Source organism: Pseudomonas sp. KK18 (assembly GCF_037094675.1).
In the GTDB taxonomy this organism is placed as follows: Bacteria; Pseudomonadota; Gammaproteobacteria; order Pseudomonadales; family Pseudomonadaceae; genus Aquipseudomonas.
Window position 1 is genome coordinate 4,277,330 of record NZ_CP146605.1, and the last position, 112,659, is coordinate 4,389,988.

Sequence of the window (112,659 nt, forward strand, 5' to 3'; positions counted from 1 at the left end):
AATCAGGTCGTACCAGGCCGAACCCGAGGCGGTAATGATGGGCTTGGCCAGGTCGAAGGCGCCGCTGTTTTGCAGGTCGACGGCCAGGCGTACCAGGGAGGCGGCGAATTCGCGGATGCCACTGATGGCGTGCTCGCCATGGATCACCCCTTCGTAGCCTTCGATGCCGGTGAGGGCCAGCGCAGGCTGGGCCTTGATCGCCTTGGCCAGGTCGAGCACCTGTTGTTCGGTGCGGCAACCGCAACGCCCGCCGACCACGCCGTATTCGATCATCACGTTCAAGCGCAGGCCACGGGCGGCGAAGAACAGGCCCAGGTCGGCGACGTTGTCCGGGTGGTCGACCATGCAGTGGAAGTCGAATTCAGGGTCGGCCAGCAGGTCGGCGATCAGCGCCATGTTCGGCGCGCCCACCAGTTGGTTGGCCATCAACACCCGGCGAACCCCACCGGCATACGCGGCGCGGGTCTGCACGGCGTTGGCCAGGGTGATGCCCCAGGCGCCCTGCTCGATCTGCCGCTGGAACAGAGCGGGCATCATGCTGGTCTTGCCGTGAGGCGCCAATTGCGCACCGCTGTTGCTGACGAAATCCTGCATCCAGCGGATGTTGTGTTCCAGGGCGTCGCGGTGCAACACCAGGGCCGGCAGGCTGACGTCACGGACCAGATGTGCACCGACGGCGGCGGCGCCTTTTTCAACGGCATTGAAGGCAGACATAAGGGTTTCCTATTCGTTGATGCGACGGGCCAGGTTGTTCGCACTGTCGATCAGCACCCGGCGGTAGTCGTTGTAGTTTTTGATCGCATCGGCCCGTGGGGCAACGATGCACAGGGTCGCAATGCTGATGCCTTGGGCGTCCCGAACCGGGGCGGCAAAGCAGTGGGTAAAGGTGTCGGCGACACTGTCGAAGGAGAAGAATCCGTCGAGGGTGGCCTGACGGATTTGTCCGAGGAAGGTTTCCAGAGGCAGGCGTTGGCCGTCCGGGAGGATGAAGTCGTCGTAGTCGATCAGGTCGATGATTTGCTGGTCGCTCAGGTGGCCCAGCAGCAGGCGGCCGGAGGCGGTCCAGGGGATCGGCGCGTTCTCGCCGATGTCTGAGGAAATGCGGAAATGCCGCTCGCCTTCGCGCATCAGGGCCACGGTGTATTTGCGGCCATTGAGCAGGCACATCTGGGCGGTTTCGTGGGTTTGGCTGACGATTTCCTGCAGGGCGTGGTCGGCTTCGCGGGTCAGGTCGAAATGGCGCAGGTGGGCCTGGCCGAGGAAGTACAGCTGACGGCCGAGGTAGACGTGACCGTCCTTGCCGACGGTTTCGAGGATGCGCCGTTCCAGCAGCGAGGCCACCAATTCGTAGACCGTGGATTTGGGGCTGCCGATGCCGCTGGCGATGTCATTCGGGCGCAGGGGCTGGCCGATTTCCTTGAGGAAATCGAGGATATCGAACGCCCGGTCGAGGCCTTTGGCGCGGCGTTTGATGGTGTCTTCGGTCATGGCAGTCGTCGGTCCCGTTTGAAGATGTAGCTATCAACACAGACCCCCTGTGGGAGCGGGCTTGCTCGCGAAAGCGGTGTGTCAGTGAATACATCTACAACTGATCCACCGCTTTCGCGAGCAAGCCCGCTCCCACATTGGGTCTCCTGTGGTCTCAAGAGACGGGCATTTAGCCTTTTTTCTTGTAGGCCACGCAATCGATCTCAACCTTGCAATCGACCATCATGTTCGCCTGCACACACGCCCGCGCCGGAGCATGTTCCGGGTTGAAGTATTCGCCGAAGACTTTGTTGAAGCTCCAGAAGTCCCGTGGGTCTTCCAGCCATACACCGACGCGCACCACGTCTTCAAGGGCGTAGCCGGCTTCTTCGAGAATCGCCACCACGTTGCGCATGGTCTGGTGGGTCTGCTCGACGATCCCGCCCGTGATGATTTCACCGTCCACCGCCGGCACCTGGCCCGACACGTACAACCAGCCATCTGCTTCCACCGCGCGGGCGAAAGGACGAGGCTGGCCGCCGCCTGCAGTGGCGCCGGTGCCGTAACGAGTAATGCTCATAATGGATCTCCTGAAGTGATGATTTAAAAACGAATGTTCTTGAGAAATTCCGCCAGTCGCGGCGATTGCGGGCGTTCGAAAATGTCCTTCGGCGGCCCTTGTTCTTCAATGCGGCCCTGGTTCATGAAGACGATCTTGTCCGAGACCTCATAGGCAAAGCGCATTTCGTGGGTGACCAGCAACATGGTCATGCCCTCTTCCGCCAAACCCTTGATCACGCTGAGCACTTCGCCCACCAGTTCCGGGTCCAGGGCCGAGGTGACTTCGTCGAACAGCATCAGGCTCGGGTTCATCGCAATCGCCCGGGCAATCGCCACGCGCTGTTGCTGGCCGCCCGACAATTGGCCCGGGAAGTGATTGCGGCGCTCCAGCAGGCCGACACGATCCAGCCATTTTTCCGCCAGTGCAACCGCCTCGTCCTTGCCCATCTTCTTGACCTTGAGCAGGCCCAGAGTGACGTTCTGCAAGGCGGTCAGGTGCGGGAACAGGTTGAACTGCTGGAAGGCCATGCCGGTCATTGCGCGATGCTGGGAGATCACCCGCTCCGGGTGGCGCACGCGCTTGCCGCCGACCTCGCTGTAGCCGATGGATTCGCCGTCGAGGGTGATCTGGCCGCCCTGGAATTCTTCCAGCAGGTTGACGCAACGCAGCAGCGTGGTCTTGCCCGAACCGCTGGAGCCGATCAACGTCACGACGTTGCCGCGCTGCATGCTCAGGTCGACGCCCTTGAGCACTTCCACCGGGCCGTACTGTTTACGCAGGCCGCGAATGTTCAGCAGTGGCTGGCTTTCTTTTGAGAGTTGGTTCATGGCAACGCCACCCGCTTTTCAATGTAACGCCCCAACAATTCGATGGCGTAGTTGATGACAAAAAACATAAAGCCTGCAAACAGGTAGAACTCCAGGGTCATGAACGTCCGGGCGATGACCTGTTGGGTGCTGAGGAGCAGCTCGGCCACGCCGATCACCGACAGCAAGGTGGAAGCCTTGACGATTTCGGTGGACGAGTTGACCCAGGTCGGCAGGATCTGCCGCAGCGCCTGGGGTAACAGCACGTAGCCCAGGGATTGATAGAAGGTCAGGCCGATGGCCTTGCCCGCTTCCAGTTGCCCCTTGGGAATGGCCTGCAATGCACCGCGCACGATTTCCGAAACGTGAGAGCCGCAGAACAGCGTCAGGCCCACGGCACCGGCCTGGAACGCAGTGATCTGCCAGCCAAGCGCCGGCAGCATGTAGAAGCACGCCAATACCAGCACAAATACCGGCGTACCGCGGATCAGGTCGACGTACAGGCGAAACGGTGCGCGCATCCAGAATTTGCCGTAGGTCAGTACCAAGCCGGCGACGATGCCGATCAGGGTGCCGAAGATAATGGCCAGGGCCGAGCAGTAGACGCTGGTCTGGAACCCCGCCCAGAGGGTTTCCCGGGCGATCCACAACTCATGCAGCCAGCTGGGGGATTCGTACATGGGCGCTCCTTAGCGGCGAATTGCCAAACGCTGTTCCAGGTAACGGAGCAGCATGGCAATGAGGTAACAGGCAGCCACGTAGAGCGCGGTCGTGACCATCCAGGTTTCAATCACCCGGTAGCTTTCGACGTTGATCTTGCGGGCGTAATAGGTCAGCTCCGGCACCGCGATCGCGGCGGCCAGGGAGGTGTCCTTGAACAGCGAAATGAAGTTGTTCGACAGCGCCGGCAGCACGTTGCGCAGCATCACCGGCACGGTGATGTACGCGCGGATACGCCACTCGCCCAGGCCAATGGCCAGGCCCGCTTCACGCAACCCCTTGGGAATGTTCAACAGGCCTGCGCGAAAGACCTCGGTGAGGTAGGCACCGGCGTACAACGACAGGGTGATGATGAACGAAGGGATCTTGTCCAGCCGGATACCCAGGCTGGGCAAGGCGAAGTAGATCAACAGGATCAGCACCAGGATCGGGGTGTTGCGGATCACCGTCACATACACCGAGGCCACGATGCGCAGCGCACGGTGTTTGGACAGCATCGCAAACGCCATCAACAGGCCGATCACGCAACCGATGGCGATGGACAGCAGTGCCAGTTCAAGGCCGAGGCCGAGCCCCGCCAGCAAGCTGGGGAAATCGCGCCACACAGCGGCAAAGTTCAACTGATAGTTCATGGTCGGCAGTACCTGATTGGGGCGCCGTCAGCGACGCCCCAGGGTTTACGAATTACTTGAACTCAACCGGGAAACCGATCGCAGGCTCTGGCAGGTCCACACCGAACCATTGCTTGAACGAGGCCTTGTACATCGGGAATTCCACACCGGTCATGGCTTCATGCAGGGCGGTGTTGACGAAGTTCAGCCAGTCCTGGTCGCCACGCTTGACAGCGCACGCATAGGTTTGCGGGCTCCAGGCGTAGCTCGGGCTGCGGTAGCGGCCCGGGTTTTGCACCATCAGGTACTTGACCGAGGACTGGTCGGTGGCGGCGGTGTCGGCACGCCCGGAGTTCACGGCCTGGTACATCAGGTCGACGCTGTCGTACTGGTCGACCTTGGCTTTGGGCAATGCCTGGTGCACCAGTTCTTCGGCGTAGACGTTCTGCAGCACGGCCACGGTGACGCTGTCGCCAGCGGCTTGCAGGTCTTCGATCTCTTTGTATTTGCTGTTGGCCGGCAGCAGCAGGCCCACGCCTTCGCGGTAGTACGGCAGGGTGAAGGCCACTTGCTGCGCACGGCTTGCCGTGACGGTGATGAACTGGCAGCTCATGTCGACCTTGTCGGTCAACAGGTTGGGAATGCGGGCATCGGAAGACTGCACCACGTATTCGACTTTGCTCGGGTCATTGAACAGACCCTTGGCCACGATGTGGCCGATGTCGATGTCAAAACCCTGCAACTTGCCATCCGCTCCCTGGAAGTGCCACGGCGCATTGGTACTGCCTGTACCCACGATCAAGTGCCCACGCTTGAGCACTGTATCGAGCTTGCTGTCCGCCGCCTGCACTACGCTGGCGAGGGAAGCCGATGCGGCGAAGAGAAAAACACACGCTTTGAACACGGAAGGTCGGTGATGCATGACAAGCACTCCAGGAGTTGTGTATTCCGCTATACCGGAACTTAGTATGTAACAACGGAATAGACAGCAGAAAGTGTGCCACACGCAGTAACATAAAAATATTGCCGGATTAATTTCTTTTTAAATCAACGGGATAGATTTTTATCAGCGATAAGGCACTGGGCCAGCCGCTGCAATCAGATTGCTACCGTTGGCTACACACCGGGGTGACAGGCCACATTTGGGTGCGGGGGCGGGTCGTTACCGTGCACGAAAGCGGTGCGGTGGCCGGATGGAAGAATTCCGTGGCTGGGCTAGTCTTGGCAGATGATCGACCCTCCAAGGAACGCGTTCAGATGAAGATCAGTCTTGTCCTTATGTTGTTGTCGCTGGCGTTTGCTACCCAGGTGTTCGCCAAGGATGACCGGCGCGAATGCAAGGCCGAGCTGGTCAGGCTGAAGGCGGCGTTCAGTACGAACTACACCACGCAGAATCATCATGGGTATCGTCGGGCCAAGGATGCCAAGGATCAGGGTGACTATAAGCAGTGCGTGGGGCTGGCGAAGAAGGCTCGGGAGCGGGCGGAGCGCTGAAGGCTTTGGGCTGCTGCGCAGCCCAGCGGGAGCAAGCTCCCTCGCCACAATGGGCCAGTTGGAGGTGGGTACCTGTTAGTTTTGACAGTAGACGGTTTTGATCGCCGGGATTAGCGTGGGCCAGGCCTTTCGCTCAAGGAGATCATCATGGGAATTGCAACGGCGGTGATTGCCGATGCCGAGCAGTATCAGCAGTTGCTCAAGACGCATAGAACGGTGTTCATGCTGTTTGTTTCGCAGCACTGCCCGGCCTGCGGGGAAGCCGGGCCACTGTTTGAACGGATTGCCGGGAAATACGCCAGCTCCGTGAAGAGCCTGGTGCTCGACACTGCCCGAACCCCTAGGCATCCCGAGGTTACCGGCACGCCTACCCTGCTGGTTTTCCAGAATGGCAAGATGATCAATAAGCTGGAGGGGTTCGACGAAAAAACGCTGAGGGAGACGTTCGCCAGGACCAGAATCAGTCCTCCAACATCAACCGCGCCGTACCCGAAACCCGAATCGAGGCACCCTTTTCATCGGTGATCTGCGCCTGCAAGCGCGAACGGCTGCCCATGTCCTCGCCTTGGATGATGTCGATGCGCCCGTTGTGCGGCCAGCCCAGGTCCCGCAGGTAGCCGGCAAAGGCAGCGGTCGCGGCACCCGTGGCCGGGTCTTCGTACACGCCGCCCACCGCAAACGGGTTGCGGGTGTGGAACAGTGTCGGGCTTTCGGCAAACACCAGCACCACGGTACCCAGCCCGGCGTCGGTCATGTAGCGGCGACCGGCTTCCAGTTCATAGTGCATCTGGCTGAGTTTGGCGCGGCTGTCGAGCGCCAGCACCAGGTGGGAGATGCCGGCATGGATGATCGCTGGCGGAATGCTTGGGTCCAGGTCATTGCGGGTGTAACCGAACAGGGTCAGGCCCGCGTCCACCAGGGCATCGTTGGCCGGTGCGCTGCGGGTTGGCGGGGATTGCAGCGCGGCCTCGATCAGGTCGCCTTCGCTGCGACCGCTGACCGAGATATCGCCATTGTTCAACGCCAGGTGGAATTCGCCATCGCCCAGCGCCAGGCTCAAGGCCGCACCGAGGGCGATGGTGGCATGCCCGCAAAACGCAACTTCGGACTCCGGCGCGAAGTACCGCACGCGCCAGCCGTCATCCTGCGGGCAGGCGAATACGGTTTCCGAAAACCCGACTTCGTGGGCGATACGCTGCATTTCTACAGCTTCCGGCAGGCTGTCACCGATCCAAACACCTGCAGGGTTACCGCCCTGGTTGCCGTCACAGAATGCAGAAATCTTAAGCACGTCCAAAGTCATTCGGGTAACCCTTCCTTAACGGTTCAGTGAGCGGCGATGCTATCCAAAGGCCAGCCCAGCGTCGAATGAAATTCACCCGTTAAAGAGGGGCCAGCAACACCTGCGTGACCCGCCGCTCCTCCACCGCCGCCACGGTCAGGCGCCAGCCTTCATGTTCCAGGCTGTCACCGACCACCGGCAGTCGATCCAGCAGGCTCATCACCAGCCCGGCCAGGGTCTGGTAATCCTCCGTCGCCACAGCCTTGAAGCCGGTGCGCTGGCGGATCAGGTTGAGGTTCAAGGCGCCATTGACGCGAAAACCACCCTCCTCCTCGACGATATCCGGGCCTTCGACCTCACTCGCATCCGGCAACTCACCGGCGATGGACTCCAGGATGTCGGTCATGCTCAACACCCCGATAAAGTCGCCAAATTCGTTGATCACGAAGGCAATGTGAGTCGACTCCTGACGCATCTGCTCCAAGGCATTGAGAATCGAAAAACTCTCCAGCAAGTTGACCGCCCGGCGCGCCAGGTGCTCCAGGTTCGGCTCGTTACCGGCCAGGTATTCCTTGAGCAACTCCTTCTTGTGCACAAAGCCCAATGGCTCGTCGACATTACCGTTGCGGATCAAGGGCAGGCGCGAGTAAGACGAATGCATCAGTTTCAGGCGGATAGTGTCGGGATCGTCCGACAGATCTATAGAGTCCACCTTCGCCCGAGGCGTCATCAGCGTACGGATCGGGCGTTCAGCCAGTTGCAGCACGCCACTGATCATCACCCGCTCGCGCCGGTCGAACAGCGGCCCGCCGTTGGCATCGGGGTTGTCCAGCAGGTCGGCGACCTCTTCACCCACCTCCTCCACTGCCAGATTACGCCCGCCGAGCAAACGCATCACCGCGTGGGCCGTACGCTCACGCCTCGGCAGCGTGCCCTGGGCCGACTTCTTGCGGCGCGACCGGGCGATCTGGTTGAACAGCTCGATCAGGATCGAGAAGCCGATGGCCGCGTACAGATAGCCTTTGGGAATGTGGAAGCCCAGGCCTTCGGCCGTCAGGGCAAAACCGATCATCATCAGGAAGCCCAGGCACAGCATGATCACCGTCGGGTGGGCGTTGACGAAACGGGTCAGCGGCTTGCTGGCAATGATCATCAGGCCGATGGAAATGATCACCGCGATCATCATCACCGCCAGCTCATCCACCATGCCCACGGCGGTAATCACCGCATCGAGGGAGAACACCGCATCCAGCACCACAATCTGCGCAACGATCGGCCAGAACATCGCATAGGCCACGTTGCCAGTGCGCTGAGCCACATGCCCCTCAAGGCGCTCATGCAATTCCATGGTGGCCTTGAACAACAGGAACACACCACCAAACAGCATGATCAAGTCACGGCCCGAGAAACTCTTGTCGAACACCTCGAACAGCGGTTGGGTCAGGGTCACCAACCAGGAAATACTTGCCAGCAAGCCCAGACGCATCAGCAACGCCAGGGACAAACCGATCAGACGCGCACGGTCACGCCGCTCCGGCGGCAGCTTGTCCGCCAGGATCGCGATAAACACCAGGTTGTCGATGCCCAGCACCAACTCCAGCACAATCAAAGTCAACAGGCCGAGCCAGGCCGTTGGATCCGCTAACCATTCCATTTTTCAGTATCTCTTCAAGTTTTTCAGAATGCCGGGCACGGCAACGCACGGTCGAGGGACCGGGTAAGGGTAGGCAATCGGAAGACGGGATGCCTGGCCTGGAGGCAGGCGATCAGCGGGAACGGCGGCAGTGAATGTCTTGGGGAAAGACGACTGGGAGGCTCCGAGAGGGTGTTCATGTAGGTCCTGTTGTGGGAAAAGGACTTGAATCGTACAGGCGAAACGGGAATTTCCTACAATCTAAAATTATTACAAGATCTGTAGGATCAAGCATTCTGATATTAGGGAGAATGTCGTGAGCCAACAATTTTTCACTATGGTTGGGACAGCCCATAACAAATTTTGAGCATTTGATCGTTCCCACGCTCTGCGTGGGAATGCATACCGTGACGCTCCGCGTCACCCTCTCGCCGGACTTCAGCCAGGCTCGTAGCATCAAGCTTTATCGTCGGGCAGATCAACACGATCTTGCTGCTCTTCACTGATCAGGTATTCAAGAAACGCGGTATACGTCGGCCATGAATCCGGCGCAGTCAACAAGGCCTCCCTACCCAGGCGGCACACATCCACGTCATCACACCAAATCACCCGACCGCCTCCGCCCGAGCAATCCATCACGATCAAACTGGCCGGCGGCTGGGCTAATACCAAAAACTGCCGCGCAAGCCCGGCACGCTCTCGAAGACGTCTGGTTTCGTCCAGGACATTCGGCGCAGGCGCCCACCCTATTGCGTGCAAGGGCAAAACGTAGATTCCAGAGCCATCGAAGAACTCGGCAGCCTCACGAAAATCATCCGCAAGCTCCAGGCCAAGGTGGCTCTGCACCTCATCAAGAAACCCAGGCTCAACGGCGCGCGCGCCATTCAAAAGCAAACATTGCTGCCGGATCATTGCCAACGTGGACATCAACACCCGCCCTCGCGTCTAGAGATTTGCCCGCGTGCCAAGAAAGCGCAGATAGCGCCCATCCTCGTTGTCAAAGATCTCGGCCCCTGCGCCCATGTATGCCCGCATCAATTCATCGGCGGCCTGATCATCGTGGCCCTGATCCAGCAAAACCTGCCCCAGGCGCAGATGTAAAAACGGATTTCCGAGACCGCCCGGACAGGTCATCGCATAGTCCAAGGCATCCCGGGCTGAGCCGTTGAATCCGGATAAAAAGCATGCATCAGCGATGGCAGCCAATACCCAGGTGGAGGCTTCCCAATCATTTTTCGGCTCGGGGATCAAGATCCAGGCCTTGTTGTATTGCTCGATGGCCTCTTCATAACGGCCGTCATCGGCCAATTGATCACCTGCACTGCATAACGACTGGATCTCTTCGTGCAGCGACGCTGCAAGCTCAGTGGTCATGAGGACTCCTCCAGAGATCCATCTGCATCCCAGAACGACCACAGCCCAACTTCCTGGCCACGCTCATAAACGCCCTGCGCCGCCACCTGTCCATTGTCGTGGTAGTCCCGCCAGTCGCCGTGTTCGGCGCCATCCACGTAATTCCCCTCGGAAGCCAGGTTGCCGTTTGGGTGGTAGGCGCGAAAAAGCCCATGTCGAATCCATTGCGTGCCGTCCTCGGACAGGTAACGCGAATACCTGAATCGAACCTCACCGGTCTCGTAGGGAATTTCCGCTATGTGTAACGCGTCTGGTTTTTCGTCCATGGCAAACCTGCTGCGGTGTGTTGATGTGCTTTCAGACTCTGTTGAGAAAACTGACTTTAGCCGGCGTTGTACGTTTATGCCCGTTATTCAGAACGGCCCTTTCGTCATCACCCGCTCATCAATGAAGCTACGCAACATCGCAATCCGCTGCGTATAGGCTTTGCTCAGGCAACTGACTTGGGCGCCGCAGGTATGCCGTTGCTTGAGCCACACAGCCTGATCATCCATCAACGAACCGCGCCCTCCCATGGCCATGAAGTGCCGGTTGAGGTCATAGAGCAGCGCCATGGTCACGTCCTGATCATTCAGGGAGCGCGTGGCACAGATGGTTTTCTCGTCAGGCGCCTTCGCCCGGTCACAGTCAAAACTGGCCGCCAGGCTCACAGGGCTGAGCCACAACACGGAAAACCCGGCGAGCACTGCGAATACCGCCGGTTTAATCAAACGAACTGCCATGAAAATTACCTCCTACAGAGGGCTACGCGCCACACCCTGCCCAAACCGATAAATCGCCAGGCAATACCCAATCAACGCCACCGCTGCCAGCAACCCGCCCGCCGCGCCGATCCAGGCAAAACCAAAGTGGCTGCCCACCCAACTGCCCATCAACGCCCCACCACCAATGCCGATGTTGTAGATCCCGGAAAACATCGCCATCGCCACATCCGTGGCATCCGGCGCCAGCACCAGTACCTTCGATTGCAACGCCAGGCCAAAACCCATGATGGCCATGCCCCAGAACACACTCAGGGTCACCAGGTACGACACCTCGCCACTCAACGGCAGCAACAACGCCAGGCACAGCGCCAGTATGGTCACCGCGCTGATCAGGAACCGGTGCGGATTAAAGCGATGCACCAGACTGAACAACAACGAGCCAATGATCCCCGCGCCGCCAAACACCAGCAGGATCAGGGTCACCGTATTGCCACTCATACCGGCAACACCTTCAACAAACGGCTCAACATAACTGTAGGCAGTGAACTGCGCCGTCACCACCATCGCCGTCAGCACATACAACGCCACCAGCGCCGGGCGCTTGAACAACAGCGGCAAGCTGCGCAGCGAACCGGAGTTCTGGCTCGGCAGCAGCGGCAAGGTGCGCGCCAGCCAGAACACCAGCCCGGCGGCAAACGCGCCGATCACCAGGAAGGTGGTGCGCCAGCCCATGGCTTCGCCCAGCAAGCGGCCCAGTGGAATACCCAGAACCATCGCCAGGGAAGTACCGGTAGCCAGCAGCCCAAGGGCCTGCACCTGCTTGCCCTCCGGCGCCAAACGCACCGCGAGGGAGGCAGTAATCGACCAGAACAACGCATGGGACAGCGCAATGCCGACCCGGCTGAGCATCAGGATGCCAAAGCTGGTGGCCACGCTGGACAGGATATGGCTGGCGATAAACATGCCGAACAGCACGATCAGCAGCTTGCGCCGCTCGACGTTACGGGTCAGCAGCATCACCGGCAGCGAGGTCAGGGACACGATCCAGGCATAGATGGTCAGCATCAGGCCGACGCTGGCGATGGGCATGTCGAAGCTCGCGCCGATGGCACTCAGCAGGCCGACCGGTACAAATTCGGTGGTATTGAAAACGAAAGCGGCCAACGCGAGAGCGAAGACCGGTTGCCAGTTGGCTTGAGGTGTTGCGGCGGAAATGCTCATTGACAGGTCGTCGTACTCGTTTGCGCGCAGATCAAGCCGGCCCGATGCCGGGCCTTGAGCCGCGCGCAAAAAATAGTAACACGACGATTCAGGGATCGACTTGCCCCATCAGCTCGGGAATCGACTCAGGACGCTTGGCATAGCGCTGGGCCAGCGCCGCGCAGACCATCAACTGGATCTGGTGAAACAGCATCAGCGGCAAGATCAGCACCCCCATGCTCGCCCCGGCAAACAACACCTGGGCCATCGGCACACCGGTGGCCAGGCTTTTCTTCGAACCGCAGAACAGAATGGTGATCCGGTCTTCCTGGCTGAAGCCAAAAGCCTTGCCCAGCACCGTGGACGCCACCAGCACCAGCGCGAGCAACACACAGCACGCCACCACCAGGCCACCCAGTTCCCACAACGGAATCTGGTGCCAGATGCCCTCGTTGACCGCTTCGCTGAAGGCGCCGTAGACCACCAGCAAAATCGAGCCCTGGTCGACGAACTTCAGCCAGGATTTGTTACGCCCTACCCACTCGCCGATCCAGCGACGGGCGATCTGCCCGGCGATGAACGGTAGCAACAATTGAACACTGATTTTCAGGATCGCGTCGACGGTGGAGCCGCCATCGCCATGCACATTCAGCAGCAACGTCACCAGCAATGGCGTCAGGAAGATCCCGAACAGGCTCGACGCCGCCGCGCTGCAAATCGCCGCCGGGATATTGCCCCGGGCCAGCGAGGTAAAGGCAATCGCCGACTGCACGGTGGCGGGCAACGCACACAAATAGAGCATGCCCATGTACAGGTCTTTACCGATCAGCGGCGACAACACCGGCTTGAGCGCCAGGCCCAGCAACGGAAACAGCACGAAGGTCAGGCTGAACACCAGCAGGTGCAGGCGCCAATGACCCGCACCGGCAACAATGGCCTGGCGCGACAGTTTCGCGCCGTGCAGGAAAAACAGCAGCGCGATGGCCAGGTTGGTCACCCAGCCAAAGGCCACGGCGGTCTGGCCGCTGGCGGGCAGCAGGGACGCGAGGATCACCGTGGCCACCAGGGTCAGGGTGAAGTTGTCAGGTAAAAAGCGTGGGCGGGTCATAGGCCAATCTTCCAGGGGTTGCCAAGAGCATCGTCGCGACTCTAACGTAACGGCTTGTTACCGACTAACGCCAATGAGCCAGTAAATGCCGCCAAAAGGACATGACAAAACCGTGCGCCGCAGCGTGCCCGGGCTTTCCAGCCTGCCCAGGCCGGTGTATGGCCGCACCGAATCGCTGCCCAACCGCGCGCTGACCCGCCGCCATAGTCACCCGTGGGTGCAGTTGTCCTACGCAATATCCGGGGTGCTGGAGATCCAGACCGGCGTAGGACGCTTCGTCGCGCCACCCCAGCGGGCCGTGTGGATACCGGCCGGCATGCCACACCGGGTGTTCAGTTCGCCCCATACCGAGATGCGCAGCCTGTACCTCGATTGCAGCGTCACCGCCTGGGCGGCCGACCGCTGCCAGGTGCTGGCGGTGAGCAGCCTGTTGCGCGAGTTGATTCGCAGCTTCAGCGAATTGCCGGTGGAATACGCCGAGGATGGCCCGGATGGACGGCTGGCCCAAGTGGTGCTGGACCAACTGGCCGCCGCGCCCCAGGTCGACCTGATGTTGCCGCTACCCGCCGACAGCCGCTTGCGGCAGATTTACCGCAGCCTGAACCTGCACCCGGAGCAGCAAACCACCCTGGGGCAGTGGAGCCAGAAACTGGCGGTCAGCGAGAAAACCCTCAGCCGGCTGTTCCTGAGCGACACCGGCCTGACCTTCCGTGCGTGGCGCCAGCGCCTGCGATTGTTGAGCGCCCTGCCCGCCCTGGAACAAGGCGAACGCGTGACCGATGTGGCGCTGGCCTGCGGCTACGAATCCACCTCGGCCTTCATAAATGCCTTCCGCCAGCAGTTCGACGCCACACCCGGTGAGTTCTTCCGCTGACCATCAGACAACAAAGACCTCAAAAAGAGAACAGGGCCCCCGTGGGAGCGGGCTTGCTCGCGAATGCGGTGGTTCAGCCAGCACATGTATTGACTGACCCACCGCATTCGCGAGCAAGCCCGCTCCCACATTTTGTCCCGCGTTGATCCCGTTAGCGTTGCGCCTTGGCCAACACCGCCTGCAACAACACATCCGCCCCCGCCGTCGACCACTGCGGATGAATCTCCTCCGCCTCGTTATGGCTCAACCCATCCACACACGGCACAAAAATCATCGCCGTCGGCGCCACCCGGTTCAGGTAGCAGGCATCATGCCCGGCCCCGGAAATCATGTCGCGATGGCTATACCCCAACGCTTGCGCCGAAGCCCGCACCACCTCCACACACTCAGGGTCGAAGGCAATCGGCGCGTACTGGAAAATCTGCTTCACGCTGTGCTGCAAACCAATCCCCTCGGCGATCCGCGCCACCGCCGCCTGCAACTGCCGATCCTGATACCCCAGCACCGCTTCATCCGGGTGCCGAAACTCCACACTGAAAAACACCCGCCCCGGCACCACGTTGCGTGAATTGGGGAAGATATTAGCCATGCCCACCGTCGCCCGCCCTTCGGCGCCCTGCTCCAGGCCAATCTGATTGACTGCCTCCACCACCCGGGCAAACCCGAGCAACGCATCCAGCCGGTGATCCATCGGCGTCGTCCCGGCATGGGCGCTGCGCCCGCTCAGTTCCACTTCATACCAGCGCTGGCCCTGGGCGCCGGTGACCACACCGATGGTCAGGCCCTGTGCCTCAAGAATCGGCCCCTGTTCGATATGCAGCTCAAACGCCGCATGCACCGCCTGGCCACCCACCGGATGCGCACCGGCATAGCCAATCTGCTGCAATGCCTGGCCGATGGTGATCCCGGCCTTGTCTTCCCGGGACAGGCCGTACTCCAGGTCAAACACCCCGGCATACACCCCCGAGGAAATCATCGCCGGCGCAAACCGCGAGCCTTCTTCGTTGGTCCAGTTCACCACTTCGATTGGCCGCTCGGTTTCAATCCCCAGGTCATTCAAGGTGCGCACCACCTCCAGCCCGGCCAGCACGCCGTAGATACCGTCGTACTTGCCGCCCGCCGGCTGGGAATCGCCATGGGAACCGGTCAGCACCGGGGCCAGGTGATCCTGGCGCCCGGCGCGACGGGCAAAGATATTGCCCATGGCATCCACCCGAATGCTGCAACCGGCCGCCTCGCACCATTGCACAAACAGGTCGCGACCGCGGCGGTCCTCATCCGTGAGGGCCAGGCGCGAGACCCCGCCCTTTTCGGTGCCGCCGATCTGCGCCATTTCCATCAGCGAGCCCCACAGGCGCTCGCCATTGACCCGCGCCAAGTCGTTCATGAACGCGGCTCCTGGGGTTTGGCCCGGTAGCGGAAGTCACAGTGATGGGCACCGCCCATGATGGTCTGGGTGCGGGTCAGCTTGATGTCCGGGTTGTAGCCGACGATAAACAGTTCGTCGCGGTTGCAGGACAGCAGGTGACCGATCTCCCCCAGGCCCATCTCGTGATACATCTCGGCATAGCGGCAGCGCTTCACGTCATAGTCGTAGTGCTCGGCGTCGCTGGCGATGATCTCGACCTTCAGCGCATCGTCCTTTTCCCAGAGCACTTGCAGCTCGACAAAGCTCTTGAGGTCGGCGCCCTGCTCTTCAAGTTCGGCAAAGTGCTTGCCGGCCTGGATCGCCGCATTGCCCACCGCCTCGCCGATCACCGCCGCCGCAAAGGCCTTGCCCTGCTCGCGCACCAGGATCTCGTAGATCGGCTTGATGATTTCGGCTTCGATCCGCCGCCGGGCCAGGATGCCCAGTTCACCTTCCAGCTTGCTCATTGTGTGCCTCCGTAAACCTGTAGGAGCGAGCTTGCTCGCGAAGATATTCCAGGCGCATCGCTGCGTTGACTGTACATTTTTCGCGAGCAAGCTCGCTCCTACAGGGGTGGGTTGTTACTTGCCGCCCGCCACACTGACTGGCTGCCACTGATTACTTTTGACCTCATACACGGTGAACGACGGCTTCTTCAGATTGCCCTCGGCATCAAACGCAATGGTCCCGGTCACGCCCTGATAGCTGATGGCGCGCAGCACCGGCAGGTACTTTTGCGGGTCCACCGAGTCGGCCTTCTCGATCGCCGCCACCAACACCCCGACACCGTCATAGGCAAACGGCGCGTGCAGTTCGATCGGCGCCTTGTAGCGATCCTTGTAAGCCTGCTCGAACGCCTTGCCACCCGGCATCTGCGCCACCGCCAGGCCCGGCTCCAGGGCAATCACGCCCTCGCCTTCGTTCTGCGCCAGTTGCAGGAAGGTCTGGCTGACAAACCCACCGGCCCCCATCAGCGGTGCCTTGATGCCCAGTTGCTTGATACGCCTGGCCAAAGGCGCGGCCTGGGAATCGACGCCACCAAAGAAAATCAGGTCCGGGTTCTGGCTTCGGATATTGGTCAGCACTGCGCTGAAATCGATGGTCTTGTCGTCGACGTATTCACGGGATACCACCTTGGCGCCACCGGCCTCGATGGATTTGACGAACTGGTCCGCCAGGCCCTGGCCGAATGCGGTGCGGTCGTCGATCACCGCAATGCGCCGGGCCTTGAGGGTGTTCAAAGCATAGTCGCCGGCCACCTGGCCGCCATCGTCGTCATGGCCCATGATCCGGAAGCTGGTGTCGAAGCCCTGCTGGGTATACGCGTGCCCGGTAGCAACCGGGGCGACTTGCGCGATACCTGCATCGTGATAAACCCGCGCCGCCGGAATGCTGGTGCCGGTGTTCCAGTGGCCAACCACGCCCACCACGCCTTCGTCCACCAGGCGCTGGGCCACGGTGACGGCGGTGCGCGGGTCGGACTGGTCGTCCTCGGACAGCAGCTTGAAGGTCACCGCCTCGCCGTTGATTTTCGGGTGCTTGGCGTTGGCCGCATCGATGGCCAGTTGCGCGCCGTTTTCCAGGTCCTTGCCGATCCGCGCCGACGGGCCGGTCAACGGCCCGGCCAGGCCGATCAATACGGTCTGGTCGGCCTGAGCCATGGCACTCGCCAGGCTGCTCAAGGCCAGGCCGATCACTAGGGTGTGCTTGAAAGTCTTCATCAGTGGTTCCTGTTTCTTTACGGGCTGGTCGGAACACGCCGGGCGTCCGGTAGCGTCAGGGTTGATTCATTCACCGAGGTAGGCACTGCGCACCTCGGGGTGGTCGAGCAATTCATGGGACGGGCCAGTGAGGCTGATGCGCCCGGTATCCATCACATAGGCACGGTCGGTGACCTGCAGCGCGAGCCGGGCGTTCTGCTCTACCAGCAGCAGGGTCATGCCCTGGCGGCACACGTCGTCGATCACCTGGAAGATCTTCTCCACCATGATCGGCGCCAGGCCCATGGACGGTTCGTCCAGCACCAGCAAGCGCGGCTTGGAGAGCAGCGCCCGGGCCAGCGCGAGCATCTGTTGCTCGCCACCGGAGAGCAGGCCGGCGGACTGCTGCAGGCGCTCCTCCAGACGCGGGAAGTGCTCGAACAACTGGCGGATCTCGCGGTTCACCTGCTCGCTGTCGCGGCGCAGGAACGCCCCCGCCTGGAGGTTTTCCAGGACGCTCATGCGCGCAAAGATCCCGCGTCCTTCCGGTACCATCGCAATGCCCTGGCGCAGCAATTGGTCCGGCGCCTGGCCGAGGATCGAACGCCCGGCGAAGTGAATCTGCCCCGCCGCTGCCGGCAGCAATCCGGTCAGGGCCTTGAGGCTGGAGGTCTTGCCGGCACCGTTGGCACCGATCAACGTCACTCGCTCGCCTTCGCCGATGTGTAAATCCAGGGACTTGACCGCTTCGATGGCGCCGTAGCGCACCTGCAAGCCGTCGACTTTCAATAAAGGTTCAGACATGGGCGCTGGCTCCCAGATAGGCCTGGATCACCGCCGGGTCGCGGCGCACCTCGGCAGGCGCGCCCACCGCGATCACCTGGCCGTAATCGAGCACGCTGATGCGGTCGCACACCCCCATCACCAGCTTCACGTCATGCTCGATCAGCAGCAGCGTGTGGCCGTCGTCGCGGATCTTTTCCAGCAGGCCGCGCAGTTGCACTTTCTCGGCAGCGTTCATCCCGGCGGCCGGCTCGTCGAGGGCCAGCAAACGTGGTTCAGTGGCCAGGGCCCGGGCGATTTCCAGGCGGCGTTGGTGACCGTAGGACAGGCTGTCGGCGCGGTAATTGGCGAACCCCGCCAGCCCGACATACGCCAACAGGCGATGGGCATGGGCGCGGGTTTGCGCTTCTTCTTCCCGGGCTCGACGATGGCGACTCAAGGCGGCCCACACGCCATTGCGGGTGCGCACATGGCGGCCGACCATGACGTTTTCCAGCGCGCTCATGGTGTTGAACAGGCGGATATTCTGGAAGGTCCGGGCGATGCCGGCCTGGGCCACCTGGTGCACGCTGGCCGGCTTGTAGTCCTCGCCGTCGAGCTGGAAGCGCCCGGAATCCGGGGTATACAGGCCGGTCATCACGTTGAAGAAGGTGGTTTTACCGGCGCCATTGGGGCCGATCAAGCCATAGATCTCCCCAGGCTGGATGCTCAGGCTCACGTCGGTGAGCGCCGCCACGCCGCCGAAGCGCTTGTTCACCTGGTCAATCTGCAACAGCGGCTGATTCATCGCGCCACTCCTTTTGGCCACAGGCCTGCCGGTCGATAGAGCATCGCCAGGATCAGCGCGAGCCCGTAGAACAACTGACGAATGATTTCCGGGTCCACCAGCACCTGGCCGAACAGCGCCTGCTGCAACGGGCCCATGCTCGCGCGCAAGGCTTCGGGCAACGCCGCCAGCAATACGCAGCCGAGAATCACCCCGGGGATATGGCCCATGCCGCCGAGCACCACCATCGCCAGCACCGCGATGGACTCATTGAGAGTGAAGGACTCCGGCGAGACAAAGCCCTGGAACGAGGCGAACAACGCCCCGCTCACGCCGCCAAACCCGGCACCGATGGCAAACGCCAGCAGCTTCAAGCGCAAGGTGTTGACGCCCATGGCCTGGGCCGCTTCCTCATCTTCACGAATCGCCACCCAGGCCCGCCCGATGCGCGAACGCTCCAGGCGAATGCAGGCAAACAGGATCAGCACCACCAGCGCGGCGAACAGGTAGTAGTACAGATAGACCGAAGGCAGGCGCAGGCCGAACAGCTCCTGGGTGCGCCCGAGGTTGATCCCCAGCAGGTTGACCGGGTCGACCTGGGAAATACCTTTGGGCCCGTTGGTGATGTTCACCGGGCGATCCAGGTTGCGCAGCAATATGCGGATGATTTCACCAAAGCCCAGGGTCACGATGGCCAGGTAATCGCCGCGCAGGCGCAAGGTCGGTGCGCCCAACAACACGCCAAAGCCCGCTGCCAGCAACGCGGCCAAGGGCAGGATCAACCAGATCGAGGTGTGCATGCCCGCCGGCAGCAGCGCCATCAGCGCCGGGAATTGCTGCAACAGATGCGGCGAGGACAGCAATGCGGCGAGGTACGCGCCCACTGCGTAGAACGCGATAAAACCCATGTCCAGCAGCCCGGCGTAACCCACGACGATGTTCAGGCCCAGGGCCAGCATGATGTACAGCAAGGCGAAATCGAGGGTGCGCACCCAGGTATTGCCGCCGGCATGCCCGACAATCCACGGCGCCAGCACCAGCGCCACGGCGAACAATACAAGGCCAAAGCTGGCGCGCTGGCGGGAGGTATTCAGGACACTCATGCGCGGGTCGCCAGTCGTTCGCCCAACAGCCCCGAAGGACGAAACACCAGCACCGCGATCAACACGATAAAGGCAAACACATCCTGGTAATTGCTGCCGAACACACCCTGGGTGGCAGCGCCCAGGTAGCCGGTACCCAGGGCCTCGATCAACCCCAGCAGCAGGCCGCCAAGCATCGCGCCCTTGAGGTTGCCGATGCCGCCCAATACGGCCGCGGTGAACGCCTTGATGCCCGGCAGGAAACCCATGTAGAAATGCGCGCTGCCGTAGTTGCTCGCCATCATGATTCCGGCCAATGCCGCCAGGGCGCCGCCAATGGCAAAGGTCAGCACGATGATGCGATTCGGGTTGATGCCCATCAGGCTCGCCACCTGCGGGTTCTCGGCCACGGCGCGCATGGCCCGACCAAAGCGTGTGCGTTCCACCAACACCAGCAGCGCGACCATTACCGACAGTGCGACGGCAATGGTGGTCAGGGCGGTAGCGTTGGTGATCGCCGGATGCGCCGAAGCGCCCGCGAGCACTTCAATCGGTTCCAGCGGCAGCAGTTGCGGGAACATCTGCGGGTTCCGCGTCCACACCAACATGGCGACGGTTTGCAGCAACAACGACACCCCGATGCCGCTGATCAATGGCGCCAGGCGCGGCGCATTGCGCAGGCGCCGATAAGCGACCCGCTCAATCAGCACCGCGAGTACCGCGCAGAACGCCATGGCAATCACAGTGGCTGCCAGCAGCACCAGCACCGGCGGCATCGCCGGCCATGTCACCTGCAACAGGCGAATCACCGAGAGGCCCACCAAAGCGCCAATCATCAACACATCGCCATGGGCAAAGTTGATGATCCGCAAAATGCCGTAGACCATGGTGTAACCCAAGGCCACTAGCGCGTAGAGACTGCCCGTCATCAAACCATTGAGCAGCTGCTGGATAAACGCATCCATGGAAACCATCGACCTCACTACTGACGAGGGCGGCACACTAAGCATCTATTCTGTTTTTATCAAATATCAGAAATTCATATGGTTATGCCAAACGCATAAAGCGCTATAACCGCCATAAATACGGCATTTATGGCTCTTTATTTGCCATCTCACTTAGTATTTAATTCAACACATGAATAATTTAGAACAGTTAGCCAATGACCCGCCGTTGCGTGCCGTGCGCACCTTCGAAGCGTTTGCCCGCCACGGCGGAGTGAATTCCGCCGCCCGCGAACTGGACGTGTCGCCGTCCGCCGTCAGCCATCAACTGCACCTGCTGGAAAGCTTTCTGCAGCAAGCGCTGACCTTGCGCCAGGGCCGCAACCTGGTGCTCACCGAAGAAGGCCGCGAGTACTACCGGGCCATCCGCTCGGCCTTCGCCGTACTGCGCAGCGCCACCGAACACGTGCGGGAAAAAAGCGCCACGCGCCAGGTCACCATCAGCCTGATCCCGCTGTTCGGCATCAACCTGTTCATCCCGCGCCTGGCACAGTTCCTCAAGGACCACCCGGCGCTGGACATCAACGTCACCTACGCCAACCACCGCAGCTACCCCAGCGACGCTGCCGATTTATCGATCCGCTTCGGCACCGGGCACTGGCCGGGGTACCACAGCGAGCCGCTGATTTCCGGGGCGGTGACGCCGTATTGCAGCCGCGCATTCCTGGAGCAACACGGCCCGATCGACACACCTGAGGCGCTGAGTGAATTACCGCTGTTGCACGACGAAGAACGCGGCACCTGGAGCCAATGGTTCCAGGCCGCCGACGTGCATCACGGGACCGCGTTGAATGGTTTGCTGCTGGAGGATGGTCAATTGGCGCTGACGGCCACGCTGACCGGGTTGGGCTGCTCACTGCTGCGCGCGCCACTGGTGGCGCCGCATGTGGCAAATGGGGAGTTGGTGAAGCTGTTTGATCTACAGGTCGATGATGGCCGCCAGTACTACCTGTGCCGGCGGGCCAACAGCGAGTTGTCGAGCGAGGGGAATCACTTGTACGACTGGATCAAGAACAACCTTGCGGGGAATTGAAAACACCGCAGATCCAATGTGGGAGCGGGCTTGCTCGCGAATGCGGTGGTTCAGCCAGCACATGTATCGACTGACCCACCGCATTCGCGAGCAAGCCCGCTCCCACATTTTTGTGTGCGTTTCAATTCAGAATGGAGTCAGCTGCCGTTCCCGCCATGCGCCTCTTCAAAGAAGTAATCCTTCCAGCTCCCCGCCTTGTTCTTCAACACCCCCAACTCCTGCAATTTCTCGGCATAGATATAGGTACGCTGCGGCACGATGGTGAAGTCGATTTCCGGGTCCTGGACAATCTTCTCCACCAGCGCCAGCGGTAGCTTCGACTGCTCTACACGAATGTAAGCCTGGGCCGCTGCCGGCTTGTCGGCCTTGATGATTTTCTCGGCCTCGGCCAACGCGTCATAGAACGCCTTGTAGGTCTTGGGGTTCTCGTCGTGGAATTTCTCGGTGGTGTACAGCACGTTGAACGTCGCCGGGCCGCCGAGAATGTCGTAGGAACTCAGCACCTTGTGCACCTTGGGATTCAACAACTCCTGATACTGGAACGGCGGGCTGGAAAAGTGTGCGTTGATCTCTGAACCGCCAGCAATCAGCGCCGCAGTGGCGTCCGGATGCGCCAGGCTGATGGAGATATCGTCGAACTTCTTGTAGTTGTCGTTCCCGAACTGCTTGGCGGTTTCAATCTGCAAGGTGCGCGACTGAAAACCCACACCCGCGGCCGGTACGGCGATGCGGTCTTTTTCGCTGAAGTCCTTGAGGGTCTTCACATCCGGGTTATTGGTCAGCAGGTAGTTGGGCATCGAGCCCAGCGAGGCGATGGCCTTGACGTTCTGCTTGCCCTTGGTGCGGTCCCACAGCGTGAGCATGGGCGGCACACCCGCCGACACCACGTCCAGCGCGCCGGCCAGCAGCGACTCGTTCATCGCGGTGGCGCCGGAGATACTGTTCCACTCCACCTTTATGTCCAGGCCCTGCTCCTTGCCGTGTTTCTCGATCAGGTTCTGGTCACGAACCACATCGAGGATCAAGTAGCCGATGCCGAATTGCTGGGCGATGCTGATCTTGCCTTCGGCGTGTGCACCAAGGCTGAGGAGCGCACTGGCTGCTGCCAGGAGCGTCAGGGTGGGTCGTTTTATTATCATGAGAACGCTGCCGCGAGTTTGAGAAGGGTTGCGAGCGTAGCGGCCCGCGTACAGTGCGAAAAAGAATATCGCGATCTATGGATATACGAAAAACACTGCCCGCCGGCGCTGCTATATTGCGCGCCTGTGCCTGATGTCATCCCCGGAGCCACTCTGCATGCTGCGCACCAACCTCAACGAGATGCTGATCTTCATGGCGGTGGTCGATGGCGCCAGCTTTGTCGCCGGTGGCCAGGCCATGGGGCTGACCCGCTCGGCGGCCGGCAAGGCGGTGGCGCGCCTGGAGGACAGCCTTGGTGTGCGTCTGTTGAACCGCACCACCCGCACCTTGAGCCTCACCGACGAAGGCCGCGCGCTGTATGACCAGGGGCTGGAGATCCTCGCCGCAGTGGACAACGCCCAAAGCCGCATCGGCCAGCCCACCGGGGTACCGCGCGGTTTATTGCGGCTTACGCTGCCCGATGCGTTCGGGCGCAAGGTGTTGCTGCCGCTGTTGAAGAAATACCTGCAAGCCTGGCCCGAGGTGCAGGTGGAAGTCAGCTTCAGCGACCGCATCGCCGATATCGTCGAGGACGGCTTCGACCTGGCCATCCGCATCGGCAGCGCAAACACCGACCGCCAACTGGTTTCCCGGGTGGTCGCTCGTTATCAGGCGCTGCTGTGCGCCGCACCGGACTATCTCGCCGAGCGCGGCATACCCCGGGACATGGACGCCCTCGCCCACCACGACTGCCTGTATTTCAGCAGCCGCACGCGCAAGCAAAGCTGGCGCTTTCGCGAAGCGGACGGCACCTGGGTCAAGGCGTACGGGCGCAGCCGCCTGCGCCTGGACAGCGGCGAAGCACTGCGCGACGCTGCCGTGTCCGGGCTGGGCATCGCCTTGCTGCCGGACTTCGTGGTGGCCGAGGACCTGGCTGCCGGGCGCCTAGTGCCCGTGTTGCCCAACCTGGACGCGGGAGACGTGGAGATCCTGGCGATGTACCCGAGCAAACGCTTCCTGGAGCCTCGGGTACGGCGCTTTATCGACCTGATGGTGGATGAGCTGACGGGCTGATCAGTCGGCGTGAGCAATCACCTTGATCTCGACGATCTGTGCATCGGACGCCAGGTAATTCACGCCGACCAGGGTCGCGGCCGGGCGATGCTCACCGATGTATTCTTTCCACACATTGACCACCGCTTCAAAATCGCGCTTGGCATGCACCAGGAAGAAATCCACAGCGGCAATGTTCGAGCGGCCAACGCCGAAGCCGGCCAGTACATGGTCGAGGTTCTCCAGTGTCTGGCGGGTCTGGGCGGCGGCATCACCGTCAACGAACTCACCTTCCAGGGTGTGAGAAAACTGCCCGGCAATATAGATCGTGCCATTGACGCGGTAGCCCTGGCTGACGCTGTTGCCCTCTTCCCATGAAACGCCGTGGTTGTAGATCGTGGGTTTGCTGCTCATGTCGGTTTCCTTGGGCGATGATTTAAGGAAACTGTAACAAGGGCATTGGCGAATGGACGTCCCCACTGAGGCGACCAAAAACTACCCGCCCACGCCCTTCGGCTGGTATCGTGCCGCCCTTGAAAAAACCGCTGCGAGGAAATGGACCTTGAACACTGACGAAAAAATGACCGGGGACCTGTTCGAGGTGGACAAACGCCTGTCACTCAAGCCCGTGGTGGACTTCAACAACTACCTGCGCAGCGCTTTCGGCGATGGCCCCTGCACCTGCATCCGCTGCGTCGCCAGCGAGGGCAGCGAGGCCGGTTACGAGTTTCAGCACACCTTCGATTTCGACGGTAAAAAAACCCACCGCCGCTTCGCCTCCACCGCCGGCAGCGACGTGCTGTTGATACTGAAGAAAGCCTGGTTGTCTTACACCAAGGCCGAGCTGCCGTTGAGCGGCGCGCTGGCGCTGGACACGGTGAAGGAATTTGTCGAGCCGCAGCTGCACAAGCGCGTGGCGCCGCTGTTCCTGGCCAGTGGGTTGGTCAAGGATGTGGAAGGTGAGTTGCGGATGCAGCCGCAGGCAGCAGGCTGATAATCGCGCAAACAGGCAACAAGCTGCTTCACTGACAAGGCTGTCCTCTCAGCGCAAGGAGTCGCCGATGGCCGAGCCAAGCAAAAAGATGAGCCTGATGGGCCTGACCACCCTGGTGGCGATCAACATGATGGGCTCGGGCATCATCATGCTGCCCGCCAGCATGGCGCAATTGGGTGCGATTTCGCTGCTGTCGTGGCTGATCACCGCCGTGGGCTCGATGGCGATCGCGTACTGTTTTGCCCAGTGCGGCCTCTTCTGCACCCGCACCGGCGGCATGTCGGCCTACACCGAAGAGGCCCACGGCAAGTCCGGGTTCTTCCTCTGTTCGTTCCTGTATTTCCTGTCGCTGATCATCGCCAATGTGGCGATTGCGATTTCGGCGGTGGGCTACCTGTCGTCCTTCATCCCGTGGCTGGGCAGCGGCCCCATCCCCTTGTTCATCGGCACCCTCGGGCTGATCTGGCTGACCACCGTGGCCAACTTCGGCGGGCCGCGCCTGACCGGGCGGATCGGCGTGATCACGGTGTGGGGCGTGATCATTCCCGTGGCGGGCTTGAGCGTGATCGGCTGGTTCTATTTCAAGACGGAGGTGTTCAGCGATGCCTGGAACCCCAACCAACTGCAACTGTGGGATGCGATTGGCGCGAGTATCCCGCTGACCCTCTGGGCCTTCCTCGGCATGGAGTCCGCGGCCCAGGGCTATGACGCGGTGGAAGACCCCAAGCGCACCGTGCCGCTGGCCTGCCTGCTGGGCACCCTCGGCGCGGCGCTGGTGTATGTGCTGTCCACCAGCGTGATCCAGGGCATCGTGCCTAACGCCGAACTGGCCGAGTCTTCCGCGCCGTTTGCCCTGGTGTATGCGCAGATCTTCACGCCGCTGGTGGGCGATATCATCATGGCCCTGGCGGTAGTGGCGTGCATCGGCTCGCTATTGGGCTGGCAATTCACCCTGGCGCAAACGGCCAAGATGTCGGCGGACCAGCGCCTGTTTCCGCGCTTCTTCAGCCGGGTCAGCCGCGCCCACGCGCCGGTGTTGGGGCTGATTGCCTGTGCGGCGTTGCAGAGCCTGATTGCCTTGTCGACCATCTCGCCCACAGCCAGTGCGCAGTTCGGCAAGTTGGTGAACCTGGCGGTGGTGACTAATTTGATTCCTTACGTCACTGCGCTGACTGGGCTGCTGGTGATGATGCACAAGGCGCGGGTGGCGGCCTCGATTTATGCACGCAATACCACGGTGTTGCTGATTGCCGTGGGGTATTCGCTGTATGCGATTTATGCGTGTGGTGAGGAGGCGGTGTTTGGTGCGACGCTGGTGTTGGCGTTTGGGTATCTGTTGTATGGTTTTTTGGCGCGGCGGTTTATCACGGCCAGTGGCGGGTGAATATCCGTTATTTTGGTGATGGCTTGTATCGGTTCCGCTCTTACAGCGGCTCACTTTTGAACAGCGCAAAAGTAAGCAAAACGCTCTTGCCCCACCACTCGGCTCCTCGCTTAGGCTCGGAGTGCCCTCACTCCGGCCAGCGTGGTTTAACGGGGCGCCCAAGATCAAGATCAAAAGCAGAGCACAGCGGCCTACCGGCCGGCTTGAGTGTTGAAGAGCAAAAGCCAAATCAAAAGCTAAAGCGGGCACGGTCCAAATGTGGGAGCGGGCTTGCTCGCGAAGGTCGTTAACGATGACGCGGGCATTCTGAATGAACGCGGCGCTCTCAGGTTTTTCGCGAGCAAGCCCGCTCCCACAGAAAAGCAGATCTGCTTTCGCTCTGGTCTTTGCTTTTAACACTCAAGCCGGCCGGGAGGCCGCTGTGCTGTTGCTTTTGCTTTTGATTTTGATTTTGATCTTAGGCGCCCCGTCAACCACGATGGCCGCAAGTAGGCACGGTGGAGCGGGTAAATCGGCAAGGATGCCGATTTAGCCGCGCCGGGCCATGGATGGCCCGTCGCGGCGGCCCGCGGAGCCTTGCCGGAGTGCGGGCATGCCGAGCCTAAGCGAGGCACCGAGTGGTGGGGCAAAGCGTTTTTTGGTTACTTTTTTAGGCGTTTGTAAAAAAGTGACCCGCTGTAAGAGCGGAACCATAAGTAGCCGTTACCGAAGAAACGGATATGTACTCAATCAATCAATCAATCAAACCACTCCCCCCGCTCAAGAAACGTATTCCGAATCATCTCCACCACCCACCCCACCTCCAGCGGATGCCGCACATCAGCACTCACCCCCATCCAGACCTGCCGCTGCATCCCCTCCAGAAACACCCCATCCAACGCCGTCAACCCACGATCAAAACAACTCATGTACCGCGGCAACAACCCAATACACGCACTGCACCGAATCATCTCCAGCATCAGCGGATACGCTTCCACCCGCACTACCCCCGCCAGCCGCTGCTCCACCAGGCTATTCCACGGCCGCAGCGCCTCCACCTGCCGGTCCGGCTGCCACTGCACCAACATATAATCCGCAAGGTCTTCAATGCTGTCCGGCCGCACCGCCAACCGCGAATACCGCTTGGCAATATGCGGCGAATAATCCAACCGCGCCAACACCTCTGGCGCCCCAATGGCAAAACTCGGCCCCGCCCCCGGCGAATCCATCCCCGACAACCACACCACCACATCCGCATCCAGCGCCTGCAACCCCAACTCGCTGTCGATGGAAATGATCTCCAGCCGCACACTCGCATTGCGCCGCAACAGCGCAATCAGGTCCCGCCCCAGAATGTCATGCAGGATCGACTCGGCAACCGCCAGCCGAATCAACGGTTGCTCCAGCACCGGCAAGCGTCGCTCATGCGCCAGGGCAATCAACTGCGCCTGCAACTGCTGCCCTTCACGACTCAGGGCCAGGACATTGCCCTGATAGCTGAACAGCGAACGCCGCAGTTGCTCTTCCAGCTGCGCCAGGCGCTTGCGCAACTGCGTGGCCTTGATGTTGAGGCTGCGAGCCGCCTGCATGAAACACCCACAGCGGGCGCTGATCAGGAAATACTGCGCCACCTCGGGCTCGATGGCGGCCGCCAGGGCCAGCCAGGCCTCGCGGGATTCGGTCGACGCACGATAAGGCGCGACGCCGTGGGGTACAGCCGGTTCAACAAATACCATGGGAGACTCCCTGTCTTGTGGGTACTGTGCATCCAATGCGGTGATACGGTTTTACTCCAGCACCTTGTTCAGCTCGGCGCCGTCGATACTCAAGGTCGCGGTATTGAGCATGCCTTCCAGGTAGGCCTTGGCAATCTGCTCCTGGCGTTGCGCACGCAAGGCCTCGGTCAAGCGGCCCCGCAGTTCATCCAGCGTGGCGGTGCGCGCCGGTTGTTGCCCAGTGAGTTTGAGCACGTGAAAACCCGCCGCACTCTGCACCGGCTCCGACACCCCGCCCGTCTTGAGCCGCGCCACCACACCGCGCATTTCAGGCACCAATTGCTGCAATGGCTGCATCCCGGCATCGCCACCGCGCCGGGCGCTGTCGGGGTCCTGGGAATACTGGCTGGCCAGGGCGGCAAACTCGCCCGGCGAGGCCTGCGCCTTGCGGCTCAACTCCTGGGCCTGGCGGCGCACATTGTCGACGGTTTGCGGGTCGCTCACGGCCAGGAAAATCTGGCTGACCTGGTACAACGGCGGCGTCACCCATTGTGCCTTGCCGCTGTCATAGGCTTGCTGCAATTCAGCGGCGCTGGGGTAATCCGTCGGCACCTGGCTGACCGACAACATGTAGTCGCGAAACACGATCTGCTCGGTGGCGGCGCGGGTCTGTTGCTCCACCTCCGGACGCAGCCGCCAGCCCTGGGCATCGGCCTGTTCAAGCACGGCCTTTTGCGCCAGGCGCGAACGCAGCCAGGTTTCCAGGGCGCCACGGTTGCCACGCAACTGCTCGCGGGTTTCCGTCGGCAAGGCGGCCAACACCGACTTGAGTTCGGCGAGGTCGATCTGCTGGTTGCCCAGGCGCGCCACCGCCGGCCCGTCCTTCACGGCCACCGGCGCCGGCTGCTGGGCTGCGACCGGGTCACTGCCCGGCCGCAGGCTCAACCCCACCGCGACCGCCAGCACCACCAGGGCGCCAGCGCCGACCACCAGGGCTGGTTTCTTCACAGTGCAGGCGCCTCTTCGCGCGCGTCGACAGCAGGCGCGGACCCGGCCTGGAGCTGGGCGGCTTGCTGGCTGTATTCACGCAGGTAGACGATGAATTCCTGCAGCAGGCGGTCCCACAATTCCAGCTGATTGCGCAAGTACGGCGCACCCACGCCGGCGGCCACCACGTCCATCTCCATCAGCAGGAACTCACCCTGCAACGACAACCGCGCAAAACGTCGGGAAGCGTTCCAGACCTGGGCCAGCCCCTCGGGCAATTCGCCCTGCACCCGCAGCGCGCAGCTGTAGGTGAAGTCCACGTAGCTGCCCTGCTCTGCCGCCGGGTTGCCGAAACGCACGGCGAAGCCGATGCCCTGGCTTGCGCTGAGCAATTGCACGATGCCGTTCTGCTCGGTCTGGTTGACCCGGTAGCCGGCTTCCTGCAGCAGCTCGGTCAAGGCTTGCGGGGTCACGCTGGTGATCAGTTGTACGTCGCTCATAGGGGTCTCTTCCTTGTCGATCAATGATTAGTGACGGCCTGTGGAGCATCGAACCGATTAAGGTAAAGGCCGTCACCAAAACCCTGGGCGAGTTCCTCGAACTTGACCCGGGTGCTGCTGGCGAACGGTTGGCGGATGCTCATCACGTCGGCCACGTCGATTTTTTCGTAGGCCGTCAGCAACTGCTGGGCCACGTCGTACATCTGTTGATTCTTGACTGAACATTGCTGCACTTGTGTGTCACGTTCCGTGAGTTGCGCCTGCAAACGTGCGCGCTCGGTTTCTTTGCCCCGGGCGATTACCAGCAAGTCTTCATAGGCTTTCTTGAACTTGCCCACCTGCTCATTGCTCGCGGCCACCTGGGCCTGGGCCTGGCTGTGCAGGCTCTGTTGCTGGCCCACCAGTTGCTCGGCCACGCCACGGGTCTTTTCCAGTTCGGCGGTCAGTTGCTTGACCTGCGCCTGGGCCTGCTTGGCCTGGGTTTCGGCGGCGATGCGTGCGGCACTGGCCTGGGCCTGCTCGCTTTGCAGCGCCTGCAACTGCTGGGTGGTGCTGCGCAGCTGAGTGCGCAGGCGCTCCTCCATGCCTTCAGCCGAAGCGCCGGTGGTGACGAGCAGTAGAAGCAGGCCGCAAATTCGCGTGTTCATGAGCTTTCTCCGGCGCATCAGAAGCGCGTGTTGAGTTCCAGTTGCATGACATCCACTTCAAACGGCGCGCCATACACTTCGGAGGCGCTGAGCCAACGGGCACTGGCGTAGATGTTCTTGTCGAGGCCGTAGTTGGCACCGATGAAATAGCCCTTGGCGTTGGTGCCGCCGAGGTGGAACGAGGAGTCGTTGAAGCCGTCCGGCAAGGCATCCGGCTGGATGTATTTGTAGCCGGCCAGCACGTTCCAATCGCCCTTCTTGCGCATCTCCAGCGCACTGCCGAGGGTGAACTGCACCAGCAGCGCATTGCCGCCACTTTCAAACTGGCCGTCGCGGTTGAGGTTGTTGACGATCTGGCCTTCGCTGCGCTTGAGCATCTCGCCCTTGTCGTAGGCCAGGTTGTGGATGAAGTTGGTCTGGCTGCGCAGCTTGAGGTCTTCCGGCAGCTCGCTGTCCCACGCCAGGTTGAGGTCCAGCACGTTGAACTTGGAGGCCAGGCCGACGAATTGCGGTTGCGGGGTCAGGCCAGGCGTTGCCGGGTTGGGGGTGATGTCTCGCAGCAGGAACACGCTGTTGCCCTTCTGCATGAAGGCCAGGCGCGTGCCATCGGTATCGCACGCCGGCTGGCCGGCCCACGGCGAGCAAGGGCTGGAGCGTTCGCCCTGGATATCGCCGAAGTGGTAGTAGGCCATCGAGCCCTTCAGGCTGTTGCTGCGGTTGATCTTCCAGTCGGCGCCGATCTGCCCGCCGAACAGCCATTTGTTTTCGCTCTCGTCCTTGTCGAAGCCGTTGGTGGTGGCGGTGTCGGGACTGTATTCCACCGGGAACGCGCCGAGGGTGCCGAACAGGCCCCAGTCGCTGTTGAGCTTGTGGTTGAAGATCGCCGCCACACCGTCGAAGTTGAGGTCGCCGGAATACATCATGTCGGTGGAATAGAACGGGTTGGCAAAACGTCCGGCGGTCAGGGTCATGTAGTCGGTGGTCTTCCAGGTGAGGTAGCCCTGGTCGAGCCAGATGTCTTTCTTGCCGAAGCCGCCGCCCAGGGTCTGGGTGGTGGACACCGGGTTGTTGTCGTTGCCGGTGCCGAGGCGGATGCCGGCGGTCCATTCCGGCGAGATAACGGCTTTCATGCCCAGGCGGGCGCGCAGGCGGAACAGGTTCTCGCGGTCTTCGCGGGTGTTGAGCAGCGGCGGCAATTTGGTGTTGGTGTTCTTGTTCACGTCGTAGGGGCCGCTGTCGTTGAGCTTGGCGTAATCGACGATTTCATTGCTGTTGTTGCCCGAGAAATAGCGCGACTCATCCCGCAGGCGAATATCGCCGTCGAAGCTGATGCGCGAGACCCACTCCGGGAACGTGTTGGGCTGGGCCCAGTTTTCCTGCTTGGCGGTGGCCATGACCTCGGCCTTGACCTGGTCGCGAATCTGGTCGCGCACCGCTGCCGGCACGTACTGCACCCGCACATCGCCGGGGGCCGCAGTTGGACCTGCCGCTACTGCCGTGGCGGTGCTGGCCTGACGTGCCTGCTGAGCCTCTTTTTCAGCCTGGGCGATCAGCCCGTCGGCCTGTTCCTGCTTGAGCACACCTTGCTGCACCAGCAGGCGGATCAGGTTGATCGTGGCGTTTTCCGAAGGCGCGGCGGCGGCCGTCGCCTGGCCGACCAGGGTCGCGATGACCATGCCGACCGCCAGGGTCAATCGATTCACGTGGGAAATCATCTGCACACAACTCCTGTAGAAAACTGCAAAAAAGGGTTCGATCAATCCGGGCGCCGGCCCTTGAGGGACAGGCGTACCGGCAGGGTCATTGAGGTGGGTGTGCGTTCCTTCAGCCGCGGTGTGGCACGCAATGCGGCCAGCACCTGGGCGTCGGTGTCGGCGTCGCCGCTGGACTTGGCGAGCTCCACGCGCGTCACCTCGCCGTCTGCGCTCAGCCACAGGTCGGCCTGCACCGTGTAGGCCTTCTTGCGCAGCTCCGGGTCTTCCCGCAGCAGGCGCTGGAACACCCCGGCCAGGTACTGCTTGAACGTCCCGGTACCGAGCCCGCCACCACCGGAACCGGCCATGCCGCCGCCCTTGCCGGCACCGATGTTGAAACCGTCGGTACCGGACTGAGCGTCGCCGTCGATCTGCATCGGGTTGGCCAGGTCGTCCGCCGGTGAAGGCGGTGCTTCCTCCTCGGGCTTGACCTCGTCGGGGGTCGGCGTAGGCTCCGGCTCGGGGACTTTCTCCTGCACCTCGGGCTCCGGTTCCTTGGGTTTTTCCGGCGGCGGTGGTGGCGGTGGCGGCAACGGAATAATCGTCGGCACCTTGGGCGCTTCACGGCGCACGCCACTCATGTCATTGGCCCACTGCCAGAGAAACCAGGCAGCCACGGCGCCCAGCAGCAGGCCAATGCCCCACTTCAGCGGGCGCAATGGCGGCTTGTTCTTGAGGGGCGTCGGCGCGATCGGCATCTGTGCGGTCATGACTCAGCCCTGGCTCGGTTTGCCGGTGACCAGCCCGACCTGGGACAGCTCCAGGCGACGCAGCAGGTCGAGTACTTCGATGACCTTCTGGTACTGCACCATGGCGTCGCCGCGCACGATCACCGGGAAGTCCGGGTTCAGCGCTTTCTCGATGCGCAGGCGCTCTTCCAGCTCAGGCAAGGTCACCGGGTAAGCGTCGAGAAACACCTGGCCGCCATCGTTCACCGAGATGGCCTTGGTCTTGGCCTCGGACAGCGATACCGAAGCACTGGCCTTGGGCAGGTGGATCTGGATCCCCGAGACCTGGGCGGTGGCGGTGAGGATAAACATCACCAACACCACCATCAGCACGTCCACCAGGGGCGTGATGTTGATGCTGTCGACGGGTGCGTCATCGTCATCGTCGTGGGAGGCATTCACGGAAGCCATGCTGATTCTCCTCAGGCCGGGACGTGGGCGTGGTGGTCGCGACGGTGCGCCGCTTCACTGTGCTGGCTCTCGCCGTGCATCTCCGCCAGGCGGGTGATGAACTCGTCGACGAACACGCGCATGTCGGCGCTGACTTCCTTGTTGCGGGTAATCAGGCGGTTGTAGCCAAACAGCGCGGGGATCGCGACAAACAGGCCCATGGCCGTGGCCAGCAAGGCCGCCGCCATGCCCGGGGCGATGGCGTTGATGTTCACGTCGCCGGCCATCGCCGTGCCGAGGAACACCACCATGATCCCCAGCACGGTGCCGAGCAGGCCGATATACGGGCCACCGGCAATCGCGTTGGAGAGGGTCGACAGCTTGGCGCCGAGTTGCTGGTTTTCCCGGGTACGCACGCCGTCCATGGAGCAGCGGATGGCTTCGATGGTGGCTGCCGAGACCGACGAGGTGTCGGCGCCCTGGGCGCGGCGAGTGCGGATTTCCTTGACCGCGACCCGGTACAATCGCCACAGCGAGGAATGGGTCAGGCGCTCGGCCAGCAACGCGTCGTCGTAGTACATCTCCAGGCGCGTACCGATCTGTGCGAATTGCTCGCGGAAGATATCGTTGGCAGCACTCACGCGACTGACCTGGCGGTTCTTGCGGAGCATGATGAACCACGACTGGAACATCATCCCCACCAGCACCAGGATGATCACCCAGGCATCCACCGGCACCGCCTTGAGCAGGAACCCCAGGCTGCCGAAGCCGAAGCCCGACTGTTCTTCATCCACGCCATAGGCCACCAGTTTCGACTCGGCGCCCTGGGCCGTGGCATCGGCCAGCAGCAGGGCTGCCGGGCGCGCGACCTTGGACAAGCGCAGTTCGTCCATGGCCCCGGTAAACGGCAGGTGCCCGCCGGCGGCTTCCGGCAAATCGGCACCGATGGCCAGTGGCGAATTGAACGCCGGCATCGCCACTGCGAGGGTCGCGGTCTCACGGCCGTTGACGTACAGCGAGACCTTGTCGCCCTCGGCGGTGAACGCCAGGTGCTGCCATTGGCCGGGGTTCAGCGGCTGGGTCGAGACGGCGCGCTGGCCGTCGATTTCAATAAACGGCATGCCCTGGTTCAAGCCCAGCAACAGGCTGTGGGCGCCCTCGCGACGGGCCACCACCACTTGCTCGCCGCTGGCCTGGTCGACCCGCAACCAGGCGCTGAAAGTGAAGGCGCCGCCCGCTGCGTGTTGCAGCGACGGGCTGGCTGGCAGCAGCAACGGCTGGCCACTGAACTGCAAGGCCCGGCCGATCACGCCGTCGATGCTCGCACCGGTGGCGTTCACGGCAGTGTTGCCGTAGGCCGTGGTGTCCCGGGGCGGCGTGCCGTTGGCGCCGTCGAAGTGGTAGAGCGCGGTGTAGTTCGGGTCGAAGGTCAACTGGCCGTTGGCGGTGGCCGGCGCCTTCTGGTTGCCGTAGTACATCCACAGGTCCTGGCGCTGGCCGCCTTCGACCTTGGGCACATCGACCCAGATCAGCGCCATGCCCATCAGCGGGTCGAAGCTTTCGATCTGGTGGTTGAACACGGTCTTGTCATCGGCGCTGACAAAGCGCAGGTCGGCGCCGTCGTCCTTGACCCCGTCAAAGGTGAAGTTGCCGGTGTGCAGGCGCACCAGCAACGCAGTGCGGCCCAGGGCCTGGCTGATGGCTGCGCCCTGGGAGGTGGTGTCCACCGTGATCTGTTTACGGTAGTGCCAATCGTCCTGCCACCAGGCATGGGCGGTGGCCGGGAGCGCGAAGCCCAGGCAGATCAACAGGCTCAGAAATAGGCGTTGCATGTCAGGAGTCTCCGAAAAAAGGGGTCAGAAAGTCGCCTGCACACTGAAGTGCAGTCGCGAGTCCTGTTTCTGGGTATTTGGGCCTTCAAGCAGCGGGTAGCCCCAATCCAGGCTGCCGGACAACCACTTGCTCAAACTGGCGCGGGTGCCGAGGCCGACACTGGCCAGGCTGTATTCGTCTTCCTGCTCGGGCAGCGGGTCATGCAGGCGCAGGCGTGCGCCTTCGGCAAACGCATAGAAGCGCCACTCCTGCACGTAGCTGCCGAGGAACTTGGCCAGGGACGGCGTGCGCAGCTCCTGGGACAACAGGTAGCCTTCGTCGCCGGTGCGCTCGGCGGCGAGATACCCGCGTACCGACGTAGCGCCGCCAGCGGAATATTGCTCGTTGGACACCAGCGGCCCCGAGGCCAGCTGGAAGCCGGCCTTGGACGCCGACTGCCAGTCGTTGCCGAAGGTGTAGGTGTAATTCAGGTCACCCTTGAGCACCGCAAAACTCGGGCTGGCCTTGTCACGCTTGTACTGGAACTCCTCGGCGTCGCTGCCGTAGCCGAAGAACGCGCGGGTACCCACCACCAGGCTCAAGCCCAGCCCCAATTGCGACTGCTCGGTGTAGCGGTAGCCGTTGTAGCCGAAGGTCAGCGGTGCGTACTTCAGCGGGATATCGTCCGTGCTGCCGCCAAACTTCATCTGCTCCTTGAAGTCCTTGAAGTCGACCCCGGCAGAGAACGAATTGGCCCAATTGCCACTGGCCGGCAGGCTGTAGATCGCCGACACGCCATAGGAATGGCCCTTGCCCAACACGTTGCTGCCGCCGATGGTGGCGATGTTGCTGTCGGACTGATAACCGGAGAACTGCAGGCTCCAGCGATCAGTCAGCGGCGCGGTGTAGGAGCCCGACCAGACCTTGGCGTTGTCGCTGTCCTGGGGCGCGGTGAAGTAGGTCAGGGAAATGCTGTGGCCCAGTTGCCAGAGGTTGTCGTAACCCAGGGTCGCGACGCTGCGCAGCTCCTTGGTGTCGGCGCTGTAGTCGTTGTTCAGGCCGAGGCTGGCGTGCCAGGGGTTCTGGTCTTCCACCTGCAGGTCGACGTCCATGGTGCCGGGGCGCTGGCCCTCGCGGACCAGCGGCGTGACCTGCCGCCCGGCGCTGCGATTGAGGCCGGCGAGTTGGGTTTGCACGCTGGTGAAATCCGGAACCGCGCCCTCCTTCAAGCCGGGTACTTCGTCGCGGATTTCCACCGGCGAATAGTGCTTGGCGCCGACCACGCGGACGCGCCCGACCTTGGTTTCGCTGACCTGCAGGTAAACGATTCCGTCATCGACCTTCTGCTCCGGCAGTTCGACGAACACCGACTGATAGCCGCGTGCCTGATAGATTTTCTGCAAGGCATCCCGGGCGCCTTCGATGTCGGCGAGGGTCTTTTGCGGGCCGAGAAACGGGTACACCGCCTCTTCGATCGCACGAGCGTCGAGCACGGTGTTGCCGCGCACGAAGTACTCGTTGACGTCCACCAGCCGTGCCGGAGGCTCGGGCTGGGTGCCCTGCTCTTCGGCCTGTAGCGGTTGCGCCAGTGCACCCAGCGTCAGCCAGCACAGCGCCAGCGTTGATTTGAACAGATGCTCCACACCGCCCCCTGGTTTACTCGAGATGATTGCCGTCGCCGTTTGCCCGGCGTTTGGCCAGTTCAATTGCTGGATATCGAGGTGTTGCCGTGCCGTGCGAGCCAGGTGTGCAGCAGGGCGAAGTTCAGGGAGAACTCCGGCATGTGCAGCAAGGCGCCACAGAACACTTCACCAATGATTTTCTGGATCAACTGCACCGCCTGCGGGTTGTTCAGGAACGTGGCGATGTCGCGTTGCAGGAGGTTGATGCCCCAGACTTTCTGGTTCAGGTCGAGGCCGACGAACCAGCGGAACAGCAGGTTGTAGTTGAGTTGTTCGTGCAGTTGCTGTTCGTTGGGGACTGAGTACAGGAGTTGCAGCAGCAGGATCTGCAAGACGGTCTGGGGGTCGATCTGGGTGCCGGGTTGGGCCTGGAGCAGGTCGCGATGGAGGTCGAGGATGTCGTCGATCTGCGGGCGCAGCAAGACCAGTGAATGGCCTGCGGGGATGTAGCTGGAGACTTCCTTGAGCGCGCCTTGCCAGTCGTCCTGGGAGACGATCCATACCCACGGTGCGCCATAGCGGTAGACCGAGACCGGTTTTTTGCGTGCGGCTTCGACGATCTTTGACAGGCGCTGGTCGAGCTCCTGCATGCCGACTTTCGAGTAACGTTCCATAGTTCCCATTCGCCCCACTCCTGGCATCCTGCTTGCGGCTCTGACGTCGCCTTTTTTGGCGGTGTTGAGCGCGTTACATAGCCAAGACGGGGGTCGCTGGGGACTACCGAACTTTTGTCATAAAAGCTTCTTTTTTGGGGCGGGGTGAGGTGGGCATATCCGTTGCTGCGGTCAGGGCTGATATTGGTTCCGCTCTTACAGCGGCTCACTTTTGGAGTGTTGTGAAGCAAAATCAAAAGTTAAAGCGGGCACGGTTCAAATGTGGGAGCTGGCTTGCCTGCGATGGCATCGCCTCGGTGTATCTGAAAAACCGAGTTGTCTGCATCGCAGGCAAGCCAGCTCCCACAGAAAAGCAGAACCACGGAGTGCGGGCATGCCGAGCCTAGGCGAGGCACCGAGTGGTGGAGCAGAGACCTTTTGGTTACTTTTGGCTGGGCCGGCATTCCGGGCGTTTGCCAAAAGTGACCCGCTGTAAGAGCGGAACCATAAGCGGCCGTTACCGAAGAAACGGAGATGTACTCAAACCAAAGACCCCGGCAACGGCAACTCATAAGACTTCTTAACCGTCCGCACCACCAAAGTAGACGAATAAGTACGAATCGGAATATCCCGATAAATCTCTAAAAACCGATAGATATAATCAGTGTACTCAGTGGCATCCCGAAACTTCGCCACCATCACAAAATCAAACTCCCCGGTCAGCAGATAACAGTCCTGAATCTCCGGATGACTCGCCAGGATATGCTGCATCTTGCGGTCGATATCATTGCTGTCCCTATCAAGCTTGATCAGGAAGAACGCCGTAACCTGAATCCCAAGCTTGCGCTCATCCAGCACCGCCACCTTGGCCTTGATGATCCCGACACTCTCCAACCGCCTGATACGCCGGTAACAACTGGTTGAAGACAGCCCGACACTGTCACTCAACAACTCCAGACTCTGACTGCAATCCCTTTGCAATTTCCCCAGAATCTTCAAATCCATGGCATCTGTCATTTTTTCCATATCTTCCTTGAAAAAACTGCAATGAATCCACCGTAAACACCCACCAATTTGCACAAATCCTGCGCGGTGGCGCACTAACATCAATCCAGCTTAGCAGCCCAGCCAAATCAGGCACCGGGGCCGCATGAGAGGGATCTTATGATAGTCGCGAAACCGACATGGGCCACCGATATCCACGGCCTATTCAGCGCCCCCTACTGGATCCCCCAAGAGCAACGCGCCGCCGTCGCCGCCTCCTGGGTGGGCTGCATGAACGCCTACTTCGTATTCCTCGAAGACCCCGCCTCCGTCAAGACCTGGTCCGAAACCATCTACCAGCACCTGGCCTCCCGCAGCATGCCGCTGACCCTCGACCAGCAGCAGTTCTGGCCCATCGACGCGCTGGAAACCTTCAGGCTGTGGGTCAACCAGGGCTGGCGCCTCACTCCCGCCTCACCGTTCGACGAGGCAGAACGCATCCCCCCACCCGACCTGCCTCACCCGGTCAAACGCGTGCGCCAGGACATTCGCGCACTGACACAGGAACAACTGAACCTGTACCGCTCACGCCTCGATGACGTAATGCAGGTGGCCAACGCCGACAGCGGCTCCCCGTGGCAGCGCTACGCCTATATCCACACCAACTGGTGCCTGCATTACCAGGAAGCGTTTGCCCTGTGGCACCGGGCCTATCTGCTGTACCTGGAAGCGCTGATCGACTGCCCCATCCCCTACTGGGACTGGATGGCCGAAGACGCCAGTGTCGACGGCAGCCCCCAGGCCGGCTTGCCCCAGGCGTTTCTCGATGAAACCTACGTGCACCCGCACACCGGCGAGGTTCGCCCTAATCCGTTGCGCTACGCCGCTGCCAAGGACGGCTGTTCGAAGGTCTGTGAAAAGGCCAGCATCCCGGGTGTGGACTGCCGCTTCGTGCAACGCAATCCGCTGTTCTATACCCGGGGCGAAACGCAGCGCGTCGAACGCACCCAGTTGTACGGCATGAGCCGGATTTTCCAGCAACAGGTGGTCGATGCCCTGAAGTTCAACACCTTCAGCCAGCCCCAGGGCGTGCCAGGTTATCCCTGGGCGAACATCCCGGTGTTTGATCCCCCCCAGGAAGATGACCTGTACCCCAACCGCGCGCTGAATTTCGACGGGCTCTACGAGCAGCCCCACGACAACTATCACGGCTGGATCGGCGGCGACATGGCCGACAACGCCTACACCGCGTTCGACCCGGTGTTCAGCTCCTACCACGCCAATATCGACCGGATGCTGGAGGTCTGGATCCGCGCCCACCCGGCAGCGCAGTACACCACCCAGTGCCTGCTCCAGCCGTTTGCCGGCAGCGAGGCCGACGATGTCACCTTCACCAGTGCCGACGCCTGGCGCTACACCACCCTGGGGGACATGGCCCAGGACAGTCGGCATATCGGCTATGACTACGGTGTGCCCGTCGCCCCGCCCTTTGGCACCCGCCGCCCGGCCGCAAAAGCCTGCTGCCAGCAAAGTTCGACGCCGATGCAAGCGCAGGAACAAACCGCAAGCCTGGGCCCGTGGGTGGTGTTCGACCATGTGCGCTGCACCCACGACACCTACCTGATCGACGTATTCCTCAACCAGCCCGACGCCACGCCGCAGCAGGTGAGCGCCGACAATCCGCACTATGTCGGGCGCTTCAGTCGCATCGGCATGGGCCTGGTGGATGACAAGGGCCGCTGCATCACCCATGGCGTGTCACGCGCGCTGAATGCCGCGCGCACTGCTGCCGCATTGAACCTTCGCCCCACTGACACCACGCAGTTATCCGTGGTGGTGACCCATCTCGATAGTGCCCGGGTGTTGACGCCGCAAGAGTACGCGCCGCTGCCTGGCTTTATCGCCCAACTGGTGTGGGACGACCCGCGCCAAACCGTCGCCGGCCCTGCTCCCAGTGCCGGTTGCTGCTCCGTTTCCACCACAACAACACCTGGAGAATCGACATGAGCACACCCTTCAAACAATTCACCTCTCCCGCCGGGCAAGCTCCCAAGGACTACAACAAGCTGGGCCTGGAAAACCAGTTGCCGCAGTTTGAAACCGACTGGAACAACGACCTCACCGGCTGGACCCAGTCTGCGATCATCGGCAACCCGTGGTCGGGCCTCAATGACGCGCCGCGCTCGGGCTATTACAACCCACTGGTGGAAGGTTACGGCCCCACCACGCCGCCGGCGATTACCTGGGCGCCCTTCCCCAATCGGCTGTGGACGTTTTTCTACAACAACGGCACGGCGGTGATTCCACAGTTGGGCGGCAAGGCCATGTCCATGCAACAGGTGATGGAGCTGACCGACAACGGCCAGATTACGATCAACAACACCCTGTACATGCTCTACGACCCGAACAAGCAAGGCACCCTGCTGCAACTCCCCGTCACTCGCTGCCCGAGCATCGACTGGCAAGGCAAGTACAAGGATTTCTCGCCCTCTGGCCCCCGTGGCTGGCTTGACGAATATTGCGAGTGGTCCATCGTGCGCGATGCCGACGGCAACATGCGCAAGATCACCTTCACTTGCGAAAACCCGGCGTATTTCCTGGCCATGTGGCGCATCGATCCGACTGCTGTACTGGGGCTGTATCGCGACTACATCGACCCGCAGGTGCAACTCGAAGACCTGTACCTGCGCTACACCGCCGACTGCCCGACCGGTAAGGCCGGCGATCCGGTCATCGACCCCACCACCGGTCAACCGGCCTACGACACCGTCAACAAATGGAACGCCGGCACCGCCTGTGTGCCTGGCCAGTACGGCGGTGCGATGCATCTGACCTCCGGCCCCAACACCCTGAGCGCCGAGGTGTACCTGGCTGCCGCGGCGACCATCCTGCGGCCATTGAGCAGCAGCCAGAATTCCCAGGCGTTGATCTGCTGCGCGCAATACGGGCAGAACTACCGCAACTCCGATCCGCATATCGGTTTCTCGGCCAACAGCGTGGCAGTGAATAACCGGCTGTCGCTGACCAACCCCATCGGCCTGTACCTGCAACAACCCACCGACTTCTCGGCGTGGAAAGGCCCCCAGGGCCAGGACGTCAGCCAGTACTGGAAAATCACCCGTGGCACCGCCAAGTCCGCCGCCAACGGCTCCGACCAGATTCTGCAAGCGGTGTTTGAAGTGCCGGTCAGCGCCGGGTTCTCGATCAACGACATCACCATCAGCGGCCAGCCGATCGACTACGTGTGGGTGATTGCCCAGCAGTTGCTGGTGGGCCTGAGTGTGACAACCACGCCCATCAGCCCGACGCCGGATTCCTGCCCGTGCGTGACGGACCGGGTCAACGGCGTGCAACCCTGGCCGGTACAGCTGCTGCCGCTGGACCTGTTCTACGGGCAGTCACCCACCGACCTGCCAGCCTGGCTGGCACCCGGCACCAGCGGGCAGTTTGCCCTGGTGGTGCAAGGCGCCGACCTCAAGACCACCGCCGAGACGGCGCGGGTGCAATTCTCCAATCCTGGGGTGACGGCGCAGGTCACAAAGTTCCTGCCGGATGCCTCGGCCATCCCCGGGCAAACCAACTCCGGTGGCACCCAGGGCTACCTGCTGACCATCACCGTAAGCCCCACTGCCGCACCGGGGCTGGTGACAGTGCGCGCCCTCAACCCGGGCGAAGCCGATAACCCCAGCGCGGCGGAACACCCATGGGAATCCGGATTGGCGCTGGTGCCTGGCGCCTGACTGATACAGCCCATCAGCCGCACCCACCCAGGGTGCGGCTTTACCTGCTTGCAAGGAGCGCGATGATGTCCAGGTTACGCTTGAGTGTTTTATCGCTGCTGACCAGTGTGGTGCTGAGCCTGTTCGCCATGCAGGCCGCCTACGCATCCCCCACTTCCGACGCCGACGCTTGCGTGCAGCAACAGTTGGTGTTCAACCCGAAAAGCGGCGGCTTCCTGCCGATCAACAACTTCAACGCCACCGGCCAGAGCTTCATGAATTGCTTTGGCTGGCAGTTGTTCATTGCCCTGAACTGGCCGGTGAATCCCGGTTGGCCAGCCACACCTGCCCTCGCGGGTGAGCCGGACATGAACAGTACCCTGGCGCAATTCGGCGTACCGACTGCCTCCGGGCAGCCGATGAGCGTGGCGCCGGTATGGGCCAGCTACAAGGACGCCAACGACATCTTCCTGCCCGGCGCGCCCGCGCCCACCGGCTGGGGCGTGCAAACCCTGGTGCCGTCCAATTGCAGCACCCAGGGCAGCCTCAGGGCGATGTCGGTGGGGGCGCGCAAGTTCATGACCGCCACCTCCGAAAGCGCGATCAACGCGCGGCACGGGTTTCACCTGTCCAGCGGCACCCTGGCCTCGATTCCGGACCCGATCATGGAAGCCTCCGGCGGCTGGCTAACGGACCAGTCGCAGAACCTGGTGTTTTTTGAACGCAAGGTCGGCAAAGCCGAGTTCGACTACATCGTCAGCAAAGGGCTGTACGACGCGGCCAACCAGCTGAAAGTCGCGCAGAACCTCGACAACCAGAACCCCGGCGGGCTGTCCTTGCCCATCGGTGAACCCATGCGCTCGCTGCCGCCCAACCCGGTGCCGCAGGAGCAACTGGGAGCTCTGGAGGTCAAGGCAGCATGGCGAATCCTCACCGGCAAACCCGAGCTCTACGGACGTTACCTGACCACCGTCGCCTGGCTCAAAAACCCGGCCACCTTGCAGTGCACCCAGCAGGTGGTGGGCCTGGTGGGCCTGCATATCATCAACAAGACCCAGGCCTCGCCCAACTTCATCTGGACCACCTTCGAGCAAGTGGACAACGTGCCGGACCCCAACCAGGTGCCGCCACAACAAACGCCGCCCGACAGCTTTGCCTTCAACAACCCGAACTGCGGCACCGGCCCCGAATGCACGCCGAACGTTGCGCGTATCCAGTGCAAGCAGCAGCATCCGGACCGCGACTGCACCGAGCCGTTTCCACGGGACCAACCCGTGCAGACCACCCGGGAACATCCGCTGCCCACTGAACTGCAGGCGCTTAACGGCGCGGTGCAGGCCAATTTTGCCCAGCAGAGCCAGGGCAAGTCGGTGTTCCAGTACTACAAACTGATCAACGTACTCTGGACCCTCACCCCCAACCCGCCCACCCAGCCGGAACCGGGTGTCAGTGCGCAAGTGCCGCTGTCCTACGGGCCGTTTATCAGCCAGGGCAACGTACCGGTGGCCAACACCACCCTGGAGACCTACGTCCAGGGCGACAACTGCAATGCCTGTCATCAGTACGCGACCATCGCCGGCAGCTCGACCCTGGCCTCGGACTTTTCGTTCCTGTTCAACAGTGCCGATTCGGCCAGCAAGAAAAGCCTGGTCAAGCGCGTAAAAGCCTTCCAGACCCTCAAGGACAGTTCACCCTGAACTCGACTGTTCAGACCGCTGCTCAAGGTTTCTCGGTGCTGTAAGGCCTTGAGCATTTGGTCCTTGCGCTAGCTCCTGCTGGTAAAAAGAGGCGCCCCTTATCAAGTAACGCCCGAAATGTCCGACAGCCCCCCGCATCTACCCGGTAAGACCGCTCTCGAGGGATATCGTGTGGCCACCCACCGGCCACTCATGACTTTTGGTAAAGAGTCCTTTTCGGATTCAGCGGTTTTTCCGAAGGAACGAGAGGCCGATACTCGACTCCATTGTTCACATCACTTCAGGAGTCACTCATGTCCATTCCCGCATTCGGCCTCGGCACGTTCCGCCTGCAAGGCCAGGTCGTCATCGACTCCGTCAGCACCGGCCTGGAGCTGGGCTATCGCGTCATCGACACCGCACAAATCTACGAAAACGAAGCCGACGTCGGCCAGGCCATCGCCGACAGCGGCATCCCACGGGACGAGCTGTTCATCACCAGCAAGATCTGGATCGCCAACTTCGCCGAAGGCCAGCTGATTCCCAGCCTCAAGGAAAGCCTGCGCAAACTCCAGACCGACTACCTGGACCTGACCCTGATCCACTGGCCATCGCCGGAAGACCAGGTACCGGTCGCCGAGTTCATGGGCCAGTTGCTGGAAGCCAAGCGCCAGGGCCTGACCCGCCAGATCGGTATTTCCAACTTCACCGTCGACCTGATGAAGCAGGCAATTGCCGCCGTCGGTGCCGAGCACATCGCGACCAACCAGGTGGAACTGCACCCGTACCTGCAAAACCGCACCGTGGCGGAGTTTGCCAAGGCCCATGGCATCCAGATCACTTCCTACATGACCCTGGCCTACGGCGAAGTGCTGAAGGATCCGGTGATCCAGCAGATCGCCGAACGTCATCAGGCAACCCCGGCGCAAGTGACCCTGGCGTGGGCCATGCAACTGGGCTACGCGGTGATCCCGTCGTCGACCAAGCGCGCCAACCTGGCCAGCAACCTCAAGGCTCTGGACCTGACCCTGAGTGACGCTGACATGGCGCAGATCGCCGCCCTGGAGCGTGGCCATCGGCTGACCAGCCCCAAAGGCATCGCGCCGAACTGGGACTAAGCCGCAGGGCTGCCGGACAACTCTCGCAGCCACGGCAACACCCGCAACCCGTCGGTGGCTGACGGCGGGTCGATGATGTCCATGAAGTGTTCAAGGTTGATGCTGTCCGGCGTACCCGGCAGGCGCACCAGCAGGGTTGGTGCGGCGGCCGGCGTGCCCAGTTCGCGGATATCGTAGACCAGCACATGGCGAATCTGCGGGTGCTGTTCCTGGAAGGCCAGCACCCCGCCGTCGCTGTCTGCCAGCCCGGCGTTGATGATCAGCACATCGAACGGCCTGGCCGGAATCGCCGTGAGGATCCGCACTTCTTCGAACGTCTGCACCGGAACGATGCGGTAGTAGCCCAGTTGGTTGAGCATTTTTTCGATGTACAGTCGTTGCAGATGCTGTTCATCGGCGATCAGGAGGGTCAGTGCTTTGTTTGGCATGGCGAACACCTGAGCAAGAAGCGCTCGTGAAGGACTGGACGCACTATTTTCCAGACATATTCCGAAGACTAAATAAGGCTTGTTCCACCTTCACGTAGGAGTTGTCCCAAACAGCTCAATACCCCTCCGCACCGGTCAAGTCTGATTGCAATACCCCGACAGCGCGTGGTGCAGGTGCGCGAGCGCTTCATCCATGCCATCGACGGCACTGGCCAATTCGTCGCGGGCCTGACGTTCACAAACGCTTTCCAATACCTCGCAGCAAACCATCAGTGCATGGGCCTTGACCATCTTTGCCCCGCCCTTGGTGCGATGGGCCAGGTCATGCAGGCCGGCAAAGTCTGCCTTGCGTTGCAGGTTCACCAGCTGCCCATGGTCTGCCTCAAGGCTGTCGAGCAAGGGCGCCAGCAGCTCCTTCACCGCGTCGATATCCCCGCCGGTCAGTTTCTCAAGGTGGCTCAAGTCAAAGTCTGCCGCCAGCTCATCCGTGGTGCCGGGCGCCACCGAAGGTGTGGCCGTGCGCCGCGCCAGGGCCGCATGCAAATCCTCAAGCCCGGTGGGTTTGAACAGGCAGCCATCCATGCCCGCCTGCCGGCAGCGCTCGGCTTCCTCGGGCTGGGCGTTGGCGGTAAACCCCAGCAACAGGCACGGCGCCAGGCCACGCTCGCCCTCAAGGGTGCGGATATCCCGCGCCAACTCATAACCGTCCTTGAACGGCATATTGCAGTCGGTAATCACCCCGTCAAAATGCCCGGACAGCCACAACTCAAGCCCCTCGACGCCATCTTCGGCGGTGGTGATCCGGTGCCCCAGGAAGCTCAATTGCCGGGCCAGCAGCAGCCGGTTGGCCGGGTAGTCATCCACCACCAGAATGTTCAGCGCGTGGGCCGGCGGAGTTTCCACGGCAACCGGTACGGGCGGCATCAGCGTGGTGTCGGCGACTGCCAGCTCCAGGGTGACATCCACCCGAGTGCCCTGCCCCAGCAGGCTGCTCAATTGCAATTGTCCCCCCATCATCTCGCACAGGTTGCGGCTGATGACCAGGCCCAGGCCCGAACCGCTGCGCGCCGATTGCGCAGTGTTGCTGCCCTGGATAAACGGGTTGAACAGGCGCTTCTGGTCTTCGACACTGATGCCGATGCCGGTGTCTTCCACCCACAGCCTGAGGTTCAAGTAGCCGCTGGCAATCGCCGACGAGCCGGACGCGCCAAGCCGCACCCGGCCGTGAGGGGTGAACTTGATCGCGTTGCTCAAAAGGTTCGACACCACTTGCTTGAAGCGCATCGGGTCCACCAGCACGTACCGATCAATCAGCGGGTCGAGCTCCACCTGCAGTACCAGGCCCCTGGCCCGCGCCAGCCCCTCGAAAACCCGCGCCACCGACGCCAGCAACTCGTGCAGGTTCGAAGGCTCGAGGGTCAGGGACAGGTGGCCCGATTCTATACGCGCGATATCGAGGATATCGCCGATCAATTCCAGCATGCCCCGTGACGCATCGGCGGCCACCTCCAGCGCATCGCGGTCGGCCCGGTTCTGCTCGGCGGCTTTCAGGGCCAGTTCGATCATGCCGATCACGGCGTTCATGGGCGTGCGGATTTCATGGCTCATGGTCGCGAGAAACGTGGTCTTGGCGCGGTTGGCCGCGTCGGCATCCTCCTTGGCCTCCTGCAACTGGCCGAGCAGTTGCTGCCTTTCGCTGACATCCACCCAGCCGGCGATCATGCCCACCACCTGCTCATTACCGTCGCGGTACGGCAGCATCCAGTGGTAGATGGTCAGGACCGCACCGCCCGGCACCTTGAGCACGCGGTCCTGGATCTGTGGCTCGCCCCGCTCCATCAAGCGCAGGTAATCCTGATGAAAAGACTCGGCCTGGGGGCGATTGCCGGTGTCGGTCTCGACCACGGTTTTACCGGTCACGTCCTCCAGCTTGAAACCGAACACATCAAGGTAAGCGCTATTGCATGCCATCAGCCGGCCCAGGCGATCACGCACATAAATCGGATGGGGCGTGCCGTCGATCAGCACGCCCATAAATCGCATCTGATCACTCAGCGCCCGTTCGGCCTCGACGCGCTTGCGTATCAGCTGACGCAGATAAATCGCCCAGCCGAGGGTGATCAGCAACAGCAGCGCCGCCAGGCTGAAACCTTGAATAATCGCATTGCGGTGCCGCGCCCAGTAGCTGTCTTCAACCAATACCTCGCTACGCCAGTGGCCAGCCAATTCGTCCATTTCCTGGGGCGTAATACTCAGCAGCGCCTTGTCGAGGATCGAATACAACTCCAGTTGGCTGCGGTTGACGCCAAAGGCTATACGGGCCGGCTCGGACCCGACCGTGCTGGTGATCCGCAACCGGTCACGGTACTCGCGGGCAATCATGTAGCGGGCGCTGATCAAGGTATTGACGGCGGCATCGGCACCGCCATCGGCCACCAGCTCCATGCCGTGCTCGGGGTTCTCGACGTCCACGAACTTGATGCTCGGATAGTCCTGGGCGATGCCCTCCTGCAGGCTATTGCTGCCAATCAGCGCCAGGCGCTTGCCGGCCATGTCTTCCAGGGTAAGGGGGCTGCCGTCATCAATGCGACTGACCAACACAAACGGATTGGTCAGGTAAGGCCGGGTAATGCGTACCTTGTCCGTGCGCTCGACGCTGGGGGTGACCACCGCGATCATGTCTGCACCACCGGTGTTGACCCTGTCGATTTGCCGGAGCATCGAGGTGCCGGGAATGAAGTCAAACTTCAATCCCGTGCGCAAGCTGATGCGGGCCAGCACCTCGGCGCTCAACCCTTCGAACGCGCCCTGCTTGTCGATAAATGAAACCGGCAGGAACTTGTCGAGTACAGCGACCTTGATCCTCGGGTTCTTGTCCAGCCAACGCTGTTCACTGGCACTCAAGCGCAGCCGGTCCGCCCCCAGGAACCCCAGGTTGCCGGCACTCCAGCGCCGCAGGATTTCCATCTGCTCGCTGACCGGGATCACCGCCAGTGCCGCATTGATGATCGACAGCAAGCGCGCGTTGTCCCGGGAAAATGCAAACGCGAAGGGATTGACCTCAAGTGACGAGAAGTCGGCCATGCGGACGTTGTTCAGGTGGTTCCTGTTGATCAGGTAGTTGGTGCTGATTGCATCGCCGAGGTAAACATCTGCATGGCCGAACGCAACCGCGCCGATGGCCTCGAAGGTTGAAGGGAACAGCTGGATCCGGGCATTGGGGTAAAACGCCTGCACCGCGTCAGGCTGCATGTAGTGATAAAACATCGCCACACGTTTATCGGCCAGGTCGCTGCTCAGGCCCTGGCTGTCACCCGTGCGGGTGACCAGGGTCGGTTGATCCATGGCATAGGAGCGCGAGAGTACCAGCTGCGGGTCTGCCGCCTCGTAGCCGTTGGCAGATCCCACAAAATCCACCTCGCCACGCTTGAGCGCGGTGATGACTTCATCGCGATTGTCGTAGCGGCGCACTTCTATCGTGATGTTCAGCGCATCGGCGATCAGCGACGCGTAATCCGCCGTAATCCCCTCGAGTTCATCGCTGGTGCTCAACTCGAATGGTGCGTAGTCGGGCCCAGAGATCCCCATCAACAACCGGCGCCGTTCGCGCAGCCAGCTCCACTGCGTTTCATGCAACCGTACGGCGGGCGTTTCAATGACTGAATGCCCCAACAGATACAGGGTGCGTGGCTCGCCAAGCGCCAGGCCTTGTGTGCAGAGCGCGCCCAGCAGCACACTTGCGCTGAGCCACAAGACCCGAAAGTTGATCATTTCAGATCAGATGATTGCGCTGGGCGAACTTGGACAAATGCACCACCGACGACATCCGCAGCTTCTCCTTCAGTCGGGTTTTATAAGTGCTGATGGTCTTGTGGCTGAGCAACATGTCCTCGGCAATTTCCTTGTTACCCAACCCCAGCGCCAGCTTCTGCAGTACGGTCAGCTCGCGGTCGGAAAGCTCTGCCACCAGGTCCTGCTCGGTGGATTGCAAATCGTCGCGGCGCACCGAGCTGGTGGGCAGGCTCGGAAAGCAGCTGTAGTTGGACATTACGGCCTTGATCGCTTTTTGCAGCTCATCCAGCTCGCCGGTCTTGGCGACAAACCCCATCGCGCCTGCACGCATGCAGCGGGTGGAAAAAAACACCGCCAGGTAGGACGTCAGCACCAGGATCTTGCACGGCAGGCCCAGCGCCTTGATCCGGCTGATCACCTCCAGGCCGCCCAGCTTCGGCATCGCCAGGTCGAGGATGATCAGTTCGGGGCGTTCCTCCCGGGCAATCTGCATGGCATCGGCGCCGTTGCCGGCCTCGAAGATCGTGTCGAAGCCTTCCTGCTTCAGCAGATAGCGGACGGTTGCGCGGATAAATGGATGGTCATCCACGATTAAAGCTTTGCTCATAAGGCTCCCCTGGGAGGATTCAGTACCGTTACACATCACACGGGACCTATCTACCTGTGAGAAATGACAGTTCCGACGAACGGAACTGAACAGTCCTACAAGCAGCAGTCGGGTCCCTCCATTTGAACAGCGCATAACCCTAGGTAGGCGGCACCTGCGTGCCTGGCTAGTCGCAAGCGCGCAACCTTACCAATGGAACGGCGTAACAACTGAAGGGATAGTCCCAGCTGTACGTAGGACTTTTCCTCACCATAAGCATAGTAAAGAGCCGGTCCCGGGGGCGCCAAGGCGGCCTAGTCGGTGGTACTCGGACTCCAGAACGCTTGCACTACGAGGGCTGAAGTGGAAATACGGGCCACCAGCGCATCCAGTTCGTCACCGTCTACCGAGGTCACGGCCAGCGTCGCCTCGATTTCCACCTCTTCAGGACCAAAGGGACGTACGTCCACATCACTGGCCGGGTAGTTGCAGCGAGCAAGTTCGGCTTCGAGCAAGGCCAATACCGCCTTCTGCTGGGTACGCCGGGCCACCACATACAGAATGTTGGTCACCTCGGCCGACACCACGTCCAGTGGCTGGCGGTTGATGTTATTGACGATCGGGCGCAGCAGCGTGTTGGCCGCCAGCACAAACAGTGTACCGAGCAGCGCTTCGAGGATCAGGTCGGCACCGGCACAGGCACCCACCGCCGCCGACGCCCAGAGCGTGGCCGCAGTATTCAGGCCGCGCACGTTGCCTTCTTCACGCATGATCACACCGGCACCGAGAAAACCGATGCCCGAGACCACATAGGCCACGACCCGCACCGCCCCTTCGGCGCCGCCCAGGCGGTTGGCCATGTCGACGAAAATCGCCGCTCCCACCGCCACCAGCACGTTGGTGCGCAGCCCCGCCGTGCGCTGGCGGTACTGACGCTCAAACCCGATCAGGCCACCGAGAATGAAGGCCGCGGTGAGGCTGACCAGCGTGTCGATCAGCGAGTTGAGGTTGATGTTGTTGATTGCTTGCATAGGCGTCTTCCCTATTCATTACCAGCCAAACTTACGCGAGGAAACCTTCGGCCAGGTACGACCATCCTGGGCCGTGATTGAGTCACGGGCACGACAGGACAGGCCCGCCCGTCGCAAACGACAGGCGCGTCCGCAGTACCGCGATGCAAGGCATCACGTACTGTTAGCGTCGATGAGAGGGAATTCGGAATCGGGCCAGGACTGGCCGCCATCGAAATGCCGCTTCTCGCTTCTGGGCGAGACAACGGCATCGGAAAAATGCGCGTTATCTTGCCAAGTATGTGCCGGTTATCGAGACCGGCCGACGACTGTCACTCGAACAAGTACCCACTGAGGGTCTCCGCTATTGATGAAAACGCGCGAAGCTTACGCTCCGAATTAATGAGAGTAAACCGTAGGAAAATTTACCCGATGGGTTTGGGCAGGTTCTTCAGGGAGGGTTCAGGTACGCACCACTGCGCAGCTCTCCCCCCCCGTAGCAGCTGTCGAGCCCAAGCGAGGCTGCGTCGGCCACACTGCGATCATCAAGCCAGACACTCCACCGAGTCGCCGAACGCAGCCTCTCCCAGGCTCGACAGCTGCTACGCAGAAGACGGTCGATCACGCTCCACCAGCGCCAAATACTCATTGATCGCCCCACCCGCCAACGCCTTCACCTGAATGGAAACCCGATTCACCTGCCGCCCCATCTCGATGCCATCCCGAGTCCGCACCTGAACATACCCAAGCCGGGGCCAGAACCGCTCAGCCTTGACGTTCCCCACCACCACCGTCAACCGCAACCAGCGTGCGCCCAGGCTCACTACCCAATCCTGGAAATCGGCATGCAACTGCCGCGCAAAACCGCTGCCATGCAACGGCGTGGCCACCAACAGCAACCCGATATGCCAAACCCCGACCGCCAACAGATCCGACGCCACATTCACCACCGCAACCAACTGCCCTTCGGCATTGCGGTAGCCAATCCAATACATCCGCGTGTAGCTCCAGGTGTCGGGCAGTTCAAGAGTCAACTCATCCCGAGCCTCCGTGGGTGTGGCTGGCTCACCGTTGACCGCGAGAAAATATTCCGGGGCTGCTTCGAAAAAGCGCTGCAGCTCGGCTTCATCCTCAAGGGTCAGCTCAACCACCCGAATGCCCGCTATCGAACTGCGCGGCAACTCCCCTGCTTCAACAACATCCATGTTCACCGCCCCTCAATCATCCCGCGTCAGTACTTCCAGCAACTCAATCTCAAACCGCAAATTACTGTTGGGCGTGATATGCGCCCCCATCGAGCGCTCGCCGTAGGCCAGGTGCGCCGGCACAAACAACGTGCGAATGCCGCCAACTTTCATGCCCATCAGCCCCTGGTCCCAGCCCTTGATGACGCGACCGGTGCCGATCACGCATTGAAACGGCTTGCCGCGTTCCCATGAGGAGTCGAACACCGTGCCGTCTTCCAGAGTGCCGGTGTATTGCGTGGTGATCAGGGCGCCTTTGACCACGGTTTTGCCGTCGCCGAGGCGGATGTCGGTGATTTCCAGTTCGGTGCTCATTTTTTCTCGTTTTGTGTAATGCGCGGATCGCGCCAAATGGGCGTTTTCCCAGAGTCAAACGCATTTGGCAAGCCCACATACCTCGTTTTCTCCAATAGCCTGCCAGTTCGAATGCACCAACCTACAAAAAATCACGAAAACGTACGTAAAAAAAATACAAACCACCTATTTATCTTCTTCGATACAACGAGCAGCCTAACTATCCAGAAACATAGAACATCAAGGATGACTTGTATGACCATAGGATCAGACTTCAATTACCCGGCTGATATTGCTGCCCGCGCTTCCAGAGAAAAGAGATCTACCAGAAATAAATGGCGGGGCCGTTTTCCTGGCCCACCAGACTTATGCTTCGATTATCGAGCCTTAGTGGAGCAAAAAGGCGGAATTGCAAAGGCGCCTCATTTGGACCACAAAATATGTATCATCGGGGCAGGCATCACAGGCCTTACTGCAGCAAGAGAACTGTATCGCTGCGGCTTTAAAGACATATCCCTGATCGAGAAATCCAAAAGAATCGGAGGCAGACTGAATCGCCCCGGGTTTCGTAGACACCTCCATGCCTTAAAATGAGGCCCATTAGGAGGTGCCATGAGCAACCAGCGTTATCCCGAAGAGTTCAAAATCCAGGCGGTCAACCAAGTGACCGAAAAGCAGCTTCCTGTCTCGGAGGTGGCTGCCCGATTGGGTGTGTCCGTGCACAGCCTCTACGCCTGGATTAAGCGCTACACCAAGCCCCAAGAGCAGCGCGTTCAGGAGGACGATCAGAGTGCCGAGCTTCGCCGTCTACGTGCTGAGCTAAAGCGGGTGACGGAGGAGCGAGACATCTTAAAAAAGGCCGCCGCGTACTTTGCCAAGGAGTGCGGCTGAAGTACGCCTTTATTAAGCAGCTTGCGGGTGACTACTCCATTCGACGTCTTTGTCTGACGCTGAAGGTTCATCCCAGCGGCTACTACGCATGGCTATCCGAACCAAAATCTGCGCGAACCAAGGATGATCAACGACTGCTCGGTTTGATCAAGCATTCCTGGCTGGAAAGCGGTGGTGTTTATGGTTATCGCAAGATCCATGATGACCTGCGCGAGGTCGGCGAGAGCTGTGGCCGCCATCGGGTGGCTAGGTTAATGCGCCTTGAGGGTTTGCGTTCTCAAACTGGGTATCGGCGACGCCCAGGAAAATCTGGCGGCAAACCAGCGGTTGCCTCACCAAATTTATTGAAGCGCCAGTTCGATGTCAGAGAGCCCAACAAAGTCTGGGTCACCGACATCACCTACATCCGAACATATGAAGGCTGGCTGTATTTGGCCGTGGTGCTCGATCTGTTTTCACGCCAAGTCGTTGGCTGGTCAATGAAGTCACAAATGACGAGCGACTTGGCCATCGATGCACTGCTAATGGCGGTGTGGAGGCGTAAGCCGAAGCAGGAAGTAATGATTCACTCTGATCAGGGCAGCCAGTACAGCAGCTCTGATTGGCGCAGCTTTTTAAAGGCCAACAACCTGGTCGCCAGCATGAGCCGTCGAGGTAACTGCCACGACAACGCCGTAGCTGAGAGTTTTTTCCAGCTGCTGAAACGGGAACGAATCAAGAGAAAAATCTACACCACGCGGCAAGATGCTCGTGGGGATGTATTCGATTACATCGAGATGTTTTACAACCCAAAACGACGTCATGGTTTCAACAATCAACTGTCACCGGTAGAGTTTGAAAAGCGTTACACAGCGAGCTTGGAGAGTGTCTAGAAAACCCGGGGCGATTCAGACACCTTACCGTTCTTGGTGGACAGCGCTCCAACAATACAGGACGACCGCCCTTTGAAATGGGCGCGATGCGTATGCCCTTTTTTAATCGATCTGATGAAAACCCCACTGAAGGCCGATCCATGATGGCCTATTACACCAAAGCGTTTGATCTTGTTCATTCAAACTTCCCAAATCCGGGAAGCCCGTGGGTCACATCAACCGGGATCTACTTACGCGAAGGGAGTATAGATAATAGTAGTCAGCCCACCATGCTGATCTGGAAAAACAAAGATGGTATAACGCCTCCACCTGGCGAGACCCTGAGTGCAGTGTCTGCAAAATGGCGAAACTTTGCGAACCGTATGACTCAGAAAGTTGCGGAATTATACGGAAGCGAGCAATGGGAATTATTTTGGACCAGAGTAGTTGAAAAATACGAAAGTATCTCGTTTAGGGATTTAGTGAAAATGCCGGTTATTGAGTCTTGGCACAAGGAACGCCCCGGTGACTTCGGTGGCATGGGCATGACGACGCAAGAGTCGGCTGTGTTCTATGCAATTGGAATAGGCGATGGCAGTTGGGGAGCATTTTATGACATTTGCTCGCTTTATCCCCTGCGGACTGCGATTTTTGGTTTCAGCAGTCACCTCCAGCTAATTCATGGCCGGGTCAAACTGGATGGCGAGGCAGTCGACTCGCCGCACCTGAGAAGTCCGGCCGTTTTTGACTCTCGGGGACTAGAGTTTAATAAGCCCAGCTACAAAGGTCTCGGGGCCTTGGCAGAATGTCTGCTCTTTATGAGTACTCCTGAAATAAGCGACTCCGTGTATGACCTCAGCCTCAAGAAGACGGATGGATTACTGACTGACTCTCCAGTAAAAAAACTGGAAAAGCTGAGAAATGGGAAAACGCGCGTTTATTATCATTGGAATGCTAGTAACCCCAAAAAAACTGAAGTCTGCCATGCCGACTTCGACTCGGTCATCATCACGCTCCCCTCCTGGATAATCGAAACACAAATACTGCTTGAGGGTTTCGATGAAGAGATGCTCCCTTACGACACGATAAATGCCTATAAAACTGCTCACTGGGAAACCAGCTGCAAAGTGTACGCCCCGTTAAAAAAAACCTTCCTGTCCAAAAACACGAAGATCCCGCAAGCCATCGTTACCGACAGTTTCATACATGATGTATATACCTATCGCTATAACGAGCATCACACCTACGACTGCATACTCTTGAGCTACACCTGGGAAGATGACGCAACAAAATTATCTTCACTAAGTGACAAAGAGTTAATAACCAAGTGCATAGAAGAGCTGGATAGAATCCTGGTTAAATCCACTAACATCCAAGAAAAAATCTCTCCATACATCGGCCACGAGCAGGCCATCGTGCAACGCTGGATGAATGACCAAAACTCATTGGGATGCGCAAAACTGTACAGACCAGGGACCTACTATGAGGCTGTCAGCTTAATGAAATACAATAAGGGCTACTCATTCAAGTCTGGACTTTACCTCTGCGGCGAATCTTTTTCAGTAGATGCCGGCTGGACAGAGCCTTGTTTCAGGGGCGCAATAGATACCGTCATAAATATCTGCAATAGAACTGGCGCCCTCTTCAATGGAGGATTCTCAATGCAAGACTATCCAGAATACAAAACAGAATATTCACCCCCAGCAAAATAAACACACCATGCAAAAGCCTTGGCAGAAGCAAACTACATTGCTATCGGACGCGTCCGACTTTCATTTAAACATCAGGTCGCCTCTTATAAACATCCAGCCACTTCTGGCTGAATAAAAATAAGAGGTCACCCGCAATGAGCGATCCAACAAGTCCTGTTCGCATAGCTGTCGTACAGTTTGATCCCCAGGTCGGAATGGAAAACCGGGAGCGCAACCTGCGTCATAGCCTTGAGCTGGCGACGGAAGCAGTGAGCGGCGGTGCCAATCTGATCGTGCTGCCAGAGCTCTCTAACTGTGGCTATTTCTTCTCCAGCCGTCAGGACGCGTTTGATCATGCCGAGGCCATTCCGGGTGGGCCAAGTGTGCAGGCCTGGACAGATTTTGCCTGTAAACATCAGGTGTACCTGGTGGCAGGCCTCAGCGAAATTTCCGCTATGCAGCTGTTCAATACGGCTGTATTGCTGGGGCCGGATGGCTTTATTGGCAAGTACCGCAAGGCCCATCTGTGGAATCTGGAGAAGCTCTGGTTCACTCCCGGCGATACAGGATTCCCCGTTTTCGAAACACCCATAGGCCGTATTGGCCTGTTGATCTGCTGGGACATTTGGTTTCCCGAGGTGCCACGCATCCTCAGCCAGCAAGGCGCCGATATTATTTGCAGCCTCAACAACTGGGTGTGGACCCCGCCGCCGTTGTTCGACGACGCGGGGAAGTGCATGGCGTCGTATCTCACGATGACCGCCGCCCACGTCAATAACGTGTTTATCGCTGCCGCCAGTCGTATCGGCGAGGAGCGCGATGCGCGTTACCTGGGATGTTCGCTGATTGCCGGTACCAATGGATGGCCCATCGGTACCGTGGCGTCGGCGAATCGGCAGGAGATCCTGTTCGCCGATGTCGATCTCACCAGTGCCCGCAGCGCGCCTATCTGGAACAGTCTTAACGACTTGCAGCGGGACCGGCGTGCTGATCTTTACGACCAGATGCTCGGGTACACCCAGCACCCTGCCCTGCCACGCTGATCGGAGGGTGCATCATGGAAAGCCTCTTTGAAAAGCCGCGTGCAGGGCGCTCCCGGGCCGATAACACCGTCATAGTTCTGGGTCTTGCCAGTGCTTTGCTGATCCTATGGATAGCCCTTATTTACCCTTGGCCGGGATATGCCGATATGGTGACCAGCCTTCCACATCCCAGTGCGTGGCTGCGCTGGGTGTTGGGGGATATCAGCGAGGTCGCGTTCTACAAACACGAACTGGCGTCACTGGGCCTGCTGGGCGGTGCGTATCTGGCGTGGTGGGCCAGCCGCACGGGCAAGTCCTGGCAGGGCTTTGCTATCTCGTACGGCACAGGGCTGTGGCCGTGGCTGATAACCAGCTCCTTACTCGGCTTGCTGCTAAGCAACGCGTTATGGGGCTGGACGGTGACCGCTGACACTTGGCAACCGACGTTTGCAGCGTTTGTTTCACTGCCGGCGGCAATGGTGCTGATGTTCGGAGGTGGCTGGAAAGTGACGCTCAACGGCGCCGTACTGGGAGGTTTACTGGTCACGCCGATGTGTTTGTTGATCGTTAATTACGTCTGCATACCACTGGGCTTGCCGGTGGTGATCGGAAATGTGCTTGGGATGGCGGTTGGCAGTGTGATTGCCTTTGTATTGTGCCGTCACGTGCCGGTCCTGGTACGAAGCGATTACACAGCGCCGCAAAGGCCCGCCCCGCTGAAGCCACCGACTTATGGTGTGGTGTGGAGCGTGCGGAGGGTATTGGCTGACTTTTCCGAAGCGCCGTTCTTCGGCAATGAGCTGGCCAGCCTTGGCTTGCTGGCGGGTGTGTTACTGGCTTACGCGCTGAACCCGATGAGCCCGGCCTATGGATCCGGCCTGATACTGCACCTGATCGGCGCGCAAGCGCTGACATCAGCGCTGGGCGTGGTGATCTGGCGACATCAGTGGATAAAACGAGGCTGGTATCCCACGTATGTCCCGCTGGTATCGGTAGTCCCGGCAGCCGTATTGACCCATGGCGGCAGCTGGATGGTGATGGGGTCCAGTGCGTTGCTCGGCGCGCTGATGGCGCCGCCACTGGCCTGCGCGATTGCAGGACGGTTACCACCGCACTTTCATCCTTATATCGGCAACGTAATCTCAATGGCGCTGAGCACGTTGGCGGTAGTGCCATTGGTGGGATGGTTAGCCGTTTAGCTCCGCTCTCCTACGCCGGGCAAAGGACTGCCCGAGCACTTAAAGCCAATGCCAGAACCGGCTCCAGAACCCACGCCCCAGATCATTCTTGCAGCCCGCATATTGCGCCGCATACATCTGCGAACGCGCCTGAACCTTGCCTGCCACCGGCATCAGCCAGGCTTTGCTCGCGTAGGTACGCTGCCGGTAACCGCCCCAGCCTTCGTGGTAATTCAGGTACTGGCCGTAGGCATCGTATTTGTATACGCCGTTAATGGTGTAGGTCTTGTCCATGTACCAGCCGACAAAGTCGATGGCGTCGTCAAAGTCCTGCCGGCTGGCGCCGTAGCGTCCGGTGCTTTTCTGGTAGTCGCTCCACACTTCGTCCTTGGCCTGGGCGTAGCCGGAGGCCGTAGACACACGACCCCAGGGGATGATCCACAGCAGGTACTTGCGTGGGGTCTTGGCGTCCTGCCGGAAGCCCGATTCCTGATACATGATCGCGAACGGCACCTGGATCGGCACGCCCCAGCGCGCCTGGGTCACCTTGGCGGCGTCGTACCAATCGTCTTTTTCGCGGAAGATGCCGCAGATGTCGTTGGGGGTGCGGGGTGGCGAGGTGCCGCATCCCGCCAATAAGGCGGTGAGCAGCAACAGCCCTGCGGTTTTTCCTGCGTTCAAAAGCTCACCGTCTCGTCGTGAGAATAAAAGGCGGGCAGTTTACTCGTTCGCCGGGGTTCCTGCAGAGGTGAAAGCAACACGAATCCTGTGGCGAGGGAGCTTGCTCCCGCTGGAGCGCGAAGCGCTCCCGAACCGGTTGACGCGGTATGCCCGAGGCACTGCGATCATCGGTTTTGGGGCTGCTGCGCAGCCCAGCGGGAGCAAGCTCCCTCGCCACATTTTGGTGGGTGGCTCAGGCAGTGACGACCGCCGTCAGTTCCAGTTCCAGCAGGCCGTTGCTGGGTAATCCCGCCACGCCCACCGCCGAACGCGCATGCCGGCCGTGCTCGCCAAACAGCTCAATCAACAGTTGCGACGCGCCGTCGACCACCTTGGAGAAGCCCTGGAAACCTTCCCCGCCAAACACAAACCCGCGAACGAACAGGATGCGCTCGACGTTCTCCAGCCCTACCGCCTGGTCCAGCACGCTCAAGGCCCGCAGCACACAGGTCTGCCCTGCTTCGTTGACCAACTCCGTAGAGGTCTGGTCCGTCACCGGCCCGGTAATCACGCTGTCACCCTGCCGACAAACCTGCCCGCTGACATACGCCACGCCTCCATGAATCGTCACCGGCACGTAGTCCCCCTTGGGGCTCGGCGCTTCGGGTAATTCCAGCCCGAGGGCTTGCAGTTTTTCGCGCACGCTCATGCCGGTTCCTCGACAAATTCCACATGCCCACCCAGCCAGCAACCTTGCACCTGCCCCGCTGCATCCCGGCGAAACCGCAGGGAGATTTGCGAAGGTCGGCCCATGGCCCGGCCCTGGCGGATGTGCACCGGGCGATCATCTGCCGTCACCAGGCCATTCTCCAACAAGCCAAACGCCAACGCGGCAGCCGCGATGCCGGTGGCGGCGTCTTCCGGGTAACCCGAGGACTTGGGAAACTGCCGCGCATCAAATTGTCGCCCGTCCAGATCCGATGGCGCATAGGGGTACAAACCGGTGGAGCCGATGCGCTCGCACAGTTGCTGCATCCGCCGGTAATCCGGTTTCAGGCTATCCAGTACCGCCACGCTTTTCAGCGCGATCAGGGTTTTCACCCGGCTGGTGCAAGCGTTCTGGATCGGCAGCGGTGCCAGTTCGTTGGAAGTGATGCCGAGCACCGACAGAATCTCGGCCTCGACTTCGGCATCGTTCAACGCCTCGACCTGGCCCTTGGGCTGGCTGATTTCCACCTGGATATCCGGGGTGCCCGCAGCGGTGATCCGCGCATCCACCGGACCGCTCAGGGTCGATAACGTCAGGCGGTCCTTGTGCAGCATGCCCAACCGATCCAGCAGCCACACCGCTCCCACGGTGGCGTGGCCGCACATTTCCATCTCGTGGTTGGGCACCCAGAAGCGCAAGGCAAAATCGAACTCGCTGCCAACCGGTGCGGCGAACACGAAGCCGCACTCATGGCCATAGTCGCGGGCGACTTGCTGCATGTCGGCATCGCTCATGCCATCGGCGACGGCCACGGTTGGCGCGGGGTTGCCGCCACGGGCGGTGGCGGGAAAAACATTGACCAGGTGAACCTCGGGCGTCATTTCGCCTCTCCCTGAAGGGTGGAAACAGTCGGCGCAACGGCGTCGACGATGGAGTTGGTGTAGACCTGCTGCGGGTCGAGTTCGACCGGGTCGCTCTCCACAGCGTTCATGAAGCGGATGTTTTTCTCAACGCCGTCTTTCTCGATGCGCGGCGTGGCCGGGTAGGACGGCAGCGAAGCGGTCCAGGCAGCATTGAAGATGGCGGCGTCGGTGTGGGCGAAATACGGACGCACCGACTCGCGGGCCTTGTCCGGGTCGCTGGCAATCAGGTGTTCGGCACGCCACAGGGCGCGGACCATTTTTTCGGCCGTGACCTTGTTGCTGGCCAGCCAGTCTTCACGGGCAATCATCGCAGTGAAGAGGAAGCCGTCCAGGGGTTTGTATTCGCCCTTGGCCAGGTCCATCAACACAAAGCCGCCTTGCTTCTCGGCGGTGGTGATGGTGGGTGGCGACAGCGAGAAGCCGTTGATGCTGCCCTGGGAAAACGCTGCGAGCATGTTTGGCGCGCCGCCGATGGGCATGATGGTGAAGTCTTTGTCCGGGTTGAGCCCCGCATCCTTGGCCAGGTAGCGCACCAGCATGTCGGTGGTGCTGCCAGGGCCGGTGACGCCGATCTTCAAGCCCTTGAGGGCCTGGGCACGGGCGGCCAGGGATGAGGTGGCCGACACGCCGGCCTTTTGCGCCGAGGCACCGTCGATCACCACGGTGCTGCCGAACTGGGTTTGCACGGCGGCGAACGCCTGGACATTCTGGCCTTTGGTGCGGGCGCGCACCGCGACGGCGGGCAGGCCGACGTACGCATCCGCATCACGCCCCAGCACGGCGGTGAGTGCTGCCGAGCCACCTTTCTGGAATACGATGACGTCCACATTCAGGCCTTCATCGGCGAAGTAGCCTTGCTTCTGCGCGACGTAGATCGGCACATAGAGGAAGCCTTCGCTGGGGAACGCCAGGGTGACTTTGGTCAGGTCCCGGGCCTGCGCGGCGGGCAGGCAGGAAGCGAGTAAAACGCTGGCGATGAACAGTGGTTTGAACATGATCAAGCTCCGCAAAAATAAGGGGTTAAACCGCAACTTCACGTTCCGCTTCGTTGGCCTTCCACGGCATCAACTTGCGTTCGGCCAGCTTCACCGCCGTGTTCAGGATCAGCGCGAGGGCGATGATGCCCACCAGTGCGGCAAATACACCGGCGGTATCGAACTGCGAGGCTGCATCCGAGAGCAGGTAGCCCAGGCCCCGGTTGGCGGCGATGATCTCGCCCACCAGCGCGCCGATCAGCGCATAGGGCACCGACAGGCGCAGGCCGGTGAATACCCAGGTGAAAGCGGACGGGATGACCACCATGGTCAGCAGGTCGCGCTCCTTGGCGCCCATCAGGCGCAGGATGGTCAGTTGCTCGCGGGACACGTTGCGCACGCCGCTGTAGGTGTTGAGGAACACCAGGAAGAACACCACGGCCGCGGTCAGGATGACTTTCATCGGCAAGCCGATGCCGAACCAGAGGATGAACAGTGGCGCCAGCGCGACTTTCGGCAAGCTGTAGAAGGCGGTCAGGAACGGGTCGAGAATATCCGCCAGCAGCTTGGCGCGGCCCAGCACCAAACCGGCGATCAAGCCTGCGAGGGAGCCGAAGAAGAAGCCCAGCACGGCTTCCAGGGTGGTGATGCCGGCGTGGTAGAAGAACACCCCGTTCATGAGGATTTTCCACAGGCTTTGCGCCACCGCCGAAGGCCGGCTGATGAAAAATTCCACGCCGAACCAGCGGGACACACACTCCCAGAACACCAGCAGGAAAATCAGGAACAGCAAGCGATAGACCTGGATCATACGACCTCCAGCGAGTGAGCCAATGAGGCGGGATCGGCAGCACCGGCGACGTCGGGCGCCAGGCGTTTCCAGAGGGCGGTGCAGAGTTCCACGTAGCGTGGGTCGGAGCGCAATTGCACCAGGTTGCGTTCACCGCCCAGGGGAATATCGAGCACATGGTCGATGGTGCCCGGGCGACCGGCGAACACCACGCAGCGGTCCGCCAGCGCGATGGCTTCATCGACATCGTGGGTGACGAACAGCACGGTCTTGTTGAGCTTGCGGCACAGGCGCAAGAGTTCGGTCTGCAGGGTCAGGCGCATCTGCGCATCAAGGGCGCCGAAGGGTTCGTCCATCAGCAGGGTTTCCGGGTCGCTGGCCATCAAGCGCGCCATGGCCGCGCGTTTGCGCATGCCGCCGGAAAGCTGGTTGGGGTAGCTTTCGCCAAAACCGGTAAGGCCCACCAGCGCCATCAGCTCCTCGACGCGACTGTCGATCCGGGCCTTGGGCATGCGGCGGATTTGCAGCGGCACGGCGATGTTGCCGGCCACGGTGCGCCACGGCAGCAAGTGGTCGGCCTGGGTCATGTAGCCGACACGGGTGTTGACGCCCTTGACCTCGGCGCCGTCGTAATGCACCTGGCCCTCCGTGGGGCCGAAGAGCCCGGCGGTCATGTTGAGCAAGGTGGACTTGCCGCACCCCGAAGGGCCGACCAGGGTGATGATTTCGCCCCGCTGAACTTCAAGCGATACGTTGCGTACGGCCACAAACTGGCGGCCCTCGACTTTGAAGCTTTTTTGCACCCCTGCGAAGCTGATAAAGGGTTTTGCACTCACCGCCCCTCCTCGTCCGGTAGGCCGGACTTGTTTGTTGTTGACGGGGTGAGGATGAACGGATGACGGATTTGCGGCGCACGGGATCGGGCCGGATCATGCGCGGGATCGGGACATCAAAAAAGTTGAGGCGGTATCAGCCGCGGCGCCACTCATCCGGCGACACGCCCAGCACCCGGCGAAACACATGGGCCAGGTGTGACGGTGACTCATAGCCGACGTTATTGGCGATCTCCAGCACCGACATGCGGGTGTGCCGCAACAACGTCTGCGCGCGCTCCAGGCGCAGGCGCTGGACGTACGCCAGCACCGTCTCGCCGGTGTGCAGCGCGAACAGCCGGGTCAGATGGCGGCGCGACATGTGAAACGTCTCGGCGATTTCATCCAGCCCCGGCGCATGTTCGAGGTTGCCTTCCACGTACGCCTTGACGTCACGCACCAGCATGGCGCCGTGGCGCTCGGTAGATGAGCGTTGCAGGCTCGGCTGGCTGAGGGAAATCGCCAGGCATTCGAGCAGCAGCAAGTGATCGGCCTGGGCCACCTGGCGGCGGCGGTCGATGTACAGGTCGGGTTGGCTGAAGGCTTTTTTTGCCAGGAGCAGATGGTGCAACGGCGCGGAGGTTTGCCAGATGCCCAGGGTGGGCACGCGCAGCAAGCGGTTGGCATCACCGGACAGGTCACGCAAGGCGTAGTGCATGTAGTCGGGGTCGACGTAGAACGCTACGTGGCCCTGGCTGGCGGTGAGTGACGAGGAGGAATGGCTGGATTGCGGCGGCACCAGTACGAACTGGCGGTCGATCACCGAGGTGGTGCGCCCGCTTTCTTCATCCTTGAAACGCAACAGGCCGTGTTCGGGCACCATCAGCATGAATTCGTCGTGGGCATGGGCCCCGGTTTCATAGGCGCCGTTGGAGTTGAAGACGCTGTAGATGTCGCGCATCGCCAGGCACTGCCAGTGGATGTTGGAGTGCTGACACTAGCATGTTTGGTGCCAGCGAAGCATTGTGGCGAGGGAGCTTGCTCCCGCTGGACCGGGCTGGCGCTCCAGTGCGTAGCGCGCCCCTCTTTTTGGGGCCGCTTCGCAGCCCAGCGGGAGCAAGCTCCCTCGCCACATAGATCACCTCAGGTCATGATCAGGCCAACGGTACACGACGGGTGGAAATCGCCAGGCGACCCACACCGAAGCTCAACGCTGCGCCCAGCAGCAACATCAACAAGGTGCTCCACGCAGCACGGGACAGTTGCTTGGCCGCGACTTCACCGGCTTCACGGGCTTTCTGTTCAGCCTGTTGCTTCAGTTCGTCAACCTTCTGCACGGCCTGCTGGTAGGCCTGGGCGTAGTTGTCGACAATCTGGGTGGCCTAAGCCTGGCTCTTGCCGGTACGGGCCGCAACAATGTTGACCAGTGCCTGCTTGTCCGCCGCGTTCAACGCCGGCTCACCGGAAGCCTTGACCCGCTCGAACCACTGCTTCAATTCATCACCAGCCTGGGCTGGGTTGGTCGCGGCATCGTTGGCCGACTGCTTGCCGTCCGCAGCCGCCTGATCGGCTTTTTGCTCAACGTTGGCCGGGGCCAGTTCAGGTTTGCCGCTCTGCTTGAGCAGTGTGTCGAGCTGACCTTGCAGGCTGTTCCAGTCCAGCTTGATGCCCTGCTCATTCAGTTGCTGCTTGACGCTGTCGCTGATACCCGGCGCCACGGCGGCGATCCCGCTGCCGGCAGCCGACAGGCCCTTGCCGACGACATTGCCCGCCGCTCCCACAACGCTGGTGGCCAGCGCGGCCAGCAGCCAGGTGGTGAGCAAGGTGGTGATGGTCCAGCTCAGCACGCCGTGCAGGCCGCCGCGATCCGGCGCGGTGCGCCCGGCCACGAATGCACCGGCACCGATTGCCAGCAGCGTCGAGACAAACAGCCAGATCCCGGCACCGGTGCCGAAACCGCTCAGCGGGTTACCCGCGGCCATCGGGTCTACCGCGCTGGCGCCAATCGCGGTGCCAAGTACGCTCAATACCAGATAGGTCACCAGGGCAATTGCACTACCGGCCAATACCGAGCCCCAGGACACACGAAACAGCGAACGGTTGGTTTCATAGACAGTGGTCATGTTAAATCCTTTGAACAGTGGGTAGGTGGCCAGTTTGGCGAGGCACCTGCCCTGCGGTCTCGACACAATTGCACTAGGCGCACTGGTGCATTCGCACCCCGCGCCGGGCACTTTCTCTGCACTATCCTGAGCCTCAGGTGTCGTACTTCCCATGCGACTTACCCCAGGAGAAACCATGAGCCAGGCCGTCCTCGCCAAAGAAACCAACCGCCGCCAACTGCAGCAGATCATCTCCGGCTTGTCCGATGGGGTGATCCTCGCCGAGGCCGACCAGACCATACTCTGGGCCAATGAAGCCGCGCTGCTGATGCATGGCGTGGATAAAGTCGAAGACCTGGGTGCCAACACCAAGGAATACGCCGCGCGCTTTGCCTTGCGGTATCGCAACAACCACCCGTTGGTGCTGGAGAATTATCCTCTGAGCCGGGTGGCAGACGGTGAAGAGTTCAGCGATGTGGTGGTGGAAGTCACCCCCACCGGCGACGAGGAAAAAGTCTGGGTGCATCGCCTGCGCAGCCTGGTGCTCGACGACGCGTCGGGCGAGCCGGAATTGCTGGTGTTGATCCTGAGCGACGCCACCGAATGGGCCAGCGCCGAACAGCGCTTCGAAAAGACCTTCAATGCCAACCCGGCGCCGGCGGTGATTTGCCGCCTGAGCGACCTGCGCTACATCAAGGTCAACCAGGGCTTCCTGGAGATGACCGGCTACAACCGCGACCAGGTGATCGGCCACTCGGTGTATGAACTGGACGTGCTGGAACAGGCCGAAAACAAGGACCTGGCCGTCAAGCGCCTGGGCGAAGGCGCGACCATTCCACAGATGCAAGCCGAACTGAAACTGCCCGAAGGCGGCAGCAAACTGGTGATCGTGGCCGGCCAGCCGCTGGACATGAATGAGGAAGACTGCATGCTGTTTTCCTTCACCGACCTGGAGCCTCGCCGCAAGGCCGAAACCGCCCTGCGTCAGAGTGAGGAACGCTTCGCCAAGTCGTTCCGCCTGACGCCGGTGCCGACCCTGGTGTGCAACGCCGCCAACCGCCAGGTGGTGGATATCAACGAAGCCTTCATGACCATCACCGGCTATACCAGTGAAGAACTGATCGGCAAATCCATCGAAGACATCGACTTTATCGACAGCCCCCAGGCCTGCACGCAACTGTTCACCACCCTGCAAAAAGCCGGCAACCTCGACGGCCTCGACCTGAAGATCCGCAAGAAAGGCAATGAGCTGATCGACTGTGTGCTGTCTGCCGACACCGTCAGTATCCAGGATGTGCCCTGCTACCTGCTGGTGCTGATGAACATCACCGAACGCAAGCGCTCCGAGCTGGAACTGGTGGCCGCGATCGAGGAAGTGATGCAGGACGCCTCATGGTTCAGCCAGACGCTGATTGAAAAACTGGCCAACGCCAAGAGCGTCAACAGCCCCAATGTACCGAACATTTCCTTTACCGACCTGACCGCCCGCGAGCGCGACGTACTGGGGTTGATTTGCGAAGGCCTGGCCGACAAGGAAATCGCTTCGCGCCTGAAACTGGCACCCAACACCGTGCGTAACCATGTGGCCACGGTGTACTCCAAACTGGGGGTGCATAGCCGTAGTGCAGCCATCGTGTGGGCCCGTGAGCGCGGGCTGTTTGCCGGTGAGTTGCGGGTTAAAAAGCCGAAATAGAGTGCAAATGCACTAGTGCGACCGGTGCAAATTCGCCTTATTGCGCGGGGGTGCACTGCTTAACCTTGAAGGGTGGGCACAGGGCTTCGGGTCCTGTGCCGTTGAGATGTCATGCCCTTTAAGGAATCCATCATGAAAAGCGAACAAGTCAAAGGCGCCGTCGAAAAAGTGGCCGGCAAGGCTCAAGGTTTTCTGGGTGATCTGACCGGTGACGAACGTCTCCAGGCCGAGGGTGTCGCTCGCCAGGCCGCTGGCCAGTTGCAGCAAACCTACGGTGACGCGCTGGACACCGTCGGCGATTTCGCCAAGCAAAAACCCCTGGCAACGGTTGCGATCGTCGCCGGTGTCGGCCTGCTGCTGGGCCTGTTGCTGCGTCGTCGCTGAGGAGAACCCTGATGTTTACGCTCTCCCAACTGCGCAACTGCATCGAAGAGGCCCTGTCGCCCCTGACCTGCGAATTCACCCTGTGCCGTGACGCGTCGTTGACGCTCAAGGTCTTCGACGCCGAAAGCGGCCGGGTGGATTTGGTGGTCACCGGGATCAGCGTCAACAAGCTGCAGACCCCGCAGGAAGTGGAAAAGATGGTCGACGAGTTGCGGTACGAATTGCAGAGCAACACCGTCGGTAAACTCAGGCTGGATGACCTGCCGCTGCGCCCTTTGTAGGAGCGGGCTTGCTCGCGAAAAACGCCCGGGCACCGCGTTCATTCAGGCGTGGCGCGTTATCGTTGACGACCTTCGCGAGCAAGCGTGCTCCTACAGTAGGTCGCGGGCTTTCAACGACGCCCCGATAAAATAGAACACCCCTCCCCCGACAATGAACGCTGCCAACATGTAGAACATGTAGTGGGCCGGCAGGTTGGCCAGCACCAGCCCGCACAGCACTGGCCCCAGGGCAGCACCGAGGTTGGAGAGGTTTTGCGCCCCGTAGTACATGCCCCGCAGGTTGTCCGGGGCGATGCGGTCGATGAACATGTACTCGGCCGGAAACACCACGATTTCGCCCACGGTGAAAATCGCCATCGCCAGGATCCACCACCACACGTTGCTCGCCAGGGCAAAGCCAATCACCCCCAGCATGAACATGCCCAGGCCGAAGATCAGCCACTGGCTCAGGTAGCGGTGGGAAATGCGCCGGCCAATCGCGTATTGCAGGGCAATCACCAACATCGCGTTGGTGGTGAGTACCGCGCTGATGATGGTGTAGGTGTATTCGGCGGTAGTGGTGGTCACCAGGTACTGCGACAGGTACGCGGTGAACTGGCCGAACACCACGGCACTGAGCAGGCCGCCGACGGTGAAGCACACCAGTCGGTGATCCCGCAGCAATACACGCCCCACCGCGAGGAACGACACCGGCTTTTGCGTGGTGTCTACCGTGGCCAGCGTGCGGTCGCCCCAACGCCAGTACAGCAGGAAAAAACCGAAGCCCAGGACCGCCGACAGGATAAACGGCAAGCTGATATCGAGCTTGGCCACCATCGCGCCAAAAAACGGCCCTACGGCATAGCCGATATTGGTCAGGGTGTACTTGATGGAAAACGCTTCGCTGCGCTCATCTTCCGGCAACAGGCTGGCAAACCCGGACTTGATCGCGATGTCGATCACCGCGTACGCCAGGTTGATCAGGATCAGGCAGCTGTAGAACGACCAGATTTCCCGGGCCAGCACCGTGCCGATAAACCCCAGGGCAAACACCACACTCAAGCTGAGCAATAGCCTATAGCTGTCGATGCGGTCTACCAGGAAACCGCCGTAGACACTCAGCAGCGAGCCGACGATCAGCGAGCTGCCGATCACCAGGCCGACCTGGCTGATGTCGAGGGCAAAGTGGTTGGTGAGGTAGATCACCAGGTACGGAAAGGTGATGGCCTTGGCCAGGGTGAGGATCAGCGTGGCCGACAACAACAGGTTCACGGTACGCGGGTAATTTCTTATTGTGGCAAGCATCCTGCTCTCATTTCTGGTCAAGGTAATGGGGCCATTGCAGCCCGCAAGCGGATGTACCTTAACGCAAGATGAGACGAAATAAATGCTGATTTATGCATTTATGCAAAAATCAAATCCAGCGGGATGAAGCGTGATCACCCATCCCGCCGAACGCTTTATTTTTTAACGGGGGTGATGTCGAGAATCGTACCGTTGGTGGTTTTGAGCAACACGTACTTGTCGTTTACACGGGCCCACTGGCTGTCTTCTTCCGGCTGCTTCAGGCCACGTTTCTTCCAGTCGGCAATGGCCGACTCCTTACGCATCAGAATGTCTGGCGCACGGTCTCCCGTCTTGAGGTCGCGGGTATTGATATTCGAAGGCTGCACGGTTTTTTGCGGGGTATCTGCGGCCTGGACGGTGAGACTCGCGGCAGAGAGGCTCGCGGCAACCAGCAGGCAGGCAACAAGGGATTTGGACTTCATGGGCACTTCCTTCAATGAATGACGCGTAAAGATTCCGACCGCAGCGGCGTGGAATCATTCAGCGCCGTGATGGAAGCGGCAGATGGATGGGCGGCCAGCGACCGGGCCGGCGATTAATCAGATAAGATTGGTTCCTTTTTCCAGCCGCTCAGGAATTCCAATGACTGGTACCCACGTCATCATCATTTTCGTGACCGTTGTCACCTTGCTCGCGCTCTACGTGTTCGGCACCTACAGGGAACTGGTGGCCCTGCTCGATCGCTGCAAAAAAGCCTTCGGCCAATTCAAGGAGGCCGAACAACAATTGGCGGCGGCGCAAAATGCCTCGTCACCCAGCGCAGAAATCGCCAGCCTGGAAAGCCGTGTCGCGTTCACCCGCCAGCTCTTCCACGACTCGGTCAACAACTACAACACCTACAAGCACAAGTCGCCGACCTCGGTGGTGGCCGAGCTGCTCGGGCATCGTGATGATGTCAGCCTGTCGGGGTTCGAGGCCAAGCGTACGGTCTGACCTGCCGGCGCTTACACAGGTGCACGCTGACGTGTCGGCGTGCCCTGATGAAACACCATCTGCCACTGCCCGCCGCTTTCGCGCCACACCGAACTGCGCAACGACTCCCCCGCCGCATTTGCATCCGTCGCCGCGCGCTGGCAGCGATACGTCACCAACGCCACGCCTTCGGCCAGCACCTTCATTGCAAAGTCACTGATGCTACGGACTGAAAACACCTCATCCTGCAGCCCTTCGATCACCTCGGCCTTGCTGCCCCACACATTGCCACTGGCACCAAATTCGACGAAATCATCCGCCAGCAGCACCGACAACCGCGCCGCATCTGCACGGGTGGTGCATTGGTGCAGCTCCTGTTCCAGGCGGCGTAAATGCTCTGCCAACTCCATACCCATTGCCCTCGTGAAATTAATCTTGTAATTTTTCATGAAATTTCCTGATAAGAATTTCACGAAGCGCCCATGGACAAGCAAGAAGAACTCGACGCCCTGGCGATCCTGATCCACGACCTGCGCAAGCACAAGAAGCTCACCCTGGCGCAACTGGCGCAAAAGATCGAGCGTTCCGTGGGTTTCCTGTCCCAGGTTGAACGCGGCCTGTCGCGCCCGACCGTGGCCGACCTCACAGCCATCAGCCACGCGCTCGGTGTGCCCACCACCTATTTCTACAGCCTGTCCAAACCCAAGGCGGTGGACTGGGTCACCCGCCCCAACGAACGGCGCACGGTGTATTACGCCAATGGCATCACCGACATCCTGGTGTCGCCGAGCATGCACGGCGCGTTCTCGATCCTCGACAGCCTGCTGGCCCCCGGTGCCAACAGCGGCGAACAAACCATGAGCGACCGTGCCGAACAGGCCGGTTACGTGCTGGAGGGCGAGTTGACGCTGTGGGTCGAGGGCGAGCCGGACTCGGTCACCCTGGGCCCCGGCGACAGCTTCCACCTGGCCAGTTTTGCCCACTGCCGCTACGGCAACCTGACCGACCTGCCAGCCCGCGTGCTGTGGGTCTACAACTAGGAGCAACACCCGTGAAAAGCCATGCTTCCACGCTTTTGGCCGAAGTCCGGACCTTTCGCCAGAACCATCCCGATGTGCGCTACGTCGACCTGATTGCCCTGGACATTCCCGGGCATTTCTACGGCAAGCGCTACCCGGTGGAGATGCTGGAAAAGGTCGCCGCCGGCAGCCCGTTGAAACTGCCGCAGAACGCGGTGCTGCTAGGTGCCCAGGGCGGCCTGTTCAAGATCGGCGACTATTGCTTCCACGACGGCGACCCGGACGCCAACCGCCGCCTGGTGCCCGGCACCCTCAAGCCGGTGAGCTGGGAGGCGCAGCCGCTGGGGCAGATGTTGATTACCTCCGACGGCACCGAAGCGCCCATCGAATTCGAACCCCGGGAAGTACTGGCCAAGGTGCTGGAACGCCTGCAGCGCAAAGGCATTCACCCGGTGGTCGCGTTCGAGCTGGAGTTCTACCTGTTCGACAAAAAGCTCAGCGACGGCCTGCCGCAATTTGCCCGCGACCCGCTGAGTGATGACGCGGACGACCAGCCCAACTTGCACATCGAGCGCCTGTCACGCTTTGCGCCGGTGTTGGACGATATGGTCGAGACGGCCAAGGCCCAGGGCATCGACATCACGGTGATCACCGCCGAACTCGGCCCCGGCCAGTTCGAAATCAATTTCGGCCACCTGGAAGACGGCCTGCGCGCCGCCGACTGGGCCGCCCTGTTCTGCCGCAGCACCCGTGGCGTGGCCCTCAAGCACGGCTATCGCGCCAGCTTCATGGCCAAGCCTTACCTGCAACACCCCGGCAGCGGCATGCATGTGCACGTCAGCCTGTACGATGCGGCGGGCAATAACCTGCTGGCGGCCCACCAACAGCAACCGTTGCGCCACGCGGTGGCGGGTTGCCTGGAACTGCTGCCGCACTGCATGCCGATCTTCTCGCCCAACCACAACGCCTTCCGCCGCCTTGGTGGCACGGTCAACGCGGCAACCCGCGCGTGCTGGGGCTTTGAAGACCGTGACGCGTGCGTGCGAATCCCTGAATCCGACCCGCGCAACCTGCGCATCGAACATCGCCTGGCAAGTGCCGATGCCAACCCGTATCTGGTATTGGCGGCGATTCTGGTGGGGCTTGAGCATGGTCTTGAAGCAGCGAAGGAGCCCATCGCCCCGCTGAACGAAGACCGCAACAGCGGCGCGGACTTCCCCGTGGAAATGCTGGAGGCGGTGCGCGCCATGCAGCATCAGCCGACGTTGCGCGAAGGCCTAGGCGCGGAGTTTGTCGACGTGTATTGCGAAAACAAACGCCAGGACCACCTGGCATTCCAGCAGGAAATTCATGCGCGGGAATATCGCTGGTATCTCTAGGCACTGATGGTTAGCCTCGTGGGCATCTCTGGCTAACCGCGGACTTGCCCATGACCGACCAAAGCGCCCCGGCCCTGAAGGAAATCTTCAACGCCGAACGCCTGCAACACATCGCCAGCGAAATGACCGCGGTGTACCCGGCGTTCGACGCCAAGGGTTTTCTCAAACACGCCAAGGCCGGGTTGGCAGACCTGTCGGTGATGCAGCGCATGGCGCGGGTCAGTGAAAGCCTCAACGCTGTGATCCCGCTGGATTATCCGCAAACCCTGAAGTTGCTGTATGCCCTGGCCCCTCGGCTGAACAGCGCCTTTGTCAGCCTGTTCCTGCCCCACTACGTTGCCAGCTACGGCGGCGATGATTTCAAGCGCTCCATGGCTGCCCTCAAGTACTTCACCACCTTCGGCTCCGCCGAGTTTGCCGTGCGGCATTTTCTGCTGAAGGATTTCAAGCGCACCCTGGCGGTGATGCAACAGTGGTCGCTGGACGACAACGAACACGTACGACGCCTCGCCAGCGAAGGTTCACGGCCACGGCTGCCATGGTCGTTTCGCCTGGCCGAGGTGCAGGCCGATCCGAACCTGTGCGCTTCGATCCTCGACAATCTCAAGGCCGACAGCAGCCTCTACGTGCGCAAGTCGGTGGCCAACCACCTCAACGACATCACCAAGGACCATCCGGATTGGGTGCTGGGCCTGATCGAAGGCTGGTCCCTGGATAACCCCCACACCGCGTGGATCGCCCGCCACGCGCTGCGCAGCCTGATCAAGCAAGGCAACACCCGGGCGCTGACGATCATGGGCGCCGGGGCCAGGGCCGAAGTGAAGATCCATCAACTCAAGGTCGAGCCGGCGGCGATCAAATTGGGGGAGCGGATCAACCTGTCCTTCAGCCTGGAGTCCACTGCCGATTCGTCGCAAAAGCTGGTGGTCGACTACGCCATCGACTATGTGAAAAGCGCCGGTCACAGCGCGTCCAAGGTGTTCAAGCTCAAGGCATTTACCCTGGGTGCCGGAGAACATCACGCCATCAGCCGTGGCCAACATATCCGTGAATTGACCACGCGCAAGCACTATCCCGGCAAGCATGCGGTTCACGTGCTGGTGAACGGTGAGCGGCTGGGAAGCGTCGAGTTTGAACTCGCAAAATAATCCTTAAAACATTAACGAAGGCTCTAGATCGGGCCTTACAGCGTAATTAATTGTCGGACAATGCTAGGCATTCGTGTTGCGATCCATTATCATCCGGCGCCTTCTCGGTACCCCTAGGGTACTTGTGTCAATGTTCCACCTGAGGCGCCCATGCTCCGTTTTTCGTTTTACCGTCCCCTGATCTGCATCAGCTGGGGGCTTGCCAGTCACAGCGCGCTTGCCGCCCTGCAACCAATGGCCGAAGCCCCACTGGCCAGCGACACCGAGCTGCATTGCCACTTCAACCGCGACGCCAGCGTCGACTGCACTACCCGCTTTCACTACACCATCCTCAAGCCAAGCGGCCGCGAAATGCTCTCGCGGATCGACTTCAGCTACCAGGAAGAAGACGGCTTCGAACTGATCAAGGCCGAGTCCACCCAGCCCGGCGGCAAACCTGTGCCCCTGGACCCGACGCAAATCGACACCCGCACCGCCCCCAACCCGGACCAGGGTTTCTCCCGGGAAAAACAGACCTCGCTGGCGTTTCCCAACCTGCGGGTCGGCACGCAAATCCGCTACACGGTGCGCGAACATCACCCGGCCAAACCGCTGATGACCGAGTTCTACTACGCCTTGCAGTTCGGCCCCAACGCCGCACGGCGCGACCACTTCAAGGCACGCTTCACCGCCGAGCGGCCGATCGAGTGGCGCAGCGAATTGATGGAGGGTTTCAGCATTACGCCATCGGCCAATCGCAAGACCCTGGACGTGGTGCAAAAGGCCCCGACCTACCTCAGCTACATCAACGAATCCGCCAACGCCTACATACGCCACGCCCCGCGTATCGAAGTCGGCAGCTCCCTGGATCGCCAGCAGTACTTCGGCGGCTTTGCCGAACGCTACAACCAGATCCTCGGCGCCAAGCTGCCGCCCCAGGGCGCCGCCGCCGTGGCCGCCGTTCGCGGCTTGCCACCGGCACAACAGGTGGCCGGCCTGATGCAGCACATCAACGACCACTATCGTTACTTGGGCGACTGGCGCGCCTCGGATCGCGGCTATGTGCCCTTCAGCCTGGCGGAGATCGAGCAGCACGGCTACGGCGACTGCAAAGACCTTTCGACGCTGCTGGCCGCCATGCTCAAGGCCAGCGGGATCAAGGCCGAACCGGCCTGGGTCAGCCGCGGCGATGTGGTTAACCCGCTGCTGATTCCCGGTACCGGCGCGCCGAACCACGCCATCGTCCGCGCCGAAGTCGATGGCCAGGTGTGGTGGCTGGACCCGACCAACCCGATCTTCGCCCCCGGCCAGACCCTGCCCGACATCCAGGACCGCTGGGTGCTGGTGACCAACGCCGAGGGCCAGGTACGTGAAGAACACATCCCGCTGCAACCCGCCGCCCCCACGTTGATCCTCGACAAACAGGAGCGCTTCGACGCCCAGGGCACCGCCCGGGTCTCGGCCACCGTTGATTTTCGCGGCATGCCGCTGATGCAACTGAGCGTCGCCGACCGCCAGCAAGGCGCCACCGCCAGCGACCAGAACATCTGCGACAACTTCGGCAAACAGATCACCGACTGCCAGGTCGAGCGCCCCGCCACCGCCTTCTTGATCCCGGCCAGCTACAAGGTCAGCGCCACCCTGACGGACATGCGGCCCCTGGAACCGCTGGGCAACGACCACATCTACAACGATGCCTTGCTGCAAGAGAAATGGGACGGTCTGCTCAACTACCGCCGCAATGGGCAACTGGCCGACTTGTACATAGGCAACCCCGAGACGCTGGATTACACCATCACACTGTCGGGTGGGCAGATCGACAAGGACATCAAGGCTTGCCAGGTACGCTCGCCGTGGTACGACCTGGACCTGACGGGTGAGCGCGTCAAGGGCGACTGGCGTTATCACTACGTCCTGACGCAGAAAATACGCTGGCTGACCCACGATGAAATTGTCAGCGCACCGTTTGAAAAGATGATCAAGGAGATCCGTGCCTGTGGTGAGCAGGTGCATCAGGTGGTGAAGCTCTAACCCTCCCCCAGCAAAACCCCTTGCTCCCGCGCGCAGAGTTCCACCAGGTAATCCCACAACACCCGCAACCTCACCGACTTGTGCAACTCGCGCCGGGAGCTGATCCAGTAGCTGCGCTGGATGCTCTCCGCCGGCAGCAGCGGCACCAGGTCCGGGTCGCTCGCCGCCATGAAGCACGGCAATACGGCAATTCCCAACCCCGAGCGCGCCGCCTGGTGCTGGGCGATCACGCTGGTGCTGTGGAACACCACTTTGGGGTTGCGGCAGAAGCTGCTGAGGAATTTCAATTCCTGGCTGAACAGCAAATCATCGACGTAATCGATCCAGGCGTGCACCGCCAGGTCCTCGCGTTTTTCAATCGGCGGTGTGCGGTCCAGGTAGCTGCGGCTGGCGTAGAGCGCCAGGCGGTAGTCGGTGAGTTTGCGGGTCACCAGTTGGTCGACGCTGGGGCGTTCGAGGTGGATGCTGATTTCCGCTTCGCGGTTGAGGATGCTGACAAACCGTGGCACTGCCAGCAGTTCCACTTCCAGGCCCGGGTAGCGTTCGAACAGGCCGCCCATGCGACTGGCCAGGAACATCACGCCCAAACCCTCGGCCACCCCCAGGCGGATCTTGCCCAGGGGCGCGGCGGAATGAGTCAGTTCTTCTTCGGCCAGCAGCGCCACGTTTTCCATGGCTTCGGCATGTTTGAGCAGGGCTTCGCCGGAGGGCGTGAGTTCGTAACCCTGGGCGTGCTGCACGAACAGCGCAGTGCCCAGGCTTTTCTCGATGGCCTCGATGTGCCGGGCCACGGTGGCGTGGGTGGTTTTCAGGCGTTGCGCCGCCGTGAGCAAGCGTCCGCTACGCTGTAACTCAAGAAAGAACCGCAGATCATTCCAGTCGAACATGCCTTCCCCTTCTTCCCCTGAACAGCAGCGTTGTCTAAAAACGCACAGCAGCTGGGTAAAAACTAACATTTTTAAGACGAAAACTAACAACTAGGATGGGACCAATAAGAAAAACAAGCGAGGTCACAGATGCATTCTGCAGCTGCTGAATACGATTACGTGGTGGTAGGCGCCGGCCCGGCGGGCTGCCTGCTGGCCAATCGACTGTCTGCCAACCCTGCCCATCGCGTGTTGCTGCTTGAAGCAGGCGGTCGCGATAACTACCCCTGGATCCATATTCCCGTCGGCTACCTGTTCTGCATCGGCAACCCACGCACCGACTGGTGCTTCAAGACCGAAGCCCAGGAAGGCCTGCAAGGCCGTGCGCTGAGCTATCCACGGGGCAAGGTGCTGGGCGGTTGTTCGTCGATCAACGGCATGATCTACATGCGCGGCCAGGCCCGGGATTACGACGGCTGGGCCGAGGACAATCCCGGCTGGGCCTGGAAAGATGTGCTGCCACTGTTCAAGCAAAGCGAAAACCATTTTGCCGGCGCCTCGGAATTCCACAGCGATGGCGGAGAGTGGCGGGTTGAACAACAGCGCCTGCACTGGCCGATCCTCGACGCATTTCGCGATGCCGCGCAGCAGAGTGGTATCGAGAGCATCAGCGACTTCAACCAGGGCGACAACGAAGGCTGTGGCTATTTCCAGGTCAATCAGAAATCCGGCGTGCGCTGGAATGCGGCCAAGGCGTTTCTCAAACCGATCCGCCAGCGGCCCAACCTGACGGTGATGACCGAGGTTGAAGTCGACCGCGTACTCCTGGAGAACGGCCGCGCGGCGGCGGTGGTTGCTCGCCAGCATGGCCAGCCAGTCACGTGGCGGGCGCGCAAGGAAATCATCCTGTGCGCCGGCTCCGTCGGTTCGCCGGGCATCCTGCAACGCTCCGGTATCGGCCCCTCCAGCGTGCTCAAGCCTTTGGGCATCGATGTGCTGCACGAGTTACCCGGAGTGGGCGGCAACCTGCAGGATCACCTGCAACTGCGCCTGATCTACAAGCTGGAAAACGCCCGCACCCTGAACCAGATCGCCGGCACCGTGTGGGGCAAGATGGGCATGGGCCTGCGCTACCTGTACGACCGCAGCGGCCCGTTGTCCATGGCCCCCAGCCAGCTTGGCGCGTTTGCCCGCTCCGGGCCGGAGCAGACGTCGGCCAACCTCGAATACCACGTGCAACCGCTGTCCCTGGAGCGCTTTGGCGAACCACTGCACGGGTTCCCGGCCTTCACCGCTTCGGTGTGCGACTTGCGCCCGCAAAGCCGTGGCCGCATCGACATTCGCTCGGCCAACCCGGCAGACGCACCGCTGATCCGCCCCAACTACCTCAGCCATCCGGAAGACCTGCGGGTGGCCGCCGACGCCATTCGCCTGACCCGACGCATCGTCTCGGCGCCGGCCCTGAAGCAATTCAACCCGGTGGAGTACCTGCCCGGCGCAGAACTGCAGACGGACGAACAACTGCAGGAAGCCGCCGCCCGCATTGGCACCACGATTTTCCATCCGGTGGGCACCTGCCGCATGGGCAGCGACAAGGACGCGGTGGTCGACGCCCAACTGCGAGTGCACGGGGTTCCCGGCCTGCGCATTGCCGACGCGTCGGTCATGCCACGCATCACTTCAGGCAACACCTGCTCACCGACGCTGATGATCGCGGAAAAAGCCGCGCAGCTTATCCTTTCGCCGAACACAAGGAGCCTCGCCCCGGAGAAAGAACTGACCTTACCGGCTTGAACTTACCTTACCGGCTAGACCTGTGGGAGCGGGCTTGCTCGCGAAGAACGCAAAGACACCGCGTTAATCCAGAATGCACGCGTTATCGTTGACGTTTTTCGCGAGCAAGCTCGCTCCTACAGTGGAATAGCGGCGCTGAAACTGGCGCCGACAGTGGAACAACAATAAATAATCACTGTGAGGGCTACCCAAATGTCAGAACACGCTCAACCCCTGGGCTCCGCCACCAAGGCGCGAGACAGCAACGACACGCAGAAAGTCATCTTCGCCTCCTCCCTCGGGACGGTGTTCGAGTGGTATGACTTCTTCCTCTACGGCGCCCTCGCGGCGGTGATCAGCAAGCAGTTCTTTGCCGGGGTCAACGACACCACGGCGTTTATCTTTGCCCTGATGGCCTTCGCCGCCGGCTTTGTGGTGCGCCCGTTCGGCGCGCTGGTGTTCGGTCGGCTGGGTGACATGATCGGGCGCAAGTACACCTTCCTCGCCACCATCATCCTGATGGGCCTGGCGACTTTCTGCGTCGGCCTGCTGCCGACCTATTCGAGCATCGGCATTGCCGCACCGATCATCCTAGTCGCGCTGCGCATGCTCCAGGGCCTGGCGCTGGGCGGCGAGTACGGCGGCGCAGCCACCTATGTGGCCGAGCACGCCCCGGCGGGCAAACGCGGCTTCCACACCAGCTGGATTCAATCCACCGCGACCCTCGGCCTGCTGCTGTCGCTGCTGGTGGTGCTGGCGTGCCGTTACTTCACCGGCGACCAATTCGAAGTGTGGGGCTGGCGCCTGCCGTTCCTGCTGTCGATCGTGCTGTTGGGCATCTCCACCTGGATCCGCCTGAGCCTGCACGAGTCGCCGGCGTTCCTGAAAATGAAAGAGGAAGGCAAGGCCAGCAAGGCGCCGATCCGCGAATCCTTCGGCAAATGGGAAAACCTCAAGATCGTGCTGATTGCGCTGTTCAGCATCAACGCCGGCCAGGCAGTGACGTTCTATGCCGCGCAGTTTTATGTGCTGTTCTTCCTCACACAGTTTTTGAAGATGGATCCGGCACTGGCCAACATGCTGCTGATCATCAGCGTGGTGATTGGTGCGCCGTTCTTCATCTTCTTCGGCTGGCTTTCGGACAAGCTGGGGCGCAAGCCGGTGTTGATGGTCGGCCTGCTGCTGGCCACCGCGCTGTACTTCCCGATCTTCAAGGGCCTGGCGCACTACACCAACCCGGCGATGGACCACGCCAGCCGCCAGTCGCCGATCACCGTATTGGCAGACCCGGCCACCTGCACCTTCCAGTTCGACCCGGTGGGCAAGGCGCGTTTTGACAGCCCCTGCGACAAGGTCAAGACCTTCCTGGTGAAACAGGGCCTGCCGTACGAAAGCGCGGCCGCCCCGGCGGGCAGCGCGGTGCAGGTGAGCGTGGGTGATGTGCGTATCGACGGTTACGACGAAGCCGCCCTGAAAGGCGCGGTGACCCTGGCGGGTTATCCGCAATCGGCTGATGTGGCCCAAGTCAACAAAACCATGGTGGTGGTGCTGATCGTCGCGCTGATCCTGATCGCCGCCATGTGCTACGGCCCGCTGGCAGCGCTGATGGTGGAGCTGTTCCCGACACGCATCCGCTACACCTCGCTGTCGCTGCCATACCACATCGGGAATGGCTGGTTTGGTGGCTTCCTGCCGACGGTGTCGTTTGCGCTGGTGGTGTACACCGGGGATATTTTCTATGGGCTGTGGTACCCGGTGGTCATTACCGGGGTGAGCCTGATCGTGGGGCTGATTTGCCTGAAAGAGACCAAGAACGTCGATATCGACAATAACTAAACGTCGATCCGGCCGACGCTGGAGTTTCAGTGTGGGAGCGGGCTTGCTCGCGAAAGCGGGGTGTCAGTCGCCGGATAGGTTGACTGATACACTGCATTCGCGAGCAAGCCCGCTCCCACATTGGGTTTAGCACCAGACACACAAATTGCTGTATATCCATCCAGATAAAAGTTGCCCAATTCTGATTTATTGCCCATCCTGCTCCCCATTCAATTGCGTAGCGAATGTGGTGACCATGCGGCTGTTCCTCTGTGAAAAACCGTCCCAGGCCAAGGATATCGCCGCCGTGCTCGGCGCGACCCGGCGTGGCGACGGTTGCTGGCTGGGCTCAGGCGTGACGGTGACCTGGTGCATCGGCCACCTGCTGGAAACCGCCCCGCCCGACAGCTACGACGCCAAGTACAAGCGCTGGGTGCTGGCCGACCTGCCAATCATTCCCGAGAAGTGGAAGATGCTGGTCAAGCCCAAGACCGCCAGCCAGTTCAAGGCAGTCAAGCGCCTGCTGGGGGAAGCCCAGGAACTGGTGATCGCCACCGATGCCGACCGTGAGGGCGAGATGATCGCCCGTGAGCTGGTGGAACATTGCCGTTATCGCGGCCCCATCCAGCGGCTATGGCTCTCGGCGCTCGACGACGCGTCGATCCGCAAGGCCCTGGCCTCGTTGAAGCCCGGTGCTGAAACCTTCAGCCTCTACCATTCGGCCCTTGGCCGCTCCCGCGCCGACTGGCTGATCGGGATGAACATGAGCCGCCTGTTTACCCTGCTGGGCCAACAGTCCGGTTATCAGGGTGTGTTGCCGGTTGGGCGTGTGCAAACCCCGACCCTGCGGTTGGTAGTAGACCGGGACCGCAGCATTGCCGACTTTGTACCCGTCGCTTATTGGGCCATCGATGTGGATCTGCTCCACGACAACATAACCTTCACTGCGCAATGGCGCGCGACCGAAGACGCCTGTGACGATCAGGGCCGCTGCCTCAATCCGCAGCTTGCCCGGGACGCCGCCAATGCCATGAGCAACGCCGCCAGCGCCCGGCTGGTCAAACTGCGTACCGAGCGCATGCGCGACGTCGCGCCCCTGCCCTTCGACCTCGGCACCCTGCAGGAAATCTGCTCGAAAAAGCTTGGCCTCGGCGCCCAGGAAACCCTGGATGTTGCCCAGTCGCTCTACGAAACCCACAAGGTCATCACTTACCCCCGCAGCGATTGCGGCTACCTGCCCCTGAGCCAGCACGGCGACGCGCCGAAAATCCTCGCGGCGCTGGGGCGGGCCGATCCGGCGGTGAATGAATTGATGCCACACATCGACCCGAAGCGGCGCTCCCGGGCCTGGAACGACGCCAAGGTCAGCGCTCACCACGGCATCATTCCCACCGGCGCCGGCAAGGATGTCGGGCAATTGACGGGCAAGCATCGCGCCGTCTACACCTTGATTCGTGCCCGCTACCTCGCGCAGTTCCTGCCCAACCACGAGTACGACCGTACCCAGGCAGATTTCGATTGTGCCGGTGAAGCCTTGCGGGCTGTCGGTAAAGTCATCGTCGAGCCTGGCTGGAAACGCGCATTGCCGGAAGCATTGGCGCCGGCCAAGGGCCGTGAAGCACCTGCGCCGCAGTCCTTGCCAAAACTGGTTCAGGGGCAGGACTACGCCGTGGCCAAGGTCAACCTCAAGGACCTGTGGACCCAGCCACCCAAACCCTTCACCGAAGGCGACCTGATCAAGGCGATGAAAAACGTCGCCAAGCTGGTGGAAGACCCGCTGCTCAAGCAAAAGCTCAAGGACACCACCGGGATCGGCACCGAAGCCACCCGCGCCGGGATCATCCAGGGCCTGCTGGATCGCGGTTACCTGGTGAAAAACGGCAAGGCGCTGTCGGCAACGCCTGCCGCGTTCAGCCTGATTGATGCAGTGCCACGGGCAATCGCCGACCCCGGCACCACGGCCATCTGGGAACAGGCGTTGGACATGGTGCAAAGCGGTGAGATGAGCCTGGAAGAGTTCGTCGCCAAACAGGCCGCATGGATGAGCAAACAGGTGACCCGCTGCACTGGCATGCGCCTGACCATCAGCGGCCCGGCCAGCCCGGCCGGACGTGGCGCCACACCGTGGAAAAACAAACGCAAACCGGCCAAGCGCAAGACGGCCACCAGCCCGAAGCGGGCGGCGAAACCGGCAAACAAAGGCTGAGAAGCACTAAGAAATCGCGACAATGACGTTTTTCGACGGGATGTATGCCGCTTTGGACCTTGCCCTGCTGCAGGCCATCCAGGATTCTGTAGGGCCTGCTAACCTCCCAACAATAACAACACCGGAGTGGCCTCCATGAAAACCGTTGCCCAAGTGCTGAAGTCCAAAGACCAGCATAACCATCAAGTCCACACCATCCCCCACGACCATACGGTATTTGAGGCCTTGATCGTGATGGCTTCGAAAAACGTCGGGGCCTTGCCAGTGCTCCAGGACGGCAAGGTGGTGGGCATCATCAGTGAACGAGACTATGCCCGTAAGGTCATCCTCCATGGATTGTCTTCGGTGACGACCAAAGCCCACGAGATCATGAATTCACCGGTGATCACCGTCGACACTCACCAGACTGTCGAGACCTGCATGACTATCATGACCGACCGACATCTGCGGCACCTGCCTGTGGTGGAGAACGGCGAGTTGCTTGGCTTGCTGTCCATCGGCGACCTGGTCAAGGAAGCGATTGCCGAACAGGCCGACTTGATCAAACAGCTGGAGCAGTACATTCGCGGCGAATAATCATTGGGGAACCCATGCTCGATACCCTGCAACATCAAGTCGATAACCAGCTCGACAACCTGCACCGGGCCATGGCCGAACGGCGCTTCCTGGTGCTGACCGGTGCGGGTATCAGCACCTCTTCGGGGATTCCCGATTATCGCGACAGCGAAGGCGTGCGCCGGGGCAAGGCACCGATGATGTACCAGGAGTTCCTGGCAACCCCGCAGGCTCGCCGCCGCTACTGGGCGCGGGCGATGCTCGGCTGGCCGAGGGTGCGTGTCGCGCAGCCGAACGCGGCGCATATCGCGTTGGCCACCCTGCAGCAACGCCAGCGCATTACCGGGCTGATCACCCAGAACGTCGACACCCTGCACGATCAGGCTGGCAGCCATGATGTGATCGAACTCCACGGCAGCCTTCACCGGGTGCTATGTCTGGATTGCCAGCAGACCAGCGAACGGGACCTGATCCAGCGCCAAATGGAAGCGGAGAATCCGTACCTGGCGGGTGTGGATGCTGTTCAAGCCCCCGACGGTGACACCCTGCTGGACCCGGCCTTTGAAGGACGTTTTCAGGTGCCCCGCTGCCCCCATTGCGGTGGGCAACGGTTGAAGCCGGATGTGGTGTTTTTCGGTGAGAACGTCGCCCAGGGCACGGCAGCCAAGGCGATGGCGGCGGTGGATGACGCAGAAGGATTGCTGGTGGTGGGTTCGTCGCTGATGGCGTATTCAGCGTTTCGGTTGTGCAAGGCGATGGTCGAGCAAGGCAAGCCCGTGATTGCCATCAATCTGGGCAAGACACGGGGCGATGAGTTGCTGCAACTCAAGATCGAAGCCTCCTGCGAACGTTTGTTGCCGTTGCTGGCAGAACGCCTGGGATAGCCCAATCCTGCTTTTCTGTGGCGAGGGAGCTTGCTCCCGCTGGGCTGCGCAGCGGCCCCAAAACCGACAACCGAATGATTCCTGCAGAACCGCAGTCAGCCTGGTGGGGGCGCTTCGCACCCCAGCGGGAGCAAGCTCCCTCGCCACAAAAAGCCCCCGGATCCCGCGACCTGCCCGCACGAAAAGTGACGCCCAAGTCACGTTTTCCGCTCACACCCCCGCCCTGCAAGGATTTATGTAGTGCCCAAAAATAATCACTACATAATCGTTGACGTAACCGTTTTGTAATTGCATGATTCAAGCGTCTCCCGGATCGGGAGCGTTGGTAACACGCGTTTTGAACAAGCTCGTCTGACCGCCGAGCTGTTTTTTCCGGATGTGCACTGCCCACAAGGCAGATTGATGAAGCTGACCGGCCCGAAAGGATCGGTACAAGTAGCTCAAACGCTGCTTGTCTTCGTTATGAAACCATTGCGTAGCAGGTCATCAGCAAGACTACATGCATCGGTTCAAGACCCTGCCCGTATTCGGCAGACAGTCGCTGACGCCCGGTTTTCTGAGCCGGAGACAACTTAGTAGTTTTAACGGATCAACTAGAGATCGCCAACTGGTCAAGGGGCTTACACATGAATCTGAACAACCAACCAACTATCGATGAATTGGCTGAGATGTTCGCAGCGCAGAAAGACACGCTCGACGACCATATCCTCTGGATTGGTAAATCGGGCCAGGTCCATATTGACTGCCTGGCGCCCCACACCGTGGAAGAAGAGTTCGACAGGAATAACCGTGAACTGGCAGCGCGCCTGAAGATGTACCGCCGCGGCCAGGGTTATGTCGGCAAGAAAGCCGCCGCCGATCGCAACTTTATCGAGCAGGTCTTCCATACACTTAATACCGAGTGGCAGAACCTTAAAGGCCATTCGCACGTTAAGGTGATCGACAGATACTGCTGATAACTACGCACTTATCACTTAAGCCTGCTCGCTTAAAACGAGCAGGCTTTTTTATGGTCGACGGTTATCGCAACAACGCCGGAAAACGCCCCTTCCCCGCTTCATCGCAAAAAATATCAAACATGGCCTGGGCCGCCGCTGAAAGTTCGTGGCCGGGCTTGGTCAGTACACCAATCGGCCGTTCGATCACCGGATCGCTCAAGGTGATGCAATGGGCGCCTGCTTCCTGCATTTGGCGTGCACACAACGCCGGCACTGCACTCACGCCCAAGCCACTGGCAACCATCTTGCCCACCGTCGCCAGTTGATGGCTCTCCAGGGCTACGGGCAGCTTCAGGTCCAGCGCCTTCAGGTGTTCTTCAAGCATCACTCGTACCGTGGACGGGCGCTGCAAGGTGATGAAGGGTTGTTCCAGCAAGGTGTGCCAGGCGATATCGGAGCGGCGTGCCAATGGCGAGTCACCGGGCACCACCGCCACAAAGCGGTCCACATACAGCGGGGTGAACACCAGCGATGAGCTTTCCGACGGTTCAAACGCCACGCCCAACTCAACTTGGCGATCGCGGACCATTTCCAGCACCTGCTCGTTGATCACGTCATTCACCGTTACGTTGACCTGGGGATAGCGCGCGCGAAAAATCTTCAGGATCGGTGGCAGCAGGTTTCCGGCAAACGACGGCATCGCCGCCACTGTTACCCGCCCGCGCTGCAAGGTGAAACGCTGGCGCAACTCATCCTCGGCATTGTCCCAGTCGGCGATCAGGCGCCGGGCCAGGGGCAGTAGCGATTCTCCTTCGGGAGTCAGCGCGACATTGCGCGTATTGCGGCTGAACAGCCGCCCGCCCAGGCCTTCTTCCAGGCCTTTGATGGTCAGGCTCAAGGCCGACTGGGAAAGATGCAAACGCTCACAGGCGGCCGCAAAGCTCAAGGTCTGGGCTACGGCAAGAAAGGCGCGCATCTGTTTAACTGTCATGAAGCTTCTCTCGATGGCTGAGGACTATGCTGTTTTTTAAATCAATCAACCTTAAAAAACAACTTAACAAATCAATCCGTCGGCGCAACACTCGGTTCATATGGCTGGCCCACAAACAATAAAAGAGGTGCATATGGCAGGTTTTGATAAACGCGTAGCGTCCTATGAAGAGGCGCTGGCAGGCCTGGAAGATGGCATGACGGTACTTGCCGGTGGTTTTGGCCTGTGCGGCATCCCGGAAAACCTCATTGCCGAAATCAAGCGCAAAGGCACCCGCAACCTGACCGTGGTCTCCAACAACTGCGGCGTCGACGGCTTCGGCCTGGGCCTGCTGCTGGAAGGCAAGCAGATCAGCAAGGTCTTCGCGTCCTACGTCGGTGAAAACGCCCTGTTCGAGAAGCAACTGCTCAGCGGCGAAATCGAAGTGGTCCTGACGCCCCAAGGCACCCTCGCCGAAAAACTGCGCGCAGGCGGTGCCGGCATCCCGGCCTTCTTCACCGCCACCGGCGTCGGCACGCCAGTCGCTGAAGGCAAGGAAACCCGCGAGTTCAACGGTCGCCCGTACCTGATGGAAGAATCCATCACCGGCGACTTCGCCATCGTCAAAGGCTGGAAAGCCGACCACTTCGGCAATGTGATCTATCGCCATACCGCCCAGAACTTCAACCCGCTGGCCGCCACCGCCGGCAGGATCACCGTGGTCGAAGTCGAAGAAATCGTCGAACCGGGCGAGCTGGACCCGGCGCATATCCACACCCCAGGGATCTACGTCGACCGGATCATTTGCGGCACCTTCGAGAAGCGCATCGAACAGCGCACCCTCCGCAAATAATCCACCAGCCCAAATAATAAGGAGACAAAAAATGGCTCTTACCCGCGAACAAATGGCTCAACGCGTCGCCCGCGAAATGCAGGACGGTTTCTACGTCAACCTCGGCATCGGCATTCCGACCCTGGTGGCCAACTACATCCCAGAAGGCATGGAGGTCATGCTGCAGTCGGAAAACGGCCTGCTGGGCATGGGTCCGTTTCCTACTGAAGAAACCATCGATGCCGACATGATCAACGCCGGCAAACAGACCGTCACCGCGCGCATTGGCGCGTCGATCTTCTCCTCGGCCGAATCCTTCGCGATGATTCGCGGCGGCCATGTCGACCTGACCGTGCTCGGCGCGTTTGAGGTCGATGTACAAGGCAACATCGCCTCGTGGATGATCCCCGGCAAGCTGGTCAAGGGCATGGGCGGCGCGATGGACCTGGTGGCCGGTGCCGAGAACATCATCGTGATCATGACCCACGCGTCCAAGGACGGTGAATCCAAGTTGCTGAGCCAATGCAGCCTGCCGCTGACGGGTGCCAACTGCATCAAGCGCGTGCTGACGGACCTGGCCTACCTGGAAATCGAAAATGGCGCTTTTGTCCTCAAGGAACGCGCACCTGGCGTCAGTGTTGAAGAGATCGTCAGCAAGACAGCCGGTAAACTGATCGTCCCGGACCACGTTCCAGAAATGCACTTCCAGTGAGGACAGATTCCATGCAAGACGTCGTGATTGTTGCTGCCACCCGCACCGCCGTGGGCAGCTTCCAAGGTTCGCTGGCAAGCATCCCGGCCCCGGAGCTGGGGGCTGCGGTGATTCGTCGCCTGCTGGAGCAGACCGGCATCGACCCGGCACTCGTGGATGAAGTGATCCTTGGCCAGGTGCTCACCGCCGGCAGCGGCCAGAACCCGGCCCGCCAGGCCTCGATCCTCGCCGGCCTGCCCCACGCCGTGCCGGCGCTGACCCTGAACAAGGTCTGCGGCTCGGGGCTCAAGGCCCTGCACCTGGGCGCACAAGCGATCCGTTGCGGCGATGCCGAGGTAATCATCGCCGGCGGCATGGAGAACATGAGCCTGGCCCCGTACGTATTGCCGGCCGCCCGCACCGGCCTGCGCATGGGCCATGCGAAGATGATCGACAGCATGATCACCGACGGTCTGTGGGATGCGTTCAACGACTACCACATGGGCATCACCGCCGAGAACCTGGTGGACAAGTACGGCATCAGCCGTGAAGCCCAGGACGCCTTCGCCGCCGCCTCCCAGCAAAAAGCCACGGCGGCCATTGAAGCCGGGCGTTTCAGCGATGAGATCACGCCGATCCTGATTCCCCAGCGCAAGGGCGACCCGGTGGCCTTCGCCGTGGACGAACAGCCACGGGCGGGCACCACCGCCGAATCCCTGGCCAAGCTCAAGCCGGCCTTCAAGAAAGACGGCACCGTCACCGCCGGCAACGCATCCAGCCTCAACGACGGCGCGGCTGCCGTGCTGCTGATGAGCGCGGACAAAGCCAAGGCGCTCGGCTTGCCAGTGCTGGCCCGAATCGCCAGCTACGCCAACGCCGGCGTCGATCCCGCGATCATGGGCATTGGCCCGGTATCGGCCACCCGCCGCTGCCTGGACAAGGCCGGCTGGAGCCTGGGCGACCTGGACCTGATCGAAGCCAACGAAGCCTTTGCCGCGCAGTCACTGGCGGTGGGCAAAGAGCTGGAATGGGACGCGGCCAAGGTCAACGTCAACGGCGGCGCGATTGCCATCGGCCACCCGATTGGCGCGTCAGGCTGCCGTGTGCTGGTGACCCTGCTGCATGAAATGATCAAGCGTGACGCCAAGAAAGGCCTGGCCACCCTGTGCATCGGTGGCGGGCAAGGTGTAGCCCTGGCCCTTGAACGCAGCTGATTTCAAAGAGCAACATGGAAAAGGCCCGGTTCCACGAAAACCGGGCCTTTTCTTTATCGGTCAGTCCCGCGCCTGGGGCACCGCAAACACCGCATTTGCCCGCACCACCACCTTCTCCCCGACCTGCACGCTGACCGTGGCAAACGCCATCTGCCGCCCGCGCTTGTGATGCTCCAGACGCACCTCGACCCACTCCCCTACCTGCACCGCGCCGAGATAGTCCAGGGTCATGCTCGCCGTGATCAACGGCAGCGGCGGCTCGCTGGAAAACGCCATGGCGTAGCCCATGCCCACATCCGCCAGGGTGGCCAGCACGCCACCGTGCACGGTGCCGCGTCCGTTGGCGTGGCGGTTGTCGGCGCGCAGGCCGATTTCCAGCTGCAAGCCTTCACCTCGGCTATACACCGGGCCAAGCAGGTCCAGGAGTGGGCTGCTGCGACGCAGCGGGGTAAAGCCTTCGGGGATGGCATGGGCAGTCATGTCAGGTTCTTCCTTGGGGACAAGGCTGGAGGTGTATCCCACCGCAGCCATCCGGACCATCAACATCAGCCCGGTAAATCCCCGGTGATAAGCCTAACGCTTCATGCAGCGCTGATAACGCTCATCCACGCGCTTGGCAAACCAGGCCGTGGTGAGGTTGCGGGTGATCTTCGGGCTTTTCAGCACGATGCCCGGCAGGATCGCCCGCGGCACCGGTTTGCCGGCGGCCTTGTCGGCCAGGGCGAACACCCGCTGGTACAGGGTAGTGTCTTCAAAATCCAGGCGCTCGCCCTGCTCCAGCTGGCTGCGGATGCTCGGGTTGCGCATGTCCAGCGCCTTGCCCAGAGAGCGCACTGCCAGCTCCGTGGTGCCCGGCAGGAACGAGCCGTAGTTGATCAGGTCGCCATCCAACGCCAGATTGGCGCCCGAGACTCGGCTGACCGCTGCCTGGAATGCGGCGTTGCGGCTGGCGTACCAACCGGCATTGAAATCGGCGAAGCGGTACAGCATCTGGTCGTAGTGCACCGGGTAACCCAGCAAATGGGTGATACCAAAGTACATGCCGCCTCGGCGAGTAAACACTTCCCGGCGGATGCTGCCATCCACGGTGTAGGGATAATCCCGGGCCTGCTTCTGTGCGAAGTCGATGCTGACCTGCATCGGGCCTGCGGTATGCACCGGGTTGAAGCCGCCAAACAGCGTATTGCCCAAGGGCACGACACTGATGAAGTCGTCAAAGATTCCACTCAAATCCCGCTCGGTGCGCGCAGCGTTCAAGCGCTCGGCGTAGGACTTGCCGGTGGGCGAGCGCAGTTGCAGCGCCGTGCGCACCAGCACCGCCGGCACGTGGACTTTAGCGGCGCGGCGCAGGATTTCGTCCTGGGCGATCTTGCCCATGTTCGGTACCGGCGGGTCAACCTGATAGGTGGACTCCTGCTCGGTCACGGCCAATACCGCGCAGATGTTTTCCGTGCTGGGGTAGATTTTCTGCGTATTGAAGGCGGTGTAGATGTCCTGGGCCCAGCCGCCACGATCCGGCACGCTGGCCGGCATCAGCCGCACGATCTGCGCCTTTACCTCGGCTTCGCTGCGCTCCGGCAGTTGCTGGGTGCGCTGGCTGGAGCAGCCGGCCAGTACCAATAAGGTGGTAAGGCACAGGATGAGGCGAGATGAACGCATGGGGCTTCCTTGGGCGACAATGGGCCAGTCTTGGCAGATATCGACCGGTAAGTCTAACCGGGGTTCGCCGACCTGCCGCACTCGCCAAAAAAACCGCAACGTGAAAGGATCAGGCTCCCGTCGTTCCTACAAGGAGTTTGAATGCCATGCTTAGCCTGAACTTCCTGATCACCTGCCTGATCGTCGTGCTCATTCCCGGCACCGGCGTGATCTTCACCGTGTCCACCGGACTGACCGCCGGCAAGCGCGCCAGTGTGTTCGCCGCGCTGGGCTGCACCGCCGGGATCGTCCCGCACTTGTTGGCCTCCGTGCTTGGGCTGTCCGCCCTGCTGCATACCAGCGCCCTGGCGTTCGAAGCCCTCAAGTATGCCGGCGCCGCCTACTTGCTGTACCTCGCCTATGCCACCTGGCGGGACCGCTCGGCCTTTGCCATGAACGACGCACCGACGATTTCCAGCGCCCACAGCCTGATGGTGCGAGGCCTGTTGCTGAATATTCTGAACCCCAAGCTGACGATTTTCTTCCTGGCGTTCCTGCCGCAATTCGTCACCCCGGGCGCGGGCGCACCGGCCCTGCAAATGCTGTTGCTGAGCAGTGTATTCATGGCGATGACGTTTGCGGTGTTTGTGATTTATGGCCTGCTGGCCAATGTGTTCCGCCGCGCGGTGATCGAATCGCCACGTGTACAGAACTGGCTGCGCCGCAGTTTTGCAGCGGCGTTTGCGGGGTTGGGGCTGAACCTGGCATTTGCCCAGCGCTAAGTTGCAAGCAGCCGCGAACAGCCTTCTTGTGGCGAGGGAGCTTGCTCCCGCTGGACTGCGCAGCAGGCCCATTTTCAGGGCCGCTGCGCGCCCCAGCGGGAGCAGGCTCCCTCGCCACAGGTTACTTAGATCCCGGCGAGTGCCAGGTCCATCGCGAAGTAGGTGAAGATCAAGTCCGCACCGGCGCGCTTGATCGAGCCCAGGGTTTCCCGTACCACGCGGGCTTCGTCGATCGCGCCCGCCTGGGCGCCGAACTTGATCATCGCGTACTCGCCGCTGACCTGGTACGCCGCCACCGGCAAACGCGAGGCTTCGCGGATGTCGCGGATGATGTCCAGGTACGCGCCGGCCGGCTTGACCATCAGCGCGTCCGCGCCTTCCTGCTCATCCAGCAACGATTCGCGCACCGCTTCGCGGCGGTTCATCGGGTTCATCTGGTAGCTCTTGCGATCGCCCTTCAGCGCGCTGCCGCCGGCTTCGCGGAACGGGCCGTAGAGCGCCGAGGCGAACTTGGTGGAATAGGCCATGATCGGGATATGGCTGAAGCCTGCTTCATCCAGGGCCCGGCGAATGGCCTGGACCTGCCCGTCCATCGCGGCAGACGGCGCGATCACATCGGCACCGGCACGGGCGGCGGCCACAGCTTGCTTGCCAAGGTTGACCAGGGTGCGGTCGTTGTCGACTTCGGCGCCGTGCATCACGCCGCAATGGCCGTGGTCGGTGTACTCGCAGAAGCATGTGTCGGACATCACGATCATTTCCGGCACCGCATCCTTGATGATCGAGGACATGCGCGACACCAGGCCACGCTCTTGCCAGGTGTCACTGCCCGAGGCGTCCAGGTGGTGGGACACGCCGAAGGTCATCACCGACTTGATCCCGGCTTTCGCATAGCGCTCGATCTCACCCGCCAGCTTCGACTCGGGAATGCGCTGCACCCCGGGCATGCTGGTGATCGGCACGAAGTCGTCGATTTCTTCTTCAACGAAGATCGGCAGCACCAGGTCATTGAGGGTGAATTCGCTTTCCTGGAACAGGCCACGCAACTCCGGGGAGCGGCGCAGGCGGCGTGGACGGGCTTCGGGGAACTGGCTGGACATTGATGCTCCTGAAAAAAGGCAGGCCAAAAATCTTTGGGGCGAAAGCTTATGCCTCGTGCACCGCAGAGCACAAACGCCAAGTGCGGAACAGTTTATTGCAGGCTTGGTAACAATTGCATTGATCTAGAGCTGTAGACGGCCTTCAATGCAAACGGCAACCGCGCCGCCGATCCATATTTTCTCGCCGCTGTGTTCAACGCGGATTCGCCCGGCGCGGCCCATGGCGGTGCCCTGGCTGACCACATAGCGGCTGGGCGCCAAACCCTCGCCCAGCAACCACTGGGCGACACCGGCGTTCAGGCTGCCGGTGGCCGGATCTTCCGGAGCGCCGTCGCCGGCAATAAAGGCCCGCACCTCAAACTGCGCCTCATCGCCATCCCGCTCGGGGTTCCACGGGGCGATCACGCCCACGGCCAAGCCCTGCAACTGCGAATAGTCCGGCCGCAGTGCCAGTACCTGCTCGCGATCCGCCAGCATCACCGCCAGCCAGCCCGCGCCGTTATCCACCCACTGGCTGCGCAAAATCGCACCGGGCTCAAGGTCCAGGGCCCGACGCACGCGCTCGACCAATTCAGCTTCCAGCGGGCCGGAACGCAGCAACGGTGGCGCGATAAACGCCAGTTCATCGCCCTGGCGGCGGATGCGCACCAGGCCGATCTCACACTCCTGGATGATCTCCTCCCCAGCGGGTTGGCCACCGGCCAGCAACCAGGCATGGCAACTGCCCAGGGTCGGATGGCCGGCAAACGGCAACTCCTTGAGGGTCGTGAAGATCCTTACGCGGTAGTCCGCTCGTGGATCACGGGGCTTGAGCAGGAAGGTGGTTTCGCTGAGGTTGGTCCAGTTGGCGAAATCCGCCATCTGCTGGTCGCTCAGGCTGTCGGCGCCCAGCACCACGGCCAACGGGTTGCCCTTGACGGCCACACTGCTGAAAACGTCCAGTTGTTTGAAGTCGAAAGAAGCCATGCCGGTCCTTATGCTGGGATGTTCAAGCCACGGATCACCGCCGGCCGGGCGACGAACCCGTCCAGGGCCCGCAGTACGTTCGGGAAGTCGGTAATACCCACCAGGTCGCCAGACTCATAGAAGCCGATCAGGTTGCGAACCCACGGGAAGGTGGCGATATCGGCGATGCTGTACTCGTCACCCATGATCCAGGTGCGGCCCAACAGGCGCTTTTCCAGCACCTCCAGCAAGCGGCGCGACTCGGCGACGTAGCGATCGCGCGGGCGCTTGTCTTCATAGGCCGCGCCGGCGAATTTGTTGAAGAACCCCACCTGGCCGAACATCGGTCCGATACCGGCCATCTGGAACATCAGCCACTGGATCGTCTCGTAACGCATCGCCGGGTCTTCGGGAAGCAATTCACCGCTCTTCTCGGCGAGGTAGATCAGGATCGCGCCCGACTCGAACAGCCCCAGCGCCTGGCCGCTCGGGCCATTGGGGTCGATGATCGCCGGAATCTTGTTGTTGGGGTTCAGCGACAGGAACTCGCTGGAAAGCTGGTCCTGGGTCTCGAAACTGACCTTGTGCGCCTCGTAGGGCAGGCCGATTTCCTCGAGCATGATCGACACCTTGACCCCGTTGGGCGTGGGCAACGAATACAGCTGCAGACGCTCGGGATGCCGGGCCGGCCATTTGGCGGTGATGGGGAAGTCTGAAAGTGAGTTCATCATGGGACTCCTGATAAAAGTAGGAGAGTAGTGGTTCAGTGCCTATCGTGCATCCGTCTTAATTCAGCAACATCGGCGGGTTAATCTCCTGCATACGGCAAGGATGCCGCCCCATCTCCCCCGCGAAACGAACCAAACTGCCTTGGGGAACTCTTAAAGAGCGCCCGATGGCTGGGCTTGCTTGCCCTGAATCCCTGCACCGAGACTTAGAACCATCATGACCTACAAGCCTCTGTGCCTTGCGAAACGCTTCAAACGCTACTCTTACATCCTGCTGCCGGTATTGCTGGTGAGCGCCGCGGTCGGCCTTAGCCTGGAATCGCGGGTCAGCCGCGCCCAGCCGGTCGACGGCGTGCAAACCCTGGTGTTCCTGCGCCATGGCGAGAAACCTGCCGGGGGCCTCGGCCAACTCAACTGCCAGGGGCTTAACCGTGCGATGAACCTGGCCACCGTGCTGCCGGAAAAATTCGGCAAGGCCAACTACGTGTTCGCACCCAACCCGACCCGCAATGTCGAGGAAGGCGAGAAAGACAACTCCTACAGCTACATCCGCCCGTTGATGACCATCAGCCCCAGCGCGATCAAGCTCGGGTTGCCGGTCAACATCAAGTTCTCGGCCAATGACACCAGCGCCCTCGCTGACGAACTGGTGGAAGACAAATACCACAACGCCGTCATCTACACTGCCTGGTCCCATGGGTATCTGCCGGACTTGATCAACAAGGTGGCAAGCGAGGCCGTCGGTGAAAAACATGTGATTACCGACGATTGGTCCGGCAGCGATTTCGATAGCTTGTATGTGTTGACCCTGACCTGGCACAACGGCAAGGCCTCGCTGCTCAGCCGCAACTACAAGCAAGGCCTGGATAATGGCCAGCAGACTTGCCCGGACGCAACGCAAGTCAGCGCCGATATCTGACCGCCCCTGAAGACCCGTGGCGAGGGAGCTTGCTCCCGCTGGGCTGCGAAGCGGCCCCAAAATTCTGGGAGCGCTTCGCACTCCAGCGGGAGCAAGCTCCCTCGCCACGGCAAGCTCCCTCGCCACAGTGCTTCGGAGGCGGCCTTGTACAGCGTATGATGTTGCGCTATTGACTCACCTGCGGATCATCTACATGTCCAACCTCTCCTCCACCCAGCCTGCCCGGGGCTGGTCCTTCTGGTGGAAACCAGCGTTGTTCCTGCTGGTGGCCTGCGTCGGCCTCTACTACGTGAAATGGTCGCCCTACTACGCCAAGGCGTTTATCGCGGCAGACAACCACAGCATCGGCGCCTCGATTCTCAACGACCAGCAAAGCGCGCCACTGGCCGCGGCGCTGGCCTATGCCCAGGTGTATTTCCTGGCGATCTGGAAGGCTGCGGTGCTGGCGGTCATTCTCGGCTCATTGCTGCAGGTGCTGATCCCACGGGACTGGCTGCTGCGCCTGTTTGGCCGTGCCGGGCTGGGATCTACCCTGCGTGGCGGGCTGTTCGCCCTGCCGGGGATGATGTGCAGTTGCTGCGCCGCTCCGGTGGCGGCCGGTATGCGTCGGCAGAAAGTCTCGGTCGGCGCGGCGCTGGCGTTCTGGATTGCCAACCCGGTGCTGAACCCGGCGACACTGGTGTTCATGGGCTTTGTGCTGGGCTGGGGCTTTACCGCGCTGCGGTTGGTGGCCGGGATCGTGCTGGTGGTGGGTGTTTCGCTGGTGGCGCAACGCATCGCGCGGCCGGAGCAGGTACCGGAAGCCGCGCTCGACGCCGTGGCCCAGGCCAGCCATGCCGAAACCGAACCGTTCCTGACCCGCTGGCTGCGCACCCTGTGGCAGCTGTTCTGGAGCACGATTCCGGTGTACATCCTGGCGGTGCTGATCCTTGGCGCGGCGCGGGTCTGGCTGTTTCCCCACGTTGACGGCGCCATGGCCAACAGCCTGGTGTGGCTGGTGCCTCTGGCGATTGTCGGCACGTTGTTCGTGATCCCGACCGCCGCCGAAATTCCGATTGTGCAGACCATGATGACCCTCGGCATGGGTACCGGCCCGGCCGTGGCGTTGCTGATGACCCTGCCGAGCGTGAGCCTGCCGTCGCTGCTGATGCTGCGCAAGGATTTCGATGCGCGGGTGCTGGTGACTGTGGCCGGCTTGACCATGCTGATGGGGGTGGTGTGTGGGCTGATCGGGGCGTTTATCCTGTAGTGATTGGGTGAGTTTGAGGGCCTCTTCGCGAGCAAGCCCGCTCCCACATTCGACCGCGTTTATCCTGTAGGAGTGCGGTCGAATGTGGGAGCGGGCTTGCTCGCGAAGGGGCCGGCGAACTCAATCAATTACTTACGCCGAGCGAGCCTGTCCCGGAAATACTCCACCACCGCCGCTTGCTCTCCCGCAAACTCGATGCGTGCGCCTTTGCTTTCCCGCTGGAACGCATACATCGGGTCGTAGTACTCACGCAACAGCCCTTCAATCCAGCCGCGGTGCAAATCCACCGCGCCGCTGCTGGCTTGTTCTGCCAATGCTTCCTGCATGATCGCGTGCAACCGCGCAAACCGCTCGCCGCCCAGGCGCTTGTGGATATTGGCCAGGCTCTGGGTCAGGCGCTCGGCAAACAGTTCCTGGCCAGTGTCGCCAAACACCGCGACAAACTCGGCGCAGAGGTCCACCACATAATCCTTCAGGATGCGCTCCACGCGGCCTTCAACGCTGTCTTCCAGCCATACCATGGGAAAGCCCTGCATGCCCTTGTGCAAGGGCAACGGCAGCGCGCAGCTGCCGATCATGCGGCTCTCATCCTCGACCACAAACTGCTCGATACCGGCGGCGCGCTTTTTCAGCAGGTCCACCGCCAGGCGGTTTTCGAAGTCGATGTTGGAAGGTTGCGCCGTGGCGCGTTTGCCGAAGCTGGAACCGCGATGGTTGGCGTGGCCTTCCAGGTCGAGGGCGTTGTTCAACTGGCCGAGCACTTCGGTCTTGCCGGTACCGGTCATGCCACCCAACAGTACGAAGTCGCATTGCGCGGTGGCGCTTTCAACCGTGTCGAGCAGGAAAGTCCGCATGGCCTTGTAGCCACCGCCCACTCGCGGATAGTCGATACCCGCCTCGGTTTTCAACCATTGCTGGGCAATCTGCGAACGCATCCCGCCGCGAAAGCAGTACAGCAGACCATCCGGATTGGCCTGGGCAAAACGCGCCCAGTGTTCGATACGTTCGGCCTTGATCGCCCCGGACACCAGTTCGTGCCCGAGAACAATGGCCGCCTGCTGGCCTTGCTGCTTGTAACAGGTGCCCACCCGTTCGCGCTCGTCGTCGGTCATCAACGGCAGGTTGACCACCCCGGGAAACGCGCCCTTGATGAACTCGATCGGCGCGCGGGTATCCATCATCGGCCGGTCGTTGAGAAAGATGTCGCGGTAATCGGTGATGTCGATGGGCATCAGAACACCTCTACCGCGTTGGTCTGTCGCTCAACCAGTTCGCCGATCGGCTCAAGGTTCAGGCCCAGCTCCGCCGCCACGGCGAGGAATTCGGCATTGCCTTCGGGGGTGACCGCCACCAGCAGCCCGCCGCTGGTTTGCGGGTCGCACAGCACGCGCTTGTGCAGTTCGTTCAGGCGCCCCAGCTTGCTGGCGTAGCTGTCGAAATTGCGCAAGGTACCGCCGGGGACGCAGCCCTGTTCCAGGTAGTACTCAACCCCGGGCAGGCGTGGGACTTTTTCGTATTCGATGCGGGCAGTTAATTGGCTGCCGTCAGCCATTTCCACCAGGTGGCCCAACAGGCCGAAACCGGTGACGTCGGTCATGGCCGTGACACCGGCCAGCTTGCCAAAACGGCTGCCGGGTTTGTTGAGGGTACACATCCAGTCACGGGCCAGGCCCACGTCGGCCTCGCGCAGCTTGCCCTTCTTCTCGGCCGTGGTGAGGATGCCGATGCCCAGGGGTTTGGTCAGGTACAGCTGGCAACCGGCGGTGGCGGTGTCGTTGCGCTTCATGTGGCGCTTTTCCACCAGCCCGGTGACGGCCAGGCCGAAGATCGGCTCGGGGGCGTCGATGGAGTGGCCGCCGGCCAGGGGAATCCCGGCAGCGTCACACACGGAACGGCCGCCGCGAATCACTTCCCGGGCAATCTCCGGAGCCAGCACGTTGACCGGCCAGCCGAGAATCGCGATGGCCATCAACGGATCGCCGCCCATCGCATAGATATCGCTGATGGCATTGGTGGCGGCAATGCGGCCGAAGTCGAAGGGGTCATCGACGATCGGCATGAAAAAGTCGGTGGTGGACACCACGCCGCGCTCCTCGTCGATGGCGTACACCGCCGCGTCATCGCGCGAAGCGTTGCCTACCCAGAGCTTGGGGTCGAGGTTCTGTGCGCCACTGCCGGCGAGGATCACTTCCAGTACCTGAGGTGAGATCTTGCAACCGCAACCAGCACCGTGGCTGTATTGGGTCAGGCGAATCGGCTCGTTCATGGGTATCCCTCAAGGCGTCAAGTGGGCGGATTCTAGCAGACAGCAAAAGGCCGACTGCATGCAGTCGGCCTTTATGTTCAGCCCTTAGTGTTTGGCAGCAAGCCGTTTATGCCGGTTGCGTCGCATCATGTTCAGGCATTCGATAGCCGCCGAGAACGCCATGGCCGCATACACATAGCCTTTTGGCACATGGGCGCCGAAACCTTCGGCGATCAGCGTCATACCGATCATGATGAGGAAGCCCAGGGCCAACATCACAATGGTCGGGTTGTCGTTGATGAACTTGGCCAGCGGCTCGGCCGCCACCAGCATCACGATCACCGAGACCACCACGGCAATGATCATGATCGGCAAGTGCTCGGTCATGCCCACGGCGGTGATGATGCTGTCGATGGAAAACACCATGTCCAGCAGCAGGATCTGGCCAATTGCCGAGGCGAAGCCCAGGGTCACGCTCGGCGCGCCGGTGTCCACATGCTCCTTCTCGGGGTCCATGCTGTGATGGATCTCGGTGGTAGCCTTCCACACCAGGAACAGGCCACCGGCGATCAGGATCATGTCTTTCCAGGAGAACGACTGCCCCAGGATGTCGATGACCGGCTCGGTCAGCTGCACGATAAAGGCGATGGTGCTCAACAGGCCCAGACGCAGGATCAATGCCATGCTGATGCCGATGCGGCGGGCCTTGGCCCGGTGCTTCACCGGCAACTTGTTGGTGAGAATCGAGATAAAGATCAGGTTATCGATCCCCAGCACGATCTCCATGACGATCAGGGTGGCCAGTGCGATCCACGCGGTCGGGCTGGCGGCCAGTTGTAAAAGGTATTCCATAGGTCATTCCTGGTGTTGTGTGCGGGTATCAGGTTTCTTGGGAGGTGGACTCAGGCTTGCTGTCTTCCTGTTCCGGCTTGTCCGGCTTGCCTTGCGGCGGTGCGATCAAGCCCTTGGTCGCGTCACTCAACGCCTGCTCGGCGGCCTGGTGGGTGTCGTCAATCACTTGCTTGGCCGACTCAGTGGCCTTGCCCAGCAGTTGTTGCGCGCTTTTTTCCGCTTGGTCACAGCCACTGAGCATGACTAATGAAAGCCCAAGTAACGCCGTTGCGCCCAGGGAATTGAGTTTCATGATGCGTTCCTCGTTAGAACCGTCGGGTCCAAGTAGTGGCCCCTCGATAGCGACGCATTCTATGCAGGGGAACACTTCAGGAAAATTCGTATTTTTTTCGTTTATACTTCGGTTTTAACGAAGTATTGGCCGCCATGCTTAATTACCGACAACTGCACTACTTCTGGGTCGTCGCCAAGACCGGCAGCATCGTGCGCGCCTGCGAGCAACTGAACCTCACGCCGCAGACCATCAGCGGGCAGATCAGCCTGCTGGAACAGACCTTTGGCGTGGCATTGTTCCAGAAGGTCGGGCGCCAGCTGGAGCTGACCGAAGCCGGGCGCCAGGCGCTGCCCTATGCCGAGCAGATGTTCCAGCTGGGCAATGAGCTTGAAGCGATGTTGCGTACCCAGCCCAATGAGCAGCAGATCCTGTTCCGGGTTGGCGTCGCGGATGTGGTGCCCAAGTCCATCGTCTATCGGCTGATTGCGCCAACCATGGAGTTGAGCGAGCCGATCCGCATCACCTGCCGTGAAGACAAACTCGAACGCTTGCTGGCGGACCTGGCGATCCAGCGCCTGGACCTGGTGATCTCCGACAGCCCGATGCCGCCGCACCTGGACATCAAGGGCTACAGCCAGAAGCTGGGGGAATGCGGCATCAGTTTCTTCGCAACCCAGGCATTGGCTGACCAGCATCGCGGCGATTTCCCACAATGCCTGCAGGGTGCGCCGCTGTTGATTCCGGGGGCGGAGACGGTGGTGCGCAGCCGTTTGCTGCGCTGGTTTGCCGAGCAGCAGATCCAGCCTCGGATTGTCGGGGAATTTGACGACAGCGCGTTGATGCAGGCCTTTGGCCAATCCGGCAGCGGGATTTTCATCGCGCCGAGCGTGATTGCCGACGAGGTGGAACGCCAGTATGGCGTGGCGCTGATCGGCCAGACGGATGCGGTGACCGAATCGTTTTATGCAATCTCGGTGGAGCGCAAGGTCAAGCACCCCGGCATCGTGGCGATTACCGAAGGTGCCAGACGGGAGCTGTTCACTTCCCTGCCCTGAAGGCTCAGGCGCAGACGGCGCGGGTCTTGGCGGTCATCAGCCACAGCGCCAGCAGGATCGACAACAGGATAAAGCCCGCCGCGGCAAACCCGAGGCTGCCCAGGCCCAGGGTGTCGATCACATGCCCGCCCACCAGCGCCCCCAGGCCAATCCCCAGGTTGGCCCCGGCAATGTTCAACGAGGCGGCAAACGCCGGCGCATGGGGTGCGGCCTTCATCAGTCGCACATGGCTGACCAGAAACAATGCCGCCTGGGTCACGCCCCATACCGCCATCGCCGCCGCCAACCCGATCGTGGAATGGATGGCGGGCACCAGCGCCACCATGCCGGCGATCATGAAACCGCAGAACACCATCGACGCAATCAGCGGATGACGGTCGACCATGCGCCCGCCCAAAGAGTTACCGATCAGGCCGACCGCGCCAAAGCCCATGAGGCACCAGCCCACTACCGTGCCGTCAAAACCCGCCAGGCGTTCGAGAATGTCTGCCAGGTAGGTGTAGGCGGTGAACATCCCGCTGAACACCAGGATCGACAGCAGGATATGGCCCTGCATCAGCGGGCTGCGCAAGATCTTGAACTGCGAGCGCAGGCTGACCTGGTCGTGCTTTGCCCGGGTCTTCGGCAGGTAGATAAACAGCAGCAGGGCCTTGGCGAACGCCACCACCGCGAGAATGCCAAAGGCGGTGCGCCAGCCGAACATATCGGAAATCAGCGTGCCCACCGGGATCCCGAAGACCGTGGCACACACGATGCCGAAGCCGATTTTTTCAATCGCGCGGCCTGCGAAGTCCGGCCCCACAATGTCCACCGCTGTCTCGCTGGCTAGGGCCCAGAACACCGGCAATCCCAAGGCAGGAATCAGGCGCGCCAGGGACATGACCCAGATATTCGACGCGATCGCCGCCAGGGTGTTGGCCAGGCCGAACATGATCAGGATCGTGATAAACAGCCGCTTGCGCTCGAACCGGGCGAAATATGCGGTGAGGAACGGGCCAAACGCCGCCACGGTGAAGGCGAACAACGTCACCAGCAACCCGGCCTGGGACACGCTTACATCGAGGTCCCGGGCGATGGAAGGCAACAGGCCGACGATGATGAACTCTGTGGTCAGCACGGTAAAACCGGCTGCCGACAACAGCAGGATCGGAAACAGCATTAAAAACTCCAGAAAACAGCGACATCAACGACAGCCCGGAGGGCCCGCTGATAGAGAAGAAATAAGAGGATGGGCAATGTTAACAGAATGTGTCCCATCGTGGTGACGGAACGCCGCACCCGGATTAGACGTTTCCTACAGATGTTAGACTTCGCCCCTGCCAGATTCATGCTGCCTAGCTGCATCTATTAAAAAAACCAGAGACAACCTTTTTATGACTGCTGCCCCTTCCCTCTTTCAGCGCCTGATGTCTATCAGCCTGGTCACCCAAATTGTCATCGGCCTGATCGCCGGTATCCTGTTGGCCCTGCTGTTGCCCGACGTCGCACAAGCCACCGGGTTTATTGGCAAGGTCTTTGTCTCGGCGCTCAAGGCCGTCGCGCCCATCCTGGTATTTGTGCTGGTGATGGCCTCGATTGCCAGCCACAAGCACGGCCAGGAAACCCATATCCGCCCGATCCTGTTCCTGTACCTGCTGGGCACGTTCGCTGCCGCCGTGGTCGCGGTGATCGCCAGCACGCTGTTCCCCTCCTCGCTGGTGCTGGCCACCCACGATGTGGCCGTCAGCCCTCCCGGCGGTATCGGTGATGTGTTGCAAAGCCTGTTGCTGAGCGTGGTGGACAACCCGGTCAACGCGCTGATGAACGCCAATTTCATCGGTATCCTGGCGTGGGCCATCGGCATGGGCATCGCCATTCGCCATGCCAGCGACACCACCCGCACCGTGCTGGGGGACCTGTCCAACGGCGTCACGCTGATCGTGCGCATGGTGATCCGCTTCGCGCCCCTGGGGATTTTCGGCCTGGTGGCCTCGACCCTCGCCACGTCCGGCTTCGGCGCCCTGCTGGGCTACGCACACCTGCTTTTGGTGTTGATCGGCTGCATGCTGTTCGTCGCGCTGGTGATCAACCCGGCCATCGTGTTCTGGAAGCTGCGCCGCAACCCTTACCCGCTGGTGCTGATGTGCCTGCGGGAAAGCGGGATCACCGCGTTTTTCACCCGCAGTTCGGCGGCCAACATTCCGGTCAACCTGGCGTTGAGCAAGCGCCTGGGCCTGCATGAAGACACCTACTCGGTGTCGATCCCGCTGGGCGCCACCATCAATATGGCCGGCGCTGCCATCACCATCACCGTGCTGACCCTGGCCGCCGTGCACACCCTGGGCATTGCCGTGGACATCCCCACCGCCGTGCTGCTCAGCGTGGTCGCGGCGGTGTGTGCCTGCGGCGCGTCGGGGGTTGCCGGGGGCTCGCTGCTGTTGATCCCGCTGGCGTGCAGCCTGTTCGGCATTCCCAGCGAAATCGCCATGCAGGTGGTGGCCGTGGGCTTCATCATCGGCGTGTTGCAGGACTCGGCGGAGACCGCACTGAACTCGTCCACCGACGTGTTGTTCACCGCTGCCGCGTGCCTGGGCAAGGAAGAACAAGCCGCGTAGACCTTGCGCGCACAAAAAAGCCCGGGGCGGTTCGTGAATGAACCGCCCCGGGCTTTTTATTACAAGGCTTAGAACGCGCCCATGTAGTCGCGCTTGCCCACTTCCACGCCGTTGTGACGCAGCAAGGCGTAAGCGGTGGTGACGTGGAAGAAGAACTGCGGCAGGCCGTAGCTCAGCAGGTACGACTGGCCGCTGAAGCGCTTCTCTTTCGGGGTGCCAGGGCGAGTGATGATCTCGATGCCTTCTTTACCGTCGACCTGGGCCGGGGTGATGGTGTCGATAAACGCCAGGACCTTGGCGATCAGCGCTTGCAGGTCGGCGAAGGTGACTTCTGTATCGTCGTATTTCGGAACTTCGATTTCAGCCAGGCGGGCAGAAACGCCTTTGGCGAAGTCGACGGCGATCTGCACCTGACGCACCAGCGGGAACATGTCCGGGTACAGGCGTGCCTGCAGGAAGGCGTTCGGGTCGATGTTCTTGGCGGTGGCGTGGGCCTCGGCCTTGTTCAGCACATCGCTCAGGGCGTTGAGCATTTGCTTGAAGACCGGGAGGGAAGCGGCGTACAGGGAAATAGTCATGACAGTCTCGACAGTTGTGGCAGGGTTTGAAACAGCCGCGATTATAGACATGCCGGCCACCGGCGCCGCTTGTCTTTTATTTTTTCAGGATTAGGCTAGTGAGCTCACTGCATTAGGGAAAGCGCGATGACCACCGAGCACGACACCACTTCCGAAGAGCCGCGCCTGAACAGCACGGAAATCCGCATCCTGGGCTGCCTGATCGAAAAACAGGCCACCAGCCCCGAAACCTACCCGTTGACCCTCAACGCGCTGGTGATCGCCTGTAACCAGAAAACCAGCCGCGAACCGGTGATGAACCTCAGCCAGGGCCAGGTTGGCCAGAGCCTGCGGGCCCTGGAAGGCCGCGGGTTTACCCGGCTGGTGATGGGCAGCCGCGCCGACCGCTGGGAGCATCGGGTGGACAAGGCGCTGGAGCTGGTGCCGGCCCAGGTGATTCTCAGCGGGTTGCTGTTCCTGCGGGGGCCGCAGACGGTCAACGAACTGCTGACCCGCAGCGGGCGCATGCATGACTTTGAAGACGCCGAGCAGGTGGTGCATCAACTGGAACGCCTGATTGCCCGTGGGCTGGCGTTGTTGGTGCCGCGTCAGTCGGGGCAGCGGGAAGATCGGTACATGCACGCCCTGGGCGACCCGGCGGACATTGAAGCGATCCTGGCGGCACGTGGGAATCCGGTGGAGCGTGGTGCGGGAAGTGGGGTTTCCCTGGAGCGTATCGAAGAGCTGGAAGCGCGGATTGCGGCGCTGGAAGAGCGCCTTTCGCGGCTCGAATAATGTTTGTGGTGAGTGGGCTTCTGTGGTGATGGAGCTCGCTGTGGTGATGGAGCTTTTGTGGCGAGGGAGCTTGCTGTGGCGAGGGAGCTTGCTCCCGCTGGAGTGCGTAGCGCTCCCATTTTCTTGGGGCTGCTGCGCAACCCAGCGGGAGCAAGCTCCCTCGCCACAAAAGCTCACCCTCCACAGCAAGCTCACTCTCCACACCGCCAGCGGTGATGCTCAGCTCCGGGCAAATGCCACCGCCGCCTGAAACTGTTCATCCGTCGGCCGCACGCCGGTGTACAGCACGAACTGCTCCAACGCCTGGATGGCGATCACTTCCAAACCGGTGATCACTCGTTTGCCCTGGGCCCGTCCACGCAGGATCAGTGGGGTTTCCGAGGGAATCGCCACCACATCGAAGACCGTCTCGGCCGCATCAACCGCGTCAGCTTCAAACGCCAACTGATCCGCTTCCGCCCCTCCGGTCATGCCAATCGGCGTCACGTTGACCAGCATCTGCGGGCGCAAGGCACCCAACTGCGCCTGCCACTCATACCCCAGGCTCTGGGCCAGCGCCCGGCCCGCTTCTTCATTGCGCGCCACGATCACGCCCTTGGCGTAGCCGCCATCGCGCAAGGCACTGGCCACCGCCTTGGCCATGCCGCCGCTGCCGCGCAGGGCGAAGGTCGAGTCCTTGGGCACCTGGTGCTTGTGCAGCAGTTGCTCGATGGCAATGTAATCGGTGTTGTAGGCCTTCAAATGCCCGTCGGTGTTGACGATGGTATTGATTGACGCAATGGCCCGCGCCGAATCGTCCAGCTCATCCACCAGGGCAATACAGGCTTCCTTGAACGGCATCGACACGCCACAACCCCGAATGCCCAAGGCCCGAATGCCACCGACGGCGCCCGGCAGGTCCTGGCTACTGAAGGCCTTGTAGTAGAAATTCAACCCCAACTGCTCATACAGGTGGTTATGAAAGCGCAGGCCAAAGTTCCCGGGGCGCGCCGACAGTGACATGCACAGTTGGGTGTCCTTGTTGGGGTTCATCTGCATCGGTAACTCCTTGAAGCCATTCCAGAGGCGGTTTCGGATAGACGGAATACCCGCGCCGGCGGGTTGTCATGGATCATACGCACTGTGCCCGGCCACTTGTGTAAGCCAACCGATACAGACCTTACACAACCTTTACCTATCGGCTGTGCTGTTTTTTAGAAATACGCTGTCTTAAAAGTATCCCCGCGACAATCCTTGAGTCGATTGATTGCAGACCATGAGCGCAGGGGCTAACCGAGGAATGACCATGATTCGTAAACTCCCCAAGATCGCCTTGCTGATCGGCGCACTCGCTATGGCAGGACAGGCCTCCGCCCACGGTGGTGGTTGGGGTGCTCCGCTCGCACTGGGAGCCGTTGTTGGTGCAGTGGTAGGCGGCTCGATCGTCGCCAGTCAATCGCGGCCGGTCTACGTGCAACAACCGGTGTATGTCCAGCCGCAGCCGGTGTATGCCGCTCCGCCGCCGGTCTACTACGCACCGCCACCGCCTGTGTATGTGCAACAACAGGTTTATTATCGCCCGGCGCCGGTCTACTACGGCCCACCGCGCGGCTACTACGGCCCTCCACACGGCTATTACGGTCGCGGCTGGTAAGCCTCAACTGATACACCTGAACAGGCTCCGCCCTAAAAGCGGGGCCTTTTTTTGGCCTGCAGGTCTGAATAAATCTCGCCAAGGTCGTTATAAGGACAATGGCTGTGGCCAAATCCCACATCATTGATCTCAATAGGCGCTTGCCCGAACGGGGCCTGCGCTGTCATGTTTGTGTCTCAAAAGGCTTCCACTATCAACACTGTCCGACCAATAACAACAAGGACGATTGCCCATGCCCACGCAAAACCCACATCGCACCGCCGGCCTCTGCACCTCGAGCAAGGTCTATAGCGTACTGACGGAGCTCAAGGCCCTGGAAGGCCATCGCAACGCCAAGTTCCTGTCCTTGCTGACGGAAAACCTGGTGCGCAAGGGCCTGCTCAGTGAACAGGAAGTGGTGCATATGCTCGACCAGGTGGTCGACTGACTGAGGGTCGCTCGATAACAGTGATGTCGACTATCGAGCAGGTTGATTTTCCCTGAAGGCCCGCGCACCGTAATGTCACCTCCATAGCGTATCGGAGGTCATCATGCCCACTATTCAAATCATGTCTGTCATCGGCAGTGCCGTTCCCGCCTCTCTCCGGGAGCTGGGTCTACTCGCCTGCTGGTACCTGGTACGCGATGGCGAAGCCATCAGCGGCCCACTCACTTCACTACCGGCCGCCCAGGCCCTGTCGGTCAAAATGGCGCATTGCTTTCATGCCTAAGGCAGTTGCACCCGCGGTTTGGTTTCCACAAACAGCGCCCAGCTGGACATGAACAACGCAGCAATCAGTGGCCCGATGACAAAGCCGTTCAAGCCAAAGATCGACAGGCCGCCCAAGGTTGAGATAAGGATCAGGTAATCCGGCATGCGGGTGTCCTTGCCCACCAGGATGGGCCTTAGCACATTGTCCACCAGCCCGATCACAAATACCCCGAACAACCCGAGCACCACGCCCTGCCAGATCGACCCGCTCAGCAGGAAGTACGCCGCCACCGGCCCCCACACGATCCCCGCGCCCACCGCCGGCAGCAGCGACAGAAACGCCATCAACACCGCCCAGAGCAACGCGCTGGGAATGTCCAGGAACCAGAAGATCAAACCACCCAACGCGCCTTGCGTGACTGCTACCAGCACGTTGCCTTTCACCGTGGCACGCACCACCCGGTTGAACTTCAATTGCAGGCGACGCTTCTGCGGTTCGGCCAGCGGCACCGCCGTGCGCACCTTGCGTACCAGCTCGGGGCCATCGCGCAGCAGGAAGTACAGCAAGTACAGCATGATGAAAAAACTCACCAGGAAATCAAACGTGCCCTGGCCGAAGCTGAACGCCTGGGTCGCAAAAAACTGGCTGCCTTGCATCGCACTCTTGACGATCTTCTCCCGCAGGCCTTCCAGGTTGCCCATGCCGAAGCGGTCCAGCAGATGCTGGAAATACGGTGGCAGGAAGTTCTTGAACTGCTCGATATACCCGGCAACGTCGAGCTTGCCGCTCTCGACGTTCTTGTAAAGCGTCGCGCCCTCCTGCACCAGCAAGGCACTGGTGATGATCACCGGCAGAATCGCGATTATCAGGCACACCGTCAGGGTTGCCAGGGATGTGAGGTTGCGGTTCCAGCCAAAACGTTGCTGGAAGCGCCGTTGCATCGGCGCAAAGATGATCCCCAGGATCACCGCCCAGAACACCGCGCCGTAGAACGGCAGCAAAATCCAGATAAACGCGATGGTCACCAGGGCGAGCAGTAACAGCAGGGTTTTGAATTGCAGGTTGGTTTGGTTCATGTCCGGTCCATGTCTAAAACACCAGGCGCTCATGTGCGCCTTGATGTTTAGTCCACTGCAAATCCCGCGAGTGCCCTACTTATTAGACCTGGATCAATAAACTGCGCACCCGGCCCGGCTACCCTGCCGCCCTTTTGCGACCCGAACCCATGCCTCCCGTTATCGCCCCCGAACTGCTCGCCCCCGCCGGCACCCTGAAAAACATGCGTTATGCCTTTGCCTACGGTGCCGATGCCGTCTACGCCGGGCAACCGCGCTACAGCCTGCGGGTGCGCAATAACGAGTTCGACCACGCCAACCTCGCCCTCGGCATCCAGGAAGCCCAGGCCCAGGGCAAGCGGTTCTATGTGGTGGTCAACATAGCGCCTCACAACGCCAAGCTGAAAACCTTCCTCAAGGACCTTGCCCCGGTGATCGCCATGGGCCCGGATGCGCTGATCATGTCCGACCCGGGCCTGATCATGCTGGTGCGCCGGCACTTCCCGCACATGCCGATCCACCTGTCGGTGCAGGCCAATACGGTGAACTGGGCCAGCGTCGAATTCTGGCAGGCGCAGGGCATCTGCCGGATCATCCTGTCGCGGGAGTTGTCGCTGGAGGAAATCGACGAGATTCGCCAGCAAGTCCCCGCCATGGAGCTGGAAGTGTTTGTGCACGGTGCGCTGTGCATGGCCTATTCCGGGCGCTGCCTGCTGTCGGGCTACATGAACAAGCGGGATGCCAACCAGGGCACCTGCACCAACGCCTGCCGCTGGAAATACCAGGCGACGCCGGCGGTGGAAAACGCGGTCGGCGACATCGTGCAGCACTATGCGCCCGAGCCGACCCTGGGCCTCGGTGCGCCCACCGACCAGGTGTTCCTGCTGCAGGAGGCCAATCGCCCCGACGAACAGATGCCCGCCTTCGAAGATGAACACGGCACCTACATCATGAACGCCAAGGACCTGCGGGCGGTGCAGCACGTCGAGCGGCTGACGCGCATGGGCGTGCATTCGCTGAAGATCGAAGGCCGCACCAAATCCCACTTTTACTGCGCCCGCACCACCCAGGTATATCGCCAGGCGATTGATGACGCGGTGGCCGGGCGCGACTTTGACCGGGGCTTGATGACCAACCTCGAATCCCTGGCCCAGCGCGGCTACACCGAGGGTTTCCTGCGCCGGCACGTGCACGATGAGTATCAGAACTATCAGAACGGCAGCTCGGTGTCCGAACGCCAGCAGTTCGTCGGCGAACTGACCGGTGAACGGCGCGGCGAACTGGCCGAGGTCAAGGTCAAGAACCGTTTTGCCGTGGGCAATCACCTGGAACTGATGACCCCGGCGGGGAATTTCCACTTTGACCTGGGCTCATTGCACAACGCCAAGGGCGAGGCCATCGCGGTGGCGCCGGGCGACGGGCATACGGTGTATTTGCCGATCCCGGCGGAGATGGACCTGCGTTTCGGCCTTTTGATGCGCGACGTTTAACTTCGCCAGACACCTCAATGAGTGTGAGACAGCTTGCTGTGGTGAGGGAGCTTGCTCCCTCACCACAGCACTCTCCTTCACCACCGCAAGCTCCTCACCACAAAAAGCAGGGCGTACGCGCACTAGGTTCATTTGCAAAGTAGAATTGGCGGTTCTGCGTACCGCCACCTTGTCTTGAGCGGTCACCCTCTTTTTTACGGAGATCGCCTTGCGTCTGTTTCATACCTCCGACTGGCACCTTGGGCAAAACCTGCACGGCCAGGAACGCGACTTCGAACACACCTGCTTCCTCGACTGGCTGCTGGGCCAGTTGGGCCTGCATCGCCCTGACGTGCTGTTGATCGCCGGCGATATTTTCGACACGGTCAACCCGCCACTCAAGGCCCAGGAGCGGCTGTACGACTTCATCATCAGCGCCCATGAGCAAAACCCTGCACTGACCATCGTGATGATCGCCGGCAACCACGACTCCGGCTCGCGCATCGAACTGCCGGCACCGTTGATGCGCCGCCTGCGCACCCACGCATTGGGCCGGGTGCTGTGGCTGGATGACGGACAACTGGATGTCGAACGCCTGCTGATTCCATTGCCCGGTGCCGACGGTGAAATCGCCGGCTGGTGCCTGGCCCTGCCCTTCCTGCGCCCGGCCGAAGTGACCGGCGCGCAATTGGGGGACGATTACCTGCGGGGCATCGGCCAGGTTCATGAGTGGCTCATCGCCGCCGCCAACGCCAAACGCCAGCCGGGCCAGGCGCTGGTTGCCATCAGCCATGCGCACATGGCTGGCGGTTCAGTGTCGGAAGATTCCGAGCGCAGCCTGATCATCGGCAATGCCGAAGCGCTGCCCGCCAGCCTGTTTGATGCCAGCGTCAGCTACGTGGCCCTCGGCCATTTGCACAAACCCCAGCGGGTGAATGGCGAGGAGCGTATTCGCTACTGTGGTTCGCCGATTCCACTGTCGTTTTCGGAAATTGGCTACCAGCACCAGATCCTTGACGTGCAACTGGACGGCGAAACCCTGGTCAGCGTCGAATCCCGCCTGATCCCGCGCTCGGTCAACCTGCAACGCCTGGAAGCCGCGCCCCTGGCCGACATCCTCAAGCAACTGGCCGAGCTGCCCGACATCGACCTGCTGGCCGAAACCCAGCGCCAACCCTGGCTGGAAGTGCGGGTGCGCCTCGACGAGCCGCAACCCGACCTGCGCCAGCAAGTGGAAAACGCCCTGCAAGGCAAGGCCGTGCGCCTGGTGCGCATCGCCGCTGAATACGCAGGCGCGGGCAGCCGCGAAGACAGTCAGGAAGACCGCCTGATCGAACTTGATCAGCTCACACCCCAGGAATTGTTCAGCCGCGCCTGGCAGGAAAGCTACGGCAGTGAAGTGGACGAACAGACCCTGAAGGACTTCGCCGTGCTGCTCCAGGAAGTACAACAGGAGGGCGAACAGCCATGAAGATCCTCGCCATTCGCCTGAAAAACCTCGCCTCTTTGGCGGGTCCGTTTGAAATCGACTTTACCGCCGAGCCCCTGGCCAGCGCCGGGCTGTTCGCGATTACCGGGCCCACCGGCGCCGGCAAAAGTACCTTGCTCGATGCGCTGTGCCTGGCGCTGTTTGGCGCCGTGCCGCGCCTGGGCGATACCGGCCAGGCAAAAATGCCGGATGCCGACACCGATATTTCCATCGGTGACCCACGCACCCTGATTCGCCGGGGCACTGGCGGCGGTTATGCCGAAGTGGATTTTGTCGGCGTCAGTGGCCGTCGCTACCGCGCCCGCTGGGAAGCCAACCGCGCCCGGGACAAGGCCAGCGGCAAGCTGCAAGCCAGCCGGCAAAGCCTGATCGACCTGGACAGCGAGCAACTGCTGGCCAGCCAGAAAACCGAATACAAGACCCAGCTGGAATTGGCCCTGGGCCTGAACTTCGAGCAGTTCACCCGCGCGGTGTTGCTCGCGCAAAGTGAGTTCAGCGCGTTCCTCAAGGCCAACGACAACGAGCGCAGCGAACTGCTGGAAAAGCTCACCGACACGGCGCTCTACACCCAACTCGGTCGCCGCGCCTTCGACAAGGCCAAGGACGCCCGGGACGCCCACAAACACCTGCAGGACCAGGCCACCGGCGTCACCCCGCTGGCCCCCGAGGCCCGCGCCGAACTCGACGCACAACTGGCCGCCGCACAGCAACAGCTCAAGACCCAGCAGGCGCAACTCAAGCAACTCGAGTTGCAGCACACCTGGCTGAAGGAACTGCGAGAGTGGCAGGAGCGCCAACAAAGTGCGGTCGAGCAACTGCAACAGGCCCAGCAACACTGGGCAAGCCAGGGCCCGCAGCGCCTGGACCTCAGCCGCCTGGAACAACTGGCGCCGCAACGTCACCACTTCGCCCGCCAGGCCGAACTGACCACGCAGCTGCAGCCCCTTGCCGCGCAGATCCAGCAGCACCTTGAGCAACAAACCGCGTTGCACACCCGCCAGACCCAACTGCAACAGCAACAGGCCGACGTGCAAGCCGCCCTCGCCCAGGCCCTCAAGCAGCAAGCCGACGCTGTGCCCTTGCTGCGCCAGGCCTTCGAGGAGCAAACCACCCTCGCCCACTTGACCCGCGAACTGGCCAAACGCAGCGAAGAGAAACAGCTGGGTGAAGCTGCCTGCGTGGAAGGCCAGGCGACGTTGACCGGCTTGCTCGACAAGCAGAAAGTTGTCGCCGAGCGCCTGCACCGGCTCGCCGCAGAGCTTGAACGCAGCGCCGCCCTCGCGCCGTTGAGTGAGGCCTGGAGCGCCTACCGCGACCGCTTGCAACAGCTGATGCTGATCGGCAATCGCCTCAATAAAGGCCAGGCCGAACTGCCACAACTGGAAGAGCGCGCCACCCGTCTCGGTGAAAAATGGACCGAGCAACGCGAAGCCCTTGACCTGCTGTACCACGAAGCCGGCGCCGAACCCCATGCAGTGGCCGAACAGATCCAGTTGCTCGGCAGCCTGCTCCAGGACAACCGCAAGCAACATCGCGCGTTTGAGGACCTGGCGCGGCTGTGGAACAGCCATCAGCAACTCGACAGCCAGAGCCAGGCCCTGACGCAAAAGCAGACCCTCGCCCAGCAACAACGCGAACTGTTGAACCAGAGCGGCTTGCAGGCCAAGGCCGAGTTGGCCGTCGCCGAACAGACCCTGACCGTCACCAAGCAACTGCTGGAGCGCCAGCGCCTGGCCCGCAGTGCCAGCGTCGAGGAATTGCGCGGCCAGCTGCAGGATGAGCAGCCGTGCCCGGTGTGCGGCAGCGTCGAGCACCCGTATCACCAGCCCGAAGCCATGCTGCAAAGCCTGACCCGCCACGACGAAAGCGAAGAAGCCAACGCGCAGCAAGCCGTGGATGTGCTCAAGGAAAAACTCACTGACCTGCGTGGCGAAGTGGGCGGCCTGATCGCCCAGCAAAAGGAATTCCTGCAACAACAGGAGCAACTCGCCAGCCAGTTGCAGGCCTTGCTGCCAAGCCTTGAAGCCCATCCGCTGTCGGCCTCGCTGTTCAACCAGGACGCGGCCAAGCGCGACGCCTGGCTCGCCCAGCAACTGAGCCAGCTCAGCCAGAGCCTCACCCAGGACGAGCAACGCCAGGGCGCCCTGCTCAACCTGCAACAGAACGCCGGGCGTTTGCAGCAACAACTGCAAGCCGCCCAGGACGCCAGCCAACAGGCGCGCCAGTTACTGATCGACCAGCAACGGGAACTGTCCAACGACCGCGAACGCCTGGACGAAGAACTCAACGCCTTCGCCAGCCTGCTCCCCACCGAGACCCTCGAAGGCCTGCGCAGCGAGCCGGCGGCGACCTTCATGTTGCTCGACCAGCAGGTCAGCCAGCGCCTGGAACAGCTCGACAACCAAAAGGAAGAATTGGCCGAGCAGCTACAGCGCCAGCAAGCCATCGAGAAAGAGCAGGACCGCCAGCAACACCGCCAGCAGCAGCTGGAGACTTTGCACAAACAGCTCGCCGAACAGAGCGCCCTGCAACACGCGGCCGAGGAAAAGCTCGCCGGCCTGCTGGGCGAAAAACCCAGCGCCGAGCACTGGCAACAGCAGCTGGACCAGGCCGTCGAGCAGGCTCGCCAGCATGAGAGCGAGGCCAACCAGCAGTTGCAGGACACCCGCAACCAGTTGATCCAACTGGCTGCCGACCTCAAGTCGCTGCAAGAGCGCCAACAATCCCTGGACACCGAGCACCTGGCCCTCAGCACGCGCCTGAACGACTGGCGCGCCTTGCACCCGGAGCTCGATGACGAAGGCCTGGCACGGCTGGTGGGCTTCGATGAACCGCAGGTGGCCGAACTGCGCCAGCAACTGCAACACAGCGAAAAAGCGGTCGAACAGGCGAAGGTGTTGCTGCAGGAGCGCGAACAACGGCTCAAGGATCACCAGGCGCTGCACAACGGCAACCTTGAAGCCGAGCAGCTGGACGACGCCCTGGCCGAACTCAACGCCGCGTTGGCCATTGGCGAAAAAGACTGCGCCGAACTGCGTGCCCGCCAGGCTGACGACCAGCGCCGCCAGGATGCCAACCAGGCGCTGGCAGCAGAGATCGCCAAGGCCTACGAAGAATGGCAACGCTGGGCACGCCTGAATGCACTGATCGGTTCGGCCACCGGCGATACCTTCCGCAAGATCGCCCAGGCCTACAACCTCGACCTGCTGGTGCACCACGCCAACGTCCAACTGCGCCAACTGGTGCGCCGC

Annotated in this window: 109 protein-coding genes and 3 pseudogenes (2 of these 112 only partly in view); 45 read left to right on the forward strand and 67 right to left on the reverse strand. The window is 61.2% G+C overall.

Annotation, left to right across the window (positions count from 1 at the left end; translation table 11 throughout):
• The 7 genes from V6607_RS19315 to V6607_RS19345 all read right to left on the reverse strand — a co-directional run.
• Positions 1–714: the 5' portion of an amino acid deaminase gene (locus V6607_RS19315; protein WP_102369341.1), read on the reverse strand. Its footprint begins 495 nt before the window's first position; only the first 714 of its 1,209 coding nucleotides appear in the window; its start codon is at positions 712–714; its stop codon lies off the left edge, out of view.
• A 9-nt stretch (positions 715–723) separates the two neighbouring features.
• Positions 724–1,488, reverse strand: coding sequence for an IclR family transcriptional regulator (locus V6607_RS19320; protein ID WP_003208002.1), 765 nt, complete (start codon positions 1,486–1,488; stop codon positions 724–726).
• Positions 1,489–1,657: 169 nt separating this feature from the next.
• A complete protein-coding gene (locus V6607_RS19325; RefSeq protein WP_003208000.1) occupies positions 1,658–2,047 on the reverse strand; it encodes a RidA family protein in 390 nt (129 codons plus the stop codon).
• A gap of 23 nt (positions 2,048–2,070) precedes the next feature.
• Positions 2,071–2,856: an amino acid ABC transporter ATP-binding protein gene (locus tag V6607_RS19330; RefSeq protein WP_003207998.1), complete on the reverse strand. Its 786-nt coding sequence runs from the start codon at positions 2,854–2,856 to the stop codon at positions 2,071–2,073.
• Complete coding sequence (locus V6607_RS19335) at positions 2,853–3,515, reverse strand: amino acid ABC transporter permease (RefSeq protein WP_003207996.1); 663 nt, start codon at positions 3,513–3,515, stop codon at positions 2,853–2,855. Before V6607_RS19335 ends, V6607_RS19330 begins: the two co-directional genes overlap by 4 nt.
• 9 nt (positions 3,516–3,524) lie before the next feature.
• On the reverse strand, positions 3,525–4,187 hold the full coding sequence (locus V6607_RS19340; protein WP_003207993.1) for an amino acid ABC transporter permease: 663 nt from the start codon (positions 4,185–4,187) through the stop codon (positions 3,525–3,527).
• Positions 4,188–4,239: 52 nt separating this feature from the next.
• Positions 4,240–5,088 (reverse strand): transporter substrate-binding domain-containing protein, encoded by an 849-nt coding sequence (locus V6607_RS19345; RefSeq protein WP_003207992.1) that lies wholly within the window; start codon positions 5,086–5,088, stop codon positions 4,240–4,242.
• Positions 5,089–5,423: 335 nt separating this feature from the next.
• On the opposite strand from V6607_RS19345, the gene V6607_RS19350 reads away from it, so the two are divergent.
• Together V6607_RS19350 and V6607_RS19355 are read left to right on the forward strand one after the other, a co-directional pair.
• Complete coding sequence (locus tag V6607_RS19350) at positions 5,424–5,660, forward strand: hypothetical protein (RefSeq protein ID WP_003207990.1); 237 nt, start codon at positions 5,424–5,426, stop codon at positions 5,658–5,660.
• 147 nt (positions 5,661–5,807) lie between these two features.
• Positions 5,808–6,185 (forward strand): thioredoxin family protein, encoded by a 378-nt coding sequence (locus V6607_RS19355; protein WP_102369342.1) that lies wholly within the window; start codon positions 5,808–5,810, stop codon positions 6,183–6,185.
• Here V6607_RS19355 and V6607_RS19360 read toward each other — a convergent pair.
• The 8 genes from V6607_RS19360 to V6607_RS19395 all read right to left on the reverse strand — a co-directional run bounded on the left by V6607_RS19360 (position 6,121) and on the right by V6607_RS19395 (position 13,000).
• Positions 6,121–6,963, reverse strand: coding sequence for a PhzF family phenazine biosynthesis protein (locus V6607_RS19360; RefSeq protein ID WP_087694193.1), 843 nt, complete (start codon positions 6,961–6,963; stop codon positions 6,121–6,123). The two genes, V6607_RS19355 and V6607_RS19360, sit on opposite strands and share 65 nt — an antisense overlap.
• A 79-nt stretch (positions 6,964–7,042) precedes the next feature.
• Positions 7,043–8,596 (reverse strand): TerC family protein, encoded by a 1,554-nt coding sequence (locus tag V6607_RS19365; protein WP_134326864.1) that lies wholly within the window; start codon positions 8,594–8,596, stop codon positions 7,043–7,045.
• 435 nt (positions 8,597–9,031) lie between these two features.
• The gene (locus tag V6607_RS19370; protein ID WP_102605894.1) at positions 9,032–9,502 is read right to left on the reverse strand and encodes a hypothetical protein; all 471 of its coding nucleotides are present in this window, start codon (positions 9,500–9,502) and stop codon (positions 9,032–9,034) included.
• Positions 9,503–9,520: 18 nt separating this feature from the next.
• Positions 9,521–9,949, reverse strand: a complete 429-nt coding sequence (locus V6607_RS19375) for a hypothetical protein (protein WP_003207983.1) — start codon at positions 9,947–9,949, stop codon at positions 9,521–9,523.
• Positions 9,946–10,254: a hypothetical protein gene (locus V6607_RS19380; protein ID WP_003207982.1), complete on the reverse strand. Its 309-nt coding sequence runs from the start codon at positions 10,252–10,254 to the stop codon at positions 9,946–9,948. Before V6607_RS19380 ends, V6607_RS19375 begins: the two co-directional genes overlap by 4 nt.
• 87 nt (positions 10,255–10,341) lie before the next feature.
• Complete coding sequence (locus V6607_RS19385) at positions 10,342–10,710, reverse strand: hypothetical protein (protein WP_102605896.1); 369 nt, start codon at positions 10,708–10,710, stop codon at positions 10,342–10,344.
• 12 nt (positions 10,711–10,722) lie between these two features.
• Entirely contained in the window at positions 10,723–11,913 is a 1,191-nt protein-coding gene (locus V6607_RS19390) for a sugar transporter (protein ID WP_003207980.1), read from the reverse strand.
• A gap of 88 nt (positions 11,914–12,001) precedes the next feature.
• On the reverse strand, positions 12,002–13,000 hold the full coding sequence (locus tag V6607_RS19395) for a bile acid:sodium symporter family protein (RefSeq protein ID WP_087694198.1): 999 nt from the start codon (positions 12,998–13,000) through the stop codon (positions 12,002–12,004).
• An 85-nt stretch (positions 13,001–13,085) separates the two neighbouring features.
• Here V6607_RS19395 and V6607_RS19400 point away from each other — a divergent pair, with 85 nt between their 5' ends.
• Positions 13,086–13,874, forward strand: coding sequence for a helix-turn-helix transcriptional regulator (locus tag V6607_RS19400; protein ID WP_134326865.1), 789 nt, complete (start codon positions 13,086–13,088; stop codon positions 13,872–13,874).
• A 151-nt stretch (positions 13,875–14,025) separates the two neighbouring features.
• Here the strand turns inward: V6607_RS19400 and V6607_RS19405 are convergent, their stop codons facing one another.
• The 7 genes from V6607_RS19405 to V6607_RS19435 all read right to left on the reverse strand — a co-directional run bounded on the left by V6607_RS19405 (position 14,026) and on the right by V6607_RS19435 (position 20,578).
• Positions 14,026–15,261 (reverse strand): Zn-dependent hydrolase, encoded by a 1,236-nt coding sequence (locus V6607_RS19405; protein ID WP_134326867.1) that lies wholly within the window; start codon positions 15,259–15,261, stop codon positions 14,026–14,028.
• On the reverse strand, positions 15,258–15,749 hold the full coding sequence (locus V6607_RS19410) for an L-2-amino-thiazoline-4-carboxylic acid hydrolase (RefSeq protein ID WP_003207973.1): 492 nt from the start codon (positions 15,747–15,749) through the stop codon (positions 15,258–15,260). Before V6607_RS19410 ends, V6607_RS19405 begins: the two co-directional genes overlap by 4 nt.
• A 114-nt stretch (positions 15,750–15,863) precedes the next feature.
• Positions 15,864–17,003, reverse strand: coding sequence for a branched-chain amino acid ABC transporter substrate-binding protein (locus V6607_RS19415; RefSeq protein WP_102369347.1), 1,140 nt, complete (start codon positions 17,001–17,003; stop codon positions 15,864–15,866).
• 66 nt (positions 17,004–17,069) lie between these two features.
• Positions 17,070–17,786: an ABC transporter ATP-binding protein gene (locus V6607_RS19420; protein ID WP_003207970.1), complete on the reverse strand. Its 717-nt coding sequence runs from the start codon at positions 17,784–17,786 to the stop codon at positions 17,070–17,072.
• Positions 17,779–18,552: an ABC transporter ATP-binding protein gene (locus V6607_RS19425; RefSeq protein ID WP_102369348.1), complete on the reverse strand. Its 774-nt coding sequence runs from the start codon at positions 18,550–18,552 to the stop codon at positions 17,779–17,781. The genes V6607_RS19420 and V6607_RS19425 overlap by 8 nt, the downstream gene beginning before the upstream one ends.
• A complete protein-coding gene (locus tag V6607_RS19430) occupies positions 18,549–19,634 on the reverse strand; it encodes an ABC transporter ATP-binding protein (RefSeq protein ID WP_087694203.1) in 1,086 nt (361 codons plus the stop codon). The genes V6607_RS19425 and V6607_RS19430 overlap by 4 nt, the downstream gene beginning before the upstream one ends.
• Entirely contained in the window at positions 19,631–20,578 is a 948-nt protein-coding gene (locus V6607_RS19435; protein WP_008436930.1) for a branched-chain amino acid ABC transporter permease, read from the reverse strand. The genes V6607_RS19430 and V6607_RS19435 overlap by 4 nt, the downstream gene beginning before the upstream one ends.
• A 172-nt stretch (positions 20,579–20,750) precedes the next feature.
• On the opposite strand from V6607_RS19435, the gene V6607_RS19440 reads away from it, so the two are divergent.
• Entirely contained in the window at positions 20,751–21,650 is a 900-nt protein-coding gene (locus V6607_RS19440; protein ID WP_134326868.1) for a LysR substrate-binding domain-containing protein, read from the forward strand.
• A 137-nt stretch (positions 21,651–21,787) separates the two neighbouring features.
• On the opposite strand, the gene V6607_RS19445 is transcribed toward V6607_RS19440, so the two are convergent.
• Complete coding sequence (locus tag V6607_RS19445; RefSeq protein WP_003207959.1) at positions 21,788–22,789, reverse strand: ABC transporter substrate-binding protein; 1,002 nt, start codon at positions 22,787–22,789, stop codon at positions 21,788–21,790.
• 157 nt (positions 22,790–22,946) lie between these two features.
• On the opposite strand from V6607_RS19445, the gene V6607_RS19450 reads away from it, so the two are divergent.
• A complete protein-coding gene (locus V6607_RS19450) occupies positions 22,947–23,843 on the forward strand; it encodes a LysR family transcriptional regulator (RefSeq protein ID WP_134326869.1) in 897 nt (298 codons plus the stop codon).
• On the opposite strand, the gene V6607_RS19455 is transcribed toward V6607_RS19450, so the two are convergent.
• Positions 23,844–24,236 (reverse strand): RidA family protein, encoded by a 393-nt coding sequence (locus V6607_RS19455; RefSeq protein ID WP_003207956.1) that lies wholly within the window; start codon positions 24,234–24,236, stop codon positions 23,844–23,846. It lies immediately after the preceding gene.
• Positions 24,237–24,384: 148 nt separating this feature from the next.
• Here V6607_RS19455 and V6607_RS19460 point away from each other — a divergent pair, with 148 nt between their 5' ends.
• Positions 24,385–24,816 carry a hypothetical protein gene (locus tag V6607_RS19460; protein ID WP_134326870.1) on the forward strand — a complete coding sequence of 144 codons (432 nt, stop codon included), beginning with the start codon at positions 24,385–24,387 and terminating at the stop codon, positions 24,814–24,816.
• 67 nt (positions 24,817–24,883) lie between these two features.
• The gene (gene potE / locus V6607_RS19465; RefSeq protein ID WP_134326871.1) at positions 24,884–26,200 is read left to right on the forward strand and encodes a putrescine-ornithine antiporter; all 1,317 of its coding nucleotides are present in this window, start codon (positions 24,884–24,886) and stop codon (positions 26,198–26,200) included.
• A 737-nt stretch (positions 26,201–26,937) separates the two neighbouring features.
• Here the strand turns inward: potE and V6607_RS19470 are convergent.
• The 11 genes from V6607_RS19470 to V6607_RS19520 form a co-directional block, all read right to left on the reverse strand.
• Positions 26,938–27,915 (reverse strand): LysR family transcriptional regulator, encoded by a 978-nt coding sequence (locus V6607_RS19470; RefSeq protein ID WP_003211527.1) that lies wholly within the window; start codon positions 27,913–27,915, stop codon positions 26,938–26,940.
• 51 nt (positions 27,916–27,966) lie between these two features.
• The gene (locus tag V6607_RS19475; RefSeq protein WP_134326872.1) at positions 27,967–28,902 is read right to left on the reverse strand and encodes a peptidylprolyl isomerase; all 936 of its coding nucleotides are present in this window, start codon (positions 28,900–28,902) and stop codon (positions 27,967–27,969) included.
• Entirely contained in the window at positions 28,899–29,381 is a 483-nt protein-coding gene (locus tag V6607_RS19480; protein WP_134326873.1) for a YbjN domain-containing protein, read from the reverse strand. The genes V6607_RS19475 and V6607_RS19480 overlap by 4 nt, the downstream gene beginning before the upstream one ends.
• Before the next feature lie 20 nt (positions 29,382–29,401).
• Complete coding sequence (locus V6607_RS19485; protein WP_134326874.1) at positions 29,402–30,028, reverse strand: DNA repair protein; 627 nt, start codon at positions 30,026–30,028, stop codon at positions 29,402–29,404.
• A 17-nt stretch (positions 30,029–30,045) separates the two neighbouring features.
• Positions 30,046–31,743, reverse strand: a complete 1,698-nt coding sequence (locus tag V6607_RS19490) for a putative porin (protein WP_134326875.1) — start codon at positions 31,741–31,743, stop codon at positions 30,046–30,048.
• Between the two features lie 41 nt (positions 31,744–31,784).
• On the reverse strand, positions 31,785–32,492 hold the full coding sequence (locus tag V6607_RS19495; RefSeq protein ID WP_134326876.1) for an energy transducer TonB: 708 nt from the start codon (positions 32,490–32,492) through the stop codon (positions 31,785–31,787).
• A 3-nt stretch (positions 32,493–32,495) separates the two neighbouring features.
• Positions 32,496–32,921, reverse strand: coding sequence for a biopolymer transporter ExbD (locus V6607_RS19500; RefSeq protein WP_003211540.1), 426 nt, complete (start codon positions 32,919–32,921; stop codon positions 32,496–32,498).
• 11 nt (positions 32,922–32,932) lie between these two features.
• Positions 32,933–34,732: a MotA/TolQ/ExbB proton channel family protein gene (locus tag V6607_RS19505; RefSeq protein WP_134326877.1), complete on the reverse strand. Its 1,800-nt coding sequence runs from the start codon at positions 34,730–34,732 to the stop codon at positions 32,933–32,935.
• 24 nt (positions 34,733–34,756) lie between these two features.
• The gene (locus V6607_RS19510; protein WP_008430334.1) at positions 34,757–36,355 is read right to left on the reverse strand and encodes a ShlB/FhaC/HecB family hemolysin secretion/activation protein; all 1,599 of its coding nucleotides are present in this window, start codon (positions 36,353–36,355) and stop codon (positions 34,757–34,759) included.
• A gap of 59 nt (positions 36,356–36,414) precedes the next feature.
• On the reverse strand, positions 36,415–37,008 hold the full coding sequence (locus tag V6607_RS19515; protein WP_134327685.1) for a transposase: 594 nt from the start codon (positions 37,006–37,008) through the stop codon (positions 36,415–36,417).
• A gap of 519 nt (positions 37,009–37,527) precedes the next feature.
• Complete coding sequence (locus V6607_RS19520) at positions 37,528–37,992, reverse strand: Lrp/AsnC family transcriptional regulator (RefSeq protein ID WP_032899475.1); 465 nt, start codon at positions 37,990–37,992, stop codon at positions 37,528–37,530.
• Between the two features lie 159 nt (positions 37,993–38,151).
• Between V6607_RS19520 and V6607_RS19525 the strand changes: the two genes are divergently transcribed.
• From V6607_RS19525 to dkgB, 4 genes are all read left to right on the forward strand, one after another.
• The gene (locus V6607_RS19525) at positions 38,152–39,978 is read left to right on the forward strand and encodes a tyrosinase family protein (RefSeq protein WP_102369362.1); all 1,827 of its coding nucleotides are present in this window, start codon (positions 38,152–38,154) and stop codon (positions 39,976–39,978) included.
• Positions 39,975–41,711 (forward strand): hypothetical protein, encoded by a 1,737-nt coding sequence (locus V6607_RS19530; protein WP_102606333.1) that lies wholly within the window; start codon positions 39,975–39,977, stop codon positions 41,709–41,711. Before V6607_RS19525 ends, V6607_RS19530 begins: the two co-directional genes overlap by 4 nt.
• A gap of 65 nt (positions 41,712–41,776) precedes the next feature.
• Positions 41,777–43,387: a hypothetical protein gene (locus V6607_RS19535; RefSeq protein WP_134326878.1), complete on the forward strand. Its 1,611-nt coding sequence runs from the start codon at positions 41,777–41,779 to the stop codon at positions 43,385–43,387.
• Positions 43,388–43,680: 293 nt separating this feature from the next.
• Entirely contained in the window at positions 43,681–44,484 is an 804-nt protein-coding gene (gene dkgB / locus V6607_RS19540) for a 2,5-didehydrogluconate reductase DkgB (protein WP_003211554.1), read from the forward strand.
• Here the strand turns inward: dkgB and V6607_RS19545 are convergent.
• The 6 genes from V6607_RS19545 to V6607_RS19570 form a co-directional block, all read right to left on the reverse strand.
• Positions 44,481–44,912, reverse strand: coding sequence for a hypothetical protein (locus V6607_RS19545; RefSeq protein WP_003211555.1), 432 nt, complete (start codon positions 44,910–44,912; stop codon positions 44,481–44,483). The two genes, dkgB and V6607_RS19545, sit on opposite strands and share 4 nt — an antisense overlap.
• Before the next feature lie 135 nt (positions 44,913–45,047).
• The gene (locus tag V6607_RS19550) at positions 45,048–48,683 is read right to left on the reverse strand and encodes a transporter substrate-binding domain-containing protein (protein ID WP_134326879.1); all 3,636 of its coding nucleotides are present in this window, start codon (positions 48,681–48,683) and stop codon (positions 45,048–45,050) included.
• Position 48,684: 1 nt separating this feature from the next.
• On the reverse strand, positions 48,685–49,311 hold the full coding sequence (locus tag V6607_RS19555; protein ID WP_003211560.1) for a response regulator transcription factor: 627 nt from the start codon (positions 49,309–49,311) through the stop codon (positions 48,685–48,687).
• A 293-nt stretch (positions 49,312–49,604) separates the two neighbouring features.
• Positions 49,605–50,321, reverse strand: a complete 717-nt coding sequence (locus V6607_RS19560; RefSeq protein ID WP_003211562.1) for an MgtC/SapB family protein — start codon at positions 50,319–50,321, stop codon at positions 49,605–49,607.
• 581 nt (positions 50,322–50,902) lie between these two features.
• On the reverse strand, positions 50,903–51,505 hold the full coding sequence (locus V6607_RS19565; protein WP_134326880.1) for a GNAT family N-acetyltransferase: 603 nt from the start codon (positions 51,503–51,505) through the stop codon (positions 50,903–50,905).
• Positions 51,506–51,517: 12 nt separating this feature from the next.
• A complete protein-coding gene (locus V6607_RS19570) occupies positions 51,518–51,859 on the reverse strand; it encodes an FKBP-type peptidyl-prolyl cis-trans isomerase (RefSeq protein ID WP_003211564.1) in 342 nt (113 codons plus the stop codon).
• Between the two features lie 234 nt (positions 51,860–52,093).
• Between V6607_RS19570 and V6607_RS19575 the strand changes: the two are divergent.
• The 5 genes and pseudogenes from V6607_RS19575 to V6607_RS19595 all read left to right on the forward strand — a co-directional run.
• A pseudogene (locus V6607_RS19575) lies at positions 52,094–52,384 on the forward strand (FAD-dependent oxidoreductase); the annotation flags it as partial.
• A 66-nt stretch (positions 52,385–52,450) separates the two neighbouring features.
• A protein-coding gene (locus V6607_RS19580; RefSeq protein WP_134326149.1) for an IS3 family transposase occupies positions 52,451–53,601 on the forward strand; the annotation gives its coding sequence in 2 pieces (ribosomal slippage) (positions 52,451–52,685 and positions 52,685–53,601; 1,152 coding nt in all).
• 59 nt (positions 53,602–53,660) lie between these two features.
• A pseudogene (locus V6607_RS19585) lies at positions 53,661–55,292 on the forward strand (FAD-dependent oxidoreductase); the annotation flags it as partial.
• 134 nt (positions 55,293–55,426) lie between these two features.
• Positions 55,427–56,314, forward strand: a complete 888-nt coding sequence (locus V6607_RS19590; protein ID WP_032899456.1) for a nitrilase family protein — start codon at positions 55,427–55,429, stop codon at positions 56,312–56,314.
• Positions 56,315–56,328: 14 nt separating this feature from the next.
• Positions 56,329–57,492 (forward strand): hypothetical protein, encoded by a 1,164-nt coding sequence (locus tag V6607_RS19595; RefSeq protein WP_166742172.1) that lies wholly within the window; start codon positions 56,329–56,331, stop codon positions 57,490–57,492.
• A 39-nt stretch (positions 57,493–57,531) separates the two neighbouring features.
• On the opposite strand, the gene V6607_RS19600 is transcribed toward V6607_RS19595, so the two are convergent.
• The 8 genes and pseudogenes from V6607_RS19600 to V6607_RS19635 form a co-directional block, all read right to left on the reverse strand.
• The gene (locus tag V6607_RS19600) at positions 57,532–58,152 is read right to left on the reverse strand and encodes a hypothetical protein (RefSeq protein ID WP_023658938.1); all 621 of its coding nucleotides are present in this window, start codon (positions 58,150–58,152) and stop codon (positions 57,532–57,534) included.
• Between the two features lie 232 nt (positions 58,153–58,384).
• Positions 58,385–58,840 (reverse strand): RidA family protein, encoded by a 456-nt coding sequence (locus tag V6607_RS19605; RefSeq protein ID WP_102604868.1) that lies wholly within the window; start codon positions 58,838–58,840, stop codon positions 58,385–58,387.
• Positions 58,837–59,721 carry a PhzF family phenazine biosynthesis isomerase gene (locus V6607_RS19610; RefSeq protein ID WP_003211571.1) on the reverse strand — a complete coding sequence of 295 codons (885 nt, stop codon included), beginning with the start codon at positions 59,719–59,721 and terminating at the stop codon, positions 58,837–58,839. Before V6607_RS19610 ends, V6607_RS19605 begins: the two co-directional genes overlap by 4 nt.
• Positions 59,718–60,758: an ABC transporter substrate-binding protein gene (locus V6607_RS19615; RefSeq protein ID WP_102369372.1), complete on the reverse strand. Its 1,041-nt coding sequence runs from the start codon at positions 60,756–60,758 to the stop codon at positions 59,718–59,720. The genes V6607_RS19610 and V6607_RS19615 overlap by 4 nt, the downstream gene beginning before the upstream one ends.
• Before the next feature lie 25 nt (positions 60,759–60,783).
• Positions 60,784–61,548 (reverse strand): ABC transporter permease, encoded by a 765-nt coding sequence (locus V6607_RS19620; protein WP_008435867.1) that lies wholly within the window; start codon positions 61,546–61,548, stop codon positions 60,784–60,786.
• A complete protein-coding gene (locus V6607_RS19625) occupies positions 61,545–62,363 on the reverse strand; it encodes an ABC transporter ATP-binding protein (protein WP_134326883.1) in 819 nt (272 codons plus the stop codon). The genes V6607_RS19620 and V6607_RS19625 overlap by 4 nt, the downstream gene beginning before the upstream one ends.
• 133 nt (positions 62,364–62,496) lie before the next feature.
• Positions 62,497–63,300 (reverse strand): AraC family transcriptional regulator, encoded by an 804-nt coding sequence (locus tag V6607_RS19630; RefSeq protein ID WP_003211578.1) that lies wholly within the window; start codon positions 63,298–63,300, stop codon positions 62,497–62,499.
• Positions 63,301–63,493: 193 nt separating this feature from the next.
• Positions 63,494–64,462 (reverse strand): annotated as a pseudogene (locus tag V6607_RS19635) (hypothetical protein).
• A 175-nt stretch (positions 64,463–64,637) separates the two neighbouring features.
• Between V6607_RS19635 and V6607_RS19640 the strand changes: the two are divergent.
• The 3 genes from V6607_RS19640 to V6607_RS19650 all read left to right on the forward strand — a co-directional run bounded on the left by V6607_RS19640 (position 64,638) and on the right by V6607_RS19650 (position 66,799).
• Positions 64,638–66,134 carry a helix-turn-helix transcriptional regulator gene (locus V6607_RS19640; RefSeq protein WP_102604865.1) on the forward strand — a complete coding sequence of 499 codons (1,497 nt, stop codon included), beginning with the start codon at positions 64,638–64,640 and terminating at the stop codon, positions 66,132–66,134.
• 132 nt (positions 66,135–66,266) lie between these two features.
• Complete coding sequence (locus V6607_RS19645; RefSeq protein WP_003211583.1) at positions 66,267–66,518, forward strand: CsbD family protein; 252 nt, start codon at positions 66,267–66,269, stop codon at positions 66,516–66,518.
• Positions 66,519–66,529: 11 nt separating this feature from the next.
• On the forward strand, positions 66,530–66,799 hold the full coding sequence (locus tag V6607_RS19650) for a DUF1652 domain-containing protein (protein ID WP_003211585.1): 270 nt from the start codon (positions 66,530–66,532) through the stop codon (positions 66,797–66,799).
• Positions 66,800–66,889: 90 nt separating this feature from the next.
• Here V6607_RS19650 and V6607_RS19655 read toward each other — a convergent pair whose 3' ends face one another.
• Positions 66,890–68,083 (reverse strand): MFS transporter, encoded by a 1,194-nt coding sequence (locus tag V6607_RS19655; RefSeq protein ID WP_134326885.1) that lies wholly within the window; start codon positions 68,081–68,083, stop codon positions 66,890–66,892.
• Positions 68,084–68,238: 155 nt separating this feature from the next.
• Positions 68,239–68,547, reverse strand: coding sequence for an RcnB family protein (locus tag V6607_RS19660; RefSeq protein WP_003211589.1), 309 nt, complete (start codon positions 68,545–68,547; stop codon positions 68,239–68,241).
• Positions 68,548–68,707: 160 nt separating this feature from the next.
• On the opposite strand from V6607_RS19660, the gene V6607_RS19665 reads away from it, so the two are divergent.
• Complete coding sequence (locus V6607_RS19665; protein WP_003211591.1) at positions 68,708–69,058, forward strand: LemA family protein; 351 nt, start codon at positions 68,708–68,710, stop codon at positions 69,056–69,058.
• An 11-nt stretch (positions 69,059–69,069) separates the two neighbouring features.
• Here the strand turns inward: V6607_RS19665 and V6607_RS19670 are convergent, their stop codons facing one another.
• Positions 69,070–69,486, reverse strand: coding sequence for a DUF4440 domain-containing protein (locus V6607_RS19670; RefSeq protein WP_256662362.1), 417 nt, complete (start codon positions 69,484–69,486; stop codon positions 69,070–69,072).
• Between the two features lie 33 nt (positions 69,487–69,519).
• Between V6607_RS19670 and V6607_RS19675 the strand changes: the two genes are divergently transcribed.
• The 4 genes from V6607_RS19675 (at position 69,520) to V6607_RS19690 (ending at position 74,593) form a co-directional block, all read left to right on the forward strand.
• Entirely contained in the window at positions 69,520–70,077 is a 558-nt protein-coding gene (locus tag V6607_RS19675; protein ID WP_003211595.1) for an XRE family transcriptional regulator, read from the forward strand.
• Positions 70,078–70,088: 11 nt separating this feature from the next.
• Positions 70,089–71,435 (forward strand): glutamine synthetase family protein, encoded by a 1,347-nt coding sequence (locus tag V6607_RS19680; protein WP_087694088.1) that lies wholly within the window; start codon positions 70,089–70,091, stop codon positions 71,433–71,435.
• A gap of 50 nt (positions 71,436–71,485) precedes the next feature.
• Positions 71,486–72,583 (forward strand): DNA alkylation repair protein, encoded by a 1,098-nt coding sequence (locus V6607_RS19685; protein WP_008435876.1) that lies wholly within the window; start codon positions 71,486–71,488, stop codon positions 72,581–72,583.
• Between the two features lie 150 nt (positions 72,584–72,733).
• A complete protein-coding gene (locus tag V6607_RS19690; RefSeq protein WP_134326886.1) occupies positions 72,734–74,593 on the forward strand; it encodes a DUF3857 domain-containing transglutaminase family protein in 1,860 nt (619 codons plus the stop codon).
• Here V6607_RS19690 and V6607_RS19695 read toward each other — a convergent pair.
• Positions 74,590–75,480: a LysR family transcriptional regulator gene (locus tag V6607_RS19695; RefSeq protein ID WP_003211603.1), complete on the reverse strand. Its 891-nt coding sequence runs from the start codon at positions 75,478–75,480 to the stop codon at positions 74,590–74,592. The two genes, V6607_RS19690 and V6607_RS19695, sit on opposite strands and share 4 nt — an antisense overlap.
• A 129-nt stretch (positions 75,481–75,609) precedes the next feature.
• On the opposite strand from V6607_RS19695, the gene V6607_RS19700 reads away from it, so the two are divergent.
• The 6 genes from V6607_RS19700 to V6607_RS19725 all read left to right on the forward strand — a co-directional run bounded on the left by V6607_RS19700 (position 75,610) and on the right by V6607_RS19725 (position 83,648).
• Positions 75,610–77,253, forward strand: a complete 1,644-nt coding sequence (locus V6607_RS19700; protein WP_134326887.1) for a GMC family oxidoreductase N-terminal domain-containing protein — start codon at positions 75,610–75,612, stop codon at positions 77,251–77,253.
• A 192-nt stretch (positions 77,254–77,445) separates the two neighbouring features.
• Positions 77,446–79,068, forward strand: coding sequence for an MFS transporter (locus V6607_RS19705; protein ID WP_003211608.1), 1,623 nt, complete (start codon positions 77,446–77,448; stop codon positions 79,066–79,068).
• A 235-nt stretch (positions 79,069–79,303) separates the two neighbouring features.
• Positions 79,304–81,253, forward strand: a complete 1,950-nt coding sequence (locus tag V6607_RS19710) for a DNA topoisomerase III (protein WP_134326889.1) — start codon at positions 79,304–79,306, stop codon at positions 81,251–81,253.
• A 135-nt stretch (positions 81,254–81,388) separates the two neighbouring features.
• Positions 81,389–81,829: a CBS domain-containing protein gene (locus V6607_RS19715; protein ID WP_003211614.1), complete on the forward strand. Its 441-nt coding sequence runs from the start codon at positions 81,389–81,391 to the stop codon at positions 81,827–81,829.
• Positions 81,830–81,843: 14 nt separating this feature from the next.
• Positions 81,844–82,692, forward strand: coding sequence for an NAD-dependent protein deacetylase (locus tag V6607_RS19720; protein ID WP_134326890.1), 849 nt, complete (start codon positions 81,844–81,846; stop codon positions 82,690–82,692).
• Positions 82,693–83,318: 626 nt separating this feature from the next.
• Positions 83,319–83,648, forward strand: coding sequence for a hypothetical protein (locus tag V6607_RS19725; RefSeq protein ID WP_102369380.1), 330 nt, complete (start codon positions 83,319–83,321; stop codon positions 83,646–83,648).
• Positions 83,649–83,712: 64 nt separating this feature from the next.
• Here V6607_RS19725 and V6607_RS19730 read toward each other — a convergent pair whose 3' ends face one another.
• On the reverse strand, positions 83,713–84,621 hold the full coding sequence (locus tag V6607_RS19730; protein WP_134326891.1) for a LysR family transcriptional regulator: 909 nt from the start codon (positions 84,619–84,621) through the stop codon (positions 83,713–83,715).
• Between the two features lie 133 nt (positions 84,622–84,754).
• On the opposite strand from V6607_RS19730, the gene V6607_RS19735 reads away from it, so the two are divergent.
• The 3 genes from V6607_RS19735 to V6607_RS19745 are packed head-to-tail and all read left to right on the forward strand — an operon-like array spanning position 84,755 to position 87,337.
• Positions 84,755–85,453 (forward strand): CoA transferase subunit A, encoded by a 699-nt coding sequence (locus V6607_RS19735; protein WP_008435892.1) that lies wholly within the window; start codon positions 84,755–84,757, stop codon positions 85,451–85,453.
• Positions 85,454–85,484: 31 nt separating this feature from the next.
• Positions 85,485–86,144, forward strand: a complete 660-nt coding sequence (locus V6607_RS19740) for a CoA transferase subunit B (RefSeq protein WP_003211625.1) — start codon at positions 85,485–85,487, stop codon at positions 86,142–86,144.
• A gap of 11 nt (positions 86,145–86,155) precedes the next feature.
• Positions 86,156–87,337 carry an acetyl-CoA C-acetyltransferase gene (locus tag V6607_RS19745; RefSeq protein WP_003211627.1) on the forward strand — a complete coding sequence of 394 codons (1,182 nt, stop codon included), beginning with the start codon at positions 86,156–86,158 and terminating at the stop codon, positions 87,335–87,337.
• Between the two features lie 60 nt (positions 87,338–87,397).
• On the opposite strand, the gene V6607_RS19750 is transcribed toward V6607_RS19745, so the two are convergent.
• Positions 87,398–87,817, reverse strand: coding sequence for a PaaI family thioesterase (locus tag V6607_RS19750; RefSeq protein ID WP_003211628.1), 420 nt, complete (start codon positions 87,815–87,817; stop codon positions 87,398–87,400).
• 93 nt (positions 87,818–87,910) lie between these two features.
• The gene (locus tag V6607_RS19755; RefSeq protein ID WP_087694096.1) at positions 87,911–88,996 is read right to left on the reverse strand and encodes a DUF1615 domain-containing protein; all 1,086 of its coding nucleotides are present in this window, start codon (positions 88,994–88,996) and stop codon (positions 87,911–87,913) included.
• A 146-nt stretch (positions 88,997–89,142) separates the two neighbouring features.
• Here V6607_RS19755 and V6607_RS19760 point away from each other — a divergent pair, with 146 nt between their 5' ends.
• Positions 89,143–89,757: a LysE family translocator gene (locus V6607_RS19760; RefSeq protein WP_102369383.1), complete on the forward strand. Its 615-nt coding sequence runs from the start codon at positions 89,143–89,145 to the stop codon at positions 89,755–89,757.
• 125 nt (positions 89,758–89,882) lie between these two features.
• On the opposite strand, the gene hemB is transcribed toward V6607_RS19760, so the two are convergent.
• From hemB to V6607_RS19775, 3 genes are all read right to left on the reverse strand, one after another.
• Entirely contained in the window at positions 89,883–90,857 is a 975-nt protein-coding gene (gene hemB / locus V6607_RS19765) for a porphobilinogen synthase (RefSeq protein ID WP_003211635.1), read from the reverse strand.
• Positions 90,858–90,980: 123 nt separating this feature from the next.
• The gene (locus V6607_RS19770; protein ID WP_134326893.1) at positions 90,981–91,823 is read right to left on the reverse strand and encodes a PhzF family phenazine biosynthesis protein; all 843 of its coding nucleotides are present in this window, start codon (positions 91,821–91,823) and stop codon (positions 90,981–90,983) included.
• 8 nt (positions 91,824–91,831) lie between these two features.
• Positions 91,832–92,530, reverse strand: a complete 699-nt coding sequence (locus tag V6607_RS19775; RefSeq protein ID WP_008435902.1) for a glutathione S-transferase N-terminal domain-containing protein — start codon at positions 92,528–92,530, stop codon at positions 91,832–91,834.
• A 217-nt stretch (positions 92,531–92,747) separates the two neighbouring features.
• Here V6607_RS19775 and V6607_RS19780 point away from each other — a divergent pair, with 217 nt between their 5' ends.
• Both V6607_RS19780 and V6607_RS19785 read left to right on the forward strand, forming a co-directional pair.
• Positions 92,748–93,449 carry a hypothetical protein gene (locus V6607_RS19780; RefSeq protein ID WP_008435916.1) on the forward strand — a complete coding sequence of 234 codons (702 nt, stop codon included), beginning with the start codon at positions 92,748–92,750 and terminating at the stop codon, positions 93,447–93,449.
• 193 nt (positions 93,450–93,642) lie between these two features.
• Positions 93,643–94,698 (forward strand): permease, encoded by a 1,056-nt coding sequence (locus V6607_RS19785; protein WP_003211251.1) that lies wholly within the window; start codon positions 93,643–93,645, stop codon positions 94,696–94,698.
• Positions 94,699–94,826: 128 nt separating this feature from the next.
• Here V6607_RS19785 and mnmH read toward each other — a convergent pair whose 3' ends face one another.
• The 4 genes from mnmH to V6607_RS19805 all read right to left on the reverse strand — a co-directional run bounded on the left by mnmH (position 94,827) and on the right by V6607_RS19805 (position 98,087).
• Positions 94,827–95,930 carry a tRNA 2-selenouridine(34) synthase MnmH gene (gene mnmH / locus V6607_RS19790; protein WP_003211249.1) on the reverse strand — a complete coding sequence of 368 codons (1,104 nt, stop codon included), beginning with the start codon at positions 95,928–95,930 and terminating at the stop codon, positions 94,827–94,829.
• Positions 95,930–96,964, reverse strand: a complete 1,035-nt coding sequence (selD, locus tag V6607_RS19795) for a selenide, water dikinase SelD (protein WP_003211248.1) — start codon at positions 96,962–96,964, stop codon at positions 95,930–95,932. Before selD ends, mnmH begins: the two co-directional genes overlap by 1 nt.
• Before the next feature lie 84 nt (positions 96,965–97,048).
• Positions 97,049–97,795 carry a TerC family protein gene (locus V6607_RS19800; protein WP_003211245.1) on the reverse strand — a complete coding sequence of 249 codons (747 nt, stop codon included), beginning with the start codon at positions 97,793–97,795 and terminating at the stop codon, positions 97,049–97,051.
• Between the two features lie 28 nt (positions 97,796–97,823).
• Positions 97,824–98,087, reverse strand: a complete 264-nt coding sequence (locus tag V6607_RS19805; protein ID WP_023658942.1) for a hypothetical protein — start codon at positions 98,085–98,087, stop codon at positions 97,824–97,826.
• Positions 98,088–98,221: 134 nt separating this feature from the next.
• On the opposite strand from V6607_RS19805, the gene nhaR reads away from it, so the two are divergent.
• Positions 98,222–99,124 carry a transcriptional activator NhaR gene (gene nhaR / locus V6607_RS19810; RefSeq protein ID WP_003211241.1) on the forward strand — a complete coding sequence of 301 codons (903 nt, stop codon included), beginning with the start codon at positions 98,222–98,224 and terminating at the stop codon, positions 99,122–99,124.
• 4 nt (positions 99,125–99,128) lie between these two features.
• On the opposite strand, the gene V6607_RS19815 is transcribed toward nhaR, so the two are convergent.
• Positions 99,129–100,283, reverse strand: coding sequence for an MFS transporter (locus V6607_RS19815; RefSeq protein ID WP_134326894.1), 1,155 nt, complete (start codon positions 100,281–100,283; stop codon positions 99,129–99,131).
• Between the two features lie 214 nt (positions 100,284–100,497).
• Here V6607_RS19815 and sstT point away from each other — a divergent pair, with 214 nt between their 5' ends.
• Positions 100,498–101,718 carry a serine/threonine transporter SstT gene (gene sstT / locus V6607_RS19820; RefSeq protein WP_087694103.1) on the forward strand — a complete coding sequence of 407 codons (1,221 nt, stop codon included), beginning with the start codon at positions 100,498–100,500 and terminating at the stop codon, positions 101,716–101,718.
• A 68-nt stretch (positions 101,719–101,786) separates the two neighbouring features.
• On the opposite strand, the gene V6607_RS19825 is transcribed toward sstT, so the two are convergent.
• On the reverse strand, positions 101,787–102,296 hold the full coding sequence (locus V6607_RS19825; protein WP_003211233.1) for a DUF1993 domain-containing protein: 510 nt from the start codon (positions 102,294–102,296) through the stop codon (positions 101,787–101,789).
• 126 nt (positions 102,297–102,422) lie between these two features.
• Between V6607_RS19825 and V6607_RS19830 the strand changes: the two genes are divergently transcribed.
• Positions 102,423–103,070, forward strand: coding sequence for a DUF480 domain-containing protein (locus V6607_RS19830; RefSeq protein WP_003211232.1), 648 nt, complete (start codon positions 102,423–102,425; stop codon positions 103,068–103,070).
• A 219-nt stretch (positions 103,071–103,289) separates the two neighbouring features.
• Here the strand turns inward: V6607_RS19830 and V6607_RS19835 are convergent, their stop codons facing one another.
• A complete protein-coding gene (locus tag V6607_RS19835) occupies positions 103,290–104,108 on the reverse strand; it encodes a shikimate 5-dehydrogenase (protein ID WP_003211230.1) in 819 nt (272 codons plus the stop codon).
• A gap of 241 nt (positions 104,109–104,349) precedes the next feature.
• Here V6607_RS19835 and V6607_RS19840 point away from each other — a divergent pair, with 241 nt between their 5' ends.
• The 3 genes from V6607_RS19840 (at position 104,350) to V6607_RS19850 (ending at position 105,413) form a co-directional block, all read left to right on the forward strand.
• On the forward strand, positions 104,350–104,703 hold the full coding sequence (locus V6607_RS19840) for a hypothetical protein (protein WP_008435927.1): 354 nt from the start codon (positions 104,350–104,352) through the stop codon (positions 104,701–104,703).
• A 232-nt stretch (positions 104,704–104,935) separates the two neighbouring features.
• Positions 104,936–105,130 carry a hypothetical protein gene (locus V6607_RS19845; protein WP_003211226.1) on the forward strand — a complete coding sequence of 65 codons (195 nt, stop codon included), beginning with the start codon at positions 104,936–104,938 and terminating at the stop codon, positions 105,128–105,130.
• Positions 105,131–105,233: 103 nt separating this feature from the next.
• Entirely contained in the window at positions 105,234–105,413 is a 180-nt protein-coding gene (locus tag V6607_RS19850) for a hypothetical protein (RefSeq protein ID WP_003211225.1), read from the forward strand.
• Here the strand turns inward: V6607_RS19850 and V6607_RS19855 are convergent.
• Complete coding sequence (locus V6607_RS19855) at positions 105,410–106,471, reverse strand: AI-2E family transporter (protein WP_003211223.1); 1,062 nt, start codon at positions 106,469–106,471, stop codon at positions 105,410–105,412. The genes V6607_RS19850 and V6607_RS19855 overlap by 4 nt on opposite strands.
• A gap of 149 nt (positions 106,472–106,620) precedes the next feature.
• Here V6607_RS19855 and yegQ point away from each other — a divergent pair, with 149 nt between their 5' ends.
• From yegQ to V6607_RS19870, 3 genes are all read left to right on the forward strand, one after another.
• Positions 106,621–107,940: a tRNA 5-hydroxyuridine modification protein YegQ gene (gene yegQ / locus V6607_RS19860; RefSeq protein ID WP_023658943.1), complete on the forward strand. Its 1,320-nt coding sequence runs from the start codon at positions 106,621–106,623 to the stop codon at positions 107,938–107,940.
• Between the two features lie 208 nt (positions 107,941–108,148).
• Positions 108,149–109,390 carry an exonuclease SbcCD subunit D C-terminal domain-containing protein gene (locus tag V6607_RS19865; RefSeq protein ID WP_134326895.1) on the forward strand — a complete coding sequence of 414 codons (1,242 nt, stop codon included), beginning with the start codon at positions 108,149–108,151 and terminating at the stop codon, positions 109,388–109,390.
• Positions 109,387–112,659, forward strand: partial view of an AAA family ATPase gene (locus V6607_RS19870; protein WP_134326896.1) — the 5' portion only. It continues 366 nt past the right edge of the window; 3,273 of the gene's 3,639 nt are visible here — the first part of the coding sequence; it begins with the start codon at positions 109,387–109,389; the stop codon falls past the right edge of the window. The genes V6607_RS19865 and V6607_RS19870 overlap by 4 nt, the downstream gene beginning before the upstream one ends.

What these genes read in the sequence shown, in the direction of transcription:
- V6607_RS19755 (WP_087694096.1), bottom strand. Translation starts at nt 88,996, where the DNA reads ATGCGTTCATCTCGCCTCATCCTGTGCCTTACCACCTTATTGGTACTG.
- V6607_RS19440 (WP_134326868.1), top strand. Translation starts at nt 20,751, where the DNA reads ATGAATAATTTAGAACAGTTAGCCAATGACCCGCCGTTGCGTGCCGTG.
- V6607_RS19550 (WP_134326879.1), bottom strand. Translation starts at nt 48,683, where the DNA reads ATGATCAACTTTCGGGTCTTGTGGCTCAGCGCAAGTGTGCTGCTGGGC.
- V6607_RS19560 (WP_003211562.1), bottom strand. Translation starts at nt 50,321, where the DNA reads ATGCAAGCAATCAACAACATCAACCTCAACTCGCTGATCGACACGCTG.
- V6607_RS19520 (WP_032899475.1), bottom strand. Translation starts at nt 37,992, where the DNA reads ATGGATTTGAAGATTCTGGGGAAATTGCAAAGGGATTGCAGTCAGAGT.
- V6607_RS19340 (WP_003207993.1), bottom strand. Translation starts at nt 4,187, where the DNA reads ATGAACTATCAGTTGAACTTTGCCGCTGTGTGGCGCGATTTCCCCAGC.
- V6607_RS19355 (WP_102369342.1), top strand. Translation starts at nt 5,808, where the DNA reads ATGGGAATTGCAACGGCGGTGATTGCCGATGCCGAGCAGTATCAGCAG.
- V6607_RS19400 (WP_134326865.1), top strand. Translation starts at nt 13,086, where the DNA reads ATGCCGCCAAAAGGACATGACAAAACCGTGCGCCGCAGCGTGCCCGGG.
- V6607_RS19705 (WP_003211608.1), top strand. Translation starts at nt 77,446, where the DNA reads ATGTCAGAACACGCTCAACCCCTGGGCTCCGCCACCAAGGCGCGAGAC.
- V6607_RS19730 (WP_134326891.1), bottom strand. Translation starts at nt 84,621, where the DNA reads ATGACAGTTAAACAGATGCGCGCCTTTCTTGCCGTAGCCCAGACCTTG.
- V6607_RS19725 (WP_102369380.1), top strand. Translation starts at nt 83,319, where the DNA reads ATGAATCTGAACAACCAACCAACTATCGATGAATTGGCTGAGATGTTC.
- V6607_RS19470 (WP_003211527.1), bottom strand. Translation starts at nt 27,915, where the DNA reads ATGGTATTTGTTGAACCGGCTGTACCCCACGGCGTCGCGCCTTATCGT.
- V6607_RS19415 (WP_102369347.1), bottom strand. Translation starts at nt 17,003, where the DNA reads ATGAAGACTTTCAAGCACACCCTAGTGATCGGCCTGGCCTTGAGCAGC.
- V6607_RS19410 (WP_003207973.1), bottom strand. Translation starts at nt 15,749, where the DNA reads ATGAGCAAGCTGGAAGGTGAACTGGGCATCCTGGCCCGGCGGCGGATC.
- V6607_RS19535 (WP_134326878.1), top strand. Translation starts at nt 41,777, where the DNA reads ATGTCCAGGTTACGCTTGAGTGTTTTATCGCTGCTGACCAGTGTGGTG.
- V6607_RS19565 (WP_134326880.1), bottom strand. Translation starts at nt 51,505, where the DNA reads ATGGATGTTGTTGAAGCAGGGGAGTTGCCGCGCAGTTCGATAGCGGGC.
- V6607_RS19495 (WP_134326876.1), bottom strand. Translation starts at nt 32,492, where the DNA reads ATGACCGCACAGATGCCGATCGCGCCGACGCCCCTCAAGAACAAGCCG.
- V6607_RS19845 (WP_003211226.1), top strand. Translation starts at nt 104,936, where the DNA reads ATGCCCACGCAAAACCCACATCGCACCGCCGGCCTCTGCACCTCGAGC.
- mnmH (WP_003211249.1), bottom strand. Translation starts at nt 95,930, where the DNA reads ATGCCCATCGACATCACCGATTACCGCGACATCTTTCTCAACGACCGG.
- V6607_RS19630 (WP_003211578.1), bottom strand. Translation starts at nt 63,300, where the DNA reads ATGCGCGACATCTACAGCGTCTTCAACTCCAACGGCGCCTATGAAACC.
- V6607_RS19555 (WP_003211560.1), bottom strand. Translation starts at nt 49,311, where the DNA reads ATGAGCAAAGCTTTAATCGTGGATGACCATCCATTTATCCGCGCAACC.
- V6607_RS19745 (WP_003211627.1), top strand. Translation starts at nt 86,156, where the DNA reads ATGCAAGACGTCGTGATTGTTGCTGCCACCCGCACCGCCGTGGGCAGC.
- V6607_RS19360 (WP_087694193.1), bottom strand. Translation starts at nt 6,963, where the DNA reads ATGACTTTGGACGTGCTTAAGATTTCTGCATTCTGTGACGGCAACCAG.
- V6607_RS19775 (WP_008435902.1), bottom strand. Translation starts at nt 92,530, where the DNA reads ATGAACTCACTTTCAGACTTCCCCATCACCGCCAAATGGCCGGCCCGG.
- V6607_RS19385 (WP_102605896.1), bottom strand. Translation starts at nt 10,710, where the DNA reads ATGGCAGTTCGTTTGATTAAACCGGCGGTATTCGCAGTGCTCGCCGGG.
- V6607_RS19855 (WP_003211223.1), bottom strand. Translation starts at nt 106,471, where the DNA reads ATGAACCAAACCAACCTGCAATTCAAAACCCTGCTGTTACTGCTCGCC.
- V6607_RS19330 (WP_003207998.1), bottom strand. Translation starts at nt 2,856, where the DNA reads ATGAACCAACTCTCAAAAGAAAGCCAGCCACTGCTGAACATTCGCGGC.
- V6607_RS19395 (WP_087694198.1), bottom strand. Translation starts at nt 13,000, where the DNA reads ATGACCCGCCCACGCTTTTTACCTGACAACTTCACCCTGACCCTGGTG.
- V6607_RS19850 (WP_003211225.1), top strand. Translation starts at nt 105,234, where the DNA reads ATGCCCACTATTCAAATCATGTCTGTCATCGGCAGTGCCGTTCCCGCC.
- V6607_RS19760 (WP_102369383.1), top strand. Translation starts at nt 89,143, where the DNA reads ATGCTTAGCCTGAACTTCCTGATCACCTGCCTGATCGTCGTGCTCATT.
- V6607_RS19700 (WP_134326887.1), top strand. Translation starts at nt 75,610, where the DNA reads ATGCATTCTGCAGCTGCTGAATACGATTACGTGGTGGTAGGCGCCGGC.
- V6607_RS19570 (WP_003211564.1), bottom strand. Translation starts at nt 51,859, where the DNA reads ATGAGCACCGAACTGGAAATCACCGACATCCGCCTCGGCGACGGCAAA.
- V6607_RS19350 (WP_003207990.1), top strand. Translation starts at nt 5,424, where the DNA reads ATGAAGATCAGTCTTGTCCTTATGTTGTTGTCGCTGGCGTTTGCTACC.
- V6607_RS19825 (WP_003211233.1), bottom strand. Translation starts at nt 102,296, where the DNA reads ATGACTATTTCCCTGTACGCCGCTTCCCTCCCGGTCTTCAAGCAAATG.
- V6607_RS19500 (WP_003211540.1), bottom strand. Translation starts at nt 32,921, where the DNA reads ATGGCTTCCGTGAATGCCTCCCACGACGATGACGATGACGCACCCGTC.
- V6607_RS19710 (WP_134326889.1), top strand. Translation starts at nt 79,304, where the DNA reads ATGCGGCTGTTCCTCTGTGAAAAACCGTCCCAGGCCAAGGATATCGCC.
- V6607_RS19785 (WP_003211251.1), top strand. Translation starts at nt 93,643, where the DNA reads ATGTCCAACCTCTCCTCCACCCAGCCTGCCCGGGGCTGGTCCTTCTGG.
- V6607_RS19455 (WP_003207956.1), bottom strand. Translation starts at nt 24,236, where the DNA reads ATGAGCAGCAAACCCACGATCTACAACCACGGCGTTTCATGGGAAGAG.
- V6607_RS19485 (WP_134326874.1), bottom strand. Translation starts at nt 30,028, where the DNA reads ATGAACACGCGAATTTGCGGCCTGCTTCTACTGCTCGTCACCACCGGC.
- V6607_RS19835 (WP_003211230.1), bottom strand. Translation starts at nt 104,108, where the DNA reads ATGCAGATGAACCCCAACAAGGACACCCAACTGTGCATGTCACTGTCG.
- V6607_RS19505 (WP_134326877.1), bottom strand. Translation starts at nt 34,732, where the DNA reads ATGCAACGCCTATTTCTGAGCCTGTTGATCTGCCTGGGCTTCGCGCTC.
- V6607_RS19675 (WP_003211595.1), top strand. Translation starts at nt 69,520, where the DNA reads ATGGACAAGCAAGAAGAACTCGACGCCCTGGCGATCCTGATCCACGAC.
- V6607_RS19735 (WP_008435892.1), top strand. Translation starts at nt 84,755, where the DNA reads ATGGCAGGTTTTGATAAACGCGTAGCGTCCTATGAAGAGGCGCTGGCA.
- V6607_RS19490 (WP_134326875.1), bottom strand. Translation starts at nt 31,743, where the DNA reads ATGATTTCCCACGTGAATCGATTGACCCTGGCGGTCGGCATGGTCATC.
- V6607_RS19695 (WP_003211603.1), bottom strand. Translation starts at nt 75,480, where the DNA reads ATGTTCGACTGGAATGATCTGCGGTTCTTTCTTGAGTTACAGCGTAGC.
- V6607_RS19335 (WP_003207996.1), bottom strand. Translation starts at nt 3,515, where the DNA reads ATGTACGAATCCCCCAGCTGGCTGCATGAGTTGTGGATCGCCCGGGAA.
- V6607_RS19780 (WP_008435916.1), top strand. Translation starts at nt 92,748, where the DNA reads ATGACCTACAAGCCTCTGTGCCTTGCGAAACGCTTCAAACGCTACTCT.
- sstT (WP_087694103.1), top strand. Translation starts at nt 100,498, where the DNA reads ATGACTGCTGCCCCTTCCCTCTTTCAGCGCCTGATGTCTATCAGCCTG.
- V6607_RS19480 (WP_134326873.1), bottom strand. Translation starts at nt 29,381, where the DNA reads ATGAGCGACGTACAACTGATCACCAGCGTGACCCCGCAAGCCTTGACC.
- potE (WP_134326871.1), top strand. Translation starts at nt 24,884, where the DNA reads ATGGCCGAGCCAAGCAAAAAGATGAGCCTGATGGGCCTGACCACCCTG.
- V6607_RS19815 (WP_134326894.1), bottom strand. Translation starts at nt 100,283, where the DNA reads ATGCTGTTTCCGATCCTGCTGTTGTCGGCAGCCGGTTTTACCGTGCTG.
- V6607_RS19720 (WP_134326890.1), top strand. Translation starts at nt 81,844, where the DNA reads ATGCTCGATACCCTGCAACATCAAGTCGATAACCAGCTCGACAACCTG.
- V6607_RS19590 (WP_032899456.1), top strand. Translation starts at nt 55,427, where the DNA reads ATGAGCGATCCAACAAGTCCTGTTCGCATAGCTGTCGTACAGTTTGAT.
- V6607_RS19620 (WP_008435867.1), bottom strand. Translation starts at nt 61,548, where the DNA reads ATGATCCAGGTCTATCGCTTGCTGTTCCTGATTTTCCTGCTGGTGTTC.
- V6607_RS19640 (WP_102604865.1), top strand. Translation starts at nt 64,638, where the DNA reads ATGAGCCAGGCCGTCCTCGCCAAAGAAACCAACCGCCGCCAACTGCAG.
- V6607_RS19420 (WP_003207970.1), bottom strand. Translation starts at nt 17,786, where the DNA reads ATGTCTGAACCTTTATTGAAAGTCGACGGCTTGCAGGTGCGCTACGGC.
- V6607_RS19685 (WP_008435876.1), top strand. Translation starts at nt 71,486, where the DNA reads ATGACCGACCAAAGCGCCCCGGCCCTGAAGGAAATCTTCAACGCCGAA.
- V6607_RS19830 (WP_003211232.1), top strand. Translation starts at nt 102,423, where the DNA reads ATGACCACCGAGCACGACACCACTTCCGAAGAGCCGCGCCTGAACAGC.
- V6607_RS19530 (WP_102606333.1), top strand. Translation starts at nt 39,975, where the DNA reads ATGAGCACACCCTTCAAACAATTCACCTCTCCCGCCGGGCAAGCTCCC.
- V6607_RS19615 (WP_102369372.1), bottom strand. Translation starts at nt 60,758, where the DNA reads ATGTTCAAACCACTGTTCATCGCCAGCGTTTTACTCGCTTCCTGCCTG.
- V6607_RS19370 (WP_102605894.1), bottom strand. Translation starts at nt 9,502, where the DNA reads ATGTCCACGTTGGCAATGATCCGGCAGCAATGTTTGCTTTTGAATGGC.
- V6607_RS19325 (WP_003208000.1), bottom strand. Translation starts at nt 2,047, where the DNA reads ATGAGCATTACTCGTTACGGCACCGGCGCCACTGCAGGCGGCGGCCAG.
- V6607_RS19740 (WP_003211625.1), top strand. Translation starts at nt 85,485, where the DNA reads ATGGCTCTTACCCGCGAACAAATGGCTCAACGCGTCGCCCGCGAAATG.
- V6607_RS19605 (WP_102604868.1), bottom strand. Translation starts at nt 58,840, where the DNA reads ATGAGCGTGCGCGAAAAACTGCAAGCCCTCGGGCTGGAATTACCCGAA.
- V6607_RS19320 (WP_003208002.1), bottom strand. Translation starts at nt 1,488, where the DNA reads ATGACCGAAGACACCATCAAACGCCGCGCCAAAGGCCTCGACCGGGCG.
- V6607_RS19595 (WP_166742172.1), top strand. Translation starts at nt 56,329, where the DNA reads ATGGAAAGCCTCTTTGAAAAGCCGCGTGCAGGGCGCTCCCGGGCCGAT.
- V6607_RS19545 (WP_003211555.1), bottom strand. Translation starts at nt 44,912, where the DNA reads ATGCCAAACAAAGCACTGACCCTCCTGATCGCCGATGAACAGCATCTG.
- V6607_RS19645 (WP_003211583.1), top strand. Translation starts at nt 66,267, where the DNA reads ATGAAAAGCGAACAAGTCAAAGGCGCCGTCGAAAAAGTGGCCGGCAAG.
- V6607_RS19770 (WP_134326893.1), bottom strand. Translation starts at nt 91,823, where the DNA reads ATGGCTTCTTTCGACTTCAAACAACTGGACGTTTTCAGCAGTGTGGCC.
- dkgB (WP_003211554.1), top strand. Translation starts at nt 43,681, where the DNA reads ATGTCCATTCCCGCATTCGGCCTCGGCACGTTCCGCCTGCAAGGCCAG.
- V6607_RS19425 (WP_102369348.1), bottom strand. Translation starts at nt 18,552, where the DNA reads ATGAATCAGCCGCTGTTGCAGATTGACCAGGTGAACAAGCGCTTCGGC.
- V6607_RS19405 (WP_134326867.1), bottom strand. Translation starts at nt 15,261, where the DNA reads ATGAACGACTTGGCGCGGGTCAATGGCGAGCGCCTGTGGGGCTCGCTG.
- V6607_RS19515 (WP_134327685.1), bottom strand. Translation starts at nt 37,008, where the DNA reads ATGGAACGTTACTCGAAAGTCGGCATGCAGGAGCTCGACCAGCGCCTG.
- V6607_RS19665 (WP_003211591.1), top strand. Translation starts at nt 68,708, where the DNA reads ATGACTGGTACCCACGTCATCATCATTTTCGTGACCGTTGTCACCTTG.
- V6607_RS19365 (WP_134326864.1), bottom strand. Translation starts at nt 8,596, where the DNA reads ATGGAATGGTTAGCGGATCCAACGGCCTGGCTCGGCCTGTTGACTTTG.
- V6607_RS19375 (WP_003207983.1), bottom strand. Translation starts at nt 9,949, where the DNA reads ATGACCACTGAGCTTGCAGCGTCGCTGCACGAAGAGATCCAGTCGTTA.
- V6607_RS19380 (WP_003207982.1), bottom strand. Translation starts at nt 10,254, where the DNA reads ATGGACGAAAAACCAGACGCGTTACACATAGCGGAAATTCCCTACGAG.
- V6607_RS19660 (WP_003211589.1), bottom strand. Translation starts at nt 68,547, where the DNA reads ATGAAGTCCAAATCCCTTGTTGCCTGCCTGCTGGTTGCCGCGAGCCTC.
- V6607_RS19670 (WP_256662362.1), bottom strand. Translation starts at nt 69,486, where the DNA reads ATGAAAAATTACAAGATTAATTTCACGAGGGCAATGGGTATGGAGTTG.
- selD (WP_003211248.1), bottom strand. Translation starts at nt 96,964, where the DNA reads ATGAACGAGCCGATTCGCCTGACCCAATACAGCCACGGTGCTGGTTGC.
- hemB (WP_003211635.1), bottom strand. Translation starts at nt 90,857, where the DNA reads ATGTCCAGCCAGTTCCCCGAAGCCCGTCCACGCCGCCTGCGCCGCTCC.
- V6607_RS19345 (WP_003207992.1), bottom strand. Translation starts at nt 5,088, where the DNA reads ATGCATCACCGACCTTCCGTGTTCAAAGCGTGTGTTTTTCTCTTCGCC.
- V6607_RS19655 (WP_134326885.1), bottom strand. Translation starts at nt 68,083, where the DNA reads ATGCTTGCCACAATAAGAAATTACCCGCGTACCGTGAACCTGTTGTTG.
- yegQ (WP_023658943.1), top strand. Translation starts at nt 106,621, where the DNA reads ATGCCTCCCGTTATCGCCCCCGAACTGCTCGCCCCCGCCGGCACCCTG.
- V6607_RS19805 (WP_023658942.1), bottom strand. Translation starts at nt 98,087, where the DNA reads ATGAAACTCAATTCCCTGGGCGCAACGGCGTTACTTGGGCTTTCATTA.
- V6607_RS19430 (WP_087694203.1), bottom strand. Translation starts at nt 19,634, where the DNA reads ATGAGTGTCCTGAATACCTCCCGCCAGCGCGCCAGCTTTGGCCTTGTA.
- V6607_RS19450 (WP_134326869.1), top strand. Translation starts at nt 22,947, where the DNA reads ATGCTGCGCACCAACCTCAACGAGATGCTGATCTTCATGGCGGTGGTC.
- V6607_RS19445 (WP_003207959.1), bottom strand. Translation starts at nt 22,789, where the DNA reads ATGATAATAAAACGACCCACCCTGACGCTCCTGGCAGCAGCCAGTGCG.
- V6607_RS19750 (WP_003211628.1), bottom strand. Translation starts at nt 87,817, where the DNA reads ATGACTGCCCATGCCATCCCCGAAGGCTTTACCCCGCTGCGTCGCAGC.
- V6607_RS19800 (WP_003211245.1), bottom strand. Translation starts at nt 97,795, where the DNA reads ATGGAATACCTTTTACAACTGGCCGCCAGCCCGACCGCGTGGATCGCA.
- V6607_RS19650 (WP_003211585.1), top strand. Translation starts at nt 66,530, where the DNA reads ATGTTTACGCTCTCCCAACTGCGCAACTGCATCGAAGAGGCCCTGTCG.
- V6607_RS19840 (WP_008435927.1), top strand. Translation starts at nt 104,350, where the DNA reads ATGACCATGATTCGTAAACTCCCCAAGATCGCCTTGCTGATCGGCGCA.
- V6607_RS19525 (WP_102369362.1), top strand. Translation starts at nt 38,152, where the DNA reads ATGATAGTCGCGAAACCGACATGGGCCACCGATATCCACGGCCTATTC.
- V6607_RS19390 (WP_003207980.1), bottom strand. Translation starts at nt 11,913, where the DNA reads ATGAGCATTTCCGCCGCAACACCTCAAGCCAACTGGCAACCGGTCTTC.
- V6607_RS19690 (WP_134326886.1), top strand. Translation starts at nt 72,734, where the DNA reads ATGCTCCGTTTTTCGTTTTACCGTCCCCTGATCTGCATCAGCTGGGGG.
- V6607_RS19435 (WP_008436930.1), bottom strand. Translation starts at nt 20,578, where the DNA reads ATGGATGCGTTTATCCAGCAGCTGCTCAATGGTTTGATGACGGGCAGT.
- V6607_RS19715 (WP_003211614.1), top strand. Translation starts at nt 81,389, where the DNA reads ATGAAAACCGTTGCCCAAGTGCTGAAGTCCAAAGACCAGCATAACCAT.
- nhaR (WP_003211241.1), top strand. Translation starts at nt 98,222, where the DNA reads ATGCTTAATTACCGACAACTGCACTACTTCTGGGTCGTCGCCAAGACC.
- V6607_RS19610 (WP_003211571.1), bottom strand. Translation starts at nt 59,721, where the DNA reads ATGACGCCCGAGGTTCACCTGGTCAATGTTTTTCCCGCCACCGCCCGT.